The organism is Kitasatospora sp. NPDC054939, from assembly GCF_053610105.1.
In genome coordinates this window covers 1-86,435 of record NZ_JBSGXP010000011.1, presented here as the reverse complement: position 1 = coordinate 86,435, position 86,435 = coordinate 1, and the positions used below count along the sequence as shown (strand labels likewise).

The following is an 86,435-nucleotide window of genomic DNA, read 5'->3' as shown; positions in this document are numbered from 1 at the left end:
CGTCGAGGCTGACCTGGAGACCGCTGTCCCGGGTCAGCGCCGGTATGTCGGCCAGGCACGGCTGCGGGGCGAGCTCGGCGCCGGCTCCCCCGGCCGCGCGCAGCACCCCCACCATGTGCTGGAGCTCGGTGATGGTCCGCACCGAGAGCTCGCGGATGACCCCCGCGCCCTCCCGCACCGCAGCGGCATCGGGCACCTGGAAGCTCGGAGACCTCGAAGTCAACCGGATCGGCTTCGGCACCATGCGCCTGCCGCAGTGCGGCCCGGCGCTGGTCGCCGACACCCGGCCGCGGGACCGCGCCGAGGCGGTCGCCGTGCTGCGCCGGGCTGTCGAACTCGGCGTCAACCACCTGGACACCGCGACCTTCTACTTCTCCCGGCTGCGCTCGGCCAACGAGCTGATCGGCGCCGCGCTCGCGCCGTACGCCGACGAGCTGGTCATCGCCACCAAGGTCGGGCCGGTCCGCAGCCCGGACGGCGAGTGGGCCGAGGACGCCCGGACGCCCGCGGCGCTGCGCGGCCAGGTCGAGGAGAACCTCCGCCAGCTCGGCCGGGACCACCTCGACGTGGTCAACCTGCGGGTGCTGGGCACCGATTCGGTCGCCGAGCGGTTCGGGGCGCTCGCCGAGCTGCGCGAGGCCGGCCTGATCCGCCACCTCGGCGTCTCCAACGTGACCCCGGAGCAGCTGGCCGAGGCCCGGACGATCGCGCCGGTGGTCTGCGTCCAGAACCCGTACGGCATCGGCTTCCGTCCGGACCAGGACGCGTTCGTGCGCAGCTGCGGCGAGCAGGGCATCGCCTTCGTGCCGTTCTACTCGATAGCCACCAGCGCCCGGGAGACCGCCGCGGCCGTCGCCGAGCCCGCGGAGGTGCTGGCAGTGGCCGCCGCGCACGGCGCGAGCCCGGCGCAGGTGCGGATCGCCTGGCAGCTCCACAGGGGCCCGCACGTCCTGGCCATCCCCGGTACCGGCGATCCGGCGCACCTGGAGGCCAATGTCGCCGCCGGCGCGCTGCGGCTGTCGGCGGAGGAGCTGGCCGCCCTCGAAGCCGCCCACCGGCGCGGCGAGTAGCAGCGCGGCGCGTAGCGGCGGGCGCAGGCGGTGGCGGGGGCGGGGGCCCGGCGGCCCCCGCCGTCGCCGTCACTCGGCGAAGTGGTCGAACTCGCCCGCCTGCACGCCCTGGAGGAAGGCCGCCCACTTGCGGGGAGTGGTGCGGACCACGACCCCGCCGTCGGCGGACTCGCGGATCTCGACCATGCCGTCCGCGGTGCGGACCTCCAGGCACTGGTTGCTGTTGCCGCAGGCCGATGACCTCTGCCACTCGCTCATGCTGACCTCTTCCGGAGTCGGTGTCGGCAGTGTTGCGTGCCGGCGACCGGTGGCGCCACCCGTCCGCGGGACCGGCCGCGCCGCTGCCGTGGCCGGTTCAGCCGCGCGAAAGGCGCTCCACCAGGCGGGACTTGGCAGGGGGCCACTCGTCCGCGAGCATCGAGAAGAACGCGGTGTCGCGCCAGATGCCGTTCGCCCGGAGCTTGTCGCGGCGGTGGGTGCCCTCGTAGGAGGCGCCGAGGCGCTGGATGGCGTTGCGGGAGCGCTCGTTGAGGGCGTCGGTCTTCCAGTAGACGCGGCCCATGCCGAGGTCCTCGAAGGCGTGCGTCATCAGCAGCAGCTTGGACTCGGTGTTCACGGCCGTCCGCCAGACCGACCGGGCGTACCAGGTGCCGCCGATCTCGACGAGCTCGTCGACCGCGCTGAAGTCGTAGAAGCCGGTGATGCCGACGGCCCGGCCGCTCGCCAGGTCGATCACGGCGAACTTCACGGCCGTTCCGGCGGCGACCTCGGCGAGGCGGACGTCGAGGATCCCGCCGACCTCCTCCTCGCTGGTCGGCGGGAGGAACGGGATCCACCGCCAGACCTCCGGGTCGGATCCGACGGACGCCCAGAGCTCGGCGGCGTGGTGGCGGCCGAGCGGCTCCAGGCGGACGTGGCGGCCGGTGAGGGTCACGGGTTCGGGGAGCTTCGCAGTCATGATCCCGAAGGTAGCCCCACTCTGCACTAGATGCAATGCAGTATTGGCCTAGTGCAAAAGTCGGCGAGCAGCGGAAAGGCCCTGCGGGAGCGACGCCCGCAGGGCCTCGTGGGCTCGGGGCTCAGGGCCCCGGGCGCGGACCGGTCAGATGAACGAGTTGATCTGGATCGTCTCGTCCCGGCCCGGGCCGACGCCGATCGCCGAGATCGGCGCGCCCGACATCTCCTCCAGCGCCTTCACGTACGCCTGGGCGTTCTTCGGCAGGTCGGCGAAGGTCTTCGCCTTGCTGATGTCTTCGTTCCAGCCCGGCAGCGTCTCGTAGACCGGCTTGGCGTGGTGGAAGTCCGACTGGTTGTACGGCAGCTCCTCGACCCGGCGGCCGTCGATCTCGTACGCGACGCAGACCGGGATCTGCTCCCAGCCGGTCAGCACGTCCAGCTTGGTGAGGAAGAAGTCGGTGAGGCCGTTGACCCGGGTCGCGTAGCGCGCGATGACGGCGTCGAACCAGCCGCAACGGCGGTCGCGGCCGGTGGTCACGCCCCGCTCGCCGCCGATCCGGCGCAGCGCCTCGCCGTCGGCGTCCAGCAGCTCGGTCGGGAACGGGCCCGAGCCGACGCGGGTGGTGTACGCCTTCAGGATGCCGATGACGCGGTCGATCTTCGTCGGGCCGATGCCCGCACCGGTGCAGGCGCCGCCGGCGGTCGGGTTCGAGGAGGTGACGAACGGGTACGTGCCGTGGTCGACGTCGAGCAGGGTGCCCTGGCCGCCCTCCAGCAGGACGACCTTGCCGGCCTTCAGCGCCTCGTCGAGGACCAGCGTGGTGTCGGCGAGGAAGGGCTTGATCTTCTCCGCGTAGCCCAGGTACTCCTGCAGCACCAGGTCGGCCGGGATGGCGCGCCGGTTGTACAGCTTGACCAGCAGCTGGTTCTTGTCGTGGAGGGCCGCCTCGATCTTCTGCCGGAGGATCGACTCGTCGAAGAGGTCCTGCACCCGGATGCCGACGCGGTTGATCTTGTCCGCGTAGGTCGGGCCGATGCCGCGGCCGGTGGTGCCGATCCGGCGCTTGCCGAGGAAGCGCTCGGTGACCTTGTCCAGGGTGCGGTGGTACGGGGTGATCAGGTGGGCGTTGCCCGAGATCAGCAGCTTGGAGGTGTCGATGCCGCGCTCGTTCAGGCCGTTGAGCTCGGAGAGCAGCACGCCCGGGTCGATCACGACGCCGTTGCCGATCACCGGTGTCACATTCGGGCTGAGGATGCCGGAAGGCAGCAGGTGCAGTGCATACTTCTGGTCGCCGATGACCACCGTGTGACCGGCGTTGTTGCCGCCCTGGTAGCGGACGACGTAGTCGACGGAGCCGCCGAGGAGGTCGGTCGCCTTCCCCTTGCCCTCGTCTCCCCACTGAGCGCCAACGAGCACGAGTGCCGGCACAGGCGTACACCCCTTCCGGTTGGGGCATCCTGCGTAGGCCGCAGTCTGCCCCGAGATAGACGAAGCCCCTGGCGCAAAAACGCAAGGGGCTCTTGCACCGAGAGATTACCTGAGGAAGGACCGGTCGTGTCGTCCCTGTCCACGCCTGCGAACGGCGGCCCCGAGCCGCTCCTGCTGCTCCTCGACCCGGCGGCCCGGCAGGCCGACGGTGAGTCGGTGCGGATCGCGAAGGACGTCCTCTGCGGAGGGGCGGATGTCAAGGTGGCGTACCCGGAGACCCCGTCCGAGCTCGACCGGGTGCTTTCGCACCGGGGTCGTCGCCGACCGGTGGTGATCGGTTCCGATCTTGCGCTGCAACGGGTGCTGCAGGCCCTGCACCGCCAGCGTGAGCTGGGCGCGGACCCGGTCGGGCTGGTCCCGGTGGGCCGGCCGCACGAGCTGCTCGCGGCGCGCTCGCTGGGGGTGCCGGAGGAGCCGGTGCCGGCGGCCCGCGCGGTGCTGACCGGCGCGGTTCGCAAGCTGGACCTGCTGGTGGACGACGGTGGCGGGGTGGTGCTCGGCCGGGTGCGGATCTCCGGCAGCGGCGCCCGCCGGTCGTCCGGCCGCACGGGTGGTTGGCGTTCGCTATGGGCGAAACTGGCTGCGGCCGAGCAGGGGACCCCACTCACCGCCGACGCCGGCGAGCACAGCTCCCAGCTGCGGGTGGAGGCGGACGGGAAGCTGCTCGCGGACGTCCACCGCCCGGTGCGCGTGGTGGAGGTCAGCCTGCCGACCGGCGACGCGGTCGGCGAGGGCGTGGCGGAGGTCGTGGTGCGCGCGCCGGGCGCCCTCGTCCGGGCCCGGGCGGCGACCCTCTCGGTGGCCGGGCGGGGCTTCGGCTACGAGGCGGACGGCCACCCGGTGGGCCCGGTGCGCGCCCGCACCTGGACGGTGCACGCCGGCTGCTGGGGCCTGCTGCTGCCCGCCGTCTGAGTGCCGCGGGCGCCGGGTGAGCAGGCTCACGTTGCCCCGCCCGGCACCCGCGCGCGGTCCGTGCACGGAGCGGCCCGGCGAAGCCCCAACGGGCGCGAACCGCAAGGCCGGGCGCCGTTCCGGCGGATCGCCGCGAGCCGAAATCGGCGCTCCGTAAGGGGTTTTGTCTACGCGCGTCGCCAGCGGATCGCCCAACGCACCCGGTCTCCCCGGTTCCGGAAGCCTGTGCCAACTGGCCTAGACTCGAAGGCGTGCCACGTGGTGACGGAAGACTCAACCACGATCTTCTTCCCGGCGAGAAAGGCCCCCAGGACGCTTGCGGCGTCTTCGGTGTCTGGGCTCCCGGCGAGGAGGTCGCCAAGCTCACGTTCTTCGGCCTATACGCCCTGCAGCACCGCGGTCAGGAATCCGCGGGCATCGCAGTGAGCAACGGCTCCCAGATCCTCGTCTTCAAGGACATGGGACTTGTCTCCCAGGTCTTCGACGAGGCCTCGCTGGGGTCGTTGCACGGGCATATCGCCGTCGGACACGCCCGCTACTCGACCACCGGTTCCTCGGTCTGGGAGAACGCCCAGCCGACCTTCCGGGCTACCGTTCACGGTTCGCTGGCCCTCGGGCACAACGGAAACCTGGTGAACACCGCCGAACTGGCGGCCATGGTCGCCGAACTGCCCGGTGAGGAGCACGTCTCGCGCTCCGGCCGGACGGCCGCGACCAACGACACCGACCTGGTGACCGCCCTGCTCGCGGGCCACCCGGACCTCTCCATCGAGGAGACGGCCAAGCTCGTCCTGCCCAAGGTCAAGGGCGCCTTCTCGCTCGTCTTCATGGACGAGAACACCCTCTACGCCGCCCGCGACCCGCAGGGCATCCGCCCGCTGGTGCTCGGCCGGCTGGAGCGCGGCTGGGTGGTCGCCTCCGAGACGGCGGCGCTCGACATCTGCGGCGCCTCCTTCATCCGCGAGGTCGAGCCCGGCGAGCTCATCGCCATCGACGAGAACGGCATCCGGACCTCCCGGTTCGCCGAGGCCAAGCCCAAGGGCTGCGTCTTCGAGTACGTCTACCTGGCCCGCCCCGACACCTCCATCGCCGGCAGCAACGTGCACCTCTCCCGCGTGGAGATGGGCCGCAGGCTGGCCGCGGAGGCCCCCGTCGAGGCCGACCTGGTGATAGCGACCCCGGAGTCCGGCACCCCGGCCGCCATCGGCTACGCCGAGGCCAGCGGCATCCCGTACGGCTCCGGCCTGGTGAAGAACGCCTACGTGGGCCGCACCTTCATCCAGCCCAGCCAGACCATCCGCCAGCTCGGCATCCGGCTCAAGCTCAACCCGCTGCGCGAGGTCATCGCCGGCAAGCGACTGGTCGTCGTGGACGACTCGATCGTGCGCGGCAACACCCAGCGCGCCCTGGTGCGGATGCTGCGCGAGGCGGGCGCCGCCGAGGTGCACATCCGGATCTCCTCCCCGCCGGTGAAGTGGCCGTGCTTCTTCGGCATCGACTTCGCCACCCGCGCGGAGCTGATCGCCAACGGCATGACGGTCGAGGAGATCGGCCGCACGCTCGGCGCCGACTCCCTCGCGTACATCTCGCTCGACGGGATGATCGAGGCCACCAAGCAGCCGAAGGACCGGCTCTGCCGGGCCTGCTTCGACGGCGAGTACCCGATGGAGCTGCCGGACCCGGCGCTGCTCGGCAAGCTCCTGCTGGAGGCCGAGATCAAGGGGGGCCAGCAGCCCCCGGCCGTCCGCGGCAAGCCGGTCGGCGACCTGGACGGCGTCCAGTCGCTGCTCGGCGGCGGTGGCGCGGCCGACGCGCTGCGCCGCCCGTAGTACCTCAGGTGGGGTCCCGGAACCCGGGGCCCCACCGCCGTTCCATCCCCAGAGACCCGAAAGGGCCGCGCAGTGACCAGCAACCAGAACGGCGCCACCTACGCCGCCGCCGGAGTCGACATCGAGGCGGGCGACCGCGCCGTCGAACTCATGAAGCAGTGGGTGAAGAAGGCCAACCGCCCCGAGGTGGTCGGCGGCCTCGGCGGCTTCGCCGGGCTTTTCGACGCCTCCGCATTCAAGCGGTACGAGCGTCCGCTGCTGGCCTCGGCCACCGACGGCGTCGGCACCAAGGTCGCCATCGCGGCCGCCATGGACAAGCACGACACCATCGGCCACGACCTGGTCGGCATGGTCGTCGACGACCTGGTGGTGTGCGGCGCCGAGCCGCTGTTCATGACCGACTACATCTGCGTCGGCAAGGTCGTGCCGGAGCGGGTCGCCTCGATCGTCAAGGGCATCGCCGAGGGCTGCGCGCTGGCCGGCTGCGCCCTGGTCGGCGGCGAGACCGCCGAGCACCCGGGCCTGCTCGGGCCGGACGAGTACGACGTCGCGGGCGCGGGCACCGGCGTGGTGGAGGCCGACGCGCTGCTCGGCGCCGAGCGCGTCCGGGCCGGCGACGTGGTGATCGCGATGGCCGCCTCCGGCCTGCACTCCAACGGCTACTCGCTGGTCCGCCACGTGCTGCTGAACCAGGCCGGCTGGAAGCTCGACCGCAAGGTCGAGGAGTTCGGCCGCACCCTCGGTGAGGAGCTGCTGGAGCCCACCCGGATCTACTCGCTGGACTGCCTGGCGCTCACCCGGGCCACCGAGGTCCACGCCTTCTCGCACGTCACCGGCGGCGGCCTGGCGGCCAACCTGGCCCGGGTCATCCCGGACGGCCTGCACGCCCGCCTGGACCGCGGCACCTGGACCCCGCTGCCGGTCTTCCGGACCGTCGCCGAGGTCGGCAGCATGGCCACCCTGGAGATCGAGAAGACGCTCAACATGGGCGTCGGCATGGTCGCGGTCGTCCCGCCGCACTCGGTCGACGTGGTGCTGTCGATCCTGGAGGACCGCGGCGTCGAGTCCTGGCTGCTGGGCGACATCGTCGAGCGCACCGACGAGCACGACGGCGGCGCGGCGCTCTACAACGCGTACGAGGGCTTCCCCACCCGCTGAGGCCGGGCCCGCAGGCCCCTCCGGCACCCGCCTGCCGGAGGGGCCTCGGCGCACCCGGGGCGCGCCGAGGACGGCCGCGGGTCGGTGGGAGGAACCGGTGGCCGGCACGGAACGGCTGCGGGAACGCCGAAAACCGGCCCGGCGCTCGGAGCGCCAGAGCCGGTCAGGCCGGACTGTGACTACGCGCGGCGGCGGGCCTGGGTGTGCCCGGTGCCGGACTCGGCGTCGTCGTCCTCGTCGTCGTCCGCGGCATAGCGAGCCGCGTACTCGGCGTAGGGGTCGTCCTCCTCCTCCTCTTCGATCGGCTCAGGCTCGATCGAAGCGGTGGAGGGCGAAACGCCCAGCTCGTTGGACAGACGGTGAGCGTCGAAGCCGCCGCTGTTGTACTTCAGCTGGCGGGCGACCTTCGTCTGCTTGGCCTTGGCCCGGCCGCGCCCCATGGGTCGACCCCCTCAACGGTGGGGCTCACGGCCCCGAGTCTGACACGTGTTCATGTTCAGGATCGGCCTGCCCGAAGTGGAGAAGCCGTCCCTTGGAGCATTAACGGTACCTGTTTCCGCCGCCGGACGGTACGTCGTCGGTGTGACGTGGCGCGCACTGCCGCCACCCGAGACCGGGTCTTCCCAGGTCAGGGGAGGTTTTGCAGCCTTTTGCCCGCCATCCGGAGGTGTCTCGGTTCCGTCGTTCCCGGATCGATTATCCCCCCAAGAGGGACGTTGGATCACCCGATCGGGCGTAGAAGTGAGAATCCGGTTCCACATTGTGATGCGCGGGGGGCGGAAGTGGACCGCCCCCCGCGCACGGCGCTGCCGCTGCGGTGCTCAGCCCCGGCGGGCGCCCGGCAGCAGGACGGTGCGCAGGGCGCTGATCTCGCGCATGCGCTTCTCGGCCAGGCGGTCGGCGGCGACCGCCGGCGGGACGCCGTCGGCGGTGGCCCGGGTGAAGATCTCCAGCGTGGTGTCGAAGATCTTCGTGGCCTTGTTCTTGGCCCGCTCGAAGTTGAAGCCCTCGATCTCGTCGGCGACCTGGATGACGCCGCCCGAGTTCACCAGGTAGTCGGGCGCGTAGAGGATGCCGCGGTCGGCGAGGTCCTTCTCGACGCCGGCGTGGGCGAGCTGGTTGTTGGCCGCGCCGCAGACGATGGAGGTGCCGAGCTCGCCGAGCGCCGCGACCGAGTCGTCGGTCAGCGCGCCGCCGAGGGCGCACGGGGCGTAGACGTCCAGGTCGGCCCGGAGCAGGGCGGCGGTGTCGGCGACGACCTCCACCTCCGGGTGAGCGGCACGCACGCGGTTGACGGCGGTCTCGGAGACGTCGGTGATGACGACCGTGGCGCCGTCCGCGACCAGGTGGCCGACCAGGTAGTGGCCGACCTTGCCGACGCCGGCCACGCCGACCCGCTTGCCGCGCAGGGTGGGCTGGCCCCAGCGGGCCTGGGCGCTGGCGCGCATGCCCTGGAAGACGCCGAAGGCGGTGAGGATGGAGGAGTCGCCGGCGCCGCCGCTCTCGGGCGAGCGGCCGGTGACGAATTCGGTCTCCCGGGCGACGACGTCCATGTCCTGGACGTAGGTGCCCACGTCGCAGGCGGTGATGTAGCGGCCGCGCAGCGACTCGACGAAGCGGCCGTACGCGCGGAGCATCGCCTCGTTCTTGTCCTTGTTCGGGTCGCCGATGATGACGGCCTTGCCGCCGCCGAGGTCGAGCCCGGCCAGCGCGTTCTTGTAGCTCATGCCGCGCGACAGGTTGAGCGCGTCCTCCAGGGCCGCCTCCTCGGAGGCGTACGGGAAGAAGCGGGTGCCGCCGAGGGCCGGGCCCAGGGCGGTGGAGTGGATGGCGATGATCGCCTTCAGGCCGGACGTGCGGTCGTGGCAGAACACGACCTGCTCGTGGCCGTCGCCGGGGACGCCGTCCCGCTCGGTGCGGAAGATCCTGCTGAGCACGCCGGGTGCGGAGTGCGGGGCGGATGCGGTCTGTACGTCGGTCACTGTGGTGACTCCAGTATCGAAGGCCCGCTGCTGTGGTGCGGGCGCCTAGGGCGAAGCGTAGCCGCGGACCGTCCGCCGATCTGCCCCTCGGAACCGAGCTGTTGCCTGATGTCCGAGGGGTGAGACGGATCGCCCGGTCGGGCGCTCTCCCGGGGCGGCGCGGCGCGTGCGACGATGCAGAACGTGACTGTCGTGCGTACGTCCGTCCTCCCGCCCTACGCCGCCCACCTGCGGGTCTACGAGCCGCTGGCCGCCTACCCGGAGCCCGAGCGGGCGCGCTGGCAGGCGTACGCGCGGGCGCACGGCCCGGACGCCGCGGAGGCGGGCCGACCGGTCGCCGGCGCGGCCCTGGAGGAGCAGCGGGCGGCCCTGGCGGAGCTGGTCGGGCGGACCCCGCGGGCGCTGCCGGAGCGGGAGAGCGAGCGGGCCTTCGTCCGGGCCGTCGACGGCGTGCTCTACGTCTGCCCGTGGGCCACCCGGATGCGTAGCTGGGAGGCGCTGGACGAGCTGCGCGCGCAGGCCCCGGTGGCGCTGCTGGACACCGCGCTGCCGCCGGCCACCAGGGCGGCGGCGGAGTCCGACCGGGAGCGCTGGCGGGCCGAGCACCCGGACGCCCGGCCGTGGATCCTGACCACGCGCTGGGAGGTGCCGGTGGCGTGGTTCCTGCCGTTCGGCGCGGAGGACCGCCGCTACCTGCCGGGCGGGCCGCCGGAGCGGGCGGCCGATGCCGATGCCGACGCCGGGGCTCCGGCCGAGGGGGAGAAGGGGGAGGCGCCGGCGCTGTTCTACCTGACGCCGATGGTGCAGGCCCGGCGGCGGGTGGCCCGGGCCTACCGGGCGCTGAAGGAGAAGGTGCCGGGCGGCGAGCTGGTGCGCGGTGCGGAGGGGGTCGGGCGGTGGCTGGAGGAGTTCCACCCGCGCTCCCTGGTGGAGCTGGACTACGGCGGCCTGGTGCACCTGCTCGGGCCGGAGCGGCTGGCGGCGGACCGGTCGGCGGGGGAACTGGAGGAGGGGCTGCGCTCGCTGCGCGAGGGGGACGACGCGGCGGCGCTGCGGGCGTACGAGGAGCTGACCGGCCGCTGGCGGCGGGTGCTGGCGCTGCGGTACGCGAACTGAGGGGCGGCGGGCCCGTCCCGGGCTGCGGTGGGTGCCCCCGCGGACCGGGTGAGCCCCTGTCAGCGCCGGCCGGGGGCGGTGTCGGTGGTACTTGTCAGACTGTAAGGGTCGTAGGGCCCGACCCGTATGACCTAGGTCCCGGTTCGGGTCAATAGCTGTCGAACGTGACACTACTCACCGTTGACGCGAACTCACCCCTATGTGCCAAAATGGGACAACCAGCCCAACTGCACATGAGCGTGCCCACTTTTGGGTGGTTCTGGCGCCGATGCGAGCTTTGCGGGAAAACGGCGGGTCTGGTCCCTTCGTAACCGAAGGTCACTCCGCAGTGACTGCCCGTTATGGGGTGGTCCATCGCCATCCGTCGGCCTTGAACCCGTGAGGGGTCAATTTTGGCGGTTTGGTCGATAGGGCTGGACGGATGGTGTAGTTGTAGACACCAGGACAAGCCGTTCGTCCTATAACCGACTCGGCCCGTGTGTGCCATTTCGGGCATCGCGGGCCAAGGTGCAGAATTTGAAGGATAGAACCGCCCTGGTTCGGTTCTCCGAGGAGGCCGCTCATGACCGCTCGTACCCCTGACGCCGAGCCCCTGCTGACGCCGGCAGAGGTTGCCACCATGTTCCGCGTTGACCCCAAGACGGTGACCCGCTGGGCCAAGGCGGGCAAGCTGACGTCGATCCGCACGCTCGGCGGACACCGTCGCTACCGCGAGGCGGAGGTGCGCGCCCTGCTGGCCGGTATTCCGGCTCAGCGCACCGAGGCCTGATGAAGGCCTGAAAGCCCCGAAGGCTCATTCAAAGGGGCCGCTTACCGGACTCCGCCGGGTCCGGTAAGCGGCCCCTTTGCATGCCCCTGGACAGTCGGCCGGTCACCCGGAATGTTGAACTCCGTATAACGATTTGACGCTCGTGCGACGGGGGGGATTTACAGTGAATAGCTGTGCAATTTTACATATTAAATTAGGCGGCTTCCGGAGGGGTCTCCGCCGGGGTGGTTCCGAACCGATCCTGGTGACGACCGTCACACGGGGTGCGGCTTGTGGTCTAGACCATCTGAACGGTAGGGCGGGCCGGCGGTCCGACCCCCTCCGAACGGACAAAAAGCGAGAGGCCCGGAACCTGACCGGTTCCGGGCCTCTCGCCTACGGCGATCCCGACGGGACTTGAACCCGCGACCTCCACCTTGACAGGGTGGCGAGCTAACCAACTGCTCCACGGGACCAGAGTGTTCTGATCTCGTTCACTCGCTTGCGCGCTGCGAACAAGACAGATCGTAGCCCATGGTGGGCCCCCAGGTCGAACCGGCTCCTGAGGGCCCGCCCAGCTCAGCGGCGCCCCGGGCTCAGAGCGTCGCCCGGGCCGCCTCCATCGCCTTCACGATCCGCTTCTCCGAGACCGGGGACGGGGTGCCCAGCGACTGCGCGAAGAAGCTGACCCGCAGCTCCTCGATCATCCAGCGGATCGCCCGCACCTCCGGGGAGGGCTCCAGGCCCGCCGGGACGGCCGCCAGCAGCTCCCCGTACTCCTGCTGCACCTGCTGGACCTTCAGCAGCTGCTGGGCGTCCCGCTGGGGGTGGTTCGGCAGCGCCTCCAGCCGGCGGTCCACCGCCAGCAGATAGCGCTTCAGGTCCGGCAGCCGCTGCCAGCCGGTCTCGGCGACGAAACCCGGGTACACCAGCGAGGCCAGGTGCAGCCGGATGTCGTTCACCGCGTTCAGCAGCACCGGGCTGCTCACCGCCTTCAGCCGGGTCGACGCCTTGTGGAAGGCGATCAGCACCGTCGCCGTCTTCAGCGTGGTGTCCGCCGACAGGTCGTACAGGTCGGCCCGCACCTTGTCGTGCAGCTTCCCGAACGCCGCCTCGTCCCAGGCCGGGCCGCCGGCCAGCGCCATCAGCCGATCGGTGGCGCAGGCCACCACGTCCTCGAACAGCGCCGGGATCGAGCCGTGCGGGTTGTACGACAGCGCCAGCTTCGCCTGGTTGCCCAGCCGGCCCTGGATCGACTTGGCGGGCGAGTTGGTGGTCAGCACCAGCAGCCGCCGGGTGCCCTCCCGCATCGCCTGCTCCTGGGCCTGCGGGGTGTCGAACAGCTTGACGCCGACCGCGTCGCCCTCGTCCACCAACGCCGGGTAGGCCCGCAGCGAGTGGCCGCGCGAGCGCTGCTCGAAGGTGCGCTGCAGCACCGGCAGCGCGGCCGGCCAGGCGGTCAGCCCGCTCTGCTCGATGCCCCGCCCGGAGGCCGCCGAGGAGAGCGTCTCGTTCAGCTTCGGCTTCAGCTGCAGCCGCAGCTCCTCCAGGTCCTTGGACTCGGCGAGCTTCTTGCGGCCGTCCACCACCCGGAAGGTGACCCTGAGGTGGTCCGGCACCCGCTCGTCGTCCCAGGCGTCCGGCGGGACGGTGATCGCCGTCATCCGCTTGAGGACGTGCTCCAGGGTCGGCAGCAGCGGCTCCTGGCGGTCCTTCACCTGCCGCAGCGCCGCCCGGGCGAAGTCCGGGGCCGGGACGAAGTTGCGCCGCAGCGCCTTGGGCAGCGCCCGGATGTACGCGGTGACCAGCTCCTCGCGCAGCCCCGGGATCTGCCAGTCGAAGCCCTCGGCGGTCACCTGGTTCAGCACCGGCAGCGGGATGTGGACGGTCACGCCGTCCGCGTCGCTGCCCGGCTCGAACTGGTACGTGAGCTTGAAGCGGAGCTTGCCCTGCTGCCAGTGGTCCGGGTAGTCCGCCTCGGTGACGCCGTCCGCGGCGTCGTTGATCAGCATCGACTTCTCGAAGTTCAGCAGGTCCGGCTGGTCGTGCCGGGCCTTCTTCCACCAGGAGTCGAAGTGCCGGGTGGAGACGACGTCCTCCGGCAGACGGGCGTCGTAGAAGTCGAACAGGGTCTGGTCGTCCACCAGGATGTCCCGGCGGCGGGCCCGGTTCTCCAGCTCCTCGACCTCGCTGAGCAGCTTGCGGTTCTCCGCGAAGAAGCGGTGGTGGGTCTCCCAGTCGCCCTCCACCAGTGCGTTGCGGATGAACAGCTCCCGGCACAGCTCCGGATCGATCCGGCCGTAGTTCACGCTGCGCTGCGAGACGACCGGGACGCCGTAGAGCGTCACCTTCTCGTACGCCAGCACGGCACCGGCCTTCTTCGACCAGTGCGGCTCGCTGTAGCTGCGCTTGATCAGGTGGGCGGCCAGCGGCTCCACCCACTCCGGTTCGATCCTGGCGTTGATCCGCGCCCACAGCCGCGAGGTCTCCACCAGCTCCGCCGACATCACCCAGCGCGGCGGCTTCTTGAACAGCCCCGACCCGGGGAACACCGCGAAGCGGGCCCCGCGCGCCCCGCCGTACTCGCGCTTCTCCACGTCGTACAGGCCGATGTGCGAGAGCAGGCCGGCCAGCAGCGACTGGTGGATCCGGTCCGCGTCCGGCTCGGCGTCCGGATGCGGCTCCTCGATCGTCACCCCGAGCTGCTTGGCGATCGTGCGCAGCTGGGAGTAGATGTCCTGCCACTCCCGTATCCGCAGGTAGTTGAGGAACTCGGACTTGCACATCCGGCGGAAGGCCGAGGAGGACAGCTCCTTCTGCTGCTCCCTGACGTAGCGCCACATCGCCAGGTAGGCGAGGAAGTCCGAGGTCTCCGAGTTGAAGCGGCGGTGCCGCTCGTCGGCGGCCTGGCGCTTCTCGGCGGGCCGCTCGCGCGGGTCCTGGATGGAGAGCGCGGCGGCGATCACCATGACGTCCCGGACGCAGCCGTTGCGGTCGGCCTCCAGCACCATCCGGGCCATCCGCGGGTCGACCGGCAGCTGGGCGAGCTTGCGGCCCAGCGGCGTCAGCCGCTTGCGGACGTCCTTCTCGGCCGGGTCGAGGGCGCCGAGCTCGTGCAGCAGGTGGACGCCGTCCTTGATGTTGCGCGAGTCCGGCGGGTCGAGGAACGGGAAGGCCTCGATGTCGCCCAGGCCGGCCGCGGTCATCTGCAGGATGACGGAGGCCAGGTTGGTGCGCAGGATCTCGGCGTCGGTGAACTCCGGCCGGGAGAGGAAGTCCTCCTCCGAGTACAGCCGGATGCAGATGCCGTCCGAGGTGCGGCCGCAGCGGCCCTTGCGCTGGTTGGCGCTGGCCTGGCTGACCGCCTCGATCGGCAGCCGCTGGACCTTGGTGCGGTGGCTGTAGCGCGAGATCCGGGCCGTCCCCGGGTCGATCACGTACTTGATGCCGGGCACGGTCAGCGAGGTCTCGGCGACGTTGGTGGCCAGCACGATCCGGCGGCTGTTCGACCGCTGGAAGACCCGGTGCTGCTCGGCCGAGGACAGCCGCGCGTACAGCGGCAGCACCTCGGTGGACTTCAGCTTCAGCCGGTTCAGGGCGTCCGCGGTGTCGCGGATCTCGCGCTCGCCGGAGAGGAACACCAGGATGTCGCCCGGCCCCTCGGCCTGCAGCTCCTCGGCGGCCTCGCAGATCGCCTGGATCTGGTCCCGCTCGCGGTCGACGTCGTCCGCGTCCTCCCGGTCGTCCTCGACGACCGGGCGGTAGCGGACCTCCACCGGGTAGGTGCGGCCGGAGACCTCCACGATCGGGGCGTCGCCGAAGTGGCGGGCGAAGCGCTCCGGGTCGATGGTCGCCGAGGTGATGACGACCTTGAGGTCCGGGCGGCGGGGCAGCAGCTGTTTGACGTACCCCAGGATGAAGTCGATGTTGAGGCTGCGCTCGTGCGCCTCGTCGATGATCAGGGTGTCGTACTGGCGCAGCTCGCGGTCGGTCTGGATCTCCGCGAGCAGGATGCCGTCCGTCATCAGCTTGACCAGGGTCGACGGGCCGACCTGGTCGGTGAACCGGACCTTCCAGCCGACCGCCTCGCCCAGCGGGCTGTCCAACTCCTCGGCGACCCGCTCGGCCACCGTCCGGGCGGCGATCCGGCGCGGCTGGGTGTGGCCCACCAGGCCCTGCACGCCGCGGCCCAGCTCCAGGCAGATCTTCGGGATCTGGGTGGTCTTGCCGGAGCCGGTCTCGCCCGCCACGATCACCACCTGGTGGTCGCGGATCGCGGCGAGGATCTCGTCCCTCTTCTGGCTGACCGGGAGCTCCGCCGGGTACGTGATCGCCGGCACCGCGGCCCGGCGCTGCTCCACCACCAGCTCGGCCCGCTCGACGTCGCGGGCGATCTCGGACGCGACCTTCTGCCGGGCCTCCGGCTTGCGGACCCGCCGGGCGCCCTCCAGCCGCCGGCCGATCCGCACCTGGTCGCGAAGGGTCAGCCCGGACAGGCGGGCGGCCAGCTCACCGATGCCGGGCCCCTCCGCGGCGGCTTCGGCGGGAGCACCGGCGGACTGGACTGCGGGAGAACTCACTGCGGGCATCCCTCTAGGTTCGCAAGCGGGCGCACGACGTGCACCCGAGTTTCGGAGCCCCTCCAGTGTCACAGCCCCCCGGCGCCGTGCGCGAGCACCGTCCACGCCAGCGGCCGGCGCGGCCGGCGGCGCCTCGACCGCGGAGGCGGGCCGGTGGCCGCGGGCCGGGAGCCGCGGGCGGCGGCGGCCGGAGGGAGGCACGAAGAAGCCCCCGCAGCGTTTCGCTGCGGGGGCTTCGACTGTGGCCAGGGCCGGGGTCGAACCGGCGACCTTCCGCTTTTCAGGCGGACGCTCGTACCAACTGAGCTACCTGGCCGTATTGCGCCGTCTCCTGTGAGACGAGCGATCCCGACGGGACTTGAACCCGCGACCTCCACCTTGACAGGGTGGCGAGCTAACCAACTGCTCCACGGGACCTGGGGTGGTTGTCTCTCCACCGCGGTCTTGCGTACTGCACTGTACTACGGTACTGCGTGCCCCCAACGGGATTCGAACCCGTGCTACCGCCTTGAAAGGGCGGCGTCCTGGGCCACTAGACGATGAGGGCTTGCGGCCTGTCCGGCTGTTATCCAGCGTTCGGGGACGTCGAGAAGCATATGGGATGTGGAGCGGATCGCCAAAACGGGTTTCCGCCGGGCGGGGCGCGGGCGGTCCGCGGGGGGTGCGGGGGCGGGGTCAGGACCAGCCGAGCTCGTCGAGTTCGTGGTCGTCGAAGCCGAAGTGGTGGGCGACCTCGTGGATCACCGTGGTGCGGACCTCGTCGACGACCTGCTCGCGGGAGTCGCACAGCCGCAGGGTCGGGCCGACGTAGATGATGATCCGGTCGGGCAGGACGCCGGCGTACCACTCGCCGCGCTCGGTGAGCGGGGTGCCCTCGTAGAGGCCGAGGAGTTCGGGGTCGGCGGGGTCGGGCTCGTCCTCGACGAAGACGGCGACGTTGTCCATCATGGCCGCGAGCTGCGGGGGAATCCCGTCGAGCGCGTCGCCGACCAGCGTCTCGAACTCTTCCCGGGTCATCTCCACCGGATCATTGTCGGGCCTGCGGTGACGGGGTGCCAGGTGGCGCAAGCGGGGTCCGCGGCGGGTCGTGCGGGCCGGGCCGGGGCCCGCGGGGCGGTCGTGCGGTTTCATGGGGCCGTGACCACCTCGGACGGGACGCTGCCGACCAGGGAGGCGGCCGGGGCGCCCGCCCGGCCGCCGGTGCTGCGCGGCCAGGGACGGGCGGTGGCGGCGGTCGCCGCGGGCGGTGCGATCGGGGCGTCGGCGCGGTACGGCGCGGGGCTGCTGTGGCCGGACGGGCCGACGGCGTTCCCCTGGACGACCTTCGGCGTGAACGTGCTGGGCTGCGCGCTGATCGGGGTGCTGCTGGTGGCGGTGACCGAGGGGCGGCCGGCGCATCCGCTGCTGCGGCCGTTCCTCGGGACGGGGGTGCTGGGCGGGTTCACCACCTTCTCCACGTACGCGGTGGACGTCCGGCGGCTGGTGGAGGCGGGGCGGCCGGGCCCGGGGGCGCTGTACCTGGTGGCGACGCTCGTGGCGGCGATGGCCGCGGTGTGGGCGGCGGCCGGGCTGACGCGCCGTCTGATCCGCCGGGGCGGGGGTGCACAGCGGTGAGCGCGGCGGGTGCGGCGGGCAGGGGTCCGGAGGATGCGGTGGGCGGCGCGGCCGGCGCTCCGGCGAAGGTGGCGGGGGCGGTGACGGTGCCGGTGCTGCGGCTGACCGTGCTGGTCGGCGAGGGCGACCGCAGCCGGCACCGGCCGCTGTACAGCGAGGTGGTCCACCGGGCGCGGGCCGCCGGGCTCGCCGGGGCGAGCGTGTTCCGGGGTGTCGAGGGCTTCGGGGCGTCCTCGCTGGTGCACACCGCGCGGCTGCTGTCGCTGAGCGGGGACCTGCCGGTGGCGGTGGTGGTCGTCGACGAGGAGGAGCGGGTGCGGGCCTTCCTGCCGGTGCTGGCCGAGTTGGGGGTGACCGGCCCGGTGGTGCTGGACGCCTGCGAGCTGGTCCGCTTCGGCGGCGCCGGGGCGGCCGGCGGAGCGGAGCGCGGGTGAACTGGCTGCTGGTGGTGGCGGGGGCGGTGGTCGGCGCGCCGCTGCGCTATCTGACCGACCGGGCGGTGCAGGCGCGGCACGACTCGGTCTTCCCGTGGGGCACCTTCACCGTCAACACGGCGGGCTGCCTGGTGCTCGGCCTGCTCACCGGTGCGGTGGCGGCCGGGGCGGCGTCGGCGCGGCTCCAACTGCTGCTCGGCACCGGGCTGTGCGGCGCGCTGACCACGTACTCGACCTTCTCGTACGAGACGCTGCGGCTGGTGGAGGGCGGCGCCGGGCGGTACGCGCTGCTGAACGTGCTGGGCGGTGTGGCGGCCGGCCTGGCGGCGGTGTGGGCGGGGGCCGGCCTGGCCGGCCTGTTCTGGGCCTGAGCGCCGGGGCTGAGCGCCGGGGCGGGGCGGTGGGGCGGGGCGGTGGGGCGGACGCTGCTCCGGGCGGCTGGTGTTCGGGCGCTCGGGTGGGGCCGGCCGTGTCCCGTGGGGCGCGAGCGCCGTTGGGCACCGAAAGCGGCCGTCCGCAGCGGCGGCCACGGGCGGGGCGCCAGGAGAGGGAGCTCGGTGACTGCGGTGCGTACGGAGCGGGTAGCGGGAGCGGAGGCGCGGCGGCCGGCCGTGGTGCGCGAGGTGGTGGTGCGCGAGCCGGGCGGCCGGGCGCGTGCGGTGCGGACGGGCGTGGTGCGGGCTGCGGCGGTGCTGGCGGTGGCCGGGCTGGGGCTGACCGGGTGCATGTCGGTCGGGCCGGGCGCCGAGGACAAGCGCGGTTCGGTGCCGGTCGGGCAGGCCGGGACGGTGGGCAAGAGCACGGGCGGTCCGGCCGGCCAGGCCGGCGGTCACCAGAGCGGTGGCGGGCGCGCGGAGCGGCCCGGGGGCGCGCAGGGCGAGGGCACGCCGGTGGCCGGGGTGAGCCCCGCGGCCGGCGAGGTGTCGCCGGGGGCGCCGGTCGGCGCGGTCCCGCTGCCGGGGGAGGTCCTGGGCGAGCCCGAGCCGGGCGCGGCGGGGGGCGTGAGCGCCGAACCCGCGCCCTCGCCGGGTGCCGGTGCTTCGACCGGGGCGTCGGGCGGCACCGGCGGCGCCGGCGGGGCCACCGGCGGCCCCGGGGACGGCCGTTCGGGCGGCGGTACGGCCTCCACCCCGGCGGCGAGCCCGAGCGCGCCGCAGCCCACCGCGACGAGCCACCCGACGCCCGTTCCGACGGCCACCGCGGCGCCCGAACCGACCGCCAGCGGCTCTGGATCTTCGGCACCGAGCCACGGTGCGGGCGGGCATTAGCGGTCTGGCCAGCGCGTTTGCCTCTGATCCCGAGGTTCCTCTATGGTGGTAGATCGTTCGTTTGATCCATTTGACTGGCGCCCTATTCCCATCTGGCGCCCTTGGCGCGTTCCGGCGATCCGTGGCTGACCGCATAGAGGCGGTTGTGAAACAGAACCCCGGACTTTGGCGCGTGCCACTTCCGGAAGGTTTTGAATGTCTCTCGTTGACGACGCCCGCTTCGCCATGCCCGCGAGCGAGTCCGCCGCCGATGCCACCACCGAGATCACCGAGATCGCTGAGATCACCGAGGCCGTCGAGGTCACCGAGGCCGTCGAGGTCCTGGACGGCGCCGACGCCGTCGAGGCCGACGCCGTCGAGGTCGAGGACGCCGAGCCCACCATCACGTTCGGCGACCTGGGCCTGCCGGACGAGGTCGTGCGCGCCCTCGCCAAGCGCGGCGTCACCACCCCGTTCCCGATCCAGGCCGCGACCATCCCGGACGCGCTGGCCGGCAAGGACGTCCTGGGCCGCGGCCGCACCGGCTCCGGCAAGACCCTGAGCTTCGGCCTGCCGCTGCTGACCCGCCTCGCCGACGGCGAGCGCACCCGGCCCAAGCAGCCGCGCGGCCTGATCCTCGTCCCGACCCGCGAGCTGGCCATGCAGGTCGCCGACGCCCTGGAGCCGTTCGGCTCGGTGCTCGGCCTGCGCCTCAAGGTCGTCTGCGGCGGTACGTCGATGTCCAACCAGATCTACGCGCTGGAGCGCGGGGTCGACGTCCTGGTCGCCACCCCGGGCCGCCTGCGCGACCTGATCAACCGCGGCTCCGCCATCCTCGACGACGTCCGCGTCGCCGTCCTCGACGAGGCCGACCAGATGGCCGACATGGGCTTCCTGCCCGAGGTCACCGAGATCCTCGACCAGGTGCCGGCCGGCGGCCAGCGCCTGCTGTTCTCCGCCACCCTGGAGAACGAGATCGACACCCTGGTCAAGCGCTACCTGAACAGCCCGGTCACCCACGAGGTCGACCCGTCGGCCGGCGCGGTCACCACCATGACCCACCACATCCTCGTGGTGAAGCCCAAGGACAAGGCGCCGATCACCAACGCGATCGCCGCCCGCAAGGGCCGCACGATCATCTTCGTCCGCACCCAGATGGGCGCCGACCGCGTCGCCGAGCAGCTCCTCGAGGCCGGTGTGAAGGCCGACGCGCTGCACGGCGGCATGACCCAGGGCGCCCGCACCCGCGTCCTCGGCGACTTCAAGGACGGCTACGTCAACGTCGTCGTCGCCACCGACGTCGCCGCCCGCGGCATCCATGTCGACGGCATCGACCTGGTCCTCAACGTGGACCCGGCCGGCGACCACAAGGACTACCTGCACCGCTCCGGCCGTACCGCCCGGGCCGGCCGCTCCGGCACCGTCGTCACCCTGGTGCTGCCGCACCAGCGCCGCGGCGTCTTCCGCCTGATGGAGGACGCGGGCGTCGACGCCAGCCGCCACATCCTCGACCACGCCTTCGACGCCGAGGTCGCCAAGATCACCGGCGCCCGCTCGCTGGTCGAGGTCCAGGCCGAGAGCGCGGCCGGCATCGCCGGTGCCGCCGAGCGCGAGCTCGCCGACATGACCCGCCAGCTGGAGCGTGCCCAGCGCCGCGCCACCGAGCTGCGCGAGGAGGCCGACCGGCTCGCCGCCCGCGCCGCCCGCGAGCGGGCCGAGCTGGGCATCGAGGAGGAGGCCCCGGCCGCCGACGAGACCCCGGCCGCCGAGGGTGCGGCCGTCGCCGCCGAGGCGCCCGCCGCCGCGGCCGAGGAGCGCACCCCGGCGTACCGCGAGGCGCGCACCGAGCGCCCGGCGTTCGACCGGGACCGCGACCGCGGCCGGGACCGTGACGACCGCGGTGGCCGTTCGGGTGGCTTCGGCGACCGTGACCGCGGTGGCGACCGTGGCGGCTTCAACCGCGACCGTGACCGCGGTGGTGACCGCGGTGGCTTCAACCGTGACCGTGGCGGCTTCAACCGTGACGACCGCGGTGGCCGTTCGGGTGGCTTCGGCGACCGTGACCGCGGTGGCGACCGTGGAGGCTTCAACCGCGACGACCGCGGCGGCCGTTCCGGTGGCTTCGGCGACCGTCCGGCCCGCTCCTTCGGCGACCGCCCGGCCTTCGGCCGGGACCGCGACGAGCGCGGCGGCAGCAGCAGCCGTCCGTTCTCCCGCCGCGACGACCACCGCTCCGGCGGCCGCCCGCAGAGCGGCGGGGGCTTCAACCGCGACCGTGACGACCGCGGCGGCCGTTCGGGCGGCTTCAACTCCGGCTTCGGCCGCGACGACCGCAAGCCGCGCTGGAAGAACTGACACCGGCGACGACCGGTGACGGCGGGCCCGCTCCACTTCGGTGGGGCGGGCCCGCCGCTTTTCCGCGTCCGGGCGCCGGGCGCCCGGGGTGCTGCGTGCACGTCGGGCGGGCCGGGCCGGCCGCGTTGTTCTGCCGGTGAGAATAACCGGTGGCGCGGTGACCCGGCCGTCACCTACGGTCGCCGCATGGGCAACAGACTGAGCCAGGTGGCGGTGGAGAACGAGGAGATCGTCGAGCGGGGGAGCTACCGGCCCGCCGGAGGGGAGGCCGTGCAGCTGGCCGAGCGGCTGCGGGCCGCCCGGGAGGGGACGGTGTCGTACGCGCCGCAGGAGCTGGAGGAGCTGATACGCGCTCAGGCGCCCGGTCCCGGGCGGGCACCGGTGGAGGTGACGGCCGAGGGGAGCATCCCGGCCGCCCGCCGGCTGCTCGAGTCGGGCACCGGCGGCCGGGTCGGCGTGCTGAACTTCGCGTCCGCCCGCAACCCCGGCGGCGGCTATCTGCGCGGCGCCCGCGCCCAGGAGGAGGACCTCTGCCGCAGTGCGCTGCTGTACACCTGCCTGCTGGAGGCACCGGACTACTACGCGGCGCACCGGGCGTCCGACGACCTGCGGTACAGCCACCGGGTGATCGTCTCGCCGGACGTGCCGGTGGTGCGCGGGGAGCGGGGCGAGCTGCTGGAGCAGCCGTACCCGGTCACCTTCCTCACCTCGCCCGCGCCGAACGCCGGTCAGCTGGCCCGGCGTTCGGCACAGGTGGACGTGCGGGCGGAGCTGGCGGAGCGGGCGCTGCGGGTGCTTGCGGCGGCGGCCCGGCACGAGGTGCGGGACCTCGTGCTCGGCGCCTGGGGCTGCGGGGTGTTCGGGAACGACCCGGCCGAGGTCGCGGAGGCCTTCGCCGGGGCGCTGGAGCGGTACGGGGCGGCCTTCGACCGGGTGGTGTTCGCGGTCTGGGACCGCACCCCGGTCTCGGCGAACCGGGCGGCCTTCGAGGCCGAGTTCGGCGCGGCGGCCCCGCAGGGCTGAGACCCGGGACGGGACGCGCCGGGGCTTCGGGCCGCGTCCGGGCCGGCCGGGCCGGGTGGGGCCGCCCGGGTGGCGGCCCCGGCCGGGTCAGCTGCGGCGGGCGGTGACGGCCGTGGCCGCGGTCGAGGCGGCGGCGACCACCCCGGTCACCGCGAACACCGACGGCCAGGCGCCGATCTTCTTCGCCAGCGGGTGCGAACCGCCGAATGCCGCGACGTACAGGCCGGTCAGGGCGGCGGCGGTGGCCGCACCCGAGCGGCGGTGCCACTGCGCCGCGGCCCCGGCGCCGGCCACCGCGAGGACGGCCCCGCCCAGTTCGCGCCGGCCGCTCCACCGGGCCACGCCGTAGCCGCCCAGCAACCCGCCCGCGGCGGTGAGCGCGGCCGGTGCGGCGGCCGAGAGCGTGTGGGGGATCCTCGCCATGGTCGACTCCACTTCTGCGACGCGTCGGACTTCCTCCGACCCTAACCCGCACGCCCGCCGCCGGGTCACGGCCCCGCCCTCCGCCGGCCCAGCGGGCGCGGCAGGGGCGGGAGGCGCCGGGGTGCGGCCCGCGGTCAGCCCTGGCCGAAGGGCCGGGCCGGTGCGGCCGCCGCCAGCCGGGCCGCCGCGTCCTGCGGCTCCAGCACCCGCTCCAGCCGCAGGTCGCCCGGGATCTGCTGGATGAACCGTCCGGCGCTCCAACTCCGCTCGTACGGCTGCGGGTCCAGCACCAGCGTGCGCACCCCGTCGACCACCGGGATGTCGCTCGGGGTGCCCTCGTTCCAGATCCACGAGCCGTCCGGGGCGACCAGGTTGAACGCGCCGGTGGCGGTCGGCCGGTGGTCCGGCCGGAGCTGCTCGGTCCGGCTCAGCGCGGCGACCTCCGGGTGCGGGGCGTCGCCCGGCAGGTGCCCGCCGCCGACCAGCACGTCGGCCAGCAGGGTGTGCAGCTGGAAGTTGTCGGTGACGCCGTCCATCCGCAGCAGGTAGCCGGTGCCGGACGGGCGGTGCAGCACCAGCAGCGGCTCGTCGTCCAGCGCCTTCGCCGCGTACGCCAGGCACTTGAGCTCGCGGTCCACGCCGGCGTAGCGCTCGGCCAGCTCCAGCAGGACCTCGCTCACCCCGGACTCCCGGGCCGAGGTCCGGACGGCGGCGTGGGTGTAGACCGCGAGTGCGGCCATCTCCCAGAGTTCCAGGGTCCACCAGCCGGCGACCGCGTGGTGGGCGTGCCGCTCGTCCAGGTGCTCGGGGTCCTCGATCCGGTCGTGCACCTTGCCCGGCTCGTCCCGTTCCGGGTCGGGCAGTTCGCCGCCGCCGGTCTCCGCCCAGCGCTCGGCCAGCCGCAGCGCCCCGGTGAGCGCCCCGCGCACCCCGGCCAGCACCTGGTCGGCGCACGCCACAGGGTCAGCCCCGCGCTCCACGCACGCGCCCACCATCATCGCCAGGTGTGCCCGCGGGAACGGCGGCGCCTGCGGCAGCAGCCCGGCCAGCCGGGGGCCCGCAGCGGCCGAGTCCCGCGGTCCGGCCGGGCCGAGGGCGGCGCCCAGGGCGCGCAGGGCGGTCTCGAAGCGGTCGCCGTCCGCGGCCTCCATGGCGGACTGCAGATCGTCGGTCAGATCGTGGAGCGGGGAGGCCTGCTGACGTTCCGACGGGTCGGCGGACCCGTCGTTCGAGGGGTTTCGATCGGACACCATTCGCCGCAGCATAGGCGGGCCGCCCGGCGCGCCCGGTGCCGGGTGCCTGATGAGAGACTCCCCGGGACACCGAGCCCGGGAGCACATCGATGATCGAGGACGGCCTGTACCGCGTGCGCAACGTCGGCGACGGACTGCTGCTGGAAGTCGCGGAGGGGAGCCGCCGCAGCGGTGCGAAGGTCCGGCAGGCGGAGGCGGACGGTTCGGACGCCCAGCTGTGGCGGATCACCGCCGTCCACCCGGGCGGCGCGCTGTACCACTTCGAGAACGCGGCCTCCGGCAAGCGCCTCGACGTCACCGGCGCCGCCACCGACAACGGGGTCCGGATCCAGCAGTGGTCCGCCAACGCCTTCGGCGCCCAGGAGTGGCTGCTGGAGCACCACCTCGACGCCCCCGGCACCTGGACGCTCACCAGTTTCGTGAGCGGCAAGGCGCTGACGGCGGGGGAGTCGGGGGCGGAGCAGTGGGAGGACGTGGACTCGGCGGCGCAGTGGTGGCGGTTGGAACGGGTGCGGTAGGCCGGGGGCTCCCGCCGGCGGTCTACCGCTGCCCGGCCCGGTGCCCGCCCGGCCCGCTGCCCCCGCCGCTCTCCCCCGCCCGCGCGGTCAGCCGGCCAGGTTGGCCCGCAGGGCGGTGAGGTCGGCGTCCGTGCTGCCGTGGGCGCGGAGGTAGTCGGTGACCGAGCCGTGCCGGGTGCGGATCCAGCCGAGGGCGGACGCCAGCAGGGCGGCCGAGATCGGGCGGGAGACGCGTTCGGTGCCGGTCTCGTCGAGGTACGGGGTGGGCCCGTCGAGGAGGCCGAGCCCGGCGTTGGAGTGCAGGAAGTCCGCGGTGATCTCCTCGTCGGACGCCCCGAGCAGGGACTGCACGACGGCGATGGTGATCCCGGTGCGGTCCTTGCCGACGGCGCAGTGGACGACGGCCGGGATGGCGCCCGGGGTGCCGAGCCGGCGGATCGCCGCGACCAGCGAGGGCCCGGCGGTCGAGGCCATGAACGGGTAGAGCGAGACCTGGTCCTCGGGCCAGGGGTGCTCGACGTCCTCCCGGTCGGCGGGCAGCGTCGGCACGTGCAGGGTCTCGTGGTCGAGGCCGTGCCGCAGGTCGGGCCAGAGTTCCAGCTCGGCGGCGCTGCGCAGGTCGATCACCGTGCGCAGACCGAGGGCCTTGAGGCGCTGGGCGCCCTCGGGGGCGAGGGTGTGGAACGAGCCGGAGCGGTAGAGCACGCCCCGGCGCAGGGTGCCGACGCCGCCGGCATCGCGGAAGTTGCGCACACCGGGGATGTCGACGAAGACGGCAGGCGGTTCGGGTTCGCGGCCCGGCAGGTCGGTCATGGGCTCCACCGTACGGGCGGCGGGAGAACGGCGGAAGGACGGGAACGGAACGCGGCCACCGCCGGCCCGGTCCGGCCGGGGAGCCCTCCTGCCCGGCCCCGCCGGTCCGGCCCGGGAGCGCCGTTCAGCGCCCGCCGGCGATGTCGATGAACGCGCCGGTGGTGTACGAGGAGGCGGGCGAGAGCAGGAAGAGGATCGACTCGGCGACCTCCTCCGGTTCGCCGCCGCGCCGCATCGGCAGGTCGGGGGCGACCCGGTCGACCCGGCCGGGTTCGCCGCCGAGGGCGTGGATGTCGGTGCGGATCAGGCCCGGACGGACGGCGTTGACCCGGATGCCCTCGGCGGCGACCTCCAGGGCGAGTCCGCGGGTCATGGAGTCGAGGGCGCCCTTGGCGGCGGCGTAGTCGACGTACTCGTTGGGTGAGCCGAGCCGGGAGGCGGCGGAGGAGACGTTGACGATGGCGCCGCCGGAGCCGCCGTACCGGGTGGACATCCGGCGGACGGCCCGGGCGGCGCAGAGGAACGGGCCGGTGATGTTGGCGGCCCAGATCCGGTTGAGCCGGTCCTCGTCGAGTTCGTCGAGGCGGCACTGCCGCTCCAGCGTGCCGGCGTTGTTCACCAGGGCGGTGAGCGGGCCGAGTTCGGCGTCGACGGTGGCGAACAGCCGCTCGACCTCGGCGGTCCTGGTGACGTCGGCCTGTACGGCGATCGCGGTGCCGCCCCCGGCCCGGACGGCGTCCACCACGCCGGCGGCGGATGCCTCGTCGGTGCGGTAGTTGACGCAGACCCGGTAGCCGCGCCGGGCGGCCAGCAGGGCGGTGGCGGCGCCGATGCCGCGTCCGGCGCCGGTGACGATCACGGTGTCAGCTGGAGGCGTCATGCCCTGAACGGTAACCCGTGCGCGGCCCGCCGCCCCCGCCCGGCAGTCCGGGTGGCCGGGTGGCCGGGGCGGACCGGTCGGCCGGGAATTCGGTCGCCCCGGTGCGGCCCGGCCGGGCAGAATCTGGCAGGCCCACGGGCCGAACCCGCTGCCCGCCCGCACCCGCCACTCGTACCCACCGCTCGCACCGCGCCCCTCCGGGCCGAGCCGATCCGACCAGGGAGTCACGCCATGTCCGAGCCCAACGGCACCGTCCTGCTCTCCGGCATCGTCGGCTCGACCGCGTACGGTCTGGCGCACCCGGGCTCCGACATCGACCGGCTGGGCCTGTTCGCCGCCCCGACCGCCGAGTTCCACGGCCTGAACCGCCCCGCCGAGTCGTACGTCACCAGCGCGCCGGAGGACCGCACCCTGCACGAGGCCGCCAAGTGGTGCCGCCTGGCGCTGAATTGCAACCCGACCGCGTCCGAGCTGGTCTGGCTCCCGGACGACCTGTACGAGGTGCGCACCCCGCTGGGCGAGGAGTTGATCGCGATCCGCCGTTCGTTCCTCAGCGCCGGCGGCGTACGCCGGGCGTATCTCGGCTACGCCACGCAGCAGTTCAGGAAGCTGCTCACCCGGGACCTCACGGACCCGGTCACCCGTGCGCGGGCCGCGAAGCACGCCCGGCACCTGGTCCGGCTGGTCGAGCAGGCGGTGGGGCTGTTCGAGACCGGCGAGAACACCGTCCGGCTCGCCGACCCCGAGCGGGTCCGTGACCTGGGCGAACGCATCGCGGACCGCCCGGAGGCCGCCGAGGCCCTGCTCGCCGAGGCGTCGGAGCGGCTCTCCCGGCCCGGCGTGCTCCCGGCGGAGCCCGATCCGGCGCCCGCCGAGGCGTGGCTGCGCCGGGTTCGCGCCGCCCACTGGACCCCGGCCGCCGCCTGACCTTCCGCACGCCCGCCGACCCGGCGCGCCCCGACAATCCACTGGCGGACGCCTGGGCGCCACCGGGTAGGATCGCGGTGGCCCACCCCCGCGGGGACGGGCTGCGGGCCGCTAGCTCAATTGGCAGAGCTGCGGACTTTTAATCCGTAGGTTCAGGGTTCGAGCCCCTGGCGGCCCACCGAGCGGAGAGCCGGGTCGGACGTCCATCGTCCGCCCGGCTCCCGTGCGTTCGGGGCCGGTGCCGCCCGGCGCCCCGTACCGCCGGCGGGGCGGGGTGACGCCGTGTGGAGCCCGCGAGGGGCGGCCCGGGTCACGGTCGAAAAGTATGACCGGCTTGTATGCTCCGAACGGGACTCCTGCGTTTGCCGGGGTTCCGCAAGGGGGCGCAGGGCAGAGCTGCGGGGGCGTTCGTCGGTCGATGTGACCGACGTCCATGCAACCTGGGCGCGATCTCGGCCGTCTCTCTGTGTGCAGTGCGCCTCCGTGGCGCCGCATCGGCCGGTGAAAGGTACACGCATGTCAGGTCAGTGGGGCGAGGGCCCGGCTCGTGGCGACGACGCGCCCGGTGCGCTCACGGCCGAGGGTGCGACGGAGGCCGGCGGGGTGCCCGCACCCCGACCGGGAGGCCGGGCCGAGGCCCGGCGGGCGGCCCAGGGCAAGCGCGGAAACGTCCCTGCACAGGCGACCGGCGGAGCACAGCCGACCGGCGGACGGGCGGCGGCCCGCAACAGCCGCAAGCCCAAGAAGAACGTCAAGAAGATCGTCGCCTGGTCGGCGGCGGGCGTGCTGGTGCTGATCACGGCCACCGGCGGCATCCTCTACTGGAAGCTGAACGGCAACCTCAGCACCTTCAGCAACGACGGCATCGCCTCCGACCGCCCGCCGGAGGCGCAGGCCGACGCCGACGGCAACAAGCCCGTCAACATCCTGCTCATCGGCTCCGACAGCCGCGGCGGCAAGAACTCGGACCTGGGCGGCGGCGACAGCGACGGCGCCCGCTCGGACACCACGCTGCTGCTGCACGTCTACGCCGACCACAAGCACGCCATCGGCATCTCCATACCCCGCAACGCCCTGGTCACCCGGCCCGCCTGCAAGCTGCCGAACGGCAAGTGGACCAAGGAGGAGAAGGGGGCGCTGTTCAACAGCGCCTTCTCGGTGGGCGGGACGTCCGAGGGCAACCCGGCCTGCACCCTCAACACCGTGGAGAAGCTGACCGGCATCCGGATCGACCACACCATCGTGGTCGACTTCCAGGGCTTCGCGGCCATGACCAAGGCCGTGGAGGGTGTCGAGATCTGCCTCCCCAAGCCCATCTACGAGGGCGACATGAACCCGAAGCTGCCGAAGAAGGGCAAGCAGGTCCTGCCGTCCGGCAAGAACAAGGTGGAGGGCCAGGCGGCCCTGGACTACGTCCGGCTGCGCCACGGCATCGGCGACGGTTCCGACATCGGCCGGATGAAGCGTCAGCAGGCCTTCCTCGGCTCGCTGATCAGCAAGATCAAGCAGAAGGGCCTCAGCCCCACCAACCTCATCCCGCTGGCCGACGCCGCCACCAAGTCGATGACCGTCGACGAGGGCCTCGGCACGGTGGACAAGCTGGTGTCCTTCGGGCTCTCGATGAAGAACATCGACATGAAGGACCTCAAGTTCCTCACCCCGCCCTGGCGGTTCAAGGGCGACGACCTCGAAATCGTCACCGCCGACGCCGACAAGCTGTGGGCCAGCCTCAAGGCCGACCGCACCATCGACGGCCAGAACGCCACCGGCCAGCAGCCCGACGCCGCCTCGCCGAGCGCCCAGCCGACCGGCGAGCCGACCCCCACCGGCACGCCCAACCCGGCCGCCGCCAAGAGCACCCCGGCCCCCGAAGCGGGCAACCAGAGCATCAAGGTGGCCGTCTACAACGGCACCACCACCACGGGCATGGCCGACAAGGCGGGCGAACTGCTGAAGGCGTCCAAGTTCACCGTCACCAAGATGGGCACCGCGAAGACCAACAAGCACGCCACCACGACGGTCGAGTACGGCGCGGGTCAGAAGGCCAACGCGGAGAAGGTCGCCGCGCTGTTCCCCGGCGCCACGGTGGAGGCCGGGCAGTCGGCCGGGGTCACGGTGACCGTGGGCAAGGACTTCGCCGCGGCCAACGGCGGCGCCGCCGCCTCCGGGGGCGCCGCCACCACCCCGACCGCGCCGGCCACCCTGCCGCCGAGCATCACCGAGGACGCCCGCTCGGCCGACGACGACATCTGCTCCGACATCACGTACGGCTCCGGGGGCTGACCGTCGGCGAGGCACCGCCACCGGGCGGAGACCCGCGGCCCCGGTACCGGGCGGAAACCCGGCAACCCTGCGATGGTGGGGCGGGAGGGGGCCGTACGGCAGAGAGGCGGACGCCGTGACCGACATCGCCCTGCAGCTCGACATCGCCGCGCCCCGCGAGACCGTCCTGGCCGCGCTGAACACCCGCGACGGGCTGACCGCCTGGTGGTCCGGCGAGGTGGACCGGGAGGGCGACGAGGTGCTGGTCCACGTCCTCCCGCAGGCGTCCGAGCCGTACCGGCTGCGCCGCGAACGGGCCGACCGGGACCGGGTGGTGTGGGTGAACGCGGGCGCCTACCCGCCGCACTGGGCGGGCACCTGGATCAGCTGGGACCTCTCCGACCAGCCGGACGACCCGCACCGCACCCGGCTGCTGCTGCGGCACGGCGGCTGGCAGCCCGGCAGCGAGGAGCGCCTGCCCGCGGTGGCCGGTGCCTGGGCGGAGCTGCTGGTGCGGCTGAAGGACTACGCGCAGAGCGGCAAGGTCCAGCCCCTCCACGCCGCGCCCCCGAAACACACGCCCTAGTACCGGCCCGGCGCTAACCCGCAGGGCGCCGTCCGGTGGCGCGCGGGCACAACCGCGAGGAAGGTGGGCGGTGTACCGACGTCCGGTGGCCGGTGCGTCGCCCCGGCCCGCCCCGGCCCCGCCGACCCACCTGCTCGCCGACCCCTGGAGGCCAGCAATGCCCGTAGTCACCGCTCCGTACAAGCCCGGCACGCCGTGCTGGGTCGATCTGATGGCGAGCGACCAGCAGGCCGCCCTCGACTTCTACCGCGACCTGTTCGGCTGGCAGGGCGAGGTCGGCCCGCCCGAGTTCGGCGGTTACGCGGTGTGCTCGCTCAACGGCAAGCCGGTGGCCGGCATCATGGAGCGCTCGGCGCCCGAGGGCCTGCCGCTCCCGCCGGTCGGCTGGACCACCTACCTGGCCTCGGAGGACGCGGACGCGACCGGCGCGGCCATCGCCGAGCACGGCGGCACGATCATGTACCCGGTGATGGAGGTCGGTACGACCGGCCGGATGCTGGTCGCCGCCGACCCGACCGGTGCGGTGTTCGGCGTCTGGCAGCCGCTGGAGTTCATCGGCGCGGGCGTCGTCAACGAGCCGGGCGCGCTGGTCTGGAACGAGCTGAACACCGAGGACACCGAGGCGGCCGGCACGTTCTACCACAAGGCGCTGGGCCTGCGGCCGGCCACCATCCAGGGCATGGAGGGCTACTTCTCGCTGAACGTGCACGAGCGCACGGTGGGCGGCATGCAGCCGGTGGCCGACTACCTGCCGGCGGGCACGCCGTCGCACTGGATGACGTACTTCTCGGTGGACGACACCGACTCGGTGGTGGACGCCCTGGTGAAGGCGGGCGGTTCGGTGGTCCAGCCGCCGTTCGACATGCAGTCCGGGCGGATGGCCGTGGTCCGGGACCCGCAGGGCGCCGTCTTCGCGGTGATCGCCTCGCCCGACTCGCCCTGACGCGTCGTACGCCCGATCCGCCCGGGACCTGACGCACCGGTGACCCGCTGCGCCGACGGGCCCGGACCGAAGCCACCCGTTCCCGCGACGCGCCGCCGGGAACGGGTGGCTTTGCCCGTTTCGAACCCCGAAGAAGGGAAGACTTCACCCATGCTGGGGCTACCGGACGACATCCGCGCTTTCCTCTTCGACCTCGACGGGGTCCTCACCCGGACCGCCGAGGTGCACGCGGCGGCCTGGAAGGACACCTTCGACGCCTTCCTGCGGGACGAGGCCGCCCGCACCGGCGGGCCGTTCGTCCCGTTCGACGCGGTCGCCGACTACGACACCTACGTCGACGGCCGTCCGCGCCTCGACGGCACCCGGGAGTTCCTGCGCAGCCGGGGCGTCGACCTGCCGGAGGGCACCGACGCGGACCCGCCCGGCGCCCGCACCGTGCACGGCGTCGGACGGGCCAAGAACGACACCGTGCTCCGCATGATCCGCGAGCAGGGCGTCCGCCCGTACGAGGGCTCGGTCGCCTACGTGCGGCGGCTGCGCGGGCTCGGGCTGCCGAGCGCGGTGGTCTCCTCCAGCGCCAACTGCCGGGACGTGCTGCGGGCCGCCGGGATCGACGGGTACTTCGACGTGGTGGTGGACGGCATCGTGGCGAGCCGCGAGGGCCTGCCCGGCAAGCCCGCGCCCGACACCTACCTGGCCGCCGCCCGCGCCCTGGGCGTCGAACCCGCGCACGCCGCCGTCTTCGAGGACGCCCTGGCGGGGGTCTCCTCGGGCCGGGCCGGGGGCTTCGGCGCGGTGGTCGGCGTGGACCGCGCCGGGCAGGCCGGGGAACTGCGCCGGCACGGGGCCACCGTGGTGGTCACGGACCTCGCCGAGCTGCTGGAGGAGCCCGAGCCGGGCCCCGGGCAAGGGTCCGAGGAGGAGCCCGGCGAGCGGCCCGGGGAGGAGCCCGGCGAGCGGCCCGGGGAGGAGCCCAAGTGAGCGGCCAGGAGCAACTGTTCGTCGTCGACCCGTGGCAGATCGCCGAACAGGGCCTGGACCTCGCCTCGATGGCCCGCGCGGAGTCCGTCCTGGCGCTCTCCAACGGCCACATCGGCCTGCGCGCCAACCTCGACGAGGGCGAGCCGCACGGCCTGCCCGGCACCTACCTCAACGGCGTCTTCGAGCTGCGCCCGCTGCCGTACGGCGAGGGCGGCTACGGCTACCCGGAGTCCAGCCAGAGCATCATCAACGTGACCAACGGCAAGATCATCCGGCTGCTGGTCGACGACGAGCCCTTCGACCTGCGCTACGGCGAACTGCGCCGCCACAGCCGCCGGTTGAACTTCCGCGACGGGCTGCTGCGGCGCGAGGCGGAATGGACCTCCCCGGCCGGGCGGACCGTCCGGGTCGAGTCCACCCGGCTGGTCTCGCTCACCCAGCGGGCGATCGCCGCCGTCGAGTACGTGGTCGCGGCGGTGGACGGGCCGGTGCGGATCGTCCTGCAGTCCGAACTGGTCGCCAACGAGCAGCTGCCCGGCGGCGCCGACGGCGACCCGCGGGCCGCCGCCGTCCTGGAGGCGCCGCTGATCGGCGAGTCGCACCAGGCGGGCGGAGCGAAGGCGGTCCTGGTCCACCGCACCCGCTACAGCGGCATCCGGGTCGCCGCCGGGATGGACCACCTCATCGAGGGCCCGGACCGCTTCGACACCGTCGCCGAGAGCGCCGCCGACCACGGCCGGATCAGCGTCACCACGGTGCTGCAGCCCGGCGAGCGGCTGCGGCTGGTCAAGTTCATGGCGTACGGCTGGTCGGCGACCCGCTCGCTGCCCGCCGTGCGGGACCAGGTGGAGGCCGCGCTGACCGCCGCGCGGTTCACCGGCTGGGACGGCCTGGTCGCCGAACAGGTCACGTTCCTGGAGGACTTCTGGGCCTCCAGCGACATCGAGATCGAGGGCGACGTCGAACTCCAGCAGGCCGTGCGGTTCGCCGTCTTCCACGTCCTGCAGTCCGGCGCCCGCAGCGAGGAGCGGGCCATCCCGGCCAAGGGCCTGACCGGCCCCGGCTACGACGGCCACAGCTTCTGGGACACCGAGGCCTTTGTCCTGCCGGTGCTCACCTACTGCCTGCCCGCCGCGGTCAACCAGGCGCTGCGCTGGCGCCACACCACCCTGCCGATGGCCCGCGAGCGCGCCGCGCAGCTCGGCCTGGCCGGCGCGGTCTTCCCGTGGCGGACCATCCGCGGCGAGGAGTGCTCCGGCTACTGGCCGGCCGGTACCGCGGCCTTCCACATCGGCGCCGACATCGCGGTCGCCGTCGCCCGGTACGTCCGGGCCACCGGGGACGACGACTTCGAGCGCGTGTACGGGCTGGAGCTGCTGGTGGAGACCGCCCGGATGTGGCGCTCGCTCGGCCACCACGACGCCATCGGGCGGTTCCGCATCGAGGGCGTCACCGGCCCGGACGAGTACAGCGCGGTCGCCGACAACAACGTCTACACCAACCTCATGGCGCAGACGAACCTGCGGGTCGCCGCCGAGGCCGCCGGCCGGCACCCCCGCGAGGCCGCCGCCCTCGGCGTGGACACCGAGGAGACCGCCGCCTGGCGGGACGCCGCCGCGGCCATGTTCATCCCGTACGACGACAACCTCGGCGTCCACCCGCAGGCCGACGGCTTCACCGACCACCAGGTCTGGGACTTCGAGCGCACCCCGCCCGAGAACTACCCGCTGCTGCTGCACTACCCGTACTTCGACCTGTACCGGAAGCAGGTCGTCAAGCAGGCCGACCTGGTGCTCGCCATGCAGGTCCGCGGCGACGCCTTCACCGACGAGCAGAAGGCCCGCAACTTCGCCTACTACGAGCGGCTGACCGTCCGCGACTCCTCGCTCTCGGCCTGCACCCAGGCGGTGATCGCCGCCGAGGTCGGGCAGCTCGACCTCGCGTACGACTACACGGCCGAGGCCGCGATGATGGACCTCCACGACCTCGGCGGCAACACCCGCGACGGGCTGCACATGGCCTCGCTGGCCGGCGCCTGCATCGCCCTGGTGGCCGGCTTCGGCGGGCTGCGGGACCACACCGACGGCGGCCTGTTCTTCCGGCCCCGGCTGCCGGCCGGGCTGATGCGGCTGACCTTCTCCATGCAGCTGCGCGGGATGCTGCTCGGCATCCGGATCTCGCACGAGGAGACCACCTACACGCTGCGCCGGGGCGAGGTCATCCGGCTGCGCCACGACGGCGAGGAGATCATCGTCCGGGCCGGCAGCCCGGTCACCCGGCCGACGGCCTCGCCGCCCGCCCAGGAGCGCTGCACCCAGCCGCCCGGGCGCGAGCCCGCCCGCCGGCAGTCGCAGCCGGGGGTCACCAGCGGCATGGTCGGCCCCGGTCCTGACCACCTGGCCGCGGAGTAGGCCGGCGGCGCGGGGGGCAGGGAGGCAGGGGGGCAGCGGTCCGCAATCGTCGGGGAACGCCGAGTAACTTGCCTGTGGGGCAAATTTCTTGCCCGCTCGGCACGGCGGGTGTCCACTGGTCCCATGACCACCAGCGATGCCCCCGTCGACGACCAGGAGGTGGCCGGCCTCGCCGCCCGCCTGCGTGAGCACCGGCTCTCCAGCCGGCTCACCCTGGAGGTCGCCGCCGCCCGGGTCGGGCTCTCCCCAGCGTATCTGTCCCGACTGGAGACCGGCAGACGGCAGCCCTCGCTGCCGGTGCTGCTCGGCCTCGCCCGCGCCTACGGCACCTCCGTCTCCGGACTGCTCGGCGAGGCCATGGTCGAGCCGGACCCGGTCGTCCGCGGCGGTGCCATCGAACCCGGCCGGGCCGGCGGCTGGGGCTACCGCCGGGCCGGCGCCCCGGGCCGCGCGATGCAGGCGCTGCGCGTCCACGTGCCGCCGGGCGTGCAGGACGCGGTCGTCCGCGTGCACCCGGGCGAGGAGTGGCTGTACGTGCTCCAGGGGCGGCTGCGGCTGACCCTGGGGGACCGCGTCCACCAGCTCGACCCGGGCGACTCCGCGCACTTCGACTCGCTCACCCCGCACTGCATCGCCGCCGAGTCGGCCGACGGGGTCGAGCTGCTGTTCGTCCACACCCTGCTGCAGAGCCCCGGCGGCGAACTCTGCCTCGGCGGAGGCCCCGCCACCCCGCACTGACGAACCCCGGAACCCGAACCGTCGGACCCCCTGGAGGAGAGCCGCCATGGCTGACCCCGTCACCACCCCCGCCGCCGCTCCCGGCACCCCCACCGCCGCCGCGCCCGCCCCGAAGACCGTCGACGCCGGCAAGTGGGCCAACCGCCGGGTCGGCATCCGGGTCCTGGTCTACATGGTCGTCACCCACGCCTTCGCCGGTTTCATCATGCTGCTCTTCGAGCTGGGCAACCGGAACAAGTGACCTGTCGGCCCGCCGGCCGCCGCCGGCCGGGCCTCACACCCCGCGCAGCAGCTCGCAGAGCGCGTCCAGGGCCGCCGGGAAGGCGTGCTCGGACGGCGTGCCGTAGCCGATCACCAGACCGGGGGCCGCGTCGCGGGCCAGTGCCGGATCGGCGAGGCACCAGCCGAGCCCGTTCACGGCCAGGCCGGCCGCCTCGGCCCGGGCCAGCAGCTCGGGCTCCGGGATCGAGTCGGCGGGCAGCTCCAGTACGGCGTGCATCCCCGCCGCGATGCCGGTGATCCGTACGTGCGGAGCCCGTTCGGCGAGCGCCGCGACCAGCCGGTCGCGGCGGCGCCGGTAGTGCAGCCGGCAGCGGCGCACGTGCCGGTCGTACGTCCCGGAGGCGATCAGCTCGGCCAGCGTCAACTGGTCGAGGACCCCGGACTGGGTGTCCGCCAGCTGCTTCAACCGGGCCACCGGCTCGACGAGTTCGTCCGGCAGCGCGAGCCAGGCCAGCCGCAGCGCGGGGGCCAGGCTCTTGGCGGCGGTGCCCGCGTACACGACCCGCTCCGGGTCCAGCGCCTGGGTCGCGCCCAGCGGCTGCCGGTCGTAGCGGAACTCGCCGTCGTAGTCGTCCTCGATCACGAAGCCGCCGCTCTCGCGCGCCCAGGCCACCGCCGCGGCCCGGCGGTGCGCGGCCAGCGGCACTCCGGTCGGGAACTGGTGGGCCGGGGTGAGCAGGACGGCGCCCGCGGTGGTCCACGGCAGCAGGTCGGTCCTGGCCCCCTCCTCGTCCACCGGCAGCGGCATCGCGCCCAGTCCGTGCGCCTCGACCACCCTGCGCTGCGGCGGCAGCCCGTACGCCTCCACCGCCAGGGTGCGGGCGCCGCGCTCGCGCAGCGCGGTGGCGAGCAGGCCGAGGCCCTGGGTGACGCCCGTGCAGATCAGCAGCCGCTCCGGGTCGGTGCGCACCCCGCGCACCCGCGCCAGGTAGCCGGCCAGTTCCCGCCGCAGCTCGATCCGGCCCATCGGGCTGCCGTACGCGAAGGCCTCGTGCGGCGCCACCGCGAGGGCCCGGCGGGCGGCGGCGAGCCAGGCGCTGCGGGGGAACAGCGAGACGTCGGGGCGGCCGGGCTGCAGGTCGTGCCGGGCCGGGCGCGGGGCCTGCGGCCGGGGCTGTGCGGCCGTCGGGCGGTGCGGGGCGGACTGCTCGGCGACGGTGGTGCCGGAGCCCTGACGGGAGGTCAGCCAGCCCTCGGCGGTCAGCTGGCCGTACACCTCGACCACGGTGTTGCGGGCGATCCCGAGGTCGTCGCCGAGCGCCCGGGACGACGGCAGCCGGGTGCCGGGCGCCAGCCGGCCGTCCTGCACGGCCTCGCGCAGGGCGTCCTCCAGGGCGGCGCGCAGGCCGGCGCCGGCGGCCCGGCGGCCGGTCAGGTCGAGGAGGAGGTCGCCACCGAAGGTGGTCCAGGAGGTGGTCATGGGTACCTCTGCGCGGGGCGGGTGGGCGATGTCGGTGGTCGGTCACGAGTCCGTACCAGGATTATCCGGGGTCGACCGGAACCGCTGCCGCCCGGTGGGCCTCCTGCGCTAGATTGCGCGGTCGGGGCGGCGGGCCCCGGGGGGACGACCGGGGCGGGGGGGGCGGACATGGCACGTCGGCACGACGGGGCGCGCATCGGCTGCATCGGGTGGGGCGTGCTGTTGTTGTTCGCCCCGATGATCCTCGCCACCGTCGGCTGGGTGCTGGCCCTGCCGGTGCTGGCAGCCGACCTGATGGGGGCCCAGACGCCGCCGGTGCCGGTGGAGTGGTGGCACCGGGCCGTGACCGTCGTGGTCTCCTTCGGGGCGGCGCTCGCCGCGGACCTCGCGGTCGCCCGGGAGCGGCGGGTGCCGTTCTGGGTGTACCCGCTGCGCGCCGCCGTGGTCACGGTGCTCGCCGTGGTGGTGGCGGTGCTGGTGCGCGACCTGCTGGTGCCCGGGACGGGCGAGCAGCCGGTCGAGTGGTCGCAGACGGCGAACCTCCAGGCGGTGGCCGCGGGTCTGCTGGCGGCGCTCTGGTACGGCGGCCTGCGGTTCTGGGCCCGCAGGGCGCCGAAGGGCTGGGCCGGTCCGAACGGCACCCAGCCGCGGCCCGGCGAGGTGTGGCTCGCCATGGTGCCGTACCGGGAGACCGCGCAGAGCGCCCGGCACTACTGCGTGATCGTGCGCACCCACGCGCAGCACGCCGAGGTCCTGCAGATCACCAGCAAGGACAAGGACGGGCGGTCGGACCACATCCGGATGGGCACCGAGGGCTGGAACTCCAGCGGCCGGCCCTGCTGGGTCGAGGCCGGCAGGCCGCCCCGCCAGGTCCGGTACGACGACTTCCTCAACAACCACCCCCAGGGGCCCTGCCCGCCGCGCACCTGGACGATGATCAGGCAGCGTCAGGCGGCCGTCACCGCGGGCCGCTCGTAGGGCCTGTCCCCGGCGTCGGACGGTGCGGCCCGCGGGGGCCGGGAACGCCGACGGGCGGCGCACTCCGACGCCGCGTCGGGGTGCGCCGCCCGGGGGCGGTGCGTGGTGCGGGGGTCTGCCCGCCGGTCCGGCGGTTACCGCGGGTCACGGTTGAACGTCGAGGTGGACCAGCGGTAGCCGAGGGCGGTCAGGGCCAGGCACCAGGCGACGGCGAGCCAGCCGTTGTGGCCGATCGGGGTGCCGAGCAGCAGTCCGCGCAGGGTCTCGATGGCCGGGGTGAAGGGCTGGTACTCGGCAACCGGCTGGAACCAGCCCGGCATCGAGGAGATCGGGGTGAAGGCGCTGGAGAGGAGCGGCAGCAGGATCAGCGGGAGCGCGTTGTTGCTGGCGGCCTCGGCGTTCGGGCTGACCAGGCCCATCCCGACCGCGATCCAGGTGAGTGCCAGGGAGAAGAGCACCAGCAGTCCGAAGGCGGCCAGCCACTCCAGGACGGTGGCGTCCGCGGAGCGGAAGCCGATGGCGACGGCGACGGCCCCGACCAGGAGCACGCTCAGCGTCGACTGCAGCACGCTGCCGACGACGTGCCCGACCAGGACGGAGGGGCGGTGGATCGCCATCGTGCGGAAGCGGGCGATGATGCCCTCGTTCATGTCGTTGGAGACGGACACCGCGGTGCCGATCACGGTGCTGCCGATGGTCATCAGCAGCAGGCCCGGCACGAGGTAGGCGATGTAGGCGGAGCGGTCCGGGGCGCCGCCGGTGAGGCCCGCGCTCATCGTGTCGCCGAAGATGTAGACGAAGAGCAGCAGCAGCATGATCGGCGTGAGCAGCAGGTTCAGGGTCAGCGACGGGTAGCGCCGGGCGTGCAGCAGGTTGCGCCGCAGCATGGTGGCCGAGTCGCGGACGGCGAGGGAGAGGGTGCTCATCGGGCGGTCTCCTTGGTCTGGTGCGGGATGCCGGCGGTGCCGGTGAGGGCGAAGAACACGTCGTCGAGGTCGGGGGTGTGGACGGTGAGTCCGTCGGCCTCGACGCCGGCGGCGTCGAGCCGGTCGAGGACGGTGCGCAGGTCGCGCTGGCTGCCGTCGCTGGGCACCTGGAGCGTCAGCGCCTCGTCGTTGCGGGCGGCCGCGGGCAGGGCGGTGGCGGCGGCGCGGTAGGCGGCCGGGTCGGTGAACCGCAGGCGGACGTGGCCGCCGGGGACGAGCCGCTTGAGTTCCTCGGCGGTGCCGTGGGCGGCGATCGTCCCGTCGTTCAGGACGGCGATGCGGTCGGCGAGTTCGTCGGCCTCCTCCAGGTACTGGGTGGTGAGGAAGACGGTGACGCCGCCGGTGACGAGTTCCCGGATGATCTGCCACATGCTGTGGCGGGAGCGCGGGTCGAGGCCGGTGGTGGGTTCGTCGAGGAAGATGATCCGCGGGCTGCCGACCAGGGTCATGGCGATGTCCAGACGGCGCTTCATACCGCCGGAGTAGGTCGAGGCGGGCTTCTTCGCGGCCTCCACCAGGTCGAAGCGCTCCAGCAGTTCGGCGGCGGTGCGGCGGCCCTCGCGCCTGGACAGGTGGTGCAGGTCCGCCATCAGCCACATGTTCTCCTCGCCGGTGATCAGTCCGTCGACGGCCGAGAACTGGCCGGTGACGCCGATCGCGGAGCGGACCGCCCGGGGGGCGGTGGCCGGGTCGTGGCCGCCGATGCGGATCGGGCCGGAGCCGGGGCCGGGGGAGACGAGGGTGGAGAGGATCTTGACGGCGGTGGTCTTGCCGGCGCCGTTCGGGCCGAGCAGGGAGAAGATCGTCCCCGTCGGGACGGCGAGGTCGACGCCGTCGAGCACGGTCTTGTCGCCGTAGGACTTGCGCAGTCCGGTGGCGGAGATGGCGAGTTCGGTGGTCATGGTGGGTCGGCTCCTCAGAGGCTGCGGGCGGTGATGTCGCCGTGGGCGGTGGTGGCGTGGATGGCAAGGCCGGGGGTGTCGCCGGTGTTCTTCAGCGCGTTGTGGATGCGGCCGTAGCTGGTGCCGGCGTCGAGCGTGGCGGAGGTGCCGCGGGCGGTGTCGACCGTGATCGAGCCGGACTGGGTGCGCAGGGCGAGGGTGCCGCGGTGGGCCTCGCCGATGGTGATGTCGCCCTTGGCGGTGGTGATGTCGGCCGGGCCGGTGAGGCGGCCGATGGTGATGTCGGCGGCCTGGGTGGCGAGGTGGGCGCCGGAGGCCTCGTCGATCTTGATGGTGCCGTGGGCGCTGTCGTAGGCGACCCGGCCGAGGCGGCCGACGCCGCGGAGTTCGGCGCTGGCGGCCTTGGCGTCGACGTGGGAGCCGACGGGGAGCCGGACGGTGACCTCCACCGAGCCGGTGGCGCCGAACAGTTGGTTCTTCACGGCGGAGGTGATGTGCAGGGTGCCGTCGCGGAAGTCGACCCGGGTCTCCTCGACCGCCTTCACGTCGCGGCTCTTGGCGGGGTTGGCGGGGCGGATCTCGACGACCGTCTCGGTGCGGTCGGCGGCGATGAGCTGGATGCGGCCGGCCGGGATGGCGATGGCGGTGGTGATCGCGGTGGGGGTTTCGAACTGCATGGTGGTGTCTCCTGCGCTCGTGCTCGTTTCTGACATCGCAAACGCTACGTTGTCTTCACTGATCAAGCAACGATGTCGTTGCGCAGAAATGGCATAAGCGCAGGTGAAGTGCCCGATATTGTTGCAACCGGGCTGGATGTAATGCAACGTCAGGGCCGTGTTGCGTTGCATTGGGATGAAGGTGAACGCTACTGGCGGCCGCGGCGGGGCCGTAGCGGGAGTTCCGGGATGATCGAACGATGAACGAGATCATCCTGATGGCCGACCCGCGGGTCGCCGCCGTACCCGTCGCCGAGTGCGGCGAGCGCCTGGTGGACGTCCGCGGTACCGGCGCGCTCCGGGTCGACCCCCGCAAGCAGGACCCGGCGGACGCCTACGCCCACCTGCGGGAAGGCGTGCTGGAGCGGCTGCTCGCGGCGCAGGCCGAACTGCCGGACGGCCTGCGGCTGCTCTTCGTCGAGGGCTACCGGCCGCCCTCGCTCCAGCGCGCCTACTTCGAGGAGTACGCGGACGGGCTGCGCGCCGCCCACCCCGACTGGCCCGCCGAGCGGATCCACGCGGCGGCCAGCCGGTACGTCTCGCCGCCCGACATCGCCCCGCACAGCGCCGGCGCCGCCGTCGACCTCACCCTGGCCGACGCCGACGGGCGCGAACTCGACCTGGGCACCCGGCTGAACGCCGACCCGGAGGAGAGCGGCGGCGCCTGCTACACCGACGCCCCCGGCATCGGTGCGCAGGCCCGCGCCAACCGCGAACTGCTCGGCGCGGTGCTGACGGCCGCCGGGCTGGTCAACTACCCCACCGAGTGGTGGCACTGGTCCTTCGGCGACCGCTACTGGGCCCTGGCCACCGGGGCGCCCGCGGCGCTCTACGGGCCGGTCTCCGTCGGCGCGTAGCGCGCTCTCGCAGCGGGTCCGGCCCGCGGGCTCGGGGGTGGGGCTCAGTGGTGGGGCTCAGTGGTGGGCGGGGAAGCGGGTCGCGAGGAACTGCTCGAAGGTGACCGTGCCCTCGGCCCGGTCCCGGGCGAGGTGCCCGCCCGCCCGGAAGCCCCGGTAGGCGGCGCCGACCATCGGGACGCTCACCACCGGGCGGCGGCGCCCGCTCGCCCGGAGGTATGCCCGGGCCAGCTGCTCGAAGCTGCGGACCTCCGGCCCGCCCAGGTCGGGCACCCGACCGGCGGGCTCCCCCATCGCCAGCGCGGCCAGCCGGTCGGCGACCTCCGCCACGTCGACCGGCTGGTCGGAGACCCCCGCCGGGAGTGGGACGACCGGCAGCTTGGTCACGCTCTGCAGAACCTTCAGGACGAGGTCGTGGAACTGGGTCGCCCGCAGCACCGTCCAGGGGATCCCCGATTCGGCGATCATCCGTTCGACGGCGAGCTTGGCCTTGTAGTAGCCGAGCGGCACCCGGTCGACGCCGACGATCGAGATGTACACCAGGTGGCCGACGCCCGCCCGGTGCGCCGCCGCGATCAGGTTCCGGGCCGCCTTCTCGTCCCCGCCGCCCGGCGAGCTGGCGCAGTGCACCACCGTGTCCACCCCCGCCAGGGCCGCGTCCAGCCCGGCGCCCTCGCGCAGGTCCACGGCGTACGGCGGCTCGGCGTGCCGGCTGAGCACGCGCACGTCGGCCCCCGCGGCGCGCAGCCGCTCGACGACGGGCCGGCCGAGCGTGCCGGTGCCGCCGGTCACCAGGATCGTGGTCATCGCAGTCTCGTCCCTTCGGTGGGCGCGGGCTCCCCGGTGGAACGCCCGTCACCGCTTCCGACCGGACAGCGGCCGGGGACGTGACATCGGCGGGTGCCGGGGGACCCACCCGTCCATCGAACGCCAGGTTCCGGCGCGGCGCCTCCGCGGGAGCGCCCGGCGGGGGGTCTGAGCCCGGTGGGGGTGTCCTACAGGAGCAGATGGCCGCCGACCTGATCGGTGGCGAGCAGCCGGGTCAGGTCGTCGAGCATCCGGGCCAGCGGTGCGAGCGCGGCGAGGGTGGAGACCAGGCCGAGGGCCAGGCGGTCCGCAGGGGACGCGTGAGGGCCCCCTGCGGGCCGCCGGACGGCCGCCCGGGCAGCGAGGCCGCCGGGGGACAGCCAGCCGTGCTGGAGGGCCGCTGTGGCCGTCCGGCGCAGGGCGTTGTCCTCCGGCACTGATTCCGCCACCGGCCTGAGGTCCGACGGGAGGTGACGGGCCATCGACTCCCACTCCGCAGGTGCGTTGCTCGCGCGCGGAGTGGTACCTGTCCCAACTGCCTCAGCCATCTCGCCGTGGTGAGAGACATCCTGGTTCACGCCGCACGTGCGGACTTGCGAACCTGCACGTGCGGACTTACCGGACTCCGCACGTGCGGACCTGTGCTCGCCGGCGGCCTGCCGCGGTACGACCGCACGTGCGGGCTTACCGAGCCGCACGCACTCCTGCTTCACCCGGCGGGTGTCCGAGCGCAGGACGTCGAGGGCCGCCCCCCAGTCGGGCGTCCCGCCGAGCGGCAGCGTGACGGCGTAGCCGCGGACCCGGGTGCCCGAGGAGCCGTAGCGGAGGGTCATCAGCCCGGCGGCCTCGGCGGCGCGGTAGAAGCCCGGCACGGAGTCCTTCGAGACCCGGCAGGCGCGGGCGAACCAGGCGTTGGACGGCGAGCGGTGGAGGTTGGTGCCGTCGACGTCGGCCTTCTGCGCGGCGTGCAGGAGGAAGGCGGTGAAGCCGGAACCGAGGGACTTCCACGGGCCACCGGTCGGGAGGGACTGCAACCACTGCCCGATCCTGATGCGGAACTCGTTGGCGGGGCAGGTGCCGGTGGAGCGCGTTTCGATGGACATGCGCGGCCTTTCGGGCCGGTACGCGTGCTTGCACGGGGGCGCGCTGGCATACTGGCCAGTGTTTGCGTGTGCCGTATACCGCCAAGTAATGGGGCGCACGCAGGTTCTAGTGGCCACCGCCCCCTGTGGGCGGTGGCCATTGAAGTTTACGCGTCCGGAGCAGTGGATTTGACGGACAGTCACAGATTCACTACGGAACGACGGGGCCCCGCCAGCCGGTTACGGGCGACGGGGCCAACAAGGCGCTTGTCGAGGTCAGACGGTCCCGAAGTCGCCCCGGCGAACGGCTGTCACGAAGGACTGCCAGGCGTTGGGGCTGAAGCCGAGGGCGGGCCCGCTGGGGTCCTTGGAGTCGCGGACCCGGCCGGGGTTGGCGTCGTCCACCTCAACACAGGAACCGTTGTTGCCGCCGCTGTAGCTGCTCTTCCGCCACTGGGCGGGGTGCTCGTCAGTCTTGTGCATGCTCGTGTACCTCCGCCGCCGACAGGATCATTTCCAGGGACGCCTCCGGCGAGAGGGCGGCGACCCGTGCCAGATCGTAGGACTCCCAACACCTGCCAACCAAGCGGGAATCGTCGATGAGCTGACCTGCATGTGGCCCTTCGAGGTAGGCCAGTGGCGGCGCATCTGCGAAGGTCATCAGGGAGAGCATCCCTTCGAGCATGGCGTGCGCCCGGTCGAAGGTGGCCACTTGGACGATTGCCCGCCGTCCAGTGATCAGGTCAGCGATGTAGCGGAGTTGGGCCGCCATGATCGTGCGGCTCCCGGTCGCCCGTCGGAGTACTGCCTCGTCGAGGATGTACCAGAGCTTCGGCCCGTTCGGGTCGGCCACGAGCGCCGTGCGTTCCATGCGTGCAGCGATCCGCTCCGCCAGTTCGTCCTCGGTGAGTAGTGGTTGAGCGCTGAGGAAGATGGCCCGTGCGTACTCGGGTGTCTGCAGCAGTCCGGGTACGACCAGGGCGCCGTATTCGCTGATGGTCAGAGCTGTCTTCTCGAACTCTGCTGCTTCCTTGAAGTAGTCCGCGAACCGCGAGTAGTCGAGCAGCTCGTGGAGCCTCTCCAGCACGCCGCCTGTTGAGAGCGCCTGGTCGATCCGTTGCGACAGATCGGGCTGCGGTGCCCGTACGGCAGTCTCCAACTGCCCGATGTACGCGCCCGAGACGAACACCATCGCCGCCAGCTTCTCCTGGGTCACCTTCGGGTTTGCCGCCTCGCGGAGTCGCTTCAGCTCGTTGCCGTAGTACTCGCGCGGGGTCTTGCCGGCGGGCGGACGCTTCGGAACGGCCATCGCGTACCTCGTTTTCTTACTTGCAACAAGCTGTGCTCACGCGACTTCACAGCGTAATCGAACGCTGCCGATCCTGGAGGTGCAATCGCGAAATCCCCCTCCCTCACCCCAGGAGAAGCGCATGCAGAACGGGCACGAACCCGTCCCGTGGCCGAGAGTCGGCGAAATCGTCGGCGTCGGCACCACGCCGCCGCACTACCTCGACGGCCGTGAACTCCGGGCCGAGGCCGAGGTGCTGGCCGTTCACGGTCGGCGGGCGACCGTCGAGATGAGCGCGGGGTTCCGGGCCGAGGTCGCCACGGTCCTGCTCGCCCGCTGGGAGGGTGCGGCGCCGTGGGAGTGACGATCGGGAGGATGACGGCGGAGGCCCGTCGCGAGGCCGCGTACGCCGTCGAGGACCTGCTGGCCACGCTGGCCGCGGCGGGGGTGTGCCTGCCGTCGGTGGGTGTGGACTGGATCTCGGCCTCCGCCACCGGGGTGGTCCTGATCGACCTGGGGGCGGCGAAGACGGACGAGGTGGTGCTGCTGACCGCGGTGCTCCGCGACGGGGTCAGGGCCAGGCTCGCGGCCGGGGAGGAGGAGGGATGAACGAGTTCGCGTCGCCCCGGCCGGGCGATGTGGTGCACGACTTCCGCGCCCGCCGGACGGGGGTGGTGATGGACCGGATCGCGGGGCTGCTGTACCTGCGGCGGCCCGCCGGGGGCGTCGAGTGGACGGCGCGGCCCGAGCACACCGGGCGCCCCCCGGAGGATGCCGAACCCAACCACCGGCCGTCGTGAGCCGCATTCGGCCGCGGGCCCCGGGCACGTTCCTCCTCGTCGTGGCGTCGGCGGTCTCGGTGGCCGTCGGCGCCGTGGCGGGTCTGGTGGTCGCCCTCCCGTGGCGCGGCTGCCGTCCCGGCGCCGCCCACCTGTTGTTCCTCCTCACCCTCTGCTCGGTCACCGTCCTGATGAACGCGACCCTCGCGCGGGCCCTCGGCAGCGGGCGGAGGTCGTCCACCGCGAAGTCCGCACAGCCGAGGCCATCCGCGAGACGGGCGAGCTGATCGCACGCCCACCCGCTCAAGCTGCGGTACGACGAGTCCGCCGTCTCGCACTGGCTGGCGGGCACGCGGCCCATGGCGAAGTGTCAGAAGGTTGTGCTGGAGGTGCTGACCCGGCGCCTGGGACGGCCGGTGACCGAGTTCGAGGCCGGGTTCGCCGATCATCCCGACGTGCGGCCCGCCTCCGCGGATACCGTGACAGGACTGATCGACCTCGGGAGCATGGACATGGACCCATCGCGCAGGGGTGTGCTCGGGGCGGGCCTGTACTCGATCGCCCTCACGGTCCCCGGCTGGCCGGACCACATCGGGCGATTCGAGAAGCTGAAGGCCGACCCGCACACACGCATCGGCATGGCCGAGGTGGAGTCCGTCATCGCCATGGCGGAGAAGATCAGCGAGCTCGACGACCAGTTCGGGGGCCGGACCGCCCGGCCGATGGCGGCGGCGTTCATGGTCAACAACATCGCCCCGTACCTCAAGGCCACCGCCACTGACGCGGTCCGCAAGGCCATGCTCTCGGCCGCCGCCGACCACCTGTACCTGACCGGCTACATGGCCGTGGACGAGCGCTTGGACCTGCTCGGCCAGAGCTACTACACCAAGGCGCTGGAGCTGGCACTGGCTGCCGGCGACCACCTCACCTACTGCACGACCCTGCGGGGCATGAGCGTTCAGGCCGTCGAACTCGGTCATGGCCAGGCCGCTTTGCGGTACGCCGACGCCGCTTCCGTCGCCTCACCCGAAGCCGGGCCCCGTATGCGGGCCTTCCTTGCCGGCCAGCAGGCCCACGCCCTCGCCCGGACCGGCGACCGCTCCGGCGCACTCGCCATGCTCCACTCCGCCGAAGTCGCCATGGAACAGGCCGAGTCCAAGGCCAAGGCTCACGGCTCCTACGATCCGTCCTCGCTCGCCTACCACGTCGCCCAGGTCAACTACGAACTCGGCGATCGCGAAGGCGCCATCCGGGCCCTCCAGCACTCCGAGAAGGTCCGGCCGGCGGTCTACCGCCGGGCCCGGGTCCGCCACCGGGCGATGGCCGCAGAATGGCTGCTGGAATCCGGACGGCTGGAGGAAGCCGTCCAGAGCTGGAACCTCGCCCTCGACGACTTCCCGCACGTACAGTCCGGCCGCGCCGACGATCGCTTCCGCACCATGCTCTCCGCGACCACGCCACACCGCCGCAACCGCCACATCCGTGAACTCCTCGAACGTGCCCGCCCATTGGCGGTCGGGCGATTTCGGCTTGACGTCCGCGGCGTCGCATAGCCGGGACCCCTTCCCGTGGCGCGGCTGCCGCCCCGGCGTATCAAGATCAGCGACCATCACGAGGAGCTGCAGTGACCGTCACCTCCCCCGAGTTCGTGGCCGGCCTGGCGGCCGACGCCGAAGCCGCCGGTGTCACCGGCTTCGTCGCCGCCGCCGTGATCAACCACGACGGCCGGGTCCTGCTCGTGCGCCGCAAGCCCGACGACTACCTGGGCGGGATGTGGGAGATCCCCTCCGGGACGGTCGAGTCGGCGGAGGGGGAGACCATCCTCGACGCCCTGTTCCGCGAGACTGCCGAGGAGACCGGGCTGGCCGTCAAGGAGGTCACCGGCTACCTGGGGCACTTCGACTACGCGAACAGCCAGGGCGGCACCACCCGTCAGTTCAACTTCGCGGTCACTGTGGAGAAGACCGAACCGATCGTCCTCACCGAACACGACGCCCACCAGTGGGCACTCCCGACCGAGCTCCCCGAGGTCAGTGACGCCGTCCGCAACCTGCTTGCCCCCTGATTCAGGGCGCCCTACCCCGGAGACTCTGCAGCGCGGCCCGCCGCTCGAAGCATCGAGAGGCGGGCCGCGGCCGTGCCGTCCGTACCCGCCCGAGTGGCCCACGATCTGCGGGGCCGAATGCACCAGTCGGGCGGGCCAGGCGGTTCCTACTGTGGCTGTATGACGACCACCGTTGACCACGCCACCCTTGTGCCCGCTCCCGACCGCCGACTCGACCTGGCGGGCTCCGCGCCCGACTTCTACGCGACGATGCGAGCCCTGGACGGGGCCGCCCGGAAGGGCGTCGACCCGGTCCTCGCGGAGCTGGTGAAGGTCCGGGCGTCGATGATCAACGGCTGTGCCTTCTGCATCGACATGCACTCCACGGACGCCGTGAAGGCGGGCGAGCAGGAGCACCGCCTGCTCTCCCTCCCGGCCTGGCGGGAGACGCCGTGGTTCACCGCCCGGGAGCGGGCCGCGCTGGCGCTGACCGAGGCCGTCACCCTGCTCACCGAGGGGCACGTCCCGGACGCGGTGTACCAGGAGGCCGCCGCGCAGTTCTCCGAGGCGGAGCTCGCCCACCTGATCGGGCTGATCTGCGTCATCAACTCCTGGAACCGGATCAGCGTGACCTGCCGTTTCACCCCTGCACCCAAGTAAGGCCCACCCACAGACGAGGGAGCCATGACGAACACCCAGCAGGCCAAGGCCCGCCTCCTGCACGAACTGCACCACGCCGGAGAGCCGTTGGTGCTCGCCAACGTCTGGGACGCGGCCGGCGCCCGACTGGTGGCGAGGGCCGGGGCGCCCGCCGTCGCCACCGCCAGTGCCGCCGTCTCCTGGACGCTCGGCAGCAGCGACGGGGAGGGCGCCGACCTGGCGGAGGTGCTGGCGCAGACCGCGCTGGTGGTCCGCTCGGTCGACCTGCCCGTGACGGCCGACCTGGAGGGCGGCTTCGCGGACACTGCCGCCGGGGTCGGCGCGACGATCGCCGGGCTGCTCGCCACCGGGGCGGTCGGCGTCAACCTGGAGGACGGCCGCCACGGCGGCGGCGGGCCGCTGTGGCCGGTCGCCGAGGCGGCGGAGCGGATCGCGGCGGCCCGGGCGGTCGCCGACGAGGCGGGGGTGGACCTGTTCATCAACGCCCGCACCGACGTCTTCCTGCGGGCGGTCGGCGATCCGGCGGGCCGGGTCGAGGAGGCCGCGGCCCGGCTGAACGCCTACGTCGAGGCGGGTGCGGACGGCGTCTTCGCCCCGGGGGTCTCCGACCCGGAGAGCATCGGCAAGCTGGTGGCCTCCGTCCCGGCGCCGCTGAACGTGCTGGCCGGTCCCGGCTTCCTCACCGTGCCGGAGCTGGCCGCGCTGGGCGTGGCCCGGGTCAGCCTCGGCCCCGGCCTGGCCAGGACGGCGTACGCGGCGGTGCGGCGGGCGGCCGAGTCGGTCTACGGCACGGGTGGCTACACCGCGCTGGCGGACGGCCTCAGCTACCAGGAGCTGAACGGCCTGGCGGGCTGACCGGCACCGGGGTGGCCGGCGGAAGCGCCGGCCACCCCGGAAGGGCCGGGCGCCGCTCAGCCGATCTGGCCGTGCAGCCCCGGGCTGGTGGTCTGCTGCTGGATCTGGGTCCGGCCGAAGTCCTTGAGCGCCTTCACCGGGCGGTCGGTGACGGGCAGTTCGCCGGCGGTGTCGAGCACGGTGTCGGCGGGCGAGACCTGGAAGCCGCTGCTGAGTCCGCCCAGCGCGTCCGGCGACGAGGCGGTGGCCGCGGACGCGGCGGGGGCGGCCAGGCCGAGGCCGGTCATGGTGAGGGCGGCGAGCGCCGCGAGCTTCTTCATGACCGGCCCAACGACCCGGCCGCCGTCAGGTCACCCGCCGCCGTCAGGCCGTACTGTCCTGGGGACCTCAGACCGTGACGCGCAGCGTCTTCACGCTGTTGCTGACGAACGAGGCGATCGGCTCCGGCTCCTCGCCCTTCGCCAGGGCGAGCCCCGGGAAGCGCCCGAACAGTTCCCGCAGCGCCGTCTCGGCCTCCAGCCGGGCGAGCCCCGAGCCGAGGCAGAAGTGCGGGCCGTGGCCCAGCGACAGGTGCCGGTTGGGCTGCCGGGTGAGGTCGAAGCGGTCGGCGTCCGCGTGGTGCGAGCCGTCCCGTCCGGCGGCGGCGTACGAGGCGATCAGGGCCTCGCCGCGGCGGATCAGCACCCCGCCGACCTCGATGTCCTCGACCGCGTAGCGCAGCGGGAACTGGCCGACCGGCGAGTCGTACCGCAGGGTCTCCTCGACCGCGGCCGACCACGGCTGCTCGCCGTCGAGCAGCAGGCGCAGCTGCTCGGGGTGGGCGAGCAGCGCCCGGACGGCGTTGGTGATCAGGTTGAGGGTGGTCTCGTGGCCGGCCACCAGCATCAGCAGCAGGGTGCCGACGAGCTCCTGCTCGCTGAGCCGGTCGTCGGACTCGCGGGCGGCGATCAGCGCGGTGGTCAGGTCGTCGCCGGGTTCGGCGCGCTTGGCGGCGACCAGCGAGGCGAGCAGCGCGTACAGGGCCTGCTGGGCGGCGACGGCGGCGGCAGGGGTGGCGGAGCTGGAGACCAGGGTGTTGGAGAGCTCGTGCAGCTCGTCCTGCTGCTTGGGCGGCAGGCCCAGCAGTTCGCCGATGACCTGCATGGGCAGCGGGTAGGCGAAGTGCTCGCGCAGGTCGAACTCGCCCTCCAGCAGGGCGACCCGGTCGAGCAGCGCCCCGGTGCGGGCCTCGATCGCCGGCTGGAGCTCGGCGATCCGGCGCGGGGTGAACGCCTGGGTGACCAGCCCGCGCAGCCGGCGGTGGTCCTCGCCGTCGGCGGTGACCATGCCGGGGACGGTGACGAAGTTGGTCAGCGGCCAGCCCTCGGGCAGCCGGCCCTCCCGGAAGGTGTTCCACAGCTGCGCGTTCTTGCCGACCCGGGGGTCGGCGAGCAGCTCCTGGAGGGTGTCGTGGTGGGTTATCGCCCAGACCACCACCCCGCCAGGGAGCTCCACCAGGACCGCCGGGCCGGCGGCTCGGAGCCGGGCGTTCTCGGCGTGCTGGTCGCGTCCGAAGGGGTCGAGTCGGACGGGCTGGAGGGTGTCGGCGGTGTCCATGCGGGCCTCTCGGGGTCGGCGGTGGCGGCGGGGTCGGTGCCCGGGTCGCCGGCGGGGCGGGGCGGGGTGAAGGCGCTGTAGAGCACGGGCAGGGCGACCAGGGCGCGCGACCAGGGCGACGGTCGCCAGGCCAGCTCCCCGGCGGGCACCGCGAGCTGGAGATCCGGCAGGCGGTGCAGCAGGGTCTCGACTGCGGTCTCGACGATGATCCGGGCCGGGTGCTGGGCCGGGCAGACGTGCTTGCCGGCGCCCCAGGCCAGGTGGGCGCGGTTGCCGCCGAGCGCGCCGTGCGCGGCCGCGGCGGTGCTGCCCTGGGCGGCCGGGTCGGCGTTGGCGGCGGCCAGTCCGAGGACGAGCATGTCGCCGGCGCTGACGTACTGGCCGCCGAGCACGGTGTCGGTGGTGGCCCAGCGGCCGGGGAAGTTCTGCGTCGGCGGGTCGCGCCAGAGCACCTCCTCCAGCGCGTCGGAGACGGTCAGCCGGCCGCCGGTCAGGGTGGCCCGGAAGCGGCGGTCGGTGAGCAGCAGCCGCAGGGTGTTGCCGGTCCAGTTGATGGTGGTCTCGTTGCCGGCGACCATCAGGACGACGAGGTGGTGCACCGCCTCCTCGTCGGTGAGCGCGGCCTCGTGGGCGAGCAGCCAGGACGTGAGGTCGGGGCCGGGTTCGGCGCGGCGCCGGCGGACCAGGTCGACCAGGATCGCCTGGAACTCGGCGTTTGCCCGCTGCGAGTCCTTGCCGCTGTCGGCGATGTCGCTGATCAGCCCGATCAGGTGCGGGCCCGCCTCGGCGGGCAGGCCGAGCAGCTGGGTGAAGACCAGCAGCGGCAGCCGGCGGGCGTACTGGGCGATCAGGTCGGCGGTGCCGTCCGGCCCCCAGCTGTCGATCAGGGCGTCGGCGGCGGCCTCGGTGGTCCCCCGCAGCTGGCGGTGGTCGATCCGGCCGAGGGTGTCGGCGACGGCGGCGCGCAGCCGCTGGTGCTCGGCGCCGTCGAGGTTGAGCAGGGTGGGCCGCCAGGAGGTCATCGGCAGCAGCCGGGAGTCGGGCTTGAGCCGGCCCTCGGCGGGCACCCGCCAGCGGCGCGAGTCCTTGGAGAACAGCGCTTCGTTGCGGGTGAGTTCGAGCAGCTCGGGGTAGCCGAGGACGAGCCAGGCCTCGACGCCGGGCTCCAGCTCGATCGGGGCGACCGGGCCGTACTGCGCGCGCAGCCGGGCGTACAGGCCGTGCGGGTCCTCGGCGACCGCGGCACCGTGCAGCGCGGGGTAGCCGTTGGTGGAGGCGTGCGCGGGGCAGCCGGGCGGCGGGGCGACGGCGCCGCCCGGCTCGGGAGTGGTCATCGCTGGAGCTCCAGGACGGAGGTGGAGTGCAGGTGGTCGACGAAGTCGATCAGCAGGTCGTAGGCGGCCCGCCGGTCGCGCGCGTCGCAGTGCAGGATCGGCACCTCGGGCAGCAGGTCGAGGGCGGAGCGCAGCTCCTCCTCGGGGTAGCTCGGGCTGTCCGGGAAGGTGTTGACGGCCACGGCGAACGGGATCCGCTGCTCCTCCAGCCGGCCGAGGACGTCGAAGCTCTCGTCCGGGCGGCGCAGGTCGACCATGGCGATGGCGCCGAGCGCGCCGCTGGCGAGGTCGTCCCAGAGCGGCCAGAACCGCCGCTGCCCCGGGGTGCCGAAGAGGTACAGGGCGAGCCGGGGGTTGAGCGTGATCCGGCCGAAGTCCAGGGCGACCGTGGTGGTGGTCTTGCCGGGGCGGCCGGTGAGGTCGTCGATGCCGCTGCTGGCGGCGGTCATGGTCTCCTCGGTGCGCAGCGGGGTGATCTCGCTGAGCGAGCCGACCAGGGTGGTCTTGCCGACCCCGAACGGGCCGGTGACCAGGATCTTCACGGCGCCCCGCACGGAGGGCGGCAGGTACTGGGGCGCTGCGTCGAGCGGTGCTGCGTCGAGCGGGTCAGCGGAGTTGGCGGAGGCCAACGAGCACCTCTTCCAGGAGGGTCGTGGGCAGGCGCTCGGCCTGCGGTACGGGTGGGAGCACCTGGACGGCGCCGAGGTCCCAGAGGTCGCCGACGAGGACCTTGACGATGCCGAGCGGCAGTCCGAGGTAGGCGGCGATCTCGGCGATCGACAGCAGGCTGCGGCAGAGGTCGAGGATGCGCTGGTGCTCTCGGTTGAGCAGGGCGTCCTCGGGCAGCGGCGGCGCGTCGGGTAAGGCGCTGACCAGGCTTTCGACGGCGAGCGCGGCCCGGGTGGGGCGGCTGCGTCCGCCGGTGATGACGTAGGGCCGGACCGGCCCGCTCACCGCTGGCCCCCCGCCGCGTGGTCGACGCGCGGCGGGCTGGTGAGGTGGGTGCCGATCCGCTCGACGAGCACCTGCATCTGGTAGGCGACCAGACCGGCGTCGACGGCCTCGCCGGTGACCACGGCGAGGTGGGCGCCGGCCCCGGCGGTGACGATGAAGAGGTAGCCGCCGCCGTACTCGATGACGATCTGGCGGGTGGTGCTGGTCCGGCCGCCGAAGCCCTGGGCGACGCCGCGGGCGAGCGACTGCAGGCCGGAGCAGGCGGCGGCGAGCCGTTCGGCGTCCTCGCGCAGGATGCTGCCGCTCCGGCCGATCTCCAGGCCGTCGTTGGACACCACGACGGCGTGCTGGACCTCGGGGACGGAGACGATGTCGGCGAGCAGCCAGCCGAGGTCAGGGGTGGTGGTCATGGAACTCTCCGGGGCGCTGGGGAGGCTGGGGGGAAGCGGGCAGGGTCGGTGCGGGGGCCGCGGGCCGGTGGCGGACGGCCGAGCGGCCGTCTGCGGTGCCGGCCTGGAACATGGCCATGAACGCCTGCGCGTCCCGGGCCGAGCGGTACGGCGGGGGTGCGGGGGCGGCGGCCGGCCCGGGGGCGGGGGCGGTGCGCCCGCGCCGGTGGCTGCGGCGGGGCAGGGGCGGCGGTGCGGTGGTGTCGCGGGCCGGTGCGGCGGGGGTGGCCGGGGCCGCGGGGGCGGCCGGGTACTGCGGGGGTGCCGGGCGCCGGGGTGCGGCGGCCGGGAAGTCGCGGTCGTCGAAGCCGGGGACGGTCGGCGGCAGCGGTTCGGTGAGCAGGGCGTTCGGCAGCAGCACCACGACCCGGACCCCGCCGTACGGGGAGGGCGCGGAGCTGAGGGTGACCCGGAAGCCGTACTGCTCGGCGAGCCGGCCGACCGCGGCGAGGCCCAGTTGGGGCACCTCGCCGAGCCGGGAGACCTCCAGGCTGCTGCCGCCGGCCAGCGCGGAGGCGGCCTTGACGACGGCGTGCTCGGGCATGCCGACGCCGCCGTCGTCGATCTCGACGACGGCGCCGTTGTGCACCGGCATCAGGGTGACGAACACCTGGGTGCTGGGCGGGGAGTAGCGGGTGGCGTTGTCGAGGAGTTCGGCGACGGCGTGGATGAGCGCCTCGGCGGCGGCGCCGACCACGGCGGTCTCGATCCGGCTGCGGACGACCACCCGCTGGAACGGCAGGATGCGCGACTGGGCGCCGCGCACGACGTCCTCCAGGGCGACCGGTTCGGGCCAGTGCCGGCCGGCCCGCGCCCCGCACAGGACGGCCAGGGTCTGGGCGAGGCGGGCCTGTTGGGCGGCGGCGTGGTCGGCCTTGAGCAGCCCTTCGAGCAGGGCCGGGTCGTCGTGGGTGCGCTCCATCTCGTCCAGCAGGGCCTGCTGGTCGTGGGCCATGACGAGGATGCGGCGGGCGACGCTGAGGAAGGCCCGCTGGGTGGAGGCGGTGAGCTCCTGCTCGTGCTGGACGGCGGCCAGGTCGGCGCCGCGGCGGGTGAGTTCGCCGTCGAGCTGTTCGCGCAGCCGGTCGAGTTCGCGCTGCTGCCGGAGCAGCCGGCGGCGCTGGGTGCGGGTGACGGCGCGGTAGCGGGCGGCGGCCACGAGGGCCAGGGCGGCGAGTACGCCGGTTGCCGTTGCACACCACTGAGTCATCGTCACGCCGCGAATTCTAGGGTGATGATCCTACGAAGGTGTGAACGGATCTCACCAGGTGACTCGATCCCGTCAAAATGACGTCAATCCGACGTCGCGCGAACGGTTTTCGGGGTCCGCCGGCCCTTGCGCAAGGCCGCTCCCCCCGCCCCGTCAGCGCGGCGCCGCGGCGGTGCGGTGGAGCAGCAGCAGGGCGACGTCGTCGGGGCGCGAGCGGCGCTCGGTGACGTTGAGGGTGAGCAGGTCGGCGAGCCGCTCCAGGGCGGCGGCCGGTCCGAGGTGCACCGGCCCGGCCCGGTCGGTCCACAGCTCCAGCCCGTCCAGCATCCGCTGCACCGACTCGTCGTAGTCCTCCTCGCGGTCCTCCACCAGCCCGTCCGTGTACACCAGCAGCGTCTCGCCGACCGCCAGGTGCCCGTAGGTCGGCCGGTACTCCTGCCCCGGGTCGACGCCCAGCGGCGGGCCGCCCGGCACGTCGAGCTCGACCGCCCCGGACGCGCCGATCCGGACCGGCGCGGGGTGCCCGGCGCGGGCCGCGCAGAGGGTGCCGTCGGCCGGGTCGAGGGTGAGGTAGAGGCAGGTGGCGAACAGGTCGGTGTCGAGTTCGGAGAGCAGCCGGCTGGTGCGCGCCAGCGTCGCGGCCGGGTCGTGGCCGTCGGTGGCGTACGCGCGCAGGCCGCTGCGCAACTGGCCCATCACGGCGGTGGCCTCGGCGTTGTGGCCCTGGACGTCCCCGATGACCAGGCCGACCCGCCCGTCCGGCAGCTTCAGCAGGTCGTACCAGTCGCCGCCGATCTGCATGCCCTCGGTGCTCGGCAGGTAGCGGGCGGCGCTGGCCACGCCGGGCAGCCGGGGCAGGCTGCGGGGGAGCATGGCGCGCTGCAGCTCGGTCGCCCGGTGGTGGTGGGTGTCGTAGAGGCGGGCGCGCTCCAGGGACTGGGCGAGGATCCCGGCGAAGGCCGAGTAGAGGGTGCGGTCCTCGCGGCCGAAGGTGCGCTCGGTGGCGAAGGTGATCAGGCAGGAGCCGACCTGCCGGCCGGAGGCGATCAGCGGCAGGACGGCCCAGGCGGCCGGGGTGAGCGGGCCGCCGTGCTCGCGCGTCCGTCCCGTCGGGCCCGGCTCGCTGAACAGCGGGGCCGAGCGGGCGAGCGCGCGCTGCATGACGCCCTCGGAGAGGTCGGCGAGCCGGTTCAGCTCGCTGCGGCGGGGGCCGCCGTAGACGGTGTGCGACACGGGCAGCAGCCGGCCCTCGTCGACCAGGTCGAGCACGATGCTGGCCGCCCCCAGCGCGGGCCGGGCGACGTCGTTGACCGCGGTGGTGACGTCCCGGACGGTGACCGCCCGGGAGAGCGCGCGGGTCAGCGCGAGCAGCAGGGCGGTGCGGGCCCCGGCCGGGGGCTCCGGCCGCCCCGGCGCCCCGCCCCCGTCCGGCGGCGGCTCCTCGGCGGCGCGGGCCCGGTCCGCGTCGGCGATCAGCCCGGCGATCCGGACCGGGCGGTCGTGCACGTCGAGCATCACCTCGCCGTGCTCCTCGATCCGGACGACCCCGCCGCTCCCGCGCAGGACCCGGTAGTCCAGCCGGTACGGCCCGCCGGCCGCGATCACCTCGGCGAGCGCGGCCTGAACGTCGGGCAGGTCCTCGGGGTGGACGATCCGGTGCAGTTCGGGGGCCTCGGCGGATTCGCCGTCCGGCGGCGGGGGCAGGCCGATCACCCGGTACGCCTGGGCGTCCCAGAAGGACTCGCCGGTGACCAGGTCGCGTTCGAAGGCGCCGCGCCCGGCGCTGCGGACGGCGAGCGAGAGCAGCGGGTGGGCGAGTCCGGGGCTCCGGGCGCCGTCCGGGCCGCCGTCGGCGGTGTGGATCCGCGGGCCGGGCCCGGGGCGGTCGGTGCCGCCGGTGCCGCCGGGTGCGGTCGGGCGCCGGCCGTGCTCCAGCAGGTGGGCGAGGCGGTGGGCGCAGGCGTCGGCGATCGTCTCCAGCACGTCGAGGTCGCGCCGGGGGACGGTCCCGCGGTGGGCCAGGGCGAGCCCGAGCACCCCGATCGGCTGCTCGTCGACGATCATCGGCAGGGTGACGACGGCGACCATGCCGGTGCCCATGCCGGCATTGCGGTTGGGGTAGTCGGCGCCGGTGCGCTCGGGGCTCAGCAGGTACGGGCGGCGCAGCCGCAGTGCCATCCCGGCGGGGAGTTCGCCCGCCGGGTCGACGACGCCGTAGCGCTCGTGGGCCCAGTCGGGCAGGCCGTGGGAGGCGGTGAGCCGGAGCATTCCGGCGGAGTCGAGCAGGTAGAGCGCGGAGCCCTCGCCGGTGATCCAGCCGGGGCCCTCGGCCAGGACGGTGCCGAGCAGTTCGGCGGCGCTGCCGCAGGAGAGGAGCAGGCGCACACAGCGCATCGCGCTACGGGCGGTGGGGCCGCCGTGCGTGCTGCGGTTCCCTTCCTCGGTGGGGGGAAGCCACGGTGAGGTCAGGTCCATCGGGATACCCGGCCTTTCCGCTCCGAGGGGGTGGGCGTCCTTGGGGGTTCCTCATTTCTTCATACCTTAATTCTCGTGCGGAGGAATGGTCCTCCGGACGGCGCACCACTACCAGTGTCCGGGCGCCCGGGGGATCCGGCGCGACGGGAGCCTCAGCCCTTCGGCCAGGCGCGCAGCCCACCGGTCAGCACGGCGACCAGGCGGTCCTGGGTGACCGCCGGGTCCTCGGAGAGCTGGAAGGCGCCGCCGATCGACAACGAGGCGAAACCGTGGGCGACCGCCCGCACCGTACGCGCCGCGTGCACCGCCTCGGCCCCGTCCAGGCCGTACTCGCGCAGCACCGCCACCAGCACCCCGACCAGCCGCGCGGCCGCGCGGGCCAGCTCGGCGTCCGGGTCCGGGGCCTGCGGGAGGGCGTTGTAGCGGTGCGGGTGCTCGACGGCGTACGCGTGGTAGGCGCGCAGCACGGCCTCCACCGCCTCGTCGCCGCCGCGGCCCAGCGCGGCCGCGGCGAGGCGGTCGGCCAGCTCCGTGGTGACCCGCACGCCGACCAGCCGGCGCAGCTCGGCGAGCCCGCCGCTGACGTGCTTGTAGAGGGAGGGGGTGGCGACCCCGGCGCGGCCGGCCACGGCGGCGAGGGTGAGCGCCTCCGGGCCCTGCTCGTCGATCAGGGCGAGGGCGTGGGTGACGACCTGGTCGGGGGTGAGGCCGACGCGGGGCATGGGGTCCTCCGGGGGAAGGGGGGTGGGGCGGACGCGGGGTGGCGCGGGGGTGCGGTTCGGGCGGGGGTGCGGCTCGCGGCGTGCGGTTCGGGCCGCACGGTTCGGTCCGTACGGCTCAGAGTGCGGCGAGGAAGGGCAGTAGGGCGTCCGCGGTGGCCTGCGGGGCGTCGGCCATCGGGTAGTGCCCCGACCCCTCGATCATCACCTTCCGCCCGCGCAGGGCGGCGGCCTGCCGGTCGGCGACCGCCTCCGGCTTCGGGAAGTCCGGGTCCTTGCTGCCCATGACGACCAGCGCCGGGCAGTGCACCGCCGCGCCCCAGCCCTGCGGGGCGGAGTCGCCGCGAACGTGGCCGCGGGTCGCGGTCTTCCGCCCCGGGGTGCGCATCGCGGCCACCAGACCGTCGACGTACGCGTCGAAGTCGGCCGGCCGGGCGCCCGGGTAGGCCATCTTCCGGTGGTACAGGCCCCAGAAGGCGGGCGAGTGGATCAGCAGGGTGCCGAGGACGCCGAAGACGGCGCGCTGCACGGCGGTCTGCGGGAGGTTCTCCACGAAGGCGTTCAGCAGGGCGATCCCGGCGACCCGCTCGGGCGCGTCCCCGGCGGCCTTCACCACGCTGGCGCCGGTGTAGGAGTGGCCGACCAGGGCGGCGCGCTCGATGCCGAGGTGGTCCAGCAGGGCGAGCACGTCGCCGGCGATGGCGGTGGGGGAGTAGTCGTCCCAGCGGATCGAGGAGTCGCCGAAGCCGCGCAGGTCCATGGTGATCACCCGGTGCCCGGCGGCGGTCAGCAGCGGGTGCAGGTGCCGGTACGCGGCGCGGCTGTCGAGCATGCCGGGCAGGAGGACGACGGGGTGGCCGTCGCCCTGCACAGTGTCGTCGTAGGCGAGCCGGCCGCCGGGGACGTCCAGGTACTGCGTGGCGGGGGTGCTGATGGCGGGCATCGGGGTCCTCCTCGGTCCGGCGGGTGCGGCGTGCACTCCGTAGCCATAAAGCTAAGGCTAATAGCCTTAGCCGTCAAGCGACGGCCGTCGGCGGATCCGGGAGGGGGTCGGGAGTGAGGAGGGGGCTGGGGGCGGGAGGGCGCGGTCAGACCCCTTCCACCTTGAAGGGGTCGTGCTCGGCGAGCAGCTTGTCCAGCCGGGCCTGGTCGACCCGGCTGACCAGCTCCGAGGTCTCCTGGCGGTCCCGGACCACCTTGGCCAGGGTGAAGCAGGAGGTGACGGTGTAGAGGAGGCCGATCCCGAGGAAGGCCCGGGTCCAGCCGCCCACCGGCAGGTAGGCGATCCCGACGGCGACGGCCCCGGCGGAGAGGGCGAAGGAGAGCACGGCCTGGACGTAGTACGCGGCCGTGGTGCGCGACTGCATCGGTGCGTTCATGGCGCCAGGATCGCGGCGGCCGGGAGCGCGCACATGAGTACCCGTACTCAATCAATGGTCGTTCGTTGACGTCCCATAACGTTCGGTAGTGTGCAGGAGTCGTCAAACCTGCCAAAACGCCCATCCGGTGTGAAGGTGTCAGGGCAGTATCGGACTGTCCCGGGCGGATGGCTTGGAATCATGGGCTCCTCGGATTAACGTTTGATAACGCAGCGCGGTCGACACGCCGTACCAGACGGCACCGCGCGCACGCTCAATCCCGACGACCCGCCCCCGGGCTGGTCAGGGAGCCGGGGAACCACGTTCCTTGGGGTGAATCGGCCGAGCCCTCGGGCCCGACCGTAGGAGACCTTCCTGCTCCGAACCCGTCAGCTAACCCGGTAGGCGTGAGGGAAGGAAAGGAGCGCGCCTCCGTGGCGTCGACGTACTCTCCGGCACACCTGCCCGGCTCCAGCGCCGGCACCCAGCTGCTCGACCAGCCGTGGCCGCCCGCCCACGCCGACGGATACGGGACCGCCGACGAGACCGCCCCGCAGCCGGCCGAGACCAACCGGCACCGGATGCCGCGTCAGACCCGCGGCACCGCTCCGCTGCTCGGCGTCACCGCCGCCGTCGCCACCCTCGGCGCCACCGGCTTCGCCTCCGCCACCCCGGCCGCCGCCCCCGCCGTCTCCACCCCCGACGAGACCCCCGTCGCGCTCTCCGCCGACCCCGGACTCGCCCTCGCCGCCCGGATCCAGCTCCAGGCCGACAGCCAGCGCACCGCCGCCGAGGAGAGCGCCCGCCTCCAGGCCGCGCAGGAGGCGCAGGCCAAGAAGGCCGTCCAGCAGCAGGAGGCCAAGAAGGCCGCCGAGGCCGCCGAGCGCGCCAAGCTCGCCGCCGTCAACCTGCCGCTCAAGGACTACCGGGTCTCCGCCCACTACGGCCAGAGCGCCCGCTACTGGGCCAACCTGCACACCGGCCTCGACTTCGCCGCCTCCACCGGCACCCCGGTCTTCGCGGTCGGCTCCGGCACCATCACCTCGGCCGGCTGGTCCGGCTCCTACGGCTACCGCATCGTGCAGACCCTGCCCGACGGCACCGAGATCTGGTACTGCCACCTCTCCTCGATCACCAAGGGCTCCGGCAAGGTCGTCCCCGGCCAGCAGATCGGCAAGGTCGGCGCCACCGGCAACGTCACCGGCCCGCACCTGCACCTGGAGGTCCGCCCCGGCGGCGGCGCCCCGGTCGACCCGGAGAGCTGGTTCGAGCAGCGCGGCATCAACCCCTGAACCCGCGGTGAACGGCCCCGGTCCGCCCTGCGGACCGGGGCCGCCGCGCGCTCAGAGCCGTCGTCGCACGCTCAGAGCCCCGCGAGGTACGCGTCGATCTCCTCCTGGCCCGGCTCCGGTGCCAGCTCCGGGTACTCCTCCACCAGCAGCCCGGCCAGCCCCGGCACCGTCCACTCCCCGAACAGCTCCAGCGCCACCCCGGCCGCCGCCCCCTCGAACGCCCCGAAGTCCCCCGCCAACTCCTCGGGCATCGGCCGGCCCTGCGCTGTCAACTCCGCCAGATTGCGGTAGCTGCGCCGCATCAGCCCCTGCTCCAGCAGTCGGCGGGCGCCGTCCGTGGCCATCCCGACCGACAGCAGCCGGGCCGGACCCCAACCGCCGTCACCCTCCACCGGATCCAGCCAACCCGCCTCCTCCAGGCCCGCGAACACGGCCGCCCGGTCCTCCTCCGCCAGCTCCCGGAACGCGTCCAGCCACTCCCGCACCGCAGCCCCGTCGGCGGTGTCCACCCCGTGCGCGTGCAGCAGCAGCGCGTACAGCCGCGGCCAGGTCACCAGGTCCGCGCGGCGCAACAGCCCCGCCGCCAGCTCGCCCTGCCACTCCGCCTCGGCGTGCAACCGCTCCTGGCGCTTGGCGTTCAACCGCCGCGCCGCCCGCTGGTGGTCGATCAGCAGCCGCACCGCCCGGCCGTAGTCCAGCGGATCCGCCTCCGGCTCCGGCTGGACGTACAGGTACAGCCGCTCGTACAGCAGCTGCTCCAGCACGTTCGAGGTCAGCTCGGGCCAGCCGTCGTGCATCCTGCCCTCGCCCAGTTCCAACAGCGCCAGCACCGCTCGCAGCGGCCCCTCGGGCACCGGCGGGAGGCCCTCGGCCTCCGCCCAGGCGAGCAGTTCGGCGGCCCTGGTGCGCGGGGCGAGCCGCAGGTCTTCGTCTTCCATGTCACGTACGGTAACCGCTCCGCGGGAGTAGGGTCGGCAGGCATGGTGCCCGTCCTGCTCACCGGCCCCCGGCTGGCCATCCGCGAGTTCCAGCACACCCCCGACGACGTCGACGCGCTGCACGCCGTCTTCGGCGACCCCGAGGCCACCCGCTACCTGCCGTTCGAACCGCGCGACCGCGAGGACTGCGCCGACCAGATCGAGCAGTACCTGGAGGAGGCCCACCGCCCCGAACGCACCGTCTACCGGCTCGCCGTCACCCGCCTCGCCGACGCCGACGCCGACGACCCCGCCCGTGCCGAGCCGATCGGCAACGCCGCCCTCGGCCTCGGCGAGCACCGCAGCGCCACCCTCGGCTACGCGCTGCGCCGCGACACCTGGGGCCTCGGCTACGCGGGCGAGATCACCGCGCTGCTCTGCGGCTTCGCCTTCCGCACCCTCGGCGTGCACCGGCTGGTCGCCCGCACCGACGTCGAGAACGCCGCCTCCGTCCGGGTCCTCACCCGGGCCGGCTTCCGGTTGGAGGGACGGCTGCGGCACGACACCTTCCTGCGCGGCGCCTGGCGCGACTCCTACCAGTACGCGCTGCTGGACGACGAATGGCGGCCCCGGGCCCGTTGACGCCGGCCGGGGGCACACGGGCCGGGGGTTTCGTACGGAGCGGGGGTTATCCCCACCCCCGCTCCGCCGGGTGACCGGATCCCCCCGGGACACGGCGCTCTGCCAGGCTGGAGGAAGTCGGCGGGACCGCCGGCGGCCGACCGATCCGAGGACCGAGGCACGGGGATGAGCAGCCAGTACGCACCGCACAGCGAGTACGACACCGCCGACACCGACGGCGGCCTCGCGGCGGCCGGCCCGGCCCGCCCCCGCCGCACCGAGGAGGCGCCCTACTTCTGGCGCGCGCCCTTCGCCTCGTACAGCTACCGCGAACTCGGGTACCTCCTGACCCGGCTGCCCATCGCGATCGTCGGGTTCAGCCTCACCGTCACCCTGTTCAGCTTCGGCCTGGGCACCGTGGTGACCGTGCTCGGCCTGCCGGTGCTGGCCGCCCTGCTCGCCGGAGCCCGGGGCTTCGGCCGACTGGAGCGCGCCCGGGCCCGCTCCCTGCTGGCGCTCGACGTGCCCGCCCCCGCCCCGGTCCGGCCCAAGCGCCCCGGCTTCTGGCCGTCCATCGGCGCCCGGCTCTCCGACACGGCCGGCTGGAAGGCCGTGCTCTACCAGGTGGTGATGCTCCCCTGGGCGATCCTGTCCTTCACCCTGGCGCTGGTCTTCCTGCTCGTCGGCTGGACCATGGCGCTGTACCCGGCGTACCACTGGGTCTTCCCCACCTACACCGACTGGCCCGGCTACCGGGTCTTCGACTTCTGGGACGACGCGAACGCGCACCACGTCTACTACATCGAGTCGCCCGCCCAGATCGCCGGCGTCGCCCTGGTCGGGCTGCTGCTCGTCTTCCTCACCCCGCAGCTGGTCCGGGCGATGGCGAGCGTCGACCGGGCCGCCGTCCGGGGCCTGCTCGGCCGCTGACACCCAGGCCCACTCCTCGCCGCCCGGTGTCCCGCCCCGGCCCGCCTCCTCGCCCGCCCCGGCCCGCCTCCTCGCCCGCCCCGGCCCGCCTCCTCGCCCGCCCGGCCCGCCTCCTCGGATGCGGGCCGGGCCCGGCCGTGTTCCGATGGCCGCATGGCCGACCCCCCACCCGGCACCCTGGTCACCTCCCGCCCGCTGGACGAGTACTGCGGGCTCTTCGGCCTCACCCGGTCCGCCCTCGCCGCCCTCCCCGGACCGGTGCTCGACTGCCCAGGCGGCGCCGCCGCACTCGCCGCCGAGGCCCGCACCCTCGGCTGCCTGGTCATCGCCGCCGACCCCGCCTACGCCCGCCCCGCAGCCGAGGTCGCGGCCGACGCGCTCGCCGCCCGCACCGCCATGGCCCGGGCGATGGCCGACCGCCCCGAGCTGTACCCGCCCGTCCGCGTGCTCCCGGCCGAGCGCTACCTGCGCAGCTGGGACCGCGCCCGCCGGCTCTACACCGCCGACAGCGCCGCCCACCCGCAGCAGTACGTGGCCGCCGCACTGCCCCGGCTGCCGTTCGCCGACGGCACCTTCGCCCTCACCCTCAGCGGCTACCTGCTCTTCGCCTACCCCGAACTCTTCGGCCCCGAGCGGCAACTGGCCGCCCTCACCGAACTCGTCCGGGTCACCGACCCCGCCGGCGAGGTGCGCGTCCACCCGCTGCACGACGGCCGCAGCCGCCGCTGCCGCCACCTGGACGGGCTGCGCCGCGCCCTCGGCACCCGCCGGATCGCCAGCGAGATCCGCACCTTCCCCCGCCCCGGCGACGGCCTGACCCGCCGGGTCCTGGTGCTCCGCGCCGCCGACCACCGCCGCCGCCGCGCGGCCGGTAGGCCGTAGGCCAGTCCGCCTCGTTCCGGCCCCCGCCGGTGCCGTCCCCGCCGGTGCCGTCTCCGCCGGTGCCGTCCCGGATCGCCCCGCCTCAGCCGCGCGGCTCCGGCTGCTGCGGGAGCGCCACCCCGGGGGCGGCGGGCTGCTCGGCCCCGGTTCCGGCAGGCGGTGCCGGGGCCACGGCGGATCCCGGGAAGGCGGGGGTCGCCGGGGCGTCCAGGCGGGACAGTATCTTCTCCGCCAACCAACTGCGGTCCGAGCCGTACGGGATGCCGTCCGCCGCCAGCAGCCGCCCCGCCACCGCGTCACGCAGCCGCTGCGCCTCGTCCACCGGCAGCAGCGACAGCAGGCCGCGCGCCGCCAGCAGGGCGTGGTACTGCTCGAAGCCCGACCGCGGCTGCTCGATCGCCGCCAGCACGCTCGACAGGTCGCCCAGCGCCGGATCGCCCTGCATCAGCGCCAGCGCCTGCAACCGGCGGGCCTCCGAGCCGTCCGCGAACAGCTCCCGCACCTGCTCGGCCGTCAGCGCCGAGCGCCGCGCCGTCGACCGGACCTCCGCCACCACGCTCGCCGGGCCGGCCGTCGGCAACTGCCCGGCGACCTCCCGCGGCTGCTCCCCGCTGCCGCCCAGCACGCCCAGATGCTGCATCGCCCGCACCCGCAGGTCGTCCGCGCCGACCTTGTCGCCCCTGCGGTCGCGGTCCTGGCCGGCCAGGAAGAGGTCCAGGGCCCGGTCCGCGTCCGACAGCACCTGCGGCAGCAGCAGCCGGGTCACCAGCCAGCCCGCCAGGAAGCCGAACAGCAGGAAGTACAGCACCAGCGCCGCCGCGAACGGCGCCGTCCCCGACTCACCGCCCAGCGCCGGCGCCAGCGCCGTGCCCAGCCGGTCCAGCCGCTCGCCCAGCGAGCCGAGCTGGGTCAGCCCCACCCCGAGCAGCACCTTGGTCAGCCAGTCCGAGACCTGCTCCAGATTGGTGTTCGGCACGTACGAACCCGAGCCCTGCGGCTGCTCGCCGCCGCCCCGCATCCGCGGCACCCCGAACAGGAAGCCCAGCGCGGCGCCGACCACGGCCGCCGCCCCGGCGACCACCAGGCCGCCGCCGAACGCCTGCCAGAACCGCGCCCGGCCCAGCGAGAACAGCAGCAGCCCCAGCACCCCGACCCCGGGCAGGACCACCGCCGCGACCCGCTGCACCCTCCGCAGGGCCGCCGCACTCCCGGCCCGCTGCACCCTCGCCATCGCCGCCCCCTCGCCCGCCCCGCCACCGCCGTCGGAGTCGTTGTGCCCCGCGGATCCGGGGTGGACTCTAGCGTTCGGGAACGTTCGGGATCCGCTGCCACCGGGGCACCGGAGAACGACTGCGGACAGCAGACAGCCCGCGGGCTGCTCCGCACCGCCGGGCCCTCGGAGGGGCCGGGTGGCGCGGCACCGGGGATGTACCGGTGAGCCCGCGGGCCGGGTGACTGCTATGGATTTCGCCTGCCGGAGGCCGAGGGCCCCACCCTGCGCAGGCAGGGGCGGCTCTAGCGAGCAGCCACCTCACGCATCCTGATGGAACTCAATTCAGGATCACCTCCCTTCAGTGTGCAGCCACCATAGGCAGCGCACGCCGGGGAGGGCAACGGATTATCCACCCGCCGCGTCCTGGTCCCGCAGGCGTCAGGCGCCGGCCGGGAACTGCTTGCGGAAGATGTTCATGTCGATCACGTTGTCGGCCGGCGGCGGGGTGACCTGGACCGGCTTGTCGTAGTCGGTGAAGTCGATCGTGCCGGGCTCCGAGCCGGTGTTCTCCACCCGGACGGGGTACGGCTTGCCCTCGGTGGCGATGTGGACGAGGCTCTTCTCGCCGTCCTTGTTGACGCTGTTCAGGCTGAAGGTCTTCAGGCCGTTGACGGTGCCCGCCGAGCCCTTGGTGACCTTGCCGCCGTCGGCGTCGGTGAGGTCCTTGGTGAAGACGGCCAGGTTGCAGAAGCTGGCCATCTGCTTCATCTCCCGGTCGCTCATGTCACCGGTGAGGTAGCGGCCCTTGAACAGCTCGGCGGCCTTGTCGCCGCCCGGGCCGGCCTGGCTCTTCCAGAACGCGGCGTCCGGCTTCAGCCACGCCTTGGTGCCGTCGCTGATGATCTCGAAGCTGCCGACGGCGCCCATCGCCATGGTGCCCGTGCACTGGCCCTTGGTGTCCAGGATCAGGTCGATCTTCATCGAGCCGGTGTCCATGGCCGCCTGGCCCTTGATGTGGACGGAGGTGGCCGCCGCCATGGCGTCCTTGGCCTTCTTCTCGATCTCCTCGGCGGTGAGCTTCTCCGTGTCGAGGGCGGGAACGGTCGGGGTGGGCGACGGCGCGGCCGTGCTCGGGGCAGCGGCGTTCGGGCCGGTGGCCGCGGTCTTGTCCTTGTCTCCCCCGCATGCCGTCGTACCGGCTGCCAGGGCCAGACAGATCACGGCAGTGCTGACAAGGCGCTTCGAGGTCATTCGGTGTTCCTTCTCCGTACAGTGCGGCCACCCGAGCGGGTGACCCGGCGATCAGTATCCAGTGCCGCCCGACGGCCCGATCTTGGATATGCACGGTGTTACCGCTTCGTTCCCCGACCGTGGCTTCCCCGTGGCCCGGACATACGAAAGGCCCGGAGGACGAATCCTCCGGGCCTTCCGGCTACTGAGTAGCGGGGACAGGATTTGAACCTGCGACCTCTGGGTTATGAGCCCAGCGAGCTACCGAGCTGCTCCACCCCGCGTCGGTGAACACAACGATACGGGGAAGTCGCCCGGATGGGAAATCGCTTCTACCGACAGCCCTCACGCCACGGCGTCGGGCCACTTCCCGTGCGGGAATCCGGACGGGTCGGAGGCCTCGCCGGTCAGTGTCACGAACTCGGTGACCTGGGAGCCCAGGACGGCCAGGAGGGCGGTTCCGGCGGTCGCCAGGACGGCGGTGTTGACGCCGGCCTCCTCCACGATGATCAACGCACCCGCCCAGGAGAAGACGGCCGAGCCGAAGGCCACGATCGCGGCGACGGTCGCCGTGATCAGCTTGATCACGACTGCGAGCACCGCGACGTAGAAGGCCATCGCCGCGACGGCGCAGATCAGCAGGGAGGTCCCGATCTTGTCGGCGATGTCGCCGACTCGGGCCGCCGCGTCCTTCTGCAGGGCCGCCGCGTCCGCGTAGTTGTCCGCTGCGTCGTCCTTCCAGGACCGGTTGGTGGGGCGGACCTCCGGGCGGATCTCATCGGCCACGGCTTTGGCCCGTCCGCGCACGTCCTTCCAGTCCAGACCGTAGCTGAACATGTAGACCGGTGCGACTACGCCCTTGAGCAGATCGAGGACGGAATTGAGGATGCCCTTGCCGATCGACACCACCTGGTCGGCCAGCCATATGATCCCGTCCGCCACCTTCTGCGGGACGTACCAGTGGTTCGTGGCCTGCTGTGCGGCCGGACGGACCCGCGCCAGCTCGGTGTTGAGCTTGTTCGTGCCTGATGTGAGATCGCCCATCAGGGCCTCGTACTGTGCCAGGCTGAAAGCCATCGTCTCCCCCGTGTCAGATGTTCCGGAACTCGGCCGAGGTGCCCTCTTCGTTCCGTTCGTAGTTTCCGGCGATCCGCCGTAGAGCCTGGGCGATCTCCGAGGTCGCGGTCGACCCCTCCTTGCAGCGGGCGGAGACCATCGTCACCAACTGTCCGTACGGACCCGTGACCAGCTGGAAGATCCCCGACTCCAGTCGGTTCATGCTGGTGGCCTCGGTCTTGGTGGCGATCTTCGCCAGCTCCTGGCTCTGTTCGTCCCAGATCTTGGCGTCCTTGCGCAGGTCCTCGGGCGTGACCTTCTTCTCCTCGTCGCCCATGAGGCGCCCCCTCGGTCTCGATGTCGTTGCGGGTGTCAGTCGTCCAGGGATGCGGCAGGGTTGTGCAGTACGGCCATCGACTCGGCCAGCAGACGGTCCAGTCGACGGCCAGGCGCTCCGGACTCCTCCACCGCGGCAGCGAGGCGGGTACGGGCGGCGGCCAGGACGGTGTTGAGTTCCCGGGAGATCTCCGAGCCCGTCCGGGGGGGCGGCTCACCCGGCGTCGATGTCGACCGACCGCAGCCCGGCGACGCCCAGCGTGACGCTCACCGTGCCGGTCCGGTTGGCTGCCGCACCGGAGGCGTCGAGCAGGGCGGGGGTGGTGGCCGATTCGACCTGGGTGGCGACGTCGAGGAGTTCCTCCAACACCTCGCCGAGCGGCCTAGTGCCGTCGACGGCGTGGGACGGGGGGTCCTGTCGGGGGTCCGTCCCGGAGAAGTCCCGGTGGTCGGTGCTTCGTTCGCCGGGGTGGTCCGCGCGGGTGGCCCCGGAGCTGTCGAGTTCGCGGGCCCAACTCTCCATCCGTCGCATCCCGGCCGCGCGGGATGCCTCCAGGACCGCGGCAGCGAGGTCCTGTGGGCGGATGCGGTTCTTCCAGGGCGCCGCGACGGTGACGGTCTCGGGCAGGCCGGAGGCGTCGATCGTCACGCCGACCAGACCGCTCGGGTCCTCGCCCACCTCGCTCGGGGGCAGTGCCTCGGACACCGAACGCAGGGTGCTGCCCAGGCGGAGTGCCTCCTCCCTGATCCTGTTGAGTTCCTCGATCGTGTGATCGTTCGTCGCAGCTCCAGGTGATCGGGTGGCGCGGTCATTCGGATTTCCCGGTCGGCGGGATGCGGCCGACGCAGCCCGCGGTCACCAGGAGGGCCGTGACCGCTGCCGCCAGTGCGAGCCCGGTCGCCTTGTCGCCCGGTCCGACCGGGTCCAGCAGCAGTCGCAGCGCGTACAGCAGGAGCCAGCCGCAGACCGGGGAGAAGGACAGCACCAGGGCGCGGCGGCCGGGGGCGGGGAGGCGGACCGGCCGGACCGCCAGCGCCGTTCCGGTGGCGACGAGCAGCGCGGCCGCGACGACGGAGGCGAGGGCGAAGGGCTGTCCCAGGGGGAGCCGCTGGGCGGAGCCGTGGTCGATCCACGTCCACAGCGTGTAGGCGAGGCAGGCGAGCGCGCAGCTTCCGGCGATCCGGGCGCGGGTCCTGCCGATGGGGTCGGTGGGGCTCATGGATCCGTCCCTTGGTGGCGTGGTGGGCCGGTCCGGAGGGTGCAGCGGGTGACCTCACGGTAGCGACGGCGGGGGCCCGGCGGAGCGCTTTCACCGGATCGCGCCGGTACCTCCACCACGGGGACCGTCGCCCGCTGCCCGGCGGCGGGCGGCCTGGCGGGCGGTGCGGGTGCGGGCCCAGGCGGCGAAGCCGACCAGGGCGGCGAAGCAGGGCACCATCAGGACGGCGTAGACCAGCAGGAAGCCGTCGGTGCCGAGGTCGGCGGCGGCGTTCCAGGTGCCGTGCAGGGCCATCGCCGCCAGCAGGCCGGCCGGGGCGGCCAGCCGGGCCAGCCAGCGGCGGCCGGTGGTCAGTGCGACGGCCACGCCCAGCCCGGTCAGTGCGGTGAACAGCGGGTGGGCGAACGGCGAGAGCAGCCCGCGCAGCACGAAGGTCTGCACGGTGGAGTCGAAGTCGCGCAGGCTGGGCGCCTCGCCGAGGCCGATGCTGTCCAGCCGCTGCTGCTGGTCGTCGGTGAAGGCCCGGCCCAGGTAGAGGGCGTTCTCGGTGAACGCGAACCCGCAGGCGGTGATCCCGGCGAGCACCACCCCGGCGGCCAGCGTCCGCGGGCGGGAGCGGGCGCGCGGATGGGCGGACGAGAACGGGTGGGGGCGCAGGTACGGCAGTGGGCGCAGGTACGGGCGCAGCCGCAGGCGGGTACGGGCGTGCAGGGAGGTCGCGCGGTGCGCGTACGCGCGGGGGTCGGTGCGCGGGCGCAGCAGCGGGTGGCAGGGGCGTTCGCTGCCCGGGCCGCGGCAGCGCAGCCGCCGGCCGAGCGGGAGCAGCAGCATCAGCAGCGCGGCGCCCTTGGCGCTCTCCTCGATCAGCGGGGTGACCACGTCGGTGCCCAGGGCCTCGCCGAACGGGCCCGGGTGGGCGGTGAGCCAGTCGCTGGTCCAGCCGTTGGCGAGGATCGCGACGGTGGTGGCGGCGAAGGCGCCCCAGCCGAGGCAGAACGCGATGTGCCGCAGCGGGATGCGGGCGGTCTGGTTGAGCCAGGCCAGGCCGCCGAGCACGAACGGCAGCGGGACCAGCGCCAGTCCGAGCCCGACCAGCAGGCCGGTGGTGCCGGTCTGCCGGCGGACCAGGTGGAGGATCAGCACCCCGCAGCAGACCAGGGCCAGGCCGGCGCCCGCGGTGACGGAGGGCAGGGCCGACGTACGGGGCGGTGCGCCCGGCTGCGGGGCGGGCGGGGGGACGGCCGCCGGGGCGGGCCGGGACACGAACCGGTGCGCCCGGCGCGTCCGGGGCCCCGGGAGGAGGCGGGTGCCGACGGCGCGCGTGGGCACCTCCTGGTCGGCGGCGGTCCGGACGCCGGCCCGGTGCCCGCCACCGGACGGGCTGCTCACCCGGCACAGGGTAGACCTCGCACCGGGCGGGCCGGGAGGTGTCGGCGCGATCGGCCGTCCCGGCCTGCCTGGGCGAACCGGCCCGCCCGGGGCCGGTTCGAACGCTCAGCGGCGGCGGAACAGCAGGTCGTGCACCACGTGGCCCTTGGCGATGCCGGCCCGCTCGAACTTGGTGACGGGCCGCCAGTCAGGGCGCGGCGCGTACCCGGGGACGGAGCCGTCCGGGTGGTCCGCGGGCTCCAGCCAGCCGGTGCCGTCGCCCTCCGGGTGGAGGTTCTCCAGCTCGGGCGAGGCCGACAGCACCGCGAGCATCTGCTCGGCGTACGGCTCCCAGTCGGTGGCGCAGTGCACCAGCGCGCCCGGGGCCAGCCGGGGCAGCACCAGGTCGAGGAAGGTCTCCTGGACCAGTCGGCGCTTGTGGTGCTTCGGCTTGGGCCACGGGTCGGCGAAGTAGACCCGCAGACCGGCCAGCGAGGCGTCGGGCAGCATGTCGCGCAGCAGGATCACGGCGTCACCGGCGGCCAGCCGGACGTTCTCGCTGCCGTCCCGCTCCAGCAGGCCGAGGAGGTTGCCGTGGCCGGGGGTGTGGACGTCGGCGGCGAGGATGCCCGTGGCCGGGTCGGCGGCGGCCATCGCGGCGGTCGTCTCGCCCATGCCGAAGCCGATCTCCAGGGTGACCGGGAGGCCGGAGAACAGCGCGCCCAGGTCGAGCGGGCTGCCGTCGATGGGGAGGCCGTAGCGCTCCCAGCCCCGGTCCAGGGCGCCCGCCTGGGCGTTGGTCATCCGGCCCCGGCGCGGCTGGAAGCTGCGGATGCGCCGCTCGCTGTGCTGGGCCTCGGTGGCCTTGTGCGGGTACATCGGCGCGGGGTACCCGGCCGGTGCGGCTGAGAGCCGGGCGGAGGGCGATGGCTGGGGGAGGGGGGCAGTGGCAGTCACAGTCAACCGAGTCTACGGGGGCGCCGGAGGTGGCCCGCCGGGGAGCCCGGCGCCCTTCGCCGGCCGCCCTCGGCCCCCCGCCCGCGGCCCCCGCCGTCAGCCGCCCGCGGCCAGGGCCGCGAGCGCCCGGCGGGCCACCTCGCGCCCGATCGGCAGCGAGGCGGTGGCCGCCGGGGAGGGCGCGTTCAGCACGTGCACCAGGCGCCGGGTCGAGCGCGGGTCGTCCGGGTCGAAGCCGGCGAAGGCGAAGTCGTCCAGCAGCGAGCCGTCCCGGGCGACCGCCTGGGCCCGGACGCCGGCCGCGGCCGGCACCAGGTCGGCGGCGCCCACGGCCGGCAGCAGCCGCTGCACGGCGGTCGTGAACGCCCGCTTGGAGAGCGAGCGGTGCAGCTCCCCGACCTCGTACCGCCAGTGCCGCCGGGCGATCTGCCAGGTCCCGGGGAAGGCGAGCGTCCCGGCCACGTCGCGGGGGCGCACGGTGCGCCAGTCGTAGCCCTCGCGGGCCAGCGCGGGCACCGCGTTCGGGCCGATGTGCACGTCGCCGTGGATGCCGCGGGTGAGGTGCACGCCCAGGAACGGGAACGCCGGGTCGGGCACCGGGTAGACCAGGCCGCGCACCAGGTCCCGGCGCTCCTTCACCAGCTCGTAGTACTCCCCGCGGAACGGCACGATCCGCACCCCGGGGTCGTCTCCGGCCAGCCGGGCGATCCGGTCGCTGTGCAGGCCCGCGCAGTTGACCAGCACCCCGGCCCGCAGTTCGCCGGCCGAGGTCTGCACGGTCACGCCGTCCGGACGGCGGGCGACCGCCCGCAGCTCCGCCCCGGTCCGCAGCTCGGCCCCGGCCGCGCGGGCCAGCCGGGCGTACGTCCGGGCGACGGCCGGGAAGTCGCAGATGCCGGTGGTGCCGACGTGCAGCCCGGCGATCCCGGCGACCTCCGGCTCGTACCCGGCGATGCCGGCGGCGTCCAGCTCGGTGACCGGGATGCCGTTCTCCCGGCCGCGTTCCGCCAGGGCCCGCAGCCGGGGAAGTTCGGCCCTGTCGGTGGCCACGATCAGCTTGCCGGTCACCTCGTACGGGAGGCCGTGCTCGCGGCAGAACTCCACCATCTCGGCCGCACCCGCGACCGCGTACCGGGCCTTCAGCGAACCCGGCCGGTAGTAGACGCCGCTGTGGATCACCCCGCTGTTGCGGCCGGTCTGGTGCGCGGCGAAGTCCTGCTCCTTCTCCAGCAGGGCCAGCCGCAGCCCGGGCCGCTCGCGGGTCAGCGCGTAGGCCGTCGACAGGCCGACGATCCCGCCGCCCACCACCAGCACGTCGAAGTCGTACGCCACGGCTGCTCCCCACTCGTCCGCCCGCCCCCGCCCGCCGATGCTGCCACGGCACGCGGACCCGGTCGAGGGGGCGAACCGCGCCGGGGCGTCCGTCGGACACCCCTCAGCGCGGGCCGCGGGCCTTCGCCGGCTGCTGCCACGGCCAGGTGGTGCTGCGGCGGCCCGTGGTGGTGACGGGCGAGGTCGGAGCGGCCTGGGCCCGGCGGCTGTTGAAACGGGACACGGTGGGATCCCCCTGCTGGACGGTGGTGCGGAGGCAGGAGGCACGGCGGGGGCCGACAGCAGGGCGCACGGCGGGGGCCGACAGCAGGGCGACGGTTCCCTGTGCGGGACCGGAACCGGACCCGCGCGGGGAACCTCCGGCCTGCGCACCGGGCAGCCCGGTGCGTGCCTCCCGAGATCGGTTCGGCGGCGGCGGGTCGGGCCGCTTCAACGCGCCCCCGGGGGCGCTCCACGAAGTAGCCGCTGCCGTCGCACCGGGAGGTGCGATGCACGCTTGGTGTCCAGAGATCGAGGACGGCTGGGGTGACGTAGCTGCTCTACCGACTGAGCTACACCGGCCCGAAGCCGGTGACGGGACTCGAACCCGCGACCTGCCCATTAGAAGTGGAAGTAACCCCTGCCTGCGCACCTGGACGGGAACGACCATAGCCGGGGCGCTCCCGCCGGTGCATGCGAATTACCGCCGGCCCCCGCTCCGTTGGCGGGCCCGCTCCGGCCGCCGGCCCCGCGGCTCAGGCCGGGGCGACGATCACCGAGCGGGCGCGTTCGGTGAGTTCCCGGACCCGGCGCTCGCCCTGGAAGGGCTCCAGCCGGCGCAGCATCTCCACCACGTACTCCCGGCTGCGCTGCGAGGAGATCCGCCCGGCCAGGTCGACGGCGCGCTCGCCCGCGGCGACGGCGGCGTCCAGGTTGCCCGCCTCGGCCTCGGCCATCGCGGAGACCACCAGGCGCAGCCCGTGCGAGCGGACGAAGCCCTCGGTGGGGCGGGCGAGCGCCTCGCGGGTGAACTGGCGGACCTTGGAGGGGACCCCGAGGTCGCGGAAGCATTCGGCGGCGTCGGCGGCGAGCCGGTCGTAGGCGTAGAAGTCGATCCACGCCGGATCGGGATCCCCGGCGCGGGCCCGTTCGAGTGCGCTCTCGGCCGCGCCGAGCGCCGTCGCGCACGCCGCCGCATTGCGGGCCTTGGCCTGGGCCCGGGCCTCCACCAGGTGGAAGAAGCTCATGGTGCGGGCGGTGGCCAGGCTCCGGTTGCGCTCCAGCGCGGCCTGGGCGAGGTCGACGGCCTCCTCGGCGAAGCCGCGGTACCCGGCCTGCAGGCTCATCGAGGCCAGCACGTAGCCGCCGAGCGGGACGTCGGCCGCCGCCCGGGCCAGCCGCAGCGCCTGGATGTAGTACCGCTGGGCGGCCTCGTGCTGCCCGGTGTCGAAGGCCATCCACCCGGCCAGCCTGGTCAGTTCGGCGGTCGCCCCGAAGAGCGCCCGGCCGACCGAGTCGCTGTACGAGGCCAGCAGCAGCGGCGCCGCCTCCACCCGCAGGCACTCCGGCACCATCGACGAACGCCAGTCCCCGCCGCCGTACTTGGAGTCCCAGCGGCGGGCCTCCTGGGCGGCCTCGCGGAGCTTGGCGGCGTCCGAGTGGCCGACCCGGTAGGAGCTGGCCTCGGCGCGCGGGGCCTCGCGGGCGACCGAGCCGTCCGCCGGGGTGATCAGCCAGCGCGAGACCGGGGTGGCGTACGCCGCGACCGAGAAGGTGCCGGCCAGGCTGTCGCTCCAGCGCCCGCCGCCGGAACCGCGCCGCAGGTCGAGGTCGACCCGCCAGAGGTCGGTGGCCGAGCGGACGGCCTCGGAGACCTCGCGCGGGAAGGCCAGGCCGAGTTCGGGAGCGGGGTCGGTGTCGCCGAGGCCGATCTCCTCCAGCGGCACCGGGCGGCCGAGCTTGCCGCCGATCGCGGTGGCGATCAGGTGCGGGACCGGGCCCTGCGGCACCATGCCCTTGCTGACCCAGCGGGCCACCGAGGTCTTGTCGTACCGGAGCGTCAACCCGCGCTGCGAACCGAGGTCGTTGACCCTGCGGGCCAGGCCGGCGTTGCTGATCTGGGCGAGGGTCAGGAGCGTGCCGAGCCGTTCGTTCGGTCCTCGTGGGCTGACGGTCATGGTGGCGGCGGCACCTCCTGCGGCCTTGTGCGCGGGGCCCGGGCGGCACCGGGCCGTAGCTGCTGTACCTAGAGTAGTCGGACGCGTTCCGAGGGTTAAGGGGCCGCATTCCGGATGGCGGGATCGCGTACCCGCGCATCGCCGAACTCCCCGGCCCCGGAGGCCTCGTGAGGACCTTCCCGGGGTCTGCGGATCGGCGGCGGGCCGCACGCCGGAGGGCCGTGCTCCGGTCCCGTGTCGATGTGCGCCCGGCCGTGCTCCCTGGCTCGACCGGCTGGTCGACGATTCGCTGGTGGTCGTGGGTCGGCCCGCCGTCGAGGACCCGGCGGGCCCGGGGATGCCGCTGCCTCAATCCCCGCGGGCGGTGGCGGAGTCCGGGAGGGCATGCGGATGCCCTCCCGGGCGTGGCGATGCCTTTCGGCCATCTTGCGATGGCCATGCCAAGGCTGCCGCGCGAGCGGTCCGGGCCGTGGAGGGGAGGGCCCGGACCGCGCGATTCCGCCCGTCCCGCCCTGCTGTTGCGGGTGTGACGGCCGTTCGGGGCGTGGTTCCCCGCGCCCGCCGGGGGTGGCGGAGCCGCCTGCCCGAGCAGGGCCCTGGTCGTATTCCGGACGTGCTCCGGTCAGGACGCCGACCGGCCCGGAACCGGCCGTCACCACGCGTCCGGCCGTCACCACGCGTCCGGCCGGCGTTCCGGAAGTCGCCCCGCCCGTCGACCCGCCGCCGCGCCCCCGCCGTGCCGGTGAACCGGTCGGAATGGTCAACTCCGGTCACCGGAGCCCCGACCGGTGGCACGATGTCCCTGACGGCGTGCCGACCGGCGGCCGGCCCCGCGCCGCGGTGCCGCCGGGACGGCCCTCGGGTTCCCGTCCGGTGGAGGCGCGATGCGGTGGCTTGCGGGCTGGAGCTTGGGCGCGTCACGAGCGGGCGCGCCGGTGCACGAGCCCCCCGGCGCGGTGGCACCGATCGCCGCGCGCCCCCTGTGGACCGGGCCCAACCCGCTCTGGGCCGTCGGCGACTGGCGGCCCGAGGAGATCCGCCTGGTCACCCTCCGCCCCGGCCGCCCCGCCACCGTCACCACCGGACCCGCCGAAGTCACCACCGGTCCGGCCGCAGTCACCACCACCGCCGTCCCCGGCTCCCGGCGCCCCGACGGCCCGGACGCACCCGACCCCGCCGAGGACACCCCCGCCACCACCCGGCTCGCCGTCCTCGGCCACTGCGCCGCCACCGACGCGGAACTCGCCGCCGGCCTGGCCGCCGCCCGCGGCGGAGCCGTCCGCCACCTGACCCACTGGCCCGGCAGCTACACCGTCGTCCTGCGCACCGGCACCCGCAGCACCGTGCTGCTCACCGACCTGGCCGGCACCCGGCCCGTCTTCCACACCCCCTGGCGCGGCGGCACCGCCTACGCCACCGCCGCCCTCCCGCTCGCCGACCTCGTCGGCGCGCCCCTCGACACCGGCCACCTCGCGGCCCGGCTCGCCTGCCCCGAATCACCCGAGGCCCTCGGCAGCAGCACCCCCTACGCCGGCATCAACCGGGTGCCGCCCGGCCACAGCCTGGGCATCCGCGACGGCCGCCCCTACCTGGCCCCGTACGAGGAGCCCGGCTCCGGCCCGCGGACCCGCAGCGAGGCGGCCGCCGTCCGCGAACTCACCCGCGCCCTGCTCGAAGCCGTCCGCTCCCGGGTCCGCACCGGCGCACCCGCGGCCGCCGGCGGCCGGCCCCGGCTCGGCGTCGACCTCTCGTACGGCACCGGCTCCGCGACCGTCGCCCTGCTGGCCGCCGCCGTGCCGGTCGGCCCGCCCGCCGGCCCCGCCGGCCGAACCCCCGCCCCCGCCCTGACCGCCGCGCGCAGCGGCGCCGTCAAGGGCTCCTGGGCCCGCCGCACCGACCCGGACCAGCCGGAGCCCGAACGGCTCGCCGCCGTCACCCTCGGCGAGCACGACACCCCCGCGGCCCTCCTCCTCGACAGCCCCCGGCTCGGGCACACCCTGCTGCCGGCCGGCCCCGACACCCTCCCGTACGCCGCCCTGCGCACCGATCCGCCGCCCGGCCGGCTCACCGACGAACCCGGCCCCGAACCGGTCACCGCCGCCGGCGCCGAGGCCCGCTTCGCCGCCGGCGGCGCCGACCACCTCACCGGCCACGGCGCGCGGTACGTCCTCGACGGCCACCCCGCCCGGCTCGCCGACCTGGTCCGGGCCGGCCGCGCGCGCGAACTGCTGCCCCCGGTCGCCGCCCTGGCCGGCGCCGACCGTGCCGCCACCGGTCTCGCGGGCGCGGTGCGCACCCCGCTGACCGTGCTGCGCGCCGCCCACCGGCTGGCCCGGATCCGGTACGCCGAGGCGCTCGACGACACCGCGGTCGGGCTGACCCTGCGCCGCTCCCCGGTCGACAGGACCGGCGGGGTCGGCGCGGTCACCGCGGGTGCCCGGTCCGTCGGCGACCTGGCCTGGTGCGTCCCCGGTCCGGCCGCCCGCTGGCTCTCCGACGAGGCGCTCTCCGCGGTCGCGCTGCGGCTGCGCCTGGCGGCGCGCGAACCGGCGCCCGCCGAGCACCCCGGCGCACACCGGGCCCGGCACGCCCTCCACCGCCATGCCGCCGCGTTCCGCACGCTGGCGCACGCCGCCGAACAGCCCGGGCAGCGGCTGCACGCGCCGTTCCTGGACAACCAGGTGGTCCGCGCCGCACGCCTGCTGCCCGACGAGGTCCGCCTCCAGCCCGGCGCCCGGCCCGCCCTGCTGCGGGCCGTCCTCGCCGGGGCCGGCCGCACCGACCTGCCCCCCGACTGGGGCCGCACCCCGCGCCCCGACCGCACCGGTCCCACCCGCACCGGCCTGCGGCTGGCCGCCGACGGGCTCGCCGAACTGTTCGACGCCCCGCTGCTCGCCGAGGCCGGGCTGATCGACCTGCCCGCCGTCCGGGCCGCGCTCGCCCGGGCCGCCGAACCCGGCACACCGCTGCCGCCCGCCGCCCTGGAAGGGCTCGCCGACCTGGTCGGCACCGAACTCTGGCTGCGCCGGATCCGCGCCCGCCGCCACGGCGCCTGCTGGACCGGCCTGCCCACCCCCGACCGCCCCGCCCTGCCGCCGCTCACCTGAGCCGTGGCCGAGCCCGACGCCGGAGCCGTAGCCGGGGCCGGGCCCATGCCAGAGCCAGTGGACGACGGCCCGTGCGCCGTCCGTGCCCCTGCCGCCGAAGGCCCTCCGCGGACCCGGCCGGGACCGGCTCGGCGCGGCTCGGCGGGCCGGGGCGGGGCGGGCGGCACCATGGCGGTCGTCCCGTGTCCACCGTCTGCCGCCCGCCGTCCGACGTCCCCCGCGAGGAGAGCCCGTGGTGTCCGCGCCGAGCTTCGACCCGTCCCCCGCCGCCGACCCGGCCGCCCTGCCGGTGTCCGGGGAGCCGCCGACCGGCCGGCCGCCGGGGGTGCTGGCGGCGTGCGACGGTTCGGACGGCTCGCTCTGGGCGCTGGACCGGGCGATGACCGAGGCGGAGCTGTTCGGCCTGCCGCTGTACGTGCTGGCGGTGGTGAACCCGGCACCGTCCGGCTACCCGCCGGGCATGGCCGAGCTGGTGCAGGAGAGCGTGGAGACCCTGGTCGAGTCGATGGCGGACGGCCTGCGGCGCGCGGTGGCCGCCGTGCAGCAGGCCCGCGCCCGGCCGTACGGGGGCGGGCTGACCCTGCACGTGGTGCTGGGCAACGTGATCGAGGTGCTGCTCGCCGCCGCCGCCCGCCAGCACACCCTGGTGGTCGGCACCCGGGGGAACGGCGGCTTCAATCGGCTGCTGCTGGGCTCGGTCAGCACGGCGGCGGTCCACCACGCGGCCTGCCCGGTACTGGTGGTGCCGGCGCCACCGCGGAACTGAGGGAAGGCGCGGTACTGGGGCGGGCGCGGTCGGCGGCGTACGGATGCGGGCCGGGGCGGAATGTCCGGAGATGGTTCATCGTTCACCCATCCCGAAGACCGTCCTCCCCACCCCCTCTGGAGAACCCCCGTCATGAAGGTCGAGATCTACTCGGACGTCGCCTGCCCCTGGTGCTGGATCGGCAAGCGCCGCTTCGAGCGGGCCCTGGAGGGCTTCGCCGGGAAGGACGGCGTCGAGGTGGTCTTCCGGCCGTACCAGCTGGTGCCGGACGCGCCGGAGACGGCGAGCCCGCACCGCGCCTGGCTGGCCGAGCGCTACGGCCCGCAGTCCGTGGCGATGGATGCCCGGGTGGCCGAGCTCGGGCGCGCCGAGGGCCTGGCGTACGACTTCGACGCCGCGCTGCACGTCAACACCTTCCTCGGCCACCGGCTGCTGCACCTCGCGGAGACCGAGTACGGCCCGGCCGTGCAGGGCGTGCTGAAGGAGGCACTGCTGAAGGCGCACTTCGGCGACGGTGTGGACGTCGGGGACCGCGCGCAGCTCACCGAGGTGGCCGTGTCCGCCGGGCTGGACCGCGACCGGGTCGCCGGCTACCTGGCGGGCGAGGAGGGCGCGGACGCGGTGCGCGCGCAGCTGGCGGAGGCCCGCGAGCTGGGCATCACGGCGGTGCCCACCTTCGTGTTCGAGGGCAAGTGGGCCGTGCAGGGCGGGCAGGACACCGAGACCTTCCGCCGGGTGCTGGACCAGGTCGCGGCGGAGATCGGCGAGCGCCGGCCGGCCCCGGTGCCGGTGGCGCCGGCGGGGGAGTCCTGCGCGGACGGCTCCTGCGCCGTCTGACCCGGACCCGCGACCCCGGACCCGCGACCCCGGACCCGCCGACCCCTCCGACTCCTCGACCCCGGCCCGGCCGAGTCCGCCGCGCCGGGGTCCGTCGTGCCCGGGCCCACGGCATGCGCACCCGCACCCGCTTCCGCCGCTCAGGTGCAGCGGAAGCGGGCCTCGGCCCAGTCGGCCAGGTTGATCGAGGACCAGGGGCCGTGCGCCGGCGTCACCACCAGGCGGACCGACCGCTGCCCCGCCAGCGGGACGTGCACCGGTACCGCCGGATCGCCCGGGCCCAGCGCGGCCGAGCGCCACAGCGTGCGGCCGTCGCCGCCCTGCACCGAGAAGACCACCCCGCCCGGCGCCCCGGTGAAGTCGTCGACCCCGGCCACCGCGTCGAACGAGCTGCAGCTGCGGCCGAGTTCGACCTCGGTCGCGGCGGGCGCCCGGACGCTGAGCGCATGGCGGTGCGGCAGACCGCCGATCCGGACCCGGTCGCGCTGCCAGAACCAGTCGCTCTCCTTCAGCCGGATCGCCGGCCCGGTCGGCGGCACCCGGCGGCCCGGCCGCAGCACCGGCATCTCGTCGGCCCAGAAGTCGGTGGGCGCCGGCGGGACGGGCGGGGTGACGGTCGGCGTCGGCGGCGGGACGGGGACGGGCGGCGCCGGCACCTCGGGGGTGGGCGTCGGCGTCGGGCTGGGCGACGCGGCCCGGACGGGCGGGGGCGACGGGCTCGGCGAGGCCGTCGGGGTGGGCGTCGGGGTCGGTGCGGGCGTGGCCCTGGGCACCGGGGCGGGCGCGGGGGCGCGGGTGAGGGAGGGGCTCGGCTCGGGCTCGGGCTCGGGTTCCGGTGCGGGCGACGGCGGCGGCGGGCTCGGCCGCGGGGCGGGCGCGGCGGGCGGCGGCGGAGCGGCGGTGGCGGAGGCACTGGGCGCGGCGACCGCCGGACGCGGGTCCGGCGCGCCGCTGAGCGCGTACGCGGCGACGGCCGCGGTGGCCACCGCGACGGCGGCGGCGATGCCGGCCTTGGCGGCAGTGCCCAGGCCCTCGCCGGCCACGGCGAGCCCGGCCGTGCTGCCGCCGGAGCCGCCCGCACCACCGGCCGCCATCCCGCCGGCCGCGGCGCCCGCGGTGCTCCCGGCGGTGCCGCCCGCGGTCGTCCCGGCGGTCGCGGCGACGGTGCCCGCGGCGGCTCCGCCGACCACGGCAGCCCCGCCGACGGCGGCCGCGGCGGCGCCGAAGCCGCCCGCCCCGACCCAGAGCAGCACCCCGCCGGGCAGCAGGGCGCGCAGTCCGGTGTTGATCTCGGCCAGTTCCAGGCAGGCGGCCGTGCAGCGGTCGCACTCCTTGAGGTGCTGCCCGACCTCGGCCGAGGCCCGCTTGCGCAGCGAACCGCGCGCGTAGGCGCCGAGCCGGTTGGCGTAGGCGGCGCAGTCGCTCTGCTGGCTGCCCGACACGTGGGCCTGCAGGAATCCGGCGGCGAGCCGGTCGCGGGCGCGGTGCGCCTGGACGGCGGTGGCGTTGGCGGTCTTGCCGAGCATCACCGCGACGGTCTTCGGCGACTCCCGCTCGACCTCGGTGTGCCAGAGCACCACCCGGTCGTCCTCGGGGAGTTCGGCGTAGGCCTGCATGACCATCCGCTGGTCGGCCAGCGCCATCGCCCAGGCGTCCGCGCCCGGGTCGGCCAGGTCGTACTCGACGGTGGCGGCCGAGGTGTGCGCGAAGGTGCTGAAGTCGTCGACCAGTTGCTCGCGCCGCTCGCTGCGCGCCCAGGCGGCGGCGACGTTGCGCACGGCCGTCAGCAGGTAGGCACGGACGGCGAACTCGGGCCCCTTGCCCGCCCGCAGGGCCTGCAGGGTGCGGGCGAAGACCTCGCCGGCCAGGTCCTCGGCGGTGAAGCTGTCGCGGCAGCAGGTCCGGGCGTAGCGGCGTACCGAGTCGGCGTGCCGGCGGTAGATCTCCTCGTACGCGGAGTCGTCGCCGGCCCGGACCAGCGCGGTCAACTCGGCGTCGGAGGGCGGGCGCTCGCCGTCGACCGGATCGGCCGGGGCGGGGACGGTCGGGCGGGCCGGTGCCGCGGTGCCGACGAACGCCTCCGGGGTGACGCCGCCCCGGCCGGCGGCGGCCTGGCCGGGCACCCGGGGGGCCTGCGGCTCGCCGGTGCCGGTGAACGACTCGCGGCCCGGTCGGCCCGCCTGGTCGGGGACCTGTCCGGGCAGGCCGGGGCCCGGCCCCGGCCCGGTGCCGTCCGGGCCACCCGGGCCCGAGCGGCCGAAGTCGAGGCCGTGGCCGTGGTCGTTCGGTTCCTCGGCGCTCACAGCGGACCCCAGCATTCCTCACGGTCCCCGTCAGGTGGCAGGGCACGCAGGGGTGCCTGGGCGTACGAAGCGCCAGTGCACGGCGCCGACGGCGCGCGAACGGCGCGCATCGGGACATTGGCTCCAACCACGGCCAAAGGATGGCATAGCGCAGAGTGACGCGGTAGCCGGACCGGCCGCGACCCACTCTTCCGAGGGGACGTCGCGGATCTGTTCGGTCCCGGTGACGTTGCCGGTACGGCGACGGCCGTACCGGCGGTGAAGGCCCGCGCCGCGGCGGCGGGCAGGTCCAACTCCCCTGCGAGCGGCGGACCGAGACCGCCGCGCCGGGTCAGCGCGAGCGCAGCCCGTCCAGCAGGAGTTGCAGCAGGCGGTCGGCCGGACCGTCCTGCGGGTGACCGTCCGCCGGTCGACCGGCGGCGGGTTGACCACCCGTCGCCCCGGCGGGCACCGAGCGCGCGGCGTGCACCGGCACCGAGGCGGTCAGCACCAGCACCACGTCGGCCACCGTCACCCCCGGGCGCAGCTCGCCCGCCGCACCCGCCCGCGCCACCAGGGCGGCGAGCAGCTGCAGCAGCAGCCGCGGATCGGCATCGGCGGGGTGCCCGGCCGGGTCCGCGCCGACCGGCTCGGCACCCGGCGCGTCGGCGAGCCCGCCGCCGAGTCCGCCGCGCAGCACGGCCGAGCGCTGCTCCGGCACCCGGCCCAGCTCCTCCGCGTACCGGAACGCCTCCGGCGGCAGCAGCCGCCCGGCACCGCTGCCGACCGCCCGCGCCAGGTACCCGGCCAGCGCCTCCCAGGCACCGTCGCCGCCGTACAGCGACTCCCGGGCCTGCGCGGTCAGCCAGGCGACCTCCTCGGCCGCGATCCGCTGGACCAGCACCTCCTTGCTGGGGAAGCGCCGGTACACGGTGCCGACCCCGACCCCGGCCCGGCGCGCGACCTCCTCCATCGGCGCGCCGTAGCCGAACTCGCCGAACACCTCGCGGGCGGCGCGCAGCACGCTCTCCAGGTTCCGCCGGGCGTCGACCCGCAGCCTCGACCCCGCCGGGGCCGCCTGCGGCAGTTCGCCGCGGTACGGGTGGCCGGCGTACGCGATGCCGTGCGGCGGCACCAGGTCCGCCGGCCCGCGTTGCTCGGGCACCACTCCCGGTCCGGCGTGCGGTACGGCCGTCCGTCCCAACACTCGCTCCTGCTCCATCATCCCAACTCTCCCCCGCAGGCGTCCGATGCCGGACCCTGTCGTCGCCCGCCCCTGCACCCCCCGGTGCAGCTCCGTCTGTTGTCAGAAATGACCGATGACCCATCGCTCGTGCAGCTCTTGCCCGGACGTGCGGTGCGTCGGCACCCGTCGGGGGGCCGCGTCCGGGGACTACCCTTCCCCGGATCGCGGTCCCGCAGTCCGGTTCGCACGCCAATGCTGGAACTGGCCGTAGTGGCCGATCCACGGTGCGTTGCCGCCGGTTGCCATGGCGACACCTGCCCCGGCACACAATCCGACCATAGTTCACGGCAGTTCGCGGCCAAAAGTGCGTCAGAAACTCACCCCGGACGACCATTCGGCACCACTGGTCCCCTCCAGTCCCATCCGCCACCGTACGGACTGTGGACAAGAGGGCCTCCGCCGGTCCTTCATGGAGGGCGTGAAGCGGGTCACACCGACAGGGGGTGCGCCATCAGGATCCTGATCGTCGGCGGCGGCTGTGCCGGCACGGCCGCCGCGCTGCGCCTCCAGCACGGCCTGCGCGAGCGTATCCGGCAGGGCGACACGGAGATCACCGTCGTGGAGCCGCACTCCTCGACGACCTACCAGCCGCTGCTGGCCGAGGTCGCGGCCGGCTCGATCGACCCCCGGCACGTGGTGGTCCCGCTGCGCCGGCTGCTGCCCGACTGCCGGGTGGTGACCGCCCGCGCGACCCGGATCGACCACGCCGGCCGCCGTGTGCTGGCCGACACCGCCGGCCGCGGCGAACTCCCCGCGCTGATCGAACTGCGCTACGACGTCCTGGTGGTGACCCCGGGCTCGGTCTCCCGCACCGACCCGCTGCCCGGTCTCGCCGAGCACGGCCGCGGCTTCTCCACCGTGGGCGACGCCGTCCGGCTGCGCAATCACGTTCTGGAACAGCTCGACCTGGCCGCCACCACCCGCGACCCCGAGCTCCGGCAGTCCGCGCTGACCTTCGTCTTCGTCGGCGCGGGCTTCGCCGGGGTCGGTGCCCTCGCCGAACTGGAGGACATGGCCCGGTACGCCGTCCGCAGCCACCACAACGTCGCCGCCGACGACCTGCGCTGGGTGCTGGTCGAGGCCACCGACCGGGTGCTGGCCGAGGAGCCCCCCGAGCTCGCCGCGCACACCCTCGCCCAACTGCGCGAGCGCAGCGTCGACGTACGACTGGGCACCACCCTGGAATCGGCGACAGGCGGCCTGATGGTCCTCTCCGACGGCAGCCGCTTCGCCGCCCGCACGCTGGTCTGGACGGCCGGGGTGCGCCCCTCGCCCCTGCTGCGCGACAGCGACCTGCCGCTGGACACCGCCGGCCGGGTGCGCTGCCTGCCCAGTCTGCAGGTGCTCGGACCGGACGGACGGGCCCTGCCCGGGGCCTGGGCGGCCGGGGACGGCGCCGCCGTGCCCGACCCGCACGCGGACGGCGCCCCCTGCGCGCCCAACGCCCAGCACGCCATCGCCCAGGCCCGGCAGCTCGCCGACAACCTGCTCGCCGTCCTGGCCGACGGCCCCGCCGCCGACTACCGCCCCGGCCCGCCGGCCTGCTCGACCTCGCTCGGCCTGCGCCGGGCCGTCGCGCACACCGCGCGCGGGGGCCGGCTCACCGGCCGCCGCGCCTGGTGGGTGCACCGGGCCCGGCACCTGCGCCGGCTGCCGACCACCGAACGCCGGGTGCGGGTGCTGACGGACTGGCTGCTCGGCGGGCTGTTCTCCCGGGAGGTGGTGTCGCTCGGCGCGGCGGAGCAGCCGCCGGCGGAGGCCGAGCGGGCCCGGTGACCGGATCCGAGGGGTTGTGACTGACACGACGGCCCGGTCCTGGGCGTGCGACTTCCGAAATCGGGCTCCGGCCTGACAGGATCTGCCCAACCGAACCGTCACCCCGTGTGCAAGGACGCACACAAAAAGTGATTGTATGCCCGGATCCCGAGGAAGCGGCCGTCGTTTGAACCTCATGCGTTGGAGCGCCCGGCTCACCGGAGCCCCCTGGCGCGCCGCCCCGCAGACCGGGGCCGACACCGACCCGGGCCCCGCCACCCCCGCCTGCCCCGGACCGTCCGGCAACTCCGTCGTGCCCAACCCCCGGGACCCGACCGCCCTGCTCGGACTCGCCCCCGCCGCCGGCCCGGCCGTCCCCCACCGCCCCGGCGAACTGCGCGAGGTCCTCAACCGCATCCCCGCCCCCGTCGCCGTCACCTACGGCCCCCAGCACCAGCTCGGCTACGCCAACCGGGCGTACCGCGAACTCTTCGGCGACCGCCCCACCGGACTGCCCGCCTGCGACGCCCTGCCCGAACTCGACACCATGGGCGTCCTCCCCCTCATGGACCAGGTCTTCCGCGGCGGACGCCCGCGCAGCGTGAAGGCGCGCTGCATCCTCGGCCACCCCGGCAACCGCTACTACAACGTCTCCTGCGTCCCCCTCGGCAGCGAGGACCCCGCCGAACCCGGCACCGACGGCCCGCCCGCCGGCGTCCTCATCTTCGCCGCCGAGGTCACCGACCAGGTCCAGGCCGCCACCCGGCTGCGCGAGGCCGAACGCCGGCAGCGCGAGGCTGCCGTCACCCTCCAGCGCAGCCTGCTCCCGCAGAAGCTCGAACAGCCCGCCGACCTCCGGGTCGCCGCCACCTACCAGCCCGGCGGAGCCGAAGCGGCCGTCGGCGGCGACTGGTACGACGTCATCGGCATCGACGGCCGCCGGACCGCCCTCGTCATCGGCGACGTCATGGGCCGCGGTCTGCGCGCCGCCGCCGTGATGGGCCAGCTGCGCACCGCCGTCCGCGCCTACGCCCGGCTCGACCTCGCCCCGCACGAGGTGATGCGCCTGCTCGACGGCCTCGCCATGGAGATCGACGCCAACCAGATCGCCACCTGCACCTACGCCGTCTGGGACACCGCCCGCTCCACCCTCACCTACGCCTCGGCCGGCCACCTCCCCATGCTGCTGCGCTGCCCCGACGGGACCGTCCTGCGCAGTGAGGAGCAGAACGGCCCGCCGCTCGGCACCGGCGGCGGGGTGCACCTCTCCCACACCCTGCGCCTGCTCCCCGGCACCACCGGCGTCCTCTACACCGACGGCCTGGTGGAGCGCCGCGACGAGGACATCGACCAGGGCCTCGACCTGCTCGCCCGCACCCTGGCCGGCGCGGCCGGCGCCCCCGAGGTGGTCTGCTCCCGACTCCTGCGGACGATGGGCGTGACCTCCGACCACGACGACGACGTGGCCGTCCTGGCCTTCCAGCTGCCTGCCGACGAGCCTTCGCCGGCGGCCCCGGCCGCGCTTGACTCGGTCTCCCAAGAGGTCTAGTGTTCTTCGAGCTGCCTGGCAGGGAGCACCGGACACGCATCGGCGCGGACGGTCCCGAGGCAGCCAATCCCTTGAAACACCACTTCCCGGTACGGGCTGGGTCGCGTTTTGCCGCGTCCCGGTGCGAATTCGGCGTGCGCGTTTATATGGGTTGCGGCCGGATTCGCTTTTCGGAGCGGGGATCGGCTAGAGTTTGAAACGTCGGACGGGCCGTCAGGCCACGAAAGGCGAAAGCAAGTCAGGGAAGCGAAGCCGGCAAGTACGGCGGAAAACATCTGATAAGCTGGAAACACGAAAGAACGAAGCGCCCGGAGGGCCCGCTGGAAGGCGGTCCGAAGGAAGTGTCCGTTCCTTGAGAACTCAACAGCGTGCCAAAAGTCAAC

Annotated in this window: 81 protein-coding genes, 6 tRNA genes, 1 pseudogene and 1 riboswitch; of the genes and pseudogenes, 41 read left to right on the top strand and 47 right to left on the bottom strand. The window is 74.2% G+C overall.

The window, feature by feature from the left end; genetic code table 11:
* The first annotated feature begins 131 nt into the window (after positions 1-131).
* Entirely contained in the window at positions 132-1,070 is a 939-nt protein-coding gene (locus ACWGB8_RS05660; RefSeq protein WP_452210567.1) for an oxidoreductase, read from the top strand.
* 69 nt (positions 1,071-1,139) lie between these two features.
* On the opposite strand, the gene ACWGB8_RS05655 is transcribed toward ACWGB8_RS05660, so the two are convergent.
* The 3 genes from ACWGB8_RS05655 to ACWGB8_RS05645 all read right to left on the bottom strand — a co-directional run bounded on the left by ACWGB8_RS05655 (position 1,140) and on the right by ACWGB8_RS05645 (position 3,456).
* A complete protein-coding gene (locus tag ACWGB8_RS05655) occupies positions 1,140-1,328 on the bottom strand; it encodes a DUF397 domain-containing protein (RefSeq protein WP_452210565.1) in 189 nt (62 codons plus the stop codon).
* A gap of 97 nt (positions 1,329-1,425) precedes the next feature.
* Positions 1,426-2,028 carry a GNAT family N-acetyltransferase gene (locus ACWGB8_RS05650; protein WP_452210563.1) on the bottom strand — a complete coding sequence of 201 codons (603 nt, stop codon included), beginning with the start codon at positions 2,026-2,028 and terminating at the stop codon, positions 1,426-1,428.
* Between the two features lie 144 nt (positions 2,029-2,172).
* The gene (locus ACWGB8_RS05645; RefSeq protein WP_452210561.1) at positions 2,173-3,456 is read right to left on the bottom strand and encodes an adenylosuccinate synthase; all 1,284 of its coding nucleotides are present in this window, start codon (positions 3,454-3,456) and stop codon (positions 2,173-2,175) included.
* A gap of 126 nt (positions 3,457-3,582) precedes the next feature.
* On the opposite strand from ACWGB8_RS05645, the gene ACWGB8_RS05640 reads away from it, so the two are divergent.
* The 3 genes from ACWGB8_RS05640 to purM all read left to right on the top strand — a co-directional run bounded on the left by ACWGB8_RS05640 (position 3,583) and on the right by purM (position 7,415).
* Positions 3,583-4,428, top strand: coding sequence for a diacylglycerol kinase (locus ACWGB8_RS05640; RefSeq protein WP_452210559.1), 846 nt, complete (start codon positions 3,583-3,585; stop codon positions 4,426-4,428).
* 251 nt (positions 4,429-4,679) lie between these two features.
* On the top strand, positions 4,680-6,257 hold the full coding sequence (gene purF / locus ACWGB8_RS05635; RefSeq protein ID WP_452210557.1) for an amidophosphoribosyltransferase: 1,578 nt from the start codon (positions 4,680-4,682) through the stop codon (positions 6,255-6,257).
* Positions 6,258-6,329: 72 nt separating this feature from the next.
* On the top strand, positions 6,330-7,415 hold the full coding sequence (gene purM / locus ACWGB8_RS05630) for a phosphoribosylformylglycinamidine cyclo-ligase (RefSeq protein WP_452210555.1): 1,086 nt from the start codon (positions 6,330-6,332) through the stop codon (positions 7,413-7,415).
* Between the two features lie 179 nt (positions 7,416-7,594).
* Here purM and ACWGB8_RS05625 read toward each other — a convergent pair whose 3' ends face one another.
* Both ACWGB8_RS05625 and ACWGB8_RS05620 read right to left on the bottom strand, forming a co-directional pair.
* Positions 7,595-7,855, bottom strand: coding sequence for a DUF3073 domain-containing protein (locus ACWGB8_RS05625; RefSeq protein WP_452210553.1), 261 nt, complete (start codon positions 7,853-7,855; stop codon positions 7,595-7,597).
* A 381-nt stretch (positions 7,856-8,236) separates the two neighbouring features.
* Positions 8,237-9,397: a Glu/Leu/Phe/Val dehydrogenase dimerization domain-containing protein gene (locus ACWGB8_RS05620; RefSeq protein WP_452210551.1), complete on the bottom strand. Its 1,161-nt coding sequence runs from the start codon at positions 9,395-9,397 to the stop codon at positions 8,237-8,239.
* 174 nt (positions 9,398-9,571) lie between these two features.
* Here ACWGB8_RS05620 and ACWGB8_RS05615 point away from each other — a divergent pair, with 174 nt between their 5' ends.
* Both ACWGB8_RS05615 and bldC read left to right on the top strand, forming a co-directional pair.
* Positions 9,572-10,513: a hypothetical protein gene (locus ACWGB8_RS05615; protein ID WP_452210550.1), complete on the top strand. Its 942-nt coding sequence runs from the start codon at positions 9,572-9,574 to the stop codon at positions 10,511-10,513.
* Between the two features lie 562 nt (positions 10,514-11,075).
* On the top strand, positions 11,076-11,282 hold the full coding sequence (gene bldC / locus ACWGB8_RS05610) for a developmental transcriptional regulator BldC (protein ID WP_014137253.1): 207 nt from the start codon (positions 11,076-11,078) through the stop codon (positions 11,280-11,282).
* Between the two features lie 381 nt (positions 11,283-11,663).
* Here bldC and ACWGB8_RS05605 read toward each other — a convergent pair.
* The 6 genes from ACWGB8_RS05605 to ACWGB8_RS05580 form a co-directional block, all read right to left on the bottom strand.
* Positions 11,664-11,737 (bottom strand) — tRNA-Asp (locus ACWGB8_RS05605).
* 120 nt (positions 11,738-11,857) lie between these two features.
* The gene (hrpA, locus tag ACWGB8_RS05600) at positions 11,858-15,850 is read right to left on the bottom strand and encodes an ATP-dependent RNA helicase HrpA (protein WP_452210548.1); all 3,993 of its coding nucleotides are present in this window, start codon (positions 15,848-15,850) and stop codon (positions 11,858-11,860) included.
* Between the two features lie 233 nt (positions 15,851-16,083).
* Positions 16,084-16,157: transfer RNA gene (locus ACWGB8_RS05595), tRNA-Phe, on the bottom strand.
* Positions 16,158-16,184: 27 nt separating this feature from the next.
* Positions 16,185-16,258, bottom strand: a tRNA-Asp gene (locus tag ACWGB8_RS05590).
* A gap of 57 nt (positions 16,259-16,315) precedes the next feature.
* A tRNA-Glu gene (locus ACWGB8_RS05585) sits at positions 16,316-16,388 on the bottom strand.
* 128 nt (positions 16,389-16,516) lie between these two features.
* Positions 16,517-16,858 (bottom strand): metallopeptidase family protein, encoded by a 342-nt coding sequence (locus ACWGB8_RS05580; RefSeq protein WP_452210574.1) that lies wholly within the window; start codon positions 16,856-16,858, stop codon positions 16,517-16,519.
* Positions 16,859-16,978: 120 nt separating this feature from the next.
* Between ACWGB8_RS05580 and crcB (ACWGB8_RS05575) the strand changes: the two genes are divergently transcribed.
* The 6 genes from crcB (ACWGB8_RS05575) (at position 16,979) to ACWGB8_RS05550 (ending at position 22,514) form a co-directional block, all read left to right on the top strand.
* Positions 16,979-17,455 (top strand): fluoride efflux transporter CrcB, encoded by a 477-nt coding sequence (crcB, locus tag ACWGB8_RS05575; RefSeq protein ID WP_452210547.1) that lies wholly within the window; start codon positions 16,979-16,981, stop codon positions 17,453-17,455.
* 80 nt (positions 17,456-17,535) lie between these two features.
* The gene (locus tag ACWGB8_RS05570; protein WP_452210545.1) at positions 17,536-17,889 is read left to right on the top strand and encodes a DUF190 domain-containing protein; all 354 of its coding nucleotides are present in this window, start codon (positions 17,536-17,538) and stop codon (positions 17,887-17,889) included.
* Positions 17,886-18,260: a fluoride efflux transporter CrcB gene (gene crcB / locus ACWGB8_RS05565; RefSeq protein ID WP_452210543.1), complete on the top strand. Its 375-nt coding sequence runs from the start codon at positions 17,886-17,888 to the stop codon at positions 18,258-18,260. Before ACWGB8_RS05570 ends, crcB (ACWGB8_RS05565) begins: the two co-directional genes overlap by 4 nt.
* A 186-nt stretch (positions 18,261-18,446) precedes the next feature.
* The gene (locus ACWGB8_RS05560) at positions 18,447-19,157 is read left to right on the top strand and encodes a hypothetical protein (protein WP_452210541.1); all 711 of its coding nucleotides are present in this window, start codon (positions 18,447-18,449) and stop codon (positions 19,155-19,157) included.
* 195 nt (positions 19,158-19,352) lie between these two features.
* On the top strand, positions 19,353-21,491 hold the full coding sequence (locus tag ACWGB8_RS05555; RefSeq protein WP_452210539.1) for a DEAD/DEAH box helicase: 2,139 nt from the start codon (positions 19,353-19,355) through the stop codon (positions 21,489-21,491).
* A gap of 186 nt (positions 21,492-21,677) precedes the next feature.
* Complete coding sequence (locus tag ACWGB8_RS05550) at positions 21,678-22,514, top strand: TIGR02452 family protein (RefSeq protein ID WP_452210537.1); 837 nt, start codon at positions 21,678-21,680, stop codon at positions 22,512-22,514.
* An 87-nt stretch (positions 22,515-22,601) separates the two neighbouring features.
* Here ACWGB8_RS05550 and ACWGB8_RS05545 read toward each other — a convergent pair whose 3' ends face one another.
* Both ACWGB8_RS05545 and ACWGB8_RS05540 read right to left on the bottom strand, forming a co-directional pair.
* Positions 22,602-22,937 carry a hypothetical protein gene (locus tag ACWGB8_RS05545; RefSeq protein ID WP_452210535.1) on the bottom strand — a complete coding sequence of 112 codons (336 nt, stop codon included), beginning with the start codon at positions 22,935-22,937 and terminating at the stop codon, positions 22,602-22,604.
* A 134-nt stretch (positions 22,938-23,071) separates the two neighbouring features.
* Complete coding sequence (locus tag ACWGB8_RS05540; protein ID WP_452210533.1) at positions 23,072-24,190, bottom strand: hypothetical protein; 1,119 nt, start codon at positions 24,188-24,190, stop codon at positions 23,072-23,074.
* Between the two features lie 89 nt (positions 24,191-24,279).
* On the opposite strand from ACWGB8_RS05540, the gene ACWGB8_RS05535 reads away from it, so the two are divergent.
* The gene (locus ACWGB8_RS05535) at positions 24,280-24,708 is read left to right on the top strand and encodes an RICIN domain-containing protein (RefSeq protein ID WP_452210532.1); all 429 of its coding nucleotides are present in this window, start codon (positions 24,280-24,282) and stop codon (positions 24,706-24,708) included.
* Positions 24,709-24,795: 87 nt separating this feature from the next.
* Here ACWGB8_RS05535 and ACWGB8_RS05530 read toward each other — a convergent pair whose 3' ends face one another.
* Complete coding sequence (locus ACWGB8_RS05530) at positions 24,796-25,521, bottom strand: tyrosine-protein phosphatase (protein ID WP_452210530.1); 726 nt, start codon at positions 25,519-25,521, stop codon at positions 24,796-24,798.
* Between the two features lie 124 nt (positions 25,522-25,645).
* Positions 25,646-26,401: an SDR family oxidoreductase gene (locus ACWGB8_RS05525; protein WP_452210529.1), complete on the bottom strand. Its 756-nt coding sequence runs from the start codon at positions 26,399-26,401 to the stop codon at positions 25,646-25,648.
* Between the two features lie 231 nt (positions 26,402-26,632).
* On the opposite strand from ACWGB8_RS05525, the gene ACWGB8_RS05520 reads away from it, so the two are divergent.
* The 9 genes from ACWGB8_RS05520 to ACWGB8_RS05480 all read left to right on the top strand — a co-directional run bounded on the left by ACWGB8_RS05520 (position 26,633) and on the right by ACWGB8_RS05480 (position 35,490).
* Entirely contained in the window at positions 26,633-27,328 is a 696-nt protein-coding gene (locus ACWGB8_RS05520; protein WP_452210527.1) for a nucleotidyltransferase domain-containing protein, read from the top strand.
* A 105-nt stretch (positions 27,329-27,433) separates the two neighbouring features.
* Positions 27,434-27,506 (top strand) — tRNA-Lys (locus ACWGB8_RS05515).
* Positions 27,507-27,844: 338 nt separating this feature from the next.
* Positions 27,845-29,611, top strand: a complete 1,767-nt coding sequence (locus tag ACWGB8_RS05510) for an LCP family glycopolymer transferase (RefSeq protein ID WP_452210525.1) — start codon at positions 27,845-27,847, stop codon at positions 29,609-29,611.
* Between the two features lie 115 nt (positions 29,612-29,726).
* Positions 29,727-30,176, top strand: coding sequence for an SRPBCC family protein (locus tag ACWGB8_RS05505; protein WP_452210523.1), 450 nt, complete (start codon positions 29,727-29,729; stop codon positions 30,174-30,176).
* 157 nt (positions 30,177-30,333) lie between these two features.
* Positions 30,334-31,119 (top strand): VOC family protein, encoded by a 786-nt coding sequence (locus tag ACWGB8_RS05500; protein ID WP_452210521.1) that lies wholly within the window; start codon positions 30,334-30,336, stop codon positions 31,117-31,119.
* 150 nt (positions 31,120-31,269) lie between these two features.
* Positions 31,270-32,100 carry an HAD family hydrolase gene (locus tag ACWGB8_RS05495; RefSeq protein WP_452210519.1) on the top strand — a complete coding sequence of 277 codons (831 nt, stop codon included), beginning with the start codon at positions 31,270-31,272 and terminating at the stop codon, positions 32,098-32,100.
* Entirely contained in the window at positions 32,097-34,511 is a 2,415-nt protein-coding gene (locus ACWGB8_RS05490; protein WP_452210517.1) for a glycoside hydrolase family 65 protein, read from the top strand. The genes ACWGB8_RS05495 and ACWGB8_RS05490 overlap by 4 nt, the downstream gene beginning before the upstream one ends.
* Positions 34,512-34,634: 123 nt before the next feature.
* Positions 34,635-35,249: a helix-turn-helix domain-containing protein gene (locus ACWGB8_RS05485; protein ID WP_452210515.1), complete on the top strand. Its 615-nt coding sequence runs from the start codon at positions 34,635-34,637 to the stop codon at positions 35,247-35,249.
* A gap of 46 nt (positions 35,250-35,295) precedes the next feature.
* The gene (locus ACWGB8_RS05480; RefSeq protein WP_452210513.1) at positions 35,296-35,490 is read left to right on the top strand and encodes a DUF6126 family protein; all 195 of its coding nucleotides are present in this window, start codon (positions 35,296-35,298) and stop codon (positions 35,488-35,490) included.
* Between the two features lie 33 nt (positions 35,491-35,523).
* Here ACWGB8_RS05480 and pdxR read toward each other — a convergent pair whose 3' ends face one another.
* Complete coding sequence (gene pdxR / locus ACWGB8_RS05475) at positions 35,524-36,951, bottom strand: MocR-like pyridoxine biosynthesis transcription factor PdxR (protein WP_452210512.1); 1,428 nt, start codon at positions 36,949-36,951, stop codon at positions 35,524-35,526.
* Positions 36,952-37,119: 168 nt separating this feature from the next.
* Between pdxR and ACWGB8_RS05470 the strand changes: the two genes are divergently transcribed.
* The gene (locus ACWGB8_RS05470; protein WP_452210510.1) at positions 37,120-37,929 is read left to right on the top strand and encodes a hypothetical protein; all 810 of its coding nucleotides are present in this window, start codon (positions 37,120-37,122) and stop codon (positions 37,927-37,929) included.
* 134 nt (positions 37,930-38,063) lie between these two features.
* Here the strand turns inward: ACWGB8_RS05470 and ACWGB8_RS05465 are convergent, their stop codons facing one another.
* Genes ACWGB8_RS05465 through ACWGB8_RS05455 form a run of 3 tightly spaced genes read right to left on the bottom strand, consistent with a single transcriptional unit; the run spans position 38,064 to position 40,494 of the window.
* Positions 38,064-38,855 (bottom strand): ABC transporter permease, encoded by a 792-nt coding sequence (locus ACWGB8_RS05465; RefSeq protein WP_452210508.1) that lies wholly within the window; start codon positions 38,853-38,855, stop codon positions 38,064-38,066.
* Complete coding sequence (locus ACWGB8_RS05460) at positions 38,852-39,817, bottom strand: ATP-binding cassette domain-containing protein (RefSeq protein WP_452210506.1); 966 nt, start codon at positions 39,815-39,817, stop codon at positions 38,852-38,854. The genes ACWGB8_RS05465 and ACWGB8_RS05460 overlap by 4 nt, the downstream gene beginning before the upstream one ends.
* Positions 39,818-39,831: 14 nt before the next feature.
* A complete protein-coding gene (locus ACWGB8_RS05455; RefSeq protein WP_452210505.1) occupies positions 39,832-40,494 on the bottom strand; it encodes a DUF4097 family beta strand repeat-containing protein in 663 nt (220 codons plus the stop codon).
* A 239-nt stretch (positions 40,495-40,733) separates the two neighbouring features.
* On the opposite strand from ACWGB8_RS05455, the gene ACWGB8_RS05450 reads away from it, so the two are divergent.
* Positions 40,734-41,390: a M15 family metallopeptidase gene (locus tag ACWGB8_RS05450; protein ID WP_452210503.1), complete on the top strand. Its 657-nt coding sequence runs from the start codon at positions 40,734-40,736 to the stop codon at positions 41,388-41,390.
* A gap of 57 nt (positions 41,391-41,447) precedes the next feature.
* Here the strand turns inward: ACWGB8_RS05450 and ACWGB8_RS05445 are convergent, their stop codons facing one another.
* From ACWGB8_RS05445 to ACWGB8_RS05430, 4 genes are all read right to left on the bottom strand, one after another.
* Positions 41,448-42,197 (bottom strand): SDR family oxidoreductase, encoded by a 750-nt coding sequence (locus ACWGB8_RS05445; protein ID WP_452210501.1) that lies wholly within the window; start codon positions 42,195-42,197, stop codon positions 41,448-41,450.
* A 188-nt stretch (positions 42,198-42,385) separates the two neighbouring features.
* Positions 42,386-43,300: a hypothetical protein gene (locus ACWGB8_RS05440; RefSeq protein WP_452210499.1), complete on the bottom strand. Its 915-nt coding sequence runs from the start codon at positions 43,298-43,300 to the stop codon at positions 42,386-42,388.
* A 255-nt stretch (positions 43,301-43,555) separates the two neighbouring features.
* On the bottom strand, positions 43,556-43,762 hold the full coding sequence (locus ACWGB8_RS05435; RefSeq protein WP_452210497.1) for a DUF397 domain-containing protein: 207 nt from the start codon (positions 43,760-43,762) through the stop codon (positions 43,556-43,558).
* Positions 43,749-44,588 (bottom strand): helix-turn-helix domain-containing protein, encoded by an 840-nt coding sequence (locus tag ACWGB8_RS05430; RefSeq protein WP_452210496.1) that lies wholly within the window; start codon positions 44,586-44,588, stop codon positions 43,749-43,751. Before ACWGB8_RS05430 ends, ACWGB8_RS05435 begins: the two co-directional genes overlap by 14 nt.
* 121 nt (positions 44,589-44,709) lie before the next feature.
* Here ACWGB8_RS05430 and ACWGB8_RS05425 point away from each other — a divergent pair, with 121 nt between their 5' ends.
* From ACWGB8_RS05425 to ACWGB8_RS05390, 8 genes are all read left to right on the top strand, one after another.
* A complete protein-coding gene (locus ACWGB8_RS05425) occupies positions 44,710-44,931 on the top strand; it encodes a hypothetical protein (protein ID WP_452210494.1) in 222 nt (73 codons plus the stop codon).
* A gap of 11 nt (positions 44,932-44,942) precedes the next feature.
* Entirely contained in the window at positions 44,943-45,176 is a 234-nt protein-coding gene (locus ACWGB8_RS05420) for a hypothetical protein (RefSeq protein ID WP_452210493.1), read from the top strand.
* Positions 45,173-45,367, top strand: coding sequence for a hypothetical protein (locus tag ACWGB8_RS05415; protein ID WP_452210491.1), 195 nt, complete (start codon positions 45,173-45,175; stop codon positions 45,365-45,367). The genes ACWGB8_RS05420 and ACWGB8_RS05415 overlap by 4 nt, the downstream gene beginning before the upstream one ends.
* Positions 45,364-45,633, top strand: a complete 270-nt coding sequence (locus tag ACWGB8_RS05410) for a hypothetical protein (RefSeq protein ID WP_452210489.1) — start codon at positions 45,364-45,366, stop codon at positions 45,631-45,633. Before ACWGB8_RS05415 ends, ACWGB8_RS05410 begins: the two co-directional genes overlap by 4 nt.
* Positions 45,634-45,705: 72 nt before the next feature.
* Positions 45,706-46,899: a tetratricopeptide repeat protein gene (locus tag ACWGB8_RS05405; protein ID WP_452210487.1), complete on the top strand. Its 1,194-nt coding sequence runs from the start codon at positions 45,706-45,708 to the stop codon at positions 46,897-46,899.
* Positions 46,900-46,970: 71 nt separating this feature from the next.
* On the top strand, positions 46,971-47,411 hold the full coding sequence (locus ACWGB8_RS05400; protein WP_452210485.1) for an NUDIX hydrolase: 441 nt from the start codon (positions 46,971-46,973) through the stop codon (positions 47,409-47,411).
* Between the two features lie 159 nt (positions 47,412-47,570).
* Positions 47,571-48,050 (top strand): carboxymuconolactone decarboxylase family protein, encoded by a 480-nt coding sequence (locus ACWGB8_RS05395; RefSeq protein WP_452210482.1) that lies wholly within the window; start codon positions 47,571-47,573, stop codon positions 48,048-48,050.
* 24 nt (positions 48,051-48,074) lie between these two features.
* A complete protein-coding gene (locus ACWGB8_RS05390) occupies positions 48,075-48,905 on the top strand; it encodes an isocitrate lyase/PEP mutase family protein (protein ID WP_452210480.1) in 831 nt (276 codons plus the stop codon).
* 56 nt (positions 48,906-48,961) lie between these two features.
* Here the strand turns inward: ACWGB8_RS05390 and ACWGB8_RS05385 are convergent, their stop codons facing one another.
* From ACWGB8_RS05385 to ACWGB8_RS05340, 10 genes are all read right to left on the bottom strand, one after another.
* Positions 48,962-49,225: a hypothetical protein gene (locus ACWGB8_RS05385; RefSeq protein WP_452210478.1), complete on the bottom strand. Its 264-nt coding sequence runs from the start codon at positions 49,223-49,225 to the stop codon at positions 48,962-48,964.
* Positions 49,226-49,292: 67 nt separating this feature from the next.
* The gene (locus ACWGB8_RS05380) at positions 49,293-50,501 is read right to left on the bottom strand and encodes a cytochrome P450 family protein (RefSeq protein WP_452210476.1); all 1,209 of its coding nucleotides are present in this window, start codon (positions 50,499-50,501) and stop codon (positions 49,293-49,295) included.
* Positions 50,502-51,831: 1,330 nt separating this feature from the next.
* Positions 51,832-52,464, bottom strand: coding sequence for a GTP-binding protein (locus tag ACWGB8_RS05375; RefSeq protein ID WP_452210474.1), 633 nt, complete (start codon positions 52,462-52,464; stop codon positions 51,832-51,834).
* A complete protein-coding gene (locus ACWGB8_RS05370) occupies positions 52,442-52,789 on the bottom strand; it encodes a DUF742 domain-containing protein (RefSeq protein ID WP_452210472.1) in 348 nt (115 codons plus the stop codon). Before ACWGB8_RS05370 ends, ACWGB8_RS05375 begins: the two co-directional genes overlap by 23 nt.
* A complete protein-coding gene (locus ACWGB8_RS05365; protein ID WP_452210470.1) occupies positions 52,786-53,199 on the bottom strand; it encodes a roadblock/LC7 domain-containing protein in 414 nt (137 codons plus the stop codon). The genes ACWGB8_RS05370 and ACWGB8_RS05365 overlap by 4 nt, the downstream gene beginning before the upstream one ends.
* A complete protein-coding gene (locus tag ACWGB8_RS05360) occupies positions 53,183-54,448 on the bottom strand; it encodes an ATP-binding protein (RefSeq protein WP_452210572.1) in 1,266 nt (421 codons plus the stop codon). Before ACWGB8_RS05360 ends, ACWGB8_RS05365 begins: the two co-directional genes overlap by 17 nt.
* A gap of 153 nt (positions 54,449-54,601) precedes the next feature.
* Entirely contained in the window at positions 54,602-56,923 is a 2,322-nt protein-coding gene (locus ACWGB8_RS05355; RefSeq protein WP_452210469.1) for a SpoIIE family protein phosphatase, read from the bottom strand.
* Between the two features lie 152 nt (positions 56,924-57,075).
* Positions 57,076-57,645, bottom strand: coding sequence for a TetR/AcrR family transcriptional regulator (locus ACWGB8_RS05350; RefSeq protein ID WP_452210467.1), 570 nt, complete (start codon positions 57,643-57,645; stop codon positions 57,076-57,078).
* A gap of 115 nt (positions 57,646-57,760) precedes the next feature.
* Positions 57,761-58,585, bottom strand: a complete 825-nt coding sequence (locus tag ACWGB8_RS05345) for an alpha/beta fold hydrolase (protein ID WP_452210465.1) — start codon at positions 58,583-58,585, stop codon at positions 57,761-57,763.
* 145 nt (positions 58,586-58,730) lie between these two features.
* The gene (locus ACWGB8_RS05340; protein WP_452210463.1) at positions 58,731-59,021 is read right to left on the bottom strand and encodes a YiaA/YiaB family inner membrane protein; all 291 of its coding nucleotides are present in this window, start codon (positions 59,019-59,021) and stop codon (positions 58,731-58,733) included.
* A gap of 240 nt (positions 59,022-59,261) precedes the next feature.
* Positions 59,262-59,423, top strand: a riboswitch (cyclic di-AMP (ydaO/yuaA leader).
* Between the two features lie 11 nt (positions 59,424-59,434).
* Here ACWGB8_RS05340 and ACWGB8_RS05335 point away from each other — a divergent pair.
* Positions 59,435-60,292 carry a M23 family metallopeptidase gene (locus ACWGB8_RS05335; RefSeq protein WP_452210461.1) on the top strand — a complete coding sequence of 286 codons (858 nt, stop codon included), beginning with the start codon at positions 59,435-59,437 and terminating at the stop codon, positions 60,290-60,292.
* 71 nt (positions 60,293-60,363) lie between these two features.
* On the opposite strand, the gene ACWGB8_RS05330 is transcribed toward ACWGB8_RS05335, so the two are convergent.
* The gene (locus ACWGB8_RS05330) at positions 60,364-61,230 is read right to left on the bottom strand and encodes a hypothetical protein (RefSeq protein ID WP_452210459.1); all 867 of its coding nucleotides are present in this window, start codon (positions 61,228-61,230) and stop codon (positions 60,364-60,366) included.
* 42 nt (positions 61,231-61,272) lie between these two features.
* On the opposite strand from ACWGB8_RS05330, the gene ACWGB8_RS05325 reads away from it, so the two are divergent.
* The 3 genes from ACWGB8_RS05325 (at position 61,273) to ACWGB8_RS05315 (ending at position 63,642) form a co-directional block, all read left to right on the top strand.
* On the top strand, positions 61,273-61,851 hold the full coding sequence (locus ACWGB8_RS05325) for a GNAT family N-acetyltransferase (protein ID WP_452210457.1): 579 nt from the start codon (positions 61,273-61,275) through the stop codon (positions 61,849-61,851).
* A 165-nt stretch (positions 61,852-62,016) separates the two neighbouring features.
* Positions 62,017-62,760 (top strand): sensor domain-containing protein, encoded by a 744-nt coding sequence (locus ACWGB8_RS05320; RefSeq protein WP_452210455.1) that lies wholly within the window; start codon positions 62,017-62,019, stop codon positions 62,758-62,760.
* Between the two features lie 153 nt (positions 62,761-62,913).
* The gene (locus ACWGB8_RS05315) at positions 62,914-63,642 is read left to right on the top strand and encodes a hypothetical protein (protein WP_452210453.1); all 729 of its coding nucleotides are present in this window, start codon (positions 62,914-62,916) and stop codon (positions 63,640-63,642) included.
* Positions 63,643-63,724: 82 nt separating this feature from the next.
* Here the strand turns inward: ACWGB8_RS05315 and ACWGB8_RS05310 are convergent, their stop codons facing one another.
* The 11 genes from ACWGB8_RS05310 to ACWGB8_RS05260 form a co-directional block, all read right to left on the bottom strand.
* Positions 63,725-64,873: a hypothetical protein gene (locus tag ACWGB8_RS05310; protein ID WP_452210452.1), complete on the bottom strand. Its 1,149-nt coding sequence runs from the start codon at positions 64,871-64,873 to the stop codon at positions 63,725-63,727.
* Between the two features lie 420 nt (positions 64,874-65,293).
* Complete coding sequence (locus ACWGB8_RS05305) at positions 65,294-66,106, bottom strand: hypothetical protein (RefSeq protein ID WP_452210451.1); 813 nt, start codon at positions 66,104-66,106, stop codon at positions 65,294-65,296.
* Between the two features lie 189 nt (positions 66,107-66,295).
* Positions 66,296-66,369 (bottom strand) — tRNA-Met (locus tag ACWGB8_RS05300).
* A 61-nt stretch (positions 66,370-66,430) separates the two neighbouring features.
* Entirely contained in the window at positions 66,431-67,162 is a 732-nt protein-coding gene (locus tag ACWGB8_RS05295; protein WP_452210449.1) for a hypothetical protein, read from the bottom strand.
* A 13-nt stretch (positions 67,163-67,175) separates the two neighbouring features.
* Positions 67,176-67,478 carry a type VII secretion target gene (locus ACWGB8_RS05290; protein WP_452210447.1) on the bottom strand — a complete coding sequence of 101 codons (303 nt, stop codon included), beginning with the start codon at positions 67,476-67,478 and terminating at the stop codon, positions 67,176-67,178.
* Between the two features lie 213 nt (positions 67,479-67,691).
* A complete protein-coding gene (locus ACWGB8_RS05285) occupies positions 67,692-68,183 on the bottom strand; it encodes a hypothetical protein (protein ID WP_452210445.1) in 492 nt (163 codons plus the stop codon).
* A 103-nt stretch (positions 68,184-68,286) separates the two neighbouring features.
* Positions 68,287-68,697 (bottom strand): hypothetical protein, encoded by a 411-nt coding sequence (locus ACWGB8_RS05280; protein ID WP_452210443.1) that lies wholly within the window; start codon positions 68,695-68,697, stop codon positions 68,287-68,289.
* 90 nt (positions 68,698-68,787) lie between these two features.
* Positions 68,788-70,086 (bottom strand): PrsW family intramembrane metalloprotease, encoded by a 1,299-nt coding sequence (locus ACWGB8_RS05275; protein WP_452210442.1) that lies wholly within the window; start codon positions 70,084-70,086, stop codon positions 68,788-68,790.
* Between the two features lie 105 nt (positions 70,087-70,191).
* Positions 70,192-70,944: a tRNA (guanosine(46)-N7)-methyltransferase TrmB gene (gene trmB, locus ACWGB8_RS05270; RefSeq protein ID WP_452210440.1), complete on the bottom strand. Its 753-nt coding sequence runs from the start codon at positions 70,942-70,944 to the stop codon at positions 70,192-70,194.
* Between the two features lie 174 nt (positions 70,945-71,118).
* Positions 71,119-72,354: an L-2-hydroxyglutarate oxidase gene (lhgO, locus tag ACWGB8_RS05265; protein WP_452210439.1), complete on the bottom strand. Its 1,236-nt coding sequence runs from the start codon at positions 72,352-72,354 to the stop codon at positions 71,119-71,121.
* A 734-nt stretch (positions 72,355-73,088) separates the two neighbouring features.
* Entirely contained in the window at positions 73,089-74,510 is a 1,422-nt protein-coding gene (locus ACWGB8_RS05260; RefSeq protein WP_452210437.1) for an MFS transporter, read from the bottom strand.
* Between the two features lie 884 nt (positions 74,511-75,394).
* Here ACWGB8_RS05260 and ACWGB8_RS05255 point away from each other — a divergent pair.
* The 3 genes from ACWGB8_RS05255 (at position 75,395) to ACWGB8_RS05245 (ending at position 79,220) form a co-directional block, all read left to right on the top strand.
* The gene (locus ACWGB8_RS05255) at positions 75,395-77,617 is read left to right on the top strand and encodes an asparagine synthase-related protein (protein ID WP_452210436.1); all 2,223 of its coding nucleotides are present in this window, start codon (positions 75,395-75,397) and stop codon (positions 77,615-77,617) included.
* Between the two features lie 232 nt (positions 77,618-77,849).
* On the top strand, positions 77,850-78,383 hold the full coding sequence (locus ACWGB8_RS05250) for a universal stress protein (RefSeq protein WP_452210434.1): 534 nt from the start codon (positions 77,850-77,852) through the stop codon (positions 78,381-78,383).
* A gap of 132 nt (positions 78,384-78,515) precedes the next feature.
* Positions 78,516-79,220, top strand: coding sequence for a DsbA family oxidoreductase (locus tag ACWGB8_RS05245; RefSeq protein WP_452210432.1), 705 nt, complete (start codon positions 78,516-78,518; stop codon positions 79,218-79,220).
* A gap of 140 nt (positions 79,221-79,360) precedes the next feature.
* On the opposite strand, the gene ACWGB8_RS05240 is transcribed toward ACWGB8_RS05245, so the two are convergent.
* Both ACWGB8_RS05240 and ACWGB8_RS05235 read right to left on the bottom strand, forming a co-directional pair.
* Positions 79,361-81,523 carry a sigma-70 family RNA polymerase sigma factor gene (locus ACWGB8_RS05240; protein WP_452210430.1) on the bottom strand — a complete coding sequence of 721 codons (2,163 nt, stop codon included), beginning with the start codon at positions 81,521-81,523 and terminating at the stop codon, positions 79,361-79,363.
* A gap of 331 nt (positions 81,524-81,854) precedes the next feature.
* Positions 81,855-82,724 (bottom strand): TetR/AcrR family transcriptional regulator, encoded by an 870-nt coding sequence (locus ACWGB8_RS05235; protein WP_452210571.1) that lies wholly within the window; start codon positions 82,722-82,724, stop codon positions 81,855-81,857.
* A gap of 474 nt (positions 82,725-83,198) precedes the next feature.
* Between ACWGB8_RS05235 and ACWGB8_RS05230 the strand changes: the two genes are divergently transcribed.
* Both ACWGB8_RS05230 and ACWGB8_RS05225 read left to right on the top strand, forming a co-directional pair.
* Positions 83,199-84,524, top strand: coding sequence for an NAD(P)/FAD-dependent oxidoreductase (locus ACWGB8_RS05230; RefSeq protein ID WP_452210569.1), 1,326 nt, complete (start codon positions 83,199-83,201; stop codon positions 84,522-84,524).
* A 166-nt stretch (positions 84,525-84,690) separates the two neighbouring features.
* Positions 84,691-85,995: pseudogene (locus ACWGB8_RS05225) on the top strand (SpoIIE family protein phosphatase); the annotation flags it as partial.
* Positions 85,996-86,435: the final 440 nt, after the last annotated feature.

Bases quoted from the DNA above. Each gene is read 5' to 3' on its own strand.
- ACWGB8_RS05660 (WP_452210567.1), top strand. From the start codon at position 132: ATGGTCCGCACCGAGAGCTCGCGGATGACCCCCGCGCCCTCCCGCACC.
- ACWGB8_RS05655 (WP_452210565.1), bottom strand. From the start codon at position 1,328: ATGAGCGAGTGGCAGAGGTCATCGGCCTGCGGCAACAGCAACCAGTGC.
- ACWGB8_RS05650 (WP_452210563.1), bottom strand. From the start codon at position 2,028: ATGACTGCGAAGCTCCCCGAACCCGTGACCCTCACCGGCCGCCACGTC.
- ACWGB8_RS05625 (WP_452210553.1), bottom strand. From the start codon at position 7,855: ATGGGGCGCGGCCGGGCCAAGGCCAAGCAGACGAAGGTCGCCCGCCAG.
- ACWGB8_RS05615 (WP_452210550.1), top strand. From the start codon at position 9,572: ATGCAGAACGTGACTGTCGTGCGTACGTCCGTCCTCCCGCCCTACGCC.
- bldC (WP_014137253.1), top strand. From the start codon at position 11,076: ATGACCGCTCGTACCCCTGACGCCGAGCCCCTGCTGACGCCGGCAGAG.
- hrpA (WP_452210548.1), bottom strand. From the start codon at position 15,850: ATGCCCGCAGTGAGTTCTCCCGCAGTCCAGTCCGCCGGTGCTCCCGCC.
- ACWGB8_RS05580 (WP_452210574.1), bottom strand. From the start codon at position 16,858: ATGACCCGGGAAGAGTTCGAGACGCTGGTCGGCGACGCGCTCGACGGG.
- ACWGB8_RS05555 (WP_452210539.1), top strand. From the start codon at position 19,353: ATGTCTCTCGTTGACGACGCCCGCTTCGCCATGCCCGCGAGCGAGTCC.
- ACWGB8_RS05550 (WP_452210537.1), top strand. From the start codon at position 21,678: ATGGGCAACAGACTGAGCCAGGTGGCGGTGGAGAACGAGGAGATCGTC.
- ACWGB8_RS05545 (WP_452210535.1), bottom strand. From the start codon at position 22,937: ATGGCGAGGATCCCCCACACGCTCTCGGCCGCCGCACCGGCCGCGCTC.
- ACWGB8_RS05540 (WP_452210533.1), bottom strand. From the start codon at position 24,190: ATGGTGTCCGATCGAAACCCCTCGAACGACGGGTCCGCCGACCCGTCG.
- ACWGB8_RS05535 (WP_452210532.1), top strand. From the start codon at position 24,280: ATGATCGAGGACGGCCTGTACCGCGTGCGCAACGTCGGCGACGGACTG.
- ACWGB8_RS05530 (WP_452210530.1), bottom strand. From the start codon at position 25,521: ATGACCGACCTGCCGGGCCGCGAACCCGAACCGCCTGCCGTCTTCGTC.
- ACWGB8_RS05525 (WP_452210529.1), bottom strand. From the start codon at position 26,401: ATGACGCCTCCAGCTGACACCGTGATCGTCACCGGCGCCGGACGCGGC.
- ACWGB8_RS05520 (WP_452210527.1), top strand. From the start codon at position 26,633: ATGTCCGAGCCCAACGGCACCGTCCTGCTCTCCGGCATCGTCGGCTCG.
- ACWGB8_RS05510 (WP_452210525.1), top strand. From the start codon at position 27,845: ATGTCAGGTCAGTGGGGCGAGGGCCCGGCTCGTGGCGACGACGCGCCC.
- ACWGB8_RS05500 (WP_452210521.1), top strand. From the start codon at position 30,334: ATGCCCGTAGTCACCGCTCCGTACAAGCCCGGCACGCCGTGCTGGGTC.
- ACWGB8_RS05495 (WP_452210519.1), top strand. From the start codon at position 31,270: ATGCTGGGGCTACCGGACGACATCCGCGCTTTCCTCTTCGACCTCGAC.
- ACWGB8_RS05485 (WP_452210515.1), top strand. From the start codon at position 34,635: ATGACCACCAGCGATGCCCCCGTCGACGACCAGGAGGTGGCCGGCCTC.
- ACWGB8_RS05480 (WP_452210513.1), top strand. From the start codon at position 35,296: ATGGCTGACCCCGTCACCACCCCCGCCGCCGCTCCCGGCACCCCCACC.
- pdxR (WP_452210512.1), bottom strand. From the start codon at position 36,951: ATGACCACCTCCTGGACCACCTTCGGTGGCGACCTCCTCCTCGACCTG.
- ACWGB8_RS05470 (WP_452210510.1), top strand. From the start codon at position 37,120: ATGGCACGTCGGCACGACGGGGCGCGCATCGGCTGCATCGGGTGGGGC.
- ACWGB8_RS05465 (WP_452210508.1), bottom strand. From the start codon at position 38,855: ATGAGCACCCTCTCCCTCGCCGTCCGCGACTCGGCCACCATGCTGCGG.
- ACWGB8_RS05460 (WP_452210506.1), bottom strand. From the start codon at position 39,817: ATGACCACCGAACTCGCCATCTCCGCCACCGGACTGCGCAAGTCCTAC.
- ACWGB8_RS05455 (WP_452210505.1), bottom strand. From the start codon at position 40,494: ATGCAGTTCGAAACCCCCACCGCGATCACCACCGCCATCGCCATCCCG.
- ACWGB8_RS05450 (WP_452210503.1), top strand. From the start codon at position 40,734: ATGAACGAGATCATCCTGATGGCCGACCCGCGGGTCGCCGCCGTACCC.
- ACWGB8_RS05445 (WP_452210501.1), bottom strand. From the start codon at position 42,197: ATGACCACGATCCTGGTGACCGGCGGCACCGGCACGCTCGGCCGGCCC.
- ACWGB8_RS05440 (WP_452210499.1), bottom strand. From the start codon at position 43,300: ATGTCCATCGAAACGCGCTCCACCGGCACCTGCCCCGCCAACGAGTTC.
- ACWGB8_RS05435 (WP_452210497.1), bottom strand. From the start codon at position 43,762: ATGCACAAGACTGACGAGCACCCCGCCCAGTGGCGGAAGAGCAGCTAC.
- ACWGB8_RS05430 (WP_452210496.1), bottom strand. From the start codon at position 44,588: ATGGCCGTTCCGAAGCGTCCGCCCGCCGGCAAGACCCCGCGCGAGTAC.
- ACWGB8_RS05425 (WP_452210494.1), top strand. From the start codon at position 44,710: ATGCAGAACGGGCACGAACCCGTCCCGTGGCCGAGAGTCGGCGAAATC.
- ACWGB8_RS05420 (WP_452210493.1), top strand. From the start codon at position 44,943: ATGACGGCGGAGGCCCGTCGCGAGGCCGCGTACGCCGTCGAGGACCTG.
- ACWGB8_RS05415 (WP_452210491.1), top strand. From the start codon at position 45,173: ATGAACGAGTTCGCGTCGCCCCGGCCGGGCGATGTGGTGCACGACTTC.
- ACWGB8_RS05405 (WP_452210487.1), top strand. From the start codon at position 45,706: ATGGCGAAGTGTCAGAAGGTTGTGCTGGAGGTGCTGACCCGGCGCCTG.
- ACWGB8_RS05395 (WP_452210482.1), top strand. From the start codon at position 47,571: ATGACGACCACCGTTGACCACGCCACCCTTGTGCCCGCTCCCGACCGC.
- ACWGB8_RS05390 (WP_452210480.1), top strand. From the start codon at position 48,075: ATGACGAACACCCAGCAGGCCAAGGCCCGCCTCCTGCACGAACTGCAC.
- ACWGB8_RS05385 (WP_452210478.1), bottom strand. From the start codon at position 49,225: ATGAAGAAGCTCGCGGCGCTCGCCGCCCTCACCATGACCGGCCTCGGC.
- ACWGB8_RS05380 (WP_452210476.1), bottom strand. From the start codon at position 50,501: ATGGACACCGCCGACACCCTCCAGCCCGTCCGACTCGACCCCTTCGGA.
- ACWGB8_RS05365 (WP_452210470.1), bottom strand. From the start codon at position 53,199: ATGACCACCACCCCTGACCTCGGCTGGCTGCTCGCCGACATCGTCTCC.
- ACWGB8_RS05360 (WP_452210572.1), bottom strand. From the start codon at position 54,448: ATGACTCAGTGGTGTGCAACGGCAACCGGCGTACTCGCCGCCCTGGCC.
- ACWGB8_RS05355 (WP_452210469.1), bottom strand. From the start codon at position 56,923: ATGGACCTGACCTCACCGTGGCTTCCCCCCACCGAGGAAGGGAACCGC.
- ACWGB8_RS05350 (WP_452210467.1), bottom strand. From the start codon at position 57,645: ATGCCCCGCGTCGGCCTCACCCCCGACCAGGTCGTCACCCACGCCCTC.
- ACWGB8_RS05345 (WP_452210465.1), bottom strand. From the start codon at position 58,585: ATGCCCGCCATCAGCACCCCCGCCACGCAGTACCTGGACGTCCCCGGC.
- ACWGB8_RS05340 (WP_452210463.1), bottom strand. From the start codon at position 59,021: ATGAACGCACCGATGCAGTCGCGCACCACGGCCGCGTACTACGTCCAG.
- ACWGB8_RS05330 (WP_452210459.1), bottom strand. From the start codon at position 61,230: ATGGAAGACGAAGACCTGCGGCTCGCCCCGCGCACCAGGGCCGCCGAA.
- ACWGB8_RS05325 (WP_452210457.1), top strand. From the start codon at position 61,273: ATGGTGCCCGTCCTGCTCACCGGCCCCCGGCTGGCCATCCGCGAGTTC.
- ACWGB8_RS05320 (WP_452210455.1), top strand. From the start codon at position 62,017: ATGAGCAGCCAGTACGCACCGCACAGCGAGTACGACACCGCCGACACC.
- ACWGB8_RS05315 (WP_452210453.1), top strand. From the start codon at position 62,914: ATGGCCGACCCCCCACCCGGCACCCTGGTCACCTCCCGCCCGCTGGAC.
- ACWGB8_RS05310 (WP_452210452.1), bottom strand. From the start codon at position 64,873: ATGGCGAGGGTGCAGCGGGCCGGGAGTGCGGCGGCCCTGCGGAGGGTG.
- ACWGB8_RS05305 (WP_452210451.1), bottom strand. From the start codon at position 66,106: ATGACCTCGAAGCGCCTTGTCAGCACTGCCGTGATCTGTCTGGCCCTG.
- ACWGB8_RS05295 (WP_452210449.1), bottom strand. From the start codon at position 67,162: ATGGCTTTCAGCCTGGCACAGTACGAGGCCCTGATGGGCGATCTCACA.
- ACWGB8_RS05290 (WP_452210447.1), bottom strand. From the start codon at position 67,478: ATGGGCGACGAGGAGAAGAAGGTCACGCCCGAGGACCTGCGCAAGGAC.
- ACWGB8_RS05280 (WP_452210443.1), bottom strand. From the start codon at position 68,697: ATGAGCCCCACCGACCCCATCGGCAGGACCCGCGCCCGGATCGCCGGA.
- trmB (WP_452210440.1), bottom strand. From the start codon at position 70,944: ATGTACCCGCACAAGGCCACCGAGGCCCAGCACAGCGAGCGGCGCATC.
- ACWGB8_RS05260 (WP_452210437.1), bottom strand. From the start codon at position 74,510: ATGACCGTCAGCCCACGAGGACCGAACGAACGGCTCGGCACGCTCCTG.
- ACWGB8_RS05255 (WP_452210436.1), top strand. From the start codon at position 75,395: ATGCGGTGGCTTGCGGGCTGGAGCTTGGGCGCGTCACGAGCGGGCGCG.
- ACWGB8_RS05245 (WP_452210432.1), top strand. From the start codon at position 78,516: ATGAAGGTCGAGATCTACTCGGACGTCGCCTGCCCCTGGTGCTGGATC.
- ACWGB8_RS05235 (WP_452210571.1), bottom strand. From the start codon at position 82,724: ATGGAGCAGGAGCGAGTGTTGGGACGGACGGCCGTACCGCACGCCGGA.